General features: G+C 73.5%; 101 protein-coding genes, 1 tRNA gene and 1 pseudogene (2 of these 103 only partly in view). 33 read left to right on the top strand and 70 right to left on the bottom strand.

Going from position 1 to position 115,343, the window contains the following annotated elements:
• Nucleotides 1–110: the 5' end (the start) of a transposase gene (locus ACIQLL_RS16185; protein ID WP_402469345.1), read on the bottom strand. The gene continues 178 nt to the left of window position 1, outside the view; 110 of the gene's 288 nt are visible here — the first part of the coding sequence; the start codon lies at nt 108–110; its stop codon lies beyond the left edge, outside the window.
• 92 nt (nt 111–202) lie between these two features.
• On the opposite strand from ACIQLL_RS16185, the pseudogene ACIQLL_RS17530 reads away from it, so the two are divergent.
• Nucleotides 203–413 (top strand): annotated as a pseudogene (locus ACIQLL_RS17530) (transposase); the annotation flags it as partial.
• Nucleotides 414–474: 61 nt separating this feature from the next.
• Here ACIQLL_RS17530 and ACIQLL_RS16180 read toward each other — a convergent pair.
• A complete protein-coding gene (locus ACIQLL_RS16180) occupies nt 475–900 on the bottom strand; it encodes a hypothetical protein (protein WP_402469342.1) in 426 nt (141 codons plus the stop codon).
• Entirely contained in the window at nt 900–2,816 is a 1,917-nt protein-coding gene (locus tag ACIQLL_RS16175) for an RHS repeat-associated core domain-containing protein (RefSeq protein ID WP_402469339.1), read from the bottom strand. Before ACIQLL_RS16175 ends, ACIQLL_RS16180 begins: the two co-directional genes overlap by 1 nt.
• Before the next feature lie 178 nt (nt 2,817–2,994).
• Here ACIQLL_RS16175 and ACIQLL_RS16170 point away from each other — a divergent pair, with 178 nt between their 5' ends.
• The 9 genes from ACIQLL_RS16170 to ACIQLL_RS16130 all read left to right on the top strand — a co-directional run bounded on the left by ACIQLL_RS16170 (nt 2,995) and on the right by ACIQLL_RS16130 (nt 10,863).
• Complete coding sequence (locus ACIQLL_RS16170) at nt 2,995–3,960, top strand: metal ABC transporter substrate-binding protein (protein WP_402469337.1); 966 nt, start codon at nt 2,995–2,997, stop codon at nt 3,958–3,960.
• The gene (locus tag ACIQLL_RS16165) at nt 3,957–4,760 is read left to right on the top strand and encodes a metal ABC transporter ATP-binding protein (protein WP_402469334.1); all 804 of its coding nucleotides are present in this window, start codon (nt 3,957–3,959) and stop codon (nt 4,758–4,760) included. The genes ACIQLL_RS16170 and ACIQLL_RS16165 overlap by 4 nt, the downstream gene beginning before the upstream one ends.
• A gap of 14 nt (nt 4,761–4,774) precedes the next feature.
• On the top strand, nt 4,775–5,680 hold the full coding sequence (locus tag ACIQLL_RS16160) for a metal ABC transporter permease (RefSeq protein WP_402469481.1): 906 nt from the start codon (nt 4,775–4,777) through the stop codon (nt 5,678–5,680).
• Nucleotides 5,677–6,087 carry a Fur family transcriptional regulator gene (locus tag ACIQLL_RS16155; protein ID WP_402469331.1) on the top strand — a complete coding sequence of 137 codons (411 nt, stop codon included), beginning with the start codon at nt 5,677–5,679 and terminating at the stop codon, nt 6,085–6,087. The genes ACIQLL_RS16160 and ACIQLL_RS16155 overlap by 4 nt, the downstream gene beginning before the upstream one ends.
• 33 nt (nt 6,088–6,120) lie before the next feature.
• On the top strand, nt 6,121–6,666 hold the full coding sequence (locus ACIQLL_RS16150; RefSeq protein WP_402469328.1) for a DedA family protein: 546 nt from the start codon (nt 6,121–6,123) through the stop codon (nt 6,664–6,666).
• Between the two features lie 58 nt (nt 6,667–6,724).
• The gene (locus ACIQLL_RS16145) at nt 6,725–7,762 is read left to right on the top strand and encodes a FecCD family ABC transporter permease (protein ID WP_402469325.1); all 1,038 of its coding nucleotides are present in this window, start codon (nt 6,725–6,727) and stop codon (nt 7,760–7,762) included.
• Nucleotides 7,762–8,784: a FecCD family ABC transporter permease gene (locus ACIQLL_RS16140; protein ID WP_402469322.1), complete on the top strand. Its 1,023-nt coding sequence runs from the start codon at nt 7,762–7,764 to the stop codon at nt 8,782–8,784. The genes ACIQLL_RS16145 and ACIQLL_RS16140 overlap by 1 nt, the downstream gene beginning before the upstream one ends.
• A complete protein-coding gene (locus ACIQLL_RS16135; RefSeq protein ID WP_402469319.1) occupies nt 8,781–9,668 on the top strand; it encodes an ABC transporter ATP-binding protein in 888 nt (295 codons plus the stop codon). Before ACIQLL_RS16140 ends, ACIQLL_RS16135 begins: the two co-directional genes overlap by 4 nt.
• 127 nt (nt 9,669–9,795) lie before the next feature.
• Entirely contained in the window at nt 9,796–10,863 is a 1,068-nt protein-coding gene (locus tag ACIQLL_RS16130) for an iron-siderophore ABC transporter substrate-binding protein (protein ID WP_402469317.1), read from the top strand.
• A gap of 140 nt (nt 10,864–11,003) precedes the next feature.
• Here the strand turns inward: ACIQLL_RS16130 and ACIQLL_RS16125 are convergent, their stop codons facing one another.
• The 13 genes from ACIQLL_RS16125 to hrcA all read right to left on the bottom strand — a co-directional run bounded on the left by ACIQLL_RS16125 (nt 11,004) and on the right by hrcA (nt 25,432).
• The gene (locus ACIQLL_RS16125) at nt 11,004–11,792 is read right to left on the bottom strand and encodes an isoprenyl transferase (RefSeq protein ID WP_402469314.1); all 789 of its coding nucleotides are present in this window, start codon (nt 11,790–11,792) and stop codon (nt 11,004–11,006) included.
• On the bottom strand, nt 11,792–12,526 hold the full coding sequence (gene recO, locus ACIQLL_RS16120; protein WP_402469312.1) for a DNA repair protein RecO: 735 nt from the start codon (nt 12,524–12,526) through the stop codon (nt 11,792–11,794). Before recO ends, ACIQLL_RS16125 begins: the two co-directional genes overlap by 1 nt.
• Nucleotides 12,527–12,623: 97 nt before the next feature.
• Nucleotides 12,624–14,408 carry a 2-isopropylmalate synthase gene (gene leuA, locus ACIQLL_RS16115; RefSeq protein ID WP_402469310.1) on the bottom strand — a complete coding sequence of 595 codons (1,785 nt, stop codon included), beginning with the start codon at nt 14,406–14,408 and terminating at the stop codon, nt 12,624–12,626.
• A gap of 295 nt (nt 14,409–14,703) precedes the next feature.
• Nucleotides 14,704–16,488 carry a DUF7937 domain-containing protein gene (locus tag ACIQLL_RS16110; RefSeq protein WP_402469308.1) on the bottom strand — a complete coding sequence of 595 codons (1,785 nt, stop codon included), beginning with the start codon at nt 16,486–16,488 and terminating at the stop codon, nt 14,704–14,706.
• 95 nt (nt 16,489–16,583) lie between these two features.
• A complete protein-coding gene (locus tag ACIQLL_RS16105) occupies nt 16,584–18,170 on the bottom strand; it encodes an alpha/beta hydrolase family protein (protein WP_402469305.1) in 1,587 nt (528 codons plus the stop codon).
• 48 nt (nt 18,171–18,218) lie between these two features.
• A complete protein-coding gene (era, locus tag ACIQLL_RS16100; protein WP_402469303.1) occupies nt 18,219–19,181 on the bottom strand; it encodes a GTPase Era in 963 nt (320 codons plus the stop codon).
• The gene (locus ACIQLL_RS16095) at nt 19,178–20,488 is read right to left on the bottom strand and encodes a hemolysin family protein (protein ID WP_402469301.1); all 1,311 of its coding nucleotides are present in this window, start codon (nt 20,486–20,488) and stop codon (nt 19,178–19,180) included. Before ACIQLL_RS16095 ends, era begins: the two co-directional genes overlap by 4 nt.
• Nucleotides 20,489–20,491: 3 nt before the next feature.
• Entirely contained in the window at nt 20,492–20,944 is a 453-nt protein-coding gene (ybeY, locus tag ACIQLL_RS16090) for an rRNA maturation RNase YbeY (protein ID WP_402469298.1), read from the bottom strand.
• Entirely contained in the window at nt 20,941–22,017 is a 1,077-nt protein-coding gene (locus tag ACIQLL_RS16085) for a PhoH family protein (RefSeq protein ID WP_402469296.1), read from the bottom strand. Before ACIQLL_RS16085 ends, ybeY begins: the two co-directional genes overlap by 4 nt.
• A gap of 2 nt (nt 22,018–22,019) precedes the next feature.
• Entirely contained in the window at nt 22,020–22,373 is a 354-nt protein-coding gene (locus ACIQLL_RS16080; protein ID WP_402469293.1) for a histidine triad nucleotide-binding protein, read from the bottom strand.
• Nucleotides 22,370–23,173, bottom strand: a complete 804-nt coding sequence (locus ACIQLL_RS16075; protein ID WP_402469290.1) for a 16S rRNA (uracil(1498)-N(3))-methyltransferase — start codon at nt 23,171–23,173, stop codon at nt 22,370–22,372. The genes ACIQLL_RS16080 and ACIQLL_RS16075 overlap by 4 nt, the downstream gene beginning before the upstream one ends.
• A gap of 44 nt (nt 23,174–23,217) precedes the next feature.
• The gene (dnaJ, locus tag ACIQLL_RS16070) at nt 23,218–24,342 is read right to left on the bottom strand and encodes a molecular chaperone DnaJ (protein WP_402469287.1); all 1,125 of its coding nucleotides are present in this window, start codon (nt 24,340–24,342) and stop codon (nt 23,218–23,220) included.
• A gap of 52 nt (nt 24,343–24,394) precedes the next feature.
• Nucleotides 24,395–25,432: a heat-inducible transcriptional repressor HrcA gene (gene hrcA / locus ACIQLL_RS16065; RefSeq protein ID WP_402469283.1), complete on the bottom strand. Its 1,038-nt coding sequence runs from the start codon at nt 25,430–25,432 to the stop codon at nt 24,395–24,397.
• Between the two features lie 196 nt (nt 25,433–25,628).
• Here hrcA and ACIQLL_RS16060 point away from each other — a divergent pair, with 196 nt between their 5' ends.
• The 4 genes from ACIQLL_RS16060 to ACIQLL_RS16045 all read left to right on the top strand — a co-directional run bounded on the left by ACIQLL_RS16060 (nt 25,629) and on the right by ACIQLL_RS16045 (nt 30,076).
• Nucleotides 25,629–25,808, top strand: a complete 180-nt coding sequence (locus ACIQLL_RS16060) for a hypothetical protein (protein ID WP_402469282.1) — start codon at nt 25,629–25,631, stop codon at nt 25,806–25,808.
• A gap of 92 nt (nt 25,809–25,900) precedes the next feature.
• The gene (locus tag ACIQLL_RS16055) at nt 25,901–28,744 is read left to right on the top strand and encodes a helix-turn-helix transcriptional regulator (RefSeq protein ID WP_402469279.1); all 2,844 of its coding nucleotides are present in this window, start codon (nt 25,901–25,903) and stop codon (nt 28,742–28,744) included.
• Between the two features lie 141 nt (nt 28,745–28,885).
• On the top strand, nt 28,886–29,137 hold the full coding sequence (locus tag ACIQLL_RS16050; protein ID WP_402469276.1) for a hypothetical protein: 252 nt from the start codon (nt 28,886–28,888) through the stop codon (nt 29,135–29,137).
• Between the two features lie 57 nt (nt 29,138–29,194).
• Nucleotides 29,195–30,076 carry a DUF3097 domain-containing protein gene (locus tag ACIQLL_RS16045; protein WP_402469273.1) on the top strand — a complete coding sequence of 294 codons (882 nt, stop codon included), beginning with the start codon at nt 29,195–29,197 and terminating at the stop codon, nt 30,074–30,076.
• Here the strand turns inward: ACIQLL_RS16045 and ACIQLL_RS16040 are convergent, their stop codons facing one another.
• Nucleotides 30,077–30,604, bottom strand: coding sequence for a DUF4282 domain-containing protein (locus ACIQLL_RS16040; RefSeq protein WP_402469271.1), 528 nt, complete (start codon nt 30,602–30,604; stop codon nt 30,077–30,079).
• Nucleotides 30,605–30,731: 127 nt separating this feature from the next.
• Between ACIQLL_RS16040 and ACIQLL_RS16035 the strand changes: the two genes are divergently transcribed.
• Together ACIQLL_RS16035 and ACIQLL_RS16030 are read left to right on the top strand one after the other, a co-directional pair.
• The gene (locus tag ACIQLL_RS16035) at nt 30,732–31,121 is read left to right on the top strand and encodes a DUF4870 domain-containing protein (RefSeq protein WP_402469268.1); all 390 of its coding nucleotides are present in this window, start codon (nt 30,732–30,734) and stop codon (nt 31,119–31,121) included.
• 167 nt (nt 31,122–31,288) lie between these two features.
• Nucleotides 31,289–31,735: a DUF4870 domain-containing protein gene (locus tag ACIQLL_RS16030; RefSeq protein ID WP_402469265.1), complete on the top strand. Its 447-nt coding sequence runs from the start codon at nt 31,289–31,291 to the stop codon at nt 31,733–31,735.
• A 34-nt stretch (nt 31,736–31,769) separates the two neighbouring features.
• Here the strand turns inward: ACIQLL_RS16030 and hemW are convergent, their stop codons facing one another.
• Both hemW and lepA read right to left on the bottom strand, forming a co-directional pair.
• On the bottom strand, nt 31,770–33,023 hold the full coding sequence (hemW, locus tag ACIQLL_RS16025; RefSeq protein ID WP_402469262.1) for a radical SAM family heme chaperone HemW: 1,254 nt from the start codon (nt 33,021–33,023) through the stop codon (nt 31,770–31,772).
• Nucleotides 33,023–34,894 (bottom strand): translation elongation factor 4, encoded by a 1,872-nt coding sequence (gene lepA / locus ACIQLL_RS16020; protein ID WP_402469260.1) that lies wholly within the window; start codon nt 34,892–34,894, stop codon nt 33,023–33,025. The genes hemW and lepA overlap by 1 nt, the downstream gene beginning before the upstream one ends.
• Nucleotides 34,895–35,039: 145 nt before the next feature.
• Between lepA and ACIQLL_RS16015 the strand changes: the two genes are divergently transcribed.
• Both ACIQLL_RS16015 and ACIQLL_RS16010 read left to right on the top strand, forming a co-directional pair.
• Nucleotides 35,040–35,831, top strand: a complete 792-nt coding sequence (locus tag ACIQLL_RS16015; RefSeq protein WP_402469257.1) for a maleylpyruvate isomerase family mycothiol-dependent enzyme — start codon at nt 35,040–35,042, stop codon at nt 35,829–35,831.
• Nucleotides 35,832–35,923: 92 nt separating this feature from the next.
• Nucleotides 35,924–36,748: an enoyl-CoA hydratase/isomerase family protein gene (locus ACIQLL_RS16010; RefSeq protein ID WP_402469255.1), complete on the top strand. Its 825-nt coding sequence runs from the start codon at nt 35,924–35,926 to the stop codon at nt 36,746–36,748.
• Here the strand turns inward: ACIQLL_RS16010 and ACIQLL_RS16005 are convergent.
• The 3 genes from ACIQLL_RS16005 to ACIQLL_RS15995 are packed head-to-tail and all read right to left on the bottom strand — an operon-like array spanning nt 36,702 to nt 40,116.
• Nucleotides 36,702–37,559: a transglutaminase family protein gene (locus ACIQLL_RS16005; protein ID WP_402469253.1), complete on the bottom strand. Its 858-nt coding sequence runs from the start codon at nt 37,557–37,559 to the stop codon at nt 36,702–36,704. The genes ACIQLL_RS16010 and ACIQLL_RS16005 overlap by 47 nt on opposite strands.
• Nucleotides 37,556–38,491 carry an alpha-E domain-containing protein gene (locus tag ACIQLL_RS16000; protein ID WP_402469250.1) on the bottom strand — a complete coding sequence of 312 codons (936 nt, stop codon included), beginning with the start codon at nt 38,489–38,491 and terminating at the stop codon, nt 37,556–37,558. Before ACIQLL_RS16000 ends, ACIQLL_RS16005 begins: the two co-directional genes overlap by 4 nt.
• Nucleotides 38,485–40,116, bottom strand: a complete 1,632-nt coding sequence (locus tag ACIQLL_RS15995) for a circularly permuted type 2 ATP-grasp protein (RefSeq protein ID WP_402469248.1) — start codon at nt 40,114–40,116, stop codon at nt 38,485–38,487. Before ACIQLL_RS15995 ends, ACIQLL_RS16000 begins: the two co-directional genes overlap by 7 nt.
• A gap of 79 nt (nt 40,117–40,195) precedes the next feature.
• On the opposite strand from ACIQLL_RS15995, the gene ACIQLL_RS15990 reads away from it, so the two are divergent.
• Both ACIQLL_RS15990 and rpsT read left to right on the top strand, forming a co-directional pair.
• Complete coding sequence (locus ACIQLL_RS15990) at nt 40,196–40,729, top strand: type II toxin-antitoxin system PemK/MazF family toxin (RefSeq protein ID WP_402469245.1); 534 nt, start codon at nt 40,196–40,198, stop codon at nt 40,727–40,729.
• A 250-nt stretch (nt 40,730–40,979) separates the two neighbouring features.
• Nucleotides 40,980–41,240, top strand: a complete 261-nt coding sequence (rpsT, locus tag ACIQLL_RS15985) for a 30S ribosomal protein S20 (protein WP_402469242.1) — start codon at nt 40,980–40,982, stop codon at nt 41,238–41,240.
• Between the two features lie 91 nt (nt 41,241–41,331).
• Here the strand turns inward: rpsT and holA are convergent, their stop codons facing one another.
• Complete coding sequence (gene holA / locus ACIQLL_RS15980) at nt 41,332–42,351, bottom strand: DNA polymerase III subunit delta (protein WP_402469240.1); 1,020 nt, start codon at nt 42,349–42,351, stop codon at nt 41,332–41,334.
• Nucleotides 42,352–42,437: 86 nt separating this feature from the next.
• Between holA and ACIQLL_RS15975 the strand changes: the two genes are divergently transcribed.
• Together ACIQLL_RS15975 and ACIQLL_RS15970 are read left to right on the top strand one after the other, a co-directional pair.
• Entirely contained in the window at nt 42,438–43,577 is a 1,140-nt protein-coding gene (locus tag ACIQLL_RS15975; RefSeq protein ID WP_402469237.1) for a glycosyltransferase family 4 protein, read from the top strand.
• Between the two features lie 96 nt (nt 43,578–43,673).
• Nucleotides 43,674–45,869, top strand: coding sequence for an ATP-binding protein (locus ACIQLL_RS15970; protein WP_402469235.1), 2,196 nt, complete (start codon nt 43,674–43,676; stop codon nt 45,867–45,869).
• 144 nt (nt 45,870–46,013) lie between these two features.
• On the opposite strand, the gene ACIQLL_RS15965 is transcribed toward ACIQLL_RS15970, so the two are convergent.
• The 5 genes from ACIQLL_RS15965 to ACIQLL_RS15945 all read right to left on the bottom strand — a co-directional run bounded on the left by ACIQLL_RS15965 (nt 46,014) and on the right by ACIQLL_RS15945 (nt 54,883).
• Nucleotides 46,014–48,464: a ComEC/Rec2 family competence protein gene (locus ACIQLL_RS15965; RefSeq protein ID WP_402469232.1), complete on the bottom strand. Its 2,451-nt coding sequence runs from the start codon at nt 48,462–48,464 to the stop codon at nt 46,014–46,016.
• On the bottom strand, nt 48,461–49,426 hold the full coding sequence (locus tag ACIQLL_RS15960; protein ID WP_402469230.1) for a helix-hairpin-helix domain-containing protein: 966 nt from the start codon (nt 49,424–49,426) through the stop codon (nt 48,461–48,463). Before ACIQLL_RS15960 ends, ACIQLL_RS15965 begins: the two co-directional genes overlap by 4 nt.
• A gap of 108 nt (nt 49,427–49,534) precedes the next feature.
• Nucleotides 49,535–50,449 (bottom strand): DegV family protein, encoded by a 915-nt coding sequence (locus tag ACIQLL_RS15955; protein WP_402469228.1) that lies wholly within the window; start codon nt 50,447–50,449, stop codon nt 49,535–49,537.
• Nucleotides 50,450–50,767: 318 nt separating this feature from the next.
• Nucleotides 50,768–53,251, bottom strand: a complete 2,484-nt coding sequence (locus tag ACIQLL_RS15950; protein ID WP_402469226.1) for a glycogen/starch/alpha-glucan phosphorylase — start codon at nt 53,249–53,251, stop codon at nt 50,768–50,770.
• 114 nt (nt 53,252–53,365) lie between these two features.
• Nucleotides 53,366–54,883 (bottom strand): MFS transporter, encoded by a 1,518-nt coding sequence (locus ACIQLL_RS15945; protein WP_402469224.1) that lies wholly within the window; start codon nt 54,881–54,883, stop codon nt 53,366–53,368.
• 177 nt (nt 54,884–55,060) lie between these two features.
• On the opposite strand from ACIQLL_RS15945, the gene ACIQLL_RS15940 reads away from it, so the two are divergent.
• Nucleotides 55,061–55,711, top strand: coding sequence for a TetR/AcrR family transcriptional regulator (locus ACIQLL_RS15940; protein ID WP_402469222.1), 651 nt, complete (start codon nt 55,061–55,063; stop codon nt 55,709–55,711).
• 24 nt (nt 55,712–55,735) lie between these two features.
• Here ACIQLL_RS15940 and ACIQLL_RS15935 read toward each other — a convergent pair whose 3' ends face one another.
• The 9 genes from ACIQLL_RS15935 to ACIQLL_RS15895 all read right to left on the bottom strand — a co-directional run bounded on the left by ACIQLL_RS15935 (nt 55,736) and on the right by ACIQLL_RS15895 (nt 70,332).
• Nucleotides 55,736–59,104, bottom strand: coding sequence for an ATP-binding protein (locus tag ACIQLL_RS15935; protein ID WP_402469220.1), 3,369 nt, complete (start codon nt 59,102–59,104; stop codon nt 55,736–55,738).
• A complete protein-coding gene (locus ACIQLL_RS15930) occupies nt 59,101–59,826 on the bottom strand; it encodes a DUF4194 domain-containing protein (RefSeq protein ID WP_402469217.1) in 726 nt (241 codons plus the stop codon). The genes ACIQLL_RS15935 and ACIQLL_RS15930 overlap by 4 nt, the downstream gene beginning before the upstream one ends.
• Nucleotides 59,819–61,321, bottom strand: a complete 1,503-nt coding sequence (locus ACIQLL_RS15925; protein WP_402469214.1) for a DUF3375 domain-containing protein — start codon at nt 61,319–61,321, stop codon at nt 59,819–59,821. The genes ACIQLL_RS15930 and ACIQLL_RS15925 overlap by 8 nt, the downstream gene beginning before the upstream one ends.
• A 4-nt stretch (nt 61,322–61,325) precedes the next feature.
• Nucleotides 61,326–64,301 carry a leucine--tRNA ligase gene (leuS, locus tag ACIQLL_RS15920; protein WP_402469212.1) on the bottom strand — a complete coding sequence of 992 codons (2,976 nt, stop codon included), beginning with the start codon at nt 64,299–64,301 and terminating at the stop codon, nt 61,326–61,328.
• A gap of 52 nt (nt 64,302–64,353) precedes the next feature.
• Nucleotides 64,354–65,013: a vitamin K epoxide reductase family protein gene (locus ACIQLL_RS15915; protein WP_402469210.1), complete on the bottom strand. Its 660-nt coding sequence runs from the start codon at nt 65,011–65,013 to the stop codon at nt 64,354–64,356.
• Nucleotides 65,014–65,041: 28 nt separating this feature from the next.
• The gene (locus ACIQLL_RS15910; protein ID WP_402469208.1) at nt 65,042–66,265 is read right to left on the bottom strand and encodes an MFS transporter; all 1,224 of its coding nucleotides are present in this window, start codon (nt 66,263–66,265) and stop codon (nt 65,042–65,044) included.
• Between the two features lie 68 nt (nt 66,266–66,333).
• On the bottom strand, nt 66,334–67,020 hold the full coding sequence (locus tag ACIQLL_RS15905) for a metal-dependent transcriptional regulator (protein WP_402469206.1): 687 nt from the start codon (nt 67,018–67,020) through the stop codon (nt 66,334–66,336).
• A gap of 39 nt (nt 67,021–67,059) precedes the next feature.
• The gene (locus ACIQLL_RS15900; protein ID WP_402469204.1) at nt 67,060–68,730 is read right to left on the bottom strand and encodes a metallophosphoesterase family protein; all 1,671 of its coding nucleotides are present in this window, start codon (nt 68,728–68,730) and stop codon (nt 67,060–67,062) included.
• A 69-nt stretch (nt 68,731–68,799) separates the two neighbouring features.
• Nucleotides 68,800–70,332, bottom strand: a complete 1,533-nt coding sequence (locus tag ACIQLL_RS15895; protein WP_402469202.1) for an MFS transporter — start codon at nt 70,330–70,332, stop codon at nt 68,800–68,802.
• 105 nt (nt 70,333–70,437) lie between these two features.
• Between ACIQLL_RS15895 and ACIQLL_RS15890 the strand changes: the two genes are divergently transcribed.
• Nucleotides 70,438–70,968 (top strand): TetR/AcrR family transcriptional regulator, encoded by a 531-nt coding sequence (locus ACIQLL_RS15890; RefSeq protein WP_402469200.1) that lies wholly within the window; start codon nt 70,438–70,440, stop codon nt 70,966–70,968.
• 9 nt (nt 70,969–70,977) lie between these two features.
• On the opposite strand, the gene ku is transcribed toward ACIQLL_RS15890, so the two are convergent.
• The gene (gene ku, locus ACIQLL_RS15885) at nt 70,978–71,802 is read right to left on the bottom strand and encodes a non-homologous end joining protein Ku (protein WP_402469197.1); all 825 of its coding nucleotides are present in this window, start codon (nt 71,800–71,802) and stop codon (nt 70,978–70,980) included.
• Between the two features lie 101 nt (nt 71,803–71,903).
• A complete protein-coding gene (locus ACIQLL_RS15880; RefSeq protein WP_402469194.1) occupies nt 71,904–72,125 on the bottom strand; it encodes an SCO4848 family membrane protein in 222 nt (73 codons plus the stop codon).
• A gap of 169 nt (nt 72,126–72,294) precedes the next feature.
• On the opposite strand from ACIQLL_RS15880, the gene ACIQLL_RS15875 reads away from it, so the two are divergent.
• The 3 genes from ACIQLL_RS15875 to ACIQLL_RS15865 are packed head-to-tail and all read left to right on the top strand — an operon-like array spanning nt 72,295 to nt 77,540.
• The gene (locus tag ACIQLL_RS15875; protein WP_402469192.1) at nt 72,295–73,938 is read left to right on the top strand and encodes an RICIN domain-containing protein; all 1,644 of its coding nucleotides are present in this window, start codon (nt 72,295–72,297) and stop codon (nt 73,936–73,938) included.
• Between the two features lie 59 nt (nt 73,939–73,997).
• A complete protein-coding gene (locus ACIQLL_RS15870; protein ID WP_402469190.1) occupies nt 73,998–76,592 on the top strand; it encodes an ATP-dependent DNA ligase in 2,595 nt (864 codons plus the stop codon).
• A 24-nt stretch (nt 76,593–76,616) separates the two neighbouring features.
• Nucleotides 76,617–77,540 carry an NADP-dependent oxidoreductase gene (locus tag ACIQLL_RS15865; protein WP_402469187.1) on the top strand — a complete coding sequence of 308 codons (924 nt, stop codon included), beginning with the start codon at nt 76,617–76,619 and terminating at the stop codon, nt 77,538–77,540.
• A gap of 28 nt (nt 77,541–77,568) precedes the next feature.
• On the opposite strand, the gene ACIQLL_RS15860 is transcribed toward ACIQLL_RS15865, so the two are convergent.
• Complete coding sequence (locus ACIQLL_RS15860) at nt 77,569–78,417, bottom strand: siderophore-interacting protein (protein ID WP_402469185.1); 849 nt, start codon at nt 78,415–78,417, stop codon at nt 77,569–77,571.
• A 95-nt stretch (nt 78,418–78,512) separates the two neighbouring features.
• The gene (locus ACIQLL_RS15855; RefSeq protein ID WP_402469182.1) at nt 78,513–79,442 is read right to left on the bottom strand and encodes a cold-shock protein; all 930 of its coding nucleotides are present in this window, start codon (nt 79,440–79,442) and stop codon (nt 78,513–78,515) included.
• Between the two features lie 168 nt (nt 79,443–79,610).
• On the opposite strand from ACIQLL_RS15855, the gene ACIQLL_RS15850 reads away from it, so the two are divergent.
• Nucleotides 79,611–80,465 (top strand): DUF2599 domain-containing protein, encoded by an 855-nt coding sequence (locus ACIQLL_RS15850; RefSeq protein WP_402469179.1) that lies wholly within the window; start codon nt 79,611–79,613, stop codon nt 80,463–80,465.
• Between the two features lie 35 nt (nt 80,466–80,500).
• Entirely contained in the window at nt 80,501–80,962 is a 462-nt protein-coding gene (locus ACIQLL_RS15845) for a GNAT family N-acetyltransferase (protein WP_402469176.1), read from the top strand.
• Between the two features lie 12 nt (nt 80,963–80,974).
• On the opposite strand, the gene ACIQLL_RS15840 is transcribed toward ACIQLL_RS15845, so the two are convergent.
• Both ACIQLL_RS15840 and ACIQLL_RS15835 read right to left on the bottom strand, forming a co-directional pair.
• Entirely contained in the window at nt 80,975–82,024 is a 1,050-nt protein-coding gene (locus ACIQLL_RS15840; protein WP_402469174.1) for a Rossmann-fold NAD(P)-binding domain-containing protein, read from the bottom strand.
• Between the two features lie 85 nt (nt 82,025–82,109).
• Complete coding sequence (locus tag ACIQLL_RS15835; protein ID WP_402469172.1) at nt 82,110–83,459, bottom strand: MFS transporter; 1,350 nt, start codon at nt 83,457–83,459, stop codon at nt 82,110–82,112.
• Between the two features lie 63 nt (nt 83,460–83,522).
• Between ACIQLL_RS15835 and ACIQLL_RS15830 the strand changes: the two genes are divergently transcribed.
• Nucleotides 83,523–84,740: a GNAT family N-acetyltransferase gene (locus ACIQLL_RS15830; RefSeq protein ID WP_402469169.1), complete on the top strand. Its 1,218-nt coding sequence runs from the start codon at nt 83,523–83,525 to the stop codon at nt 84,738–84,740.
• Between the two features lie 17 nt (nt 84,741–84,757).
• On the opposite strand, the gene ACIQLL_RS15825 is transcribed toward ACIQLL_RS15830, so the two are convergent.
• Complete coding sequence (locus ACIQLL_RS15825; RefSeq protein WP_402469167.1) at nt 84,758–85,480, bottom strand: hypothetical protein; 723 nt, start codon at nt 85,478–85,480, stop codon at nt 84,758–84,760.
• Between the two features lie 195 nt (nt 85,481–85,675).
• Here ACIQLL_RS15825 and ACIQLL_RS15820 point away from each other — a divergent pair, with 195 nt between their 5' ends.
• Together ACIQLL_RS15820 and mqo are read left to right on the top strand one after the other, a co-directional pair.
• Nucleotides 85,676–86,362, top strand: coding sequence for a pyridoxine/pyridoxamine 5'-phosphate oxidase (locus ACIQLL_RS15820; protein WP_402469165.1), 687 nt, complete (start codon nt 85,676–85,678; stop codon nt 86,360–86,362).
• Between the two features lie 120 nt (nt 86,363–86,482).
• On the top strand, nt 86,483–88,054 hold the full coding sequence (mqo, locus tag ACIQLL_RS15815; protein WP_402469163.1) for a malate dehydrogenase (quinone): 1,572 nt from the start codon (nt 86,483–86,485) through the stop codon (nt 88,052–88,054).
• Nucleotides 88,055–88,110: 56 nt separating this feature from the next.
• Here mqo and ACIQLL_RS15810 read toward each other — a convergent pair whose 3' ends face one another.
• The 23 genes from ACIQLL_RS15810 to rplU all read right to left on the bottom strand — a co-directional run bounded on the left by ACIQLL_RS15810 (nt 88,111) and on the right by rplU (nt 109,097).
• Nucleotides 88,111–89,061 carry a ketopantoate reductase family protein gene (locus ACIQLL_RS15810; protein WP_402469160.1) on the bottom strand — a complete coding sequence of 317 codons (951 nt, stop codon included), beginning with the start codon at nt 89,059–89,061 and terminating at the stop codon, nt 88,111–88,113.
• 26 nt (nt 89,062–89,087) lie between these two features.
• Nucleotides 89,088–90,479: a Re/Si-specific NAD(P)(+) transhydrogenase subunit beta gene (pntB, locus tag ACIQLL_RS15805; RefSeq protein WP_402469157.1), complete on the bottom strand. Its 1,392-nt coding sequence runs from the start codon at nt 90,477–90,479 to the stop codon at nt 89,088–89,090.
• The gene (locus tag ACIQLL_RS15800; protein ID WP_402469155.1) at nt 90,476–92,071 is read right to left on the bottom strand and encodes a Re/Si-specific NAD(P)(+) transhydrogenase subunit alpha; all 1,596 of its coding nucleotides are present in this window, start codon (nt 92,069–92,071) and stop codon (nt 90,476–90,478) included. The genes pntB and ACIQLL_RS15800 overlap by 4 nt, the downstream gene beginning before the upstream one ends.
• Nucleotides 92,072–92,192: 121 nt before the next feature.
• On the bottom strand, nt 92,193–93,059 hold the full coding sequence (locus ACIQLL_RS15795) for a formate/nitrite transporter family protein (protein ID WP_402469152.1): 867 nt from the start codon (nt 93,057–93,059) through the stop codon (nt 92,193–92,195).
• Nucleotides 93,060–93,222: 163 nt separating this feature from the next.
• Nucleotides 93,223–94,065 (bottom strand): ABC transporter permease, encoded by an 843-nt coding sequence (locus tag ACIQLL_RS15790; protein ID WP_402469150.1) that lies wholly within the window; start codon nt 94,063–94,065, stop codon nt 93,223–93,225.
• Nucleotides 94,062–94,847, bottom strand: coding sequence for an ABC transporter ATP-binding protein (locus ACIQLL_RS15785; RefSeq protein ID WP_402469147.1), 786 nt, complete (start codon nt 94,845–94,847; stop codon nt 94,062–94,064). Before ACIQLL_RS15785 ends, ACIQLL_RS15790 begins: the two co-directional genes overlap by 4 nt.
• A gap of 69 nt (nt 94,848–94,916) precedes the next feature.
• Nucleotides 94,917–95,759 carry a DUF4097 family beta strand repeat-containing protein gene (locus tag ACIQLL_RS15780; RefSeq protein WP_402469144.1) on the bottom strand — a complete coding sequence of 281 codons (843 nt, stop codon included), beginning with the start codon at nt 95,757–95,759 and terminating at the stop codon, nt 94,917–94,919.
• A gap of 71 nt (nt 95,760–95,830) precedes the next feature.
• Nucleotides 95,831–96,349, bottom strand: a complete 519-nt coding sequence (locus tag ACIQLL_RS15775; RefSeq protein WP_402469142.1) for an Arc family DNA-binding protein — start codon at nt 96,347–96,349, stop codon at nt 95,831–95,833.
• 79 nt (nt 96,350–96,428) lie between these two features.
• On the bottom strand, nt 96,429–96,866 hold the full coding sequence (locus ACIQLL_RS15770; RefSeq protein WP_402469140.1) for a hypothetical protein: 438 nt from the start codon (nt 96,864–96,866) through the stop codon (nt 96,429–96,431).
• 11 nt (nt 96,867–96,877) lie between these two features.
• Entirely contained in the window at nt 96,878–98,260 is a 1,383-nt protein-coding gene (locus ACIQLL_RS15765; protein ID WP_402469138.1) for an aldehyde dehydrogenase family protein, read from the bottom strand.
• Nucleotides 98,261–98,271: 11 nt separating this feature from the next.
• Nucleotides 98,272–99,495: an ectoine hydrolase gene (gene doeA / locus ACIQLL_RS15760; RefSeq protein WP_402469135.1), complete on the bottom strand. Its 1,224-nt coding sequence runs from the start codon at nt 99,493–99,495 to the stop codon at nt 98,272–98,274.
• Between the two features lie 16 nt (nt 99,496–99,511).
• Nucleotides 99,512–100,756 (bottom strand): aspartate aminotransferase family protein, encoded by a 1,245-nt coding sequence (locus ACIQLL_RS15755; RefSeq protein ID WP_402469132.1) that lies wholly within the window; start codon nt 100,754–100,756, stop codon nt 99,512–99,514.
• Nucleotides 100,757–101,006: 250 nt separating this feature from the next.
• Nucleotides 101,007–101,079: transfer RNA gene (locus tag ACIQLL_RS15750), tRNA-Ala, on the bottom strand.
• 78 nt (nt 101,080–101,157) lie between these two features.
• Nucleotides 101,158–101,844: a histidine phosphatase family protein gene (locus ACIQLL_RS15745; protein ID WP_402469130.1), complete on the bottom strand. Its 687-nt coding sequence runs from the start codon at nt 101,842–101,844 to the stop codon at nt 101,158–101,160.
• 7 nt (nt 101,845–101,851) lie between these two features.
• The gene (gene rsfS / locus ACIQLL_RS15740; protein WP_402469127.1) at nt 101,852–102,295 is read right to left on the bottom strand and encodes a ribosome silencing factor; all 444 of its coding nucleotides are present in this window, start codon (nt 102,293–102,295) and stop codon (nt 101,852–101,854) included.
• A complete protein-coding gene (locus ACIQLL_RS15735; protein WP_402469125.1) occupies nt 102,292–103,482 on the bottom strand; it encodes a hypothetical protein in 1,191 nt (396 codons plus the stop codon). The genes rsfS and ACIQLL_RS15735 overlap by 4 nt, the downstream gene beginning before the upstream one ends.
• Nucleotides 103,475–104,080, bottom strand: a complete 606-nt coding sequence (gene nadD / locus ACIQLL_RS15730; RefSeq protein WP_402469122.1) for a nicotinate-nucleotide adenylyltransferase — start codon at nt 104,078–104,080, stop codon at nt 103,475–103,477. Before nadD ends, ACIQLL_RS15735 begins: the two co-directional genes overlap by 8 nt.
• 16 nt (nt 104,081–104,096) lie before the next feature.
• On the bottom strand, nt 104,097–104,246 hold the full coding sequence (locus ACIQLL_RS15725) for a hypothetical protein (RefSeq protein WP_402469119.1): 150 nt from the start codon (nt 104,244–104,246) through the stop codon (nt 104,097–104,099).
• 67 nt (nt 104,247–104,313) lie between these two features.
• On the bottom strand, nt 104,314–105,642 hold the full coding sequence (locus ACIQLL_RS15720) for a glutamate-5-semialdehyde dehydrogenase (protein WP_402469116.1): 1,329 nt from the start codon (nt 105,640–105,642) through the stop codon (nt 104,314–104,316).
• Between the two features lie 28 nt (nt 105,643–105,670).
• Nucleotides 105,671–106,807: a glutamate 5-kinase gene (gene proB / locus ACIQLL_RS15715; protein WP_402469114.1), complete on the bottom strand. Its 1,137-nt coding sequence runs from the start codon at nt 106,805–106,807 to the stop codon at nt 105,671–105,673.
• A 25-nt stretch (nt 106,808–106,832) separates the two neighbouring features.
• Nucleotides 106,833–108,356: a GTPase ObgE gene (gene obgE / locus ACIQLL_RS15710; RefSeq protein WP_402469112.1), complete on the bottom strand. Its 1,524-nt coding sequence runs from the start codon at nt 108,354–108,356 to the stop codon at nt 106,833–106,835.
• A gap of 115 nt (nt 108,357–108,471) precedes the next feature.
• Nucleotides 108,472–108,723 carry a 50S ribosomal protein L27 gene (rpmA, locus tag ACIQLL_RS15705; protein ID WP_402469109.1) on the bottom strand — a complete coding sequence of 84 codons (252 nt, stop codon included), beginning with the start codon at nt 108,721–108,723 and terminating at the stop codon, nt 108,472–108,474.
• Between the two features lie 65 nt (nt 108,724–108,788).
• Nucleotides 108,789–109,097, bottom strand: a complete 309-nt coding sequence (gene rplU, locus ACIQLL_RS15700; RefSeq protein WP_402469479.1) for a 50S ribosomal protein L21 — start codon at nt 109,095–109,097, stop codon at nt 108,789–108,791.
• 304 nt (nt 109,098–109,401) lie between these two features.
• On the opposite strand from rplU, the gene ACIQLL_RS15695 reads away from it, so the two are divergent.
• The gene (locus tag ACIQLL_RS15695) at nt 109,402–110,040 is read left to right on the top strand and encodes a protein-L-isoaspartate O-methyltransferase family protein (RefSeq protein WP_402469107.1); all 639 of its coding nucleotides are present in this window, start codon (nt 109,402–109,404) and stop codon (nt 110,038–110,040) included.
• A 34-nt stretch (nt 110,041–110,074) separates the two neighbouring features.
• On the opposite strand, the gene ACIQLL_RS15690 is transcribed toward ACIQLL_RS15695, so the two are convergent.
• From ACIQLL_RS15690 to ACIQLL_RS15680, 3 genes are all read right to left on the bottom strand, one after another.
• Nucleotides 110,075–110,920 carry a hypothetical protein gene (locus ACIQLL_RS15690; RefSeq protein WP_402469105.1) on the bottom strand — a complete coding sequence of 282 codons (846 nt, stop codon included), beginning with the start codon at nt 110,918–110,920 and terminating at the stop codon, nt 110,075–110,077.
• Between the two features lie 189 nt (nt 110,921–111,109).
• Entirely contained in the window at nt 111,110–111,682 is a 573-nt protein-coding gene (locus tag ACIQLL_RS15685; RefSeq protein ID WP_402469103.1) for a thymidine kinase, read from the bottom strand.
• 33 nt (nt 111,683–111,715) lie between these two features.
• On the bottom strand, nt 111,716–115,343 hold the 3' portion of the coding sequence (locus ACIQLL_RS15680; protein WP_402469101.1) for an Rne/Rng family ribonuclease. It continues 11 nt past the right edge of the window; only the last 3,628 of its 3,639 coding nucleotides appear in the window; the start codon falls outside the window, past its right edge — the gene reads right to left on this strand; the stop codon is at nt 111,716–111,718.

Genomic DNA, 115,343 nt, shown 5'->3' with positions numbered 1-115,343 from the left:
CACGACTCGCTGATGCCGAAGTCTTTCGCGATCTGCTTGATCGGAGTCTCGCCCTGGCGGGCGATCGCCACGACGTCGTCGCGGAACTCCTTCGGGTGGGGTCTGGGCACGGGACACATCCTTCCAGCAGCGCCTCTCGGCACCACACGTTGGGTGACACCCAACCGTGCAGCAGTCCCCTAGGCCATTTGACCCAAGTCAGGTCACCGTCAGGCAGCGGGCCCGCCTGGCTCGCGCGATCAACGCCGCCGACCGCCACGAGGAAGTGTTCGTCGCCTGGCAGTGCGCAGCAACTACGAGCCGCCTACCAGGCCAGGGACCTGGCTGACGGACGACGCCTGGCCAAGAACGTCCTCGCCTCGTTCCACACCTGCCCGGTCCCCGAAGTCGCGCGCCTCGGCCGGACCCTGCGCACGGAAATGGTCACCGGCGAGCCCCTGTCCCTTACGGATGCCCCGTGAGTTCCCAATGACGCTACTGAAGCAGTAGCGTCAAATTCGTCACGCCGACCGCAACCCCAGAAATTACCACCCTGCCACCGACCAGCTTGACTATGTCGAGATCGGCCAGCACTAGTCCATTGCGTGATGCACTCATATAGCGAGAAACATAGAACGCACCTCCACCAAGGACAACTTCGCTGGCCGACGTGACAAAAGCGACACCAGTAGGGAGCAGGTCGCTGCCAGAAAGCAGCTCGAGAGCCATAATAAGAGAGAAAAGAAATCCAAATCCGGCCAGCGTAGCCGAGCCCAACACTACTGATCCACCGATTGTAGAATTGAGCACATGGAAGCTTTCGAGATGCGAGAACCGCAACCCGGCCCATGCCGCTCGAAATGAATACCAGGCGGCGGCCAGGGCCAACGGGACTCCAATCAAGGGGAGCAATAATTCCACTACTCGATCCAATCATTGCCAGTAGTCGCTTTGAAGCCAAGCATTGAATGCGTTGTGAACCTTGCGACAGTGGCAACAGGCCTGTGCCTCGCCGCGGACTGCAATGAAAGCGTTATATTGGATCGACTTGTTCCAGGCCTTCGCGCATAATCCGCCAATGGCGAATGGCGACCCATTTTCAGCACCTGCGTGTTCTTGATTATACGCGCTCCCGGTACGTATGACATCGCAAGGTCGATTCCAAAGTTGCCAGCCGCCTGCTGCCAACTCTCATCACCGCGATAGAGCTTTGCCCCGTGCGTCAGACCAGATGCCGCCAGTGCCAAACCGCCGACCACTGTGCAGGCACCAGCAGTGGCCGCAATGCAGAGGCCCGCGCCCACAACACCGATTACAGTTCCAGCGATTTGGAGGCCATTCATAAACCCGTCGGAACGAATGTAGCTATCAATGCTCCCCCAAGTATTTGATGCGGTCTCACTGATCGCATCTCTCGCGACCCCGAGGGCATTTCCGACACCGTCCCAGAAGCCGCCACCGTCGTCGGGTTCGGTGCTGGTCGGCGGTGTGGGTGGTTCTGGAACAACCTGTGGTTCGGGTTCGGGCTGTGAAGGAGCCGCCTCTTGGCCTGGCGGCTTCCTGATCTTGTTCTGCGGGTTGACCTTGCCTCCAGCGCCGGGAATTGTGTTGAACAGGAGTTTGCCGGTGGGGTCGGTCCAGGTGGCGGGGTTGGCGTTGGAGTAGGTGTAGGCGTGCCATTGCTGGGGGTCGGTCAGGTCCATGACGGGGTCGACGGAGATGAATGCCCCGAGTAGTGGGTCGTAGTAGCGGGCGCCGATTGCTGTGAGTCCGGTGGTGTCGGTGGGTTTGTCGATGAAGCCGCGGTCTCCGGTCCAGTCTTGGGTGGTGGGGGTGTTGTTCGGGTTGCCGGCGGCGGTGTTGCGGGGTGCGCCGAAGGGGTCGAGGTGGCGGCGGGTCACGGTGTTGGTGACGTTGGAGATCTGGATGCTGCCGGTGTTGTGGTGGTCGGCGAAGATCGTGGTGGCGCCCTCGTACCCGTTGTCGGTGCGCATGGCCACGGTTTGTCCGGCGAACGTGTAGTAGCGGGTGGCCTGGATGTTCCCACTGGTGGTGATGGTCAGTTCCTGGCCGGGCAGGTAGACCGTTGTCGTGTCGCCCTGGCGGCGCACGAGCCGGTCGCCGTCGGCGGAGTAGACGTACTCGTCGCTTTCATCGACCTGCACCGTGCCATCACCGTCGCCGTCGGACTGCACGCCACGCAGCTCACCCTCACGGTCCCAGGTGAGGCTCTGGGCAGCCTGTCCGGGGGTGTCGCGGGCGGTCATGTTCCCGGCCGCGTCGTAGCCGAAGGTCGAGGTGCCGACCTGACCGGTGTCGTCGGTCGCGACCACCTGGGTGGTGGCGTGGGGGTGGTTCTCCCCCGAGGTGGGCTGGGTGTAGGTCGAGGTCAGGTTCCCGCCTTGGCCGCCGGGACGGTGCAGCACGGTGTTGGTGCGGTTGCCGAGCACGTCGTAGGAGTACGACGTCCAGTACGGTTCAGCACCGTCCAGCGCGGCGGTCGAGCGGTTGGCCGTGCAGTCGCCGCCGACGGGGGTCCATGCCTGGGTCAGGCGGCGTGCCCAGTCGTAGTCGAAGCACTGCTGATCGGCCGCATAGCCGCCCAGCGACGGGTTCGGAGCGTCCTTGATCGACAGCACGTTGCCCGCCGCGTCGTAGCCGTAGAGCCCTCGAACCGCGCCGGCGACGCACTCGGCAGCTTCACCAGGGCAGCCGCAGCCAAGAGCGGGACCAGCTGCCGAATCATCCTTGACCGAATCAACCCCATGAATCGGCCCGTCCACCCACATCGCCGTCGTGTCATCGACAACGCTCGACCAAACCGTCGCCAAGATCAACCGAATGCCAGACCTCGTTGCCGAAACGTGATCTGAGGCCGTTCCGCACACGCACTGTTCGTCACGTGGACATGCGCACGGCGAGACACGGGCCTCCAACCGGCGTCGCGGGTAGCGTGACGCACACCCCACCAACCGCTTTTGACTTTCATTCTCAACCTGGGTGAGAATCGTTCTCATGAACCGCCGCGCCGCGCTCGGCCTCGCCGCCGCGCTCCCCCTCAGCCTCGCCCTGACCGCCTGCGCCACCGACGCCGGCGGCGGGGACGACGACGGCCGCCTCCAGGTCCTCGCGTCGTTCTACCCGCTGCAGTACGTGGCCGAGCAGGTCGGCGGTGACCTCGTGAGCGTCGACAACCTCACTCCCCCGGCCGCCGAGCCGCACGACCTCGAGCTCGCGCCCGCCCAGGTCCGCGAGGTCGGCGACGCCGACCTCGTCGTCTACCAGTCCGGTTTCCAGCCCGCCGTGGACGAGGCCGTCGAGGCCCGCTCCCCCGAGCACCTGGTGGACGCCGCCGACGTCGTGGAGCTCGAGGAGAGCCCCGGCACCGTCGAGCACCTGGACGACGCCGACGAGCACGCGGACGAGGAGGGCGAGGACGGCCACGACCACGGCACCCTCGACCCCCACTTCTGGCTCGATCCCACGCGGCTGGAGCCGGTCGCCGACGCCGTCGCCGACGAGCTCTCGGCCGCCGACCCGGACAACGCCGAGACCTACGCCGCCAACGCCGCGGCGCTGACGTCCACACTCGACGACCTCGACGCGACCTACGCCAAGGCCCTGGAGCCCTGCGCGGGCGAGACGCTCGTCACGAGCCACGCCGCCTTCGGCTACCTGGCCGAGCGCTACGGTCTGACCCAGGTCGGCATCTCGTCGATCGACCCGGAGGCCGAGCCCTCCCCCGCGCGGCTGCGCGAGATCGGCGAGGTCGTCGAGGAGAACGACGTGCAGACCATCTTCACCGAGACCCTGACCAGCCCCAAGGTCGCCGAGACGCTCGCCGACGACCTGGGCGTGCGCACCGCCGTCCTCGACCCGCTGGAGGGCCTGTCCACCGAGGCCGAGGAGTCCGGCGCGGACTACGTTGCTGTCATGACCGACAACCTGACCGCCCTGACCGAGGGGCTGGGCTGCGCGTGACGACGCCCGCGATCGAGGCGCACGGCGTCCACGTCCACCTGGGCGCCAGCCACGTGCTGCGCGGCGTCGACCTGACCGTCGAGCACGGCGAGGTGGTCGCCCTGCTCGGCGCGAACGGCTCGGGCAAGTCCACCCTGGTGCGCACCGTCGTCGGCGTCCTGACTCCCAGCACGGGCCAAGTGAGCCTCCTGGGCCACCACCTCGGCGACGACGTCCCCTGGCAGCGCGTCGGATACGTCCCCCAGCGGGTCAGCGCCGCGGCCGGTGTCCCGTCGACGGCGAGCGAGGTCGTCGCCTCCGGCCTCCTGCACGGCCGCCGCCTCGCGCTCCCCCGCGGGTGGCGCCGTCGGACCCGCGAAGCCCTCGACCTGGTCGGCCTGGCCGACCGCGCCGACCAGGCCACCAGCCAGCTCTCCGGCGGCCAGCAGCAGCGCGTCCTCATCGCTCGCGCGCTGGTCCGCGAACCGGAGCTGCTCGTCCTCGACGAGCCCGTGGCCGGCGTCGACCGCCCCAGCCAGGAGGCGTTCGCCGCCACCATGACCCGCCTGGTCGGCGACGGCATCACGGTGCTCGTGGTGCTTCACGAGCTCGGTGAGCTCGCCGACCTCATCACCCGCGCCGTCGTCCTGCGGCACGGCCGGGTGGTGCACGACGGCGCCCCGCCACGGCCGCACGGAGGGCACGACGCCGCGGGGCACGACCATGTGCACCCCCACACCTCCGAGCTACCCGTCCAGACGCCGCAGGTCGGCCTGGGCGAGGGGCCGCTCGACACCACCGAGACGGAGGGGCGCCCGTGAGCGAGATCGCGTACATGCTCACCGACCCGCTCATGCAGCGGGCGCTGCTCGCCGCGCTCCTCGTCGGCGCCAGCGCGCCCGTGGTCGGCACCTACCTCGTCCAGCGCCGCCTGGCCCTGCTCGGCGACGGCATCGGGCACGTCGCCCTGACGGGCGTGGCGCTCGGCTGGCTGGTCGGCGCCGCGATGGGGCTGGTCCCCAACGACGTGCTGGCCGTCCCGGGCGCGGTGGTGGCCGCCGTCGTCGGCTCGGTGCTCATCGAGGTGGTCCGACGGCGCGGACGGACGTCGGGCGACCTGGCCCTGGCCATCATGTTCTACGGCGGCATCGCCGGCGGCGTGCTGCTGATCGGCATCGCGGGCGGGTCCTCGGGCAGCCTCATGGCCTACCTGTTCGGATCCATCTCCACGGTCACCACCACCGACTTGATCCTGACGGTCGTCCTGTGCGCGCTGATCCTGGTGGTCGGCGTGGGGCTGCGGGCCGCCCTGTTCTCCGTCAGCCACGACGAGGAGTTCGCGATCTCCTCGGGTCTGCCCGTGTGGGCGCTGAACATGGCCGTCGCGGTGCTCGCCGCGCTGACGGTCACGGTGGCGATGCGGGTGGTCGGGCTGCTGCTCGTCTCGGCGCTGATGATCGTGCCGGTGGCGATCGGCCAGCTCGTGACCCACTCGTTCCGCCGCACGATGGCGGTGGGCTCCGTGATCGGCGTCGTCGTCTGCGTGGTCGGGCTGAGCATCACCTACTGGTACCCGGTCTCTCCCGGCGCCCTCATCGTGGTCCTCGCGATCGCCGTGTACGCCGTCGTGGCAGGGTTGCACCCGCTGCTGGCCCGCCGCCGGCCCGCACACGACCCGCACCCCGACATCCCCGACGACGTCGAGGTCGCCACCACCGACGCAGGAGAGTGCGAACGATGAACCAGCCGCTGCGCATGACCAAGCAGCGGGCCGCCGTGGCCGACGTGCTGGAGGGCAGCGAGGAGTTCCGCAGCGCCCAGCAGCTCCACGAGGCGCTGCGCGACCGCGGCGACGCCGTCGGCCTCGCGACCGTCTACCGCACCCTGCAGGCGCTGGCCGACGGCGGGGACGTGGACGTGCTGCGCACCGAGGACGGCGAGGCGCTGTACCGGCGGTGCGCGCGCGCCGAGCACCACCACCACCTGGTGTGCCGCGCCTGCGGGCGCGCCGTGGAGATCGACGGCCCCACCGTCGAGGCGTGGGCCGCGAGCGTGGGTGCGGCGCACGGGTTCGCCGAGATCGAGCACACCGTGGAGCTGTGGGGCACCTGCGCCGACTGCCGCGCGTCCGCAGCCCGAGAAGGTTAGGCCAGGCTTTCCTCAGCAGGGCATGATAGGTCCGTGCCGACCCTCACGACCCTCGCCGCCGCGGCCGACGACGCGGAACGCCACGGCGTCTTCACGCTGGAGGGCTTCCCGTTCTGGGCGGTCTACGCGGTGGCGTTCTGCATCGTGGCGGCCCGCGCCCAGGCCACCTACTTGCTGGGCCGGGGCGTCGCCCGGGGCATGGGCGGCACCCGGGTGGCGGATCTCCTGGCGGGTCCGCGCGCCGTCGCCGTCGTCGAGCGGATCCATCGCTGGGGCCCGCCCGCGGTGACGGTGTCGTTCCTCACCGTCGGCGTGCAGACCGTCGTCAACCTCGCCGCGGGGTACCTGCGCATGCCGTTCGGTCGCTACTGCGTCGCGCTGTTCTTCGGGTGCCTGGTGTGGGCCGCGGTGTGGACCACCATCGGCACCGCGGCGGTCTACGCCGCGATCTGGCTGTTCCTGCTGCACCCGGCGGCGCTCGCCGGCGCCGTCGCGCTCGCGGCCGGCCTGGTGTGGTGGTGGCTGCACCGCCGGCGCGCCCGGATGCGCGCGCAGGACGCTCCCGCCGGGGCCGCCTGACCCCCTTCCGTCGTGGACGGCGGACCGAGCACCGGGTCCGCTGTGACAGACTTAGGCAATGCTTGCCTCACCTCGTGCGGCGGCCCTCGACGCGGCCGACCTCGTGGCGCGGCGTACCCGACGGCGGATCGCGGCCTGCGCCCTCGCCCTCGTCGCCCTGGTCCTCGTCGTGGCCGCCGGCCTCGTGCTCGGCGTGCGCGACGTGTCGCTCCCCGTCGTCTGGGACGCCCTCACCGCGCCCGTGGCCGGGAACGTGGACCACCAGGTCATCGCCGGGCAGCGCGTGCCCCGCGCCCTGGTCGGCATCGCCGCCGGCCTCGCGCTCGGCGTCGCGGGCGCCGTCATCCAGGGCGTCACCCGCAACCCCATCGCGGATCCCGGCCTGCTGGGCCTCAACTCGGGCGCCTCGTTCGCCGTCGTCTGCGCCGTCTGGCTGCTGGGGCTCACCGCGCCGTCCCAGTTCGTGTGGTTCGCGTTCCTCGGCGCCGCCGCGGCCGCCGCGCTGGTCTTCTCCATCGGATCCGGCCAGCCTGTCAAGCTCGCCCTCGTCGGCGCCACGGTGACCGCCCTGATCACCCCGCTCATCACGCTCGTGCTGCTGCGCGACCAGCAGGCGTTCAACCTCTACCGGTTCTGGGCCGTCGGCTCGCTGACCGGTCGCGGCCTGGAGACGCTGACCGTGGTGCTGCCGTTCGTCGTCGTCGGCACCGTGCTCGCCGCCGGGCTCGCCCACCGCCTCAACATGCTCGCGCTCGGGGACGACGTCGCCCGGGGCCTGGGGCAGAACGTCGGCGTGACGCGCGCCCTGGCCGGCCTGGTCATCGTGCTGCTGGCCGGGTCGGCGACGTCGCTGGCCGGGCCGATCGCACTGGTCGGTCTGGCCGTCCCGCACGCCGCGCGACGGCTGGTCGGCACCGACTACCGCTGGGTGCTCGGCCTGTCCGCGATCCTCGGGCCCGTCATGCTGCTGGGGGCCGACGTCATCGGGCGCCTGGTCCTGCCGAACAGCGAGCTGGAGGCCGGCGTCGTGGCCGCCGCCCTCGGCGCCCCGGTGCTCGTCGCCGTCGCCCGCGGCCGCAAGGTGATGGGGGTCTGATGACGAGCACCGTCACCCTGCTGCGCACCCGCCGCACCCGCCGCCTGGTCCTCGTGCTCGGCGTACTGGTCCTCGTCGTGATCGCGCTGGCGACGCTCGCCCTCACCCTCGGGGCCGCCTCGCTGCCCCCCGGCAAGGCGGTGCTCGCGCTGTTCGGCATCGGCGACGACGGCGACCTGTTCGTCGTGCAGCGCCTGCGCCTGCCGCGGATCGGCGCGGCGCTCCTGGCCGGGGCCGCGTTCGGCCTGGCCGGCGCGCTCTTCCAGTCCACGCTGCGCAACCCGCTGGCCAGCCCCGACATCCTCGGCATCGCGACCGGCGCCTCGCTCGGTGCCGTCACCGCGCTGCTCGGGTTCGGCCTGACCGGGCTGGCCGTCTCCGCCTCCGCCTTCGCGGGCGCGGCCGTCATCGCCCTGCTCATCTGGTTCTTCGCCTGGCGCCAGGGGCTGCACTCGATGCGGTTCGTGCTGGTCGGTGTCGGGTTCGCCTACCTGGCGTCGTCGCTGCTGGCGTGGACGCTCGCGAGCGCCGACGAGCGCGACGCCGCCTCGGCCCTGGTGTGGACCGTGGGCAGCGTGGCGGACGTGCGCGGCACCGAGCTGGCGGTGCTCGGCGCAGGGCTGGTCGTGCTCGCCCTCGTCGTCGCCGGGATCTCTCGCTGGCAGGCGCCGCTCGCCCTCGGCGACGACCACGCCCGCGGGCTCGGCGTGCGCACCGACGGTGCCCGGGTGCTGACCCTGCTGACCGCCGTCGGGCTGGTCGCCCTGGCGACCTCCGTCGTCGGGCCGCTCGCGTTCGTCGCACTGGTCGCGCCCGCCATCGCCCGCAACCTGCTCGACGACGGCGGCCCGGCCCTGTCGGTGTCCGTCGCCACGGGTGCCACGCTGGTCCTGGCCGCCGACGTCGTGGCCCAGCACGGGCTCCTCGGAGTGGCCGCCCCCACCGGCATCGTCACCGGCCTGGTCGGCGCCCCGTACCTGCTGTGGCTGCTCGCCACCCACGAGAAGAGAAGCCGTTCATGATCGACACCCATCGCCCCACCGACGCCACCCCGCGCGTCACGTCCGGCGCCGGCGCACTGTCGGCGCACGGCGTGGCCATCGGCTACGACGGCCACCGGGTGATCGAGGACCTCGACCTCACCCTGCCCGAGGGTCGGGTGACGGTGATCGTGGGGCCGAACGCGTGCGGCAAGTCCACGCTGCTGCGCGGCCTGGCACGGCTGCACCCGCTGGAGGCGGGCCGGGTCACCCTGGGCGATCGTGACGTGACCGGCATGGCGCGCAAGGAGCTCGCACGGCTGGTCGGGGTGCTGCCGCAGTCCTCGGTGGCGCCCGACGGCGTCCGGGTCGCGGAGCTCGTGGGGCGCGGCCGCTATCCGCACCAGGGCTGGTTCGGCCGGCACACCAGCGACGACGACGCCGTGGTGCTGCAGTCGCTGGAGGCCACCGGCGTCGCCGACCTCGCCGACCGCCCGGTCGCCGAGCTCTCCGGCGGCCAGCGGCAGCGGGTCTGGATCGCCATGGTGCTCGCCCAGCAGACCGACGTGGTGCTGCTCGACGAGCCCACCACGTTCCTGGACGTCACCCACCAGATCGAACTGCTCGACCTGCTGACCGACCTCAACGCCGAGCGCGGCACCACCGTGGTCATGGTGCTGCACGAGCTCAACCTCGCGGCCCGGTACGCCGACCACCTGGTGGTCATGTGCGCCGGCCGCGTCGTGGCCCAGGGCGCCCCGGCGGACGTGCTGGACGAGCGGACGGTCCTGGAGGCCTTCGGCCTGGACGCGAAGGTCATCCCCGACCCGGTGGCGGGCACCCCGATGATCGTCCCCGTGGGGCGGCACCGCCGCGCCGACGGAACGCCGCCGACCGAGCACGGTGTGGCCGAACCCTCGTCGTGAGGGACCTCACATCACGATTCGCCCACGAACCGGACCTCGGGGTTCCGACCCGCGGACAAATGAGGTTAGCCTTCCCTCATCTGAACCGTTCCTCACGGCCCGGCCGTGAGCACACCGAGGAGAACCCGTGCGCCTTCGCCGCTCCCTGACCACCGCCGTCGGCCTGACCGCGGCCGCCGCCCTCACGCTGACCGCGTGCTCGGACTCCGGCGAGCCCGAGGCCGCGGACGACGCCGCAGCGACCGACGAGGCCACGGCCGCCGACGGCGCCACCGACGAGTTCCCGATCACCATCACCCACGCGCTGGGCGAGACCACCATCGAGTCGGAGCCCGAGCGGGTCGCCACCTGGGGCTGGGGCTCCACCGAGGCCGCCCTGGCCGTCGGCGTGGCGCCGGTCGGCGTCGCCGAGCAGGTCTTCACGGTCGGCGAGCAGGCGCTCATCCCGTGGGTCGCGGACGAGTACGAGGCGCTCGGCGCCGAGGAGCCGGTCATCTTCACCGACCCTGAGGCGGGCGCCACCGTGCCCTACGAGGAGTTCGTCGAGGCCGACCCCGACCTCATCCTCGCCCCCTACTCCGGGCTGACGGAGGAGCAGTACGACGTGCTCTCCGACATCGCGCCCGTCGTGGCCTACCCGGAAGCGCCGTGGACCACCCCGTGGGACGAGATCATCACGATCACCGCCGAGGCGCTCGGACGCTCCGAGGCCGGCGACCAGGTGCTGGCGGACATCGACACCTACTTCGCCGACCACGCCGCCGAGCACCCCGAGCTCGAGGGCAAGACGTTCGCGGCGATCGTCGACTCCCCGTCGGAGGGCCTGGTGTACGTCTACACCCCGGCCGACCCGCGCGTGAGCATCCTCGAGGGGCTCGGCGTGGTCTCGGCGCCGTCGGTGGAGGAGCTGGACACCTCCGACGGCGGGTTCTACTACACGCTGTCCTACGAGGAGCTGGACAAGCTCGACTCCGACTTCGTCATCGCCTACACGTACACCGAGGAGGAGGCCGAGACCTTCGGCGAGTCCGACGAGCTCCAGGCGATCCCCGCCGTCGCCGCGGGCGACGTCGTCAAGGTCGTCGGCAACGTCGCGGTCTCGTCCGTCTCGCCGCCCACCGCGCTGTCCTACGACTGGCCCGACGGCGTCCCGGCGATCGTCGACCAGCTCGCGGCCCTCTACGGCGAGGACTGACCGAGAGCTCTCAAGCGCCGGCTCGCACCCACGCCGGCAGGTCGATACCGCCGCACGATCGTCAATCCCCGAAGTGGAGCGCCCCCTGGGGCGCGTGAACGCGATCGTGCGGCGGTATCGACCTGCCGGCGACTGGTACGTCAGGCAGTCGGTGCGTCCACCGCTCCCCCGTAGCGCCGGTCACGCCGCGCGAACTCCTCGACGGCGCGCCACAGGTGCCGCCGGTCGACGTCGGGCCACGGTTCGGGCAGGAACACCATCTCGGCGTAGGCCGCCTGCCAGATCATGAAGTTGCTGGTGCGCTGCTCGCCGGAGGACCGCAGGAACAGGTCGACGTCCGGCAGGTCGGGCTCGTCGAGGTACTTCTGGATCGTCTTCTCGGTGATCCGTGCCGGGTTGACCTTGCCGGCGACGGCGTCCCGCGCGATGGCGGCTGCGGCGTCGGCGATCTCCGCGCGGCCGCCGTAGTTGACGCACATCGTCAGCGTGCAGCGGTCGTTGTCCTTCGTCATCTCCTCGGCCGTCTGCAGCTCGTCGACGACCGAGCCCCACAGCTTCGGCCGCCGGCCGGCCCAGCGGATCCGCACGCCCCACGAGGACATCTCGTCACGGCGTCGGCGGATCACGTCACGGTTGAACCCCAGCAGGAACCGGACCTCCTCCGGCGACCGCTTCCAGTTCTCGGTGCTGAACGCGTACGCCGAGACGTGCTTGACGCCGATCTGCACGGCACCCGCGACGACGTCCAGCAGGGACTTCTCCCCCTCCTTGTGCCCCTCGATCCGCGACAGACCCCGGGCGTTGGCCCACCGGCCGTTGCCGTCCATGACGATGGCCACGTGGTTCGGCACGAACTGTGCGGGGATCTGCGGCGGCGTCGCCCCCGACGGGTGCGGGAACGGCTCGGCGTACGAGGTGGGGCGGGGCATCACGACTCTCTCTCGATCATGCGCAACGAGCGCAGGGTGCGCTCCAGGTAGAACTGCGAGTAGGCGGCGACCAGTCCGTCCGCCTCGCTGCGGTGCCGGGGTTCGGCGGCGTCCGCGACGTCCCAGTCGCCCGCCAGCAGCGCGGCCAGCAGCGCGAACGTCTCCGGGGCGGGCGCCGTCGACCCGGGCGGGCGGCAGCGCGGGCAGACGGCCCCGCCCTGAGCGACGGCGAACGCGTGGTGGGGCCCCGGCTCGCCGCAGCGGGCGCAGTCCGTGAACGACGGCGCCCAGCCGGCCACCGCGAGACCGCGCAGCAGGTAGGAGTTCAGCACGAGGCCGGGGGCGTGCGCCCGCTCGGACAGGGCGCGCAGCCCGCCGACGAGCAACCAGTACTGCTGGACGGCGGGCTCGTGCTCGGCCGCGACCAGCCGGTCCGCGACCTCGAGCATCGCCGTCCCCGCGGTGTACAGGCCGTAGTCCGCGCTGATCTGGCGGGCGAACGCGCCGATGGTCTCGACCTGGGTGACGGAATCGAGGCTGCGGCCGGTGTAGAGCTGGACGTCGACCATCATGAACGGCTCGAGCCGGGCGCCGAACCGCGACGACGTGCGCCGCACGCCGCGGCCCACCGCGCGGACCTTGCCGTGCTCCCGCGTGAGGAACGTGATGATGCGGTCGGCCTCGCCCAGCTTGTGGGTGCGCAGCACGACCGCGTCGTCTCGATACAGGGGCACCAGACCATTGTCCCAGGGTCCACCGACACCTCGGATGGTGCCGGGCCGCGACGTCGGGGCCGGTGCGGGCGGTCGTCGCCCCGGCCCCGACGCCCGGTCAGGCGCGCTCGGCGCGGTTCACGGCCGAGACGACGGCCTGCAGCGACGCCGTCGTGATCGACGGGTCCACGCCCACGCCCCACAGGACGTCGTCGCCGACGGCGCACTCCACGTACGCGGCCGCGGACGCGTCACCGCCCTCGGACAGGGCGTGCTCGGCGTAGTCCAGGACCCGCACGTCCAGCCCGACCTGGGCGATGGCGTCGACGAACGCCGCGAGCGGGCCGTTGCCGCTGCCCTTCAGCGTCTGCTCCTGGCCGCGGTCGACGACGTCCACCTCGAGCAGGGTCGTGCCGTCCTCGGCGGAGGTGGACCGGGTGCGGCGCATCCGCAGCCGCCCCCAGGGCTCCAGCCCCGAGGACTCCTCGACCGGCAGGTACTCGTCGGAGAAGATGCGCCAGATGTCCTCCCCGGTGACCTCCGTGCCGCCGGTGTCGGTGTGCCGCTGCACGGCGGCGGAGAACTCGATCTGCAGGCGTCGGGGCAGCTCGAGGTGGTGCTCCGTCTTGAGCAGGTAGGACACCCCGCCCTTGCCGGACTGCGAGTTCACGCGGATGACGGCCTCGTAGGACCGGCCCAGGTCCTTGGGGTCGATCGGCAGGTATGGCACGCCCCAGGTGATCTCGTCGACGTCCTTGCCCTCGGCCTCGGCGCGGGCGGCCATGTGGTTCAGGCCCTTGTTGATCGCGTCCTGGTGGGACCCCGAGAAGGCGGTGAACACCAGATCGCCGACGTACGGGTGCCGTTCGTGCACCGGCAGCTGGTTGCAGTACTCCACCGTGCGCCGGATCGAGTCGATACCGCCGCCGGCGGTGAAGTCGATCTGCGGGTCGATGCCCTGGCCGAACAGGTTCATGCCGAGCGTCACCAGGTCGACGTTGCCCGTGCGCTCGCCGTTGCCGAACAGGCAGCCCTCGATGCGGTCCGCCCCCGCCTGGTAGCCGAGCTCCGCGGCGGCCACGGCGGTGCCGCGGTCGTTGTGCGGGTGCAGGGACAGCACCACGTTCTCGCGGTACTTCAGGTTCCGGCTCATCCACTCGATGGAGTCGGCGTACACGTTGGGGGTGGCCATCTCGACCGTCGCCGGCAGGTTGACGATCACGGGGCGCTCCGCCGTCGGCTCCAGGACGTCGAGCACCTCGTTGCTGATCCGGGCGGCGAACTCCAGCTCGGTGCCCGTGTAGGACTCCGGGGAGTACTCGTAGTAGACGGTCGTCTCCGGAATGGTCTCCTCGAGCTTGCGGCACAGGCGGGCCCCCTGCAGCGCGATGTCGACGATGCCGTCCATGTCGGTGCGGAACACGACCTCGCGCTGCAGGATCGACGTGGAGTTGTAGATGTGCACGATCGCCTGCTTGGCGCCGCGGATGGCGTCGTAGGTGCGCTCGATGAGGTGGTCACGGCACTGCGTCAGCACCTGGATGACGACGTCGTCCGGGATGCGGCCGGACTCGACGAGGGTCCGTACGAAGTCGAAGTCGGTCTGGGACGCCGAGGGGAACCCGACCTCGATCTCCTTGTAGCCCATGGCCACGAGCAGCTCGAACATGCGCAGCTTGCGCGCGGCGTCCATCGGCTCGATGAGCGCCTGGTTGCCGTCGCGCAGGTCGACCGCGCACCAGCGGGGGGCCTTCTCGATGCGGCGGTCCGGCCAGGTGCGGTCCGGCAGGTCGACGGAGATCTGCTCGTGGAACGGCACGTAGCGGTGGTACGGCATCCCGGAGGGGCGCTGGGGGTTGTGCGCCGCGATACCGGTGGTGGCCTGGGCGTGCTCGGTAGTCATCAGGAGAGTTCCTTCGGGGTGGTGTGGTGACGGCCGGCGCACCAACGTCCACCGCGGCGAGGGACCGGCCTCTAGAGGGCCTCGCCGCGGCACCGAAGGAGAAGGCTCACCATGCGCTGCACCCTCACACCGTACACCGTGCGTGGTCCCCGTCACCCCGGTGCCCGCGTCCCCGGGAAGTCGCGCCGACCGGGCGTGCTACCCCGGCGGGACGTTGCCTACCCCGGCCGGGCGTTGCCTACCCCGGCGGGACGTTGCCTACCTCGGCGGGAGGTTGCCTACCTCGGCCGGGGGCTCAGCGGCGGGTGCGCAGCGCGGCGTCGACGGCGGGGTCGCCCAGCGCGCCGAGCCAGTCGAGCAGCGCCGGGTACGTCGAGGGGTTGGCTGCCACGTGCGGGCGCAGGTGCGGCGCCTCCTGGACGATCTGGGCGAGCTGCTCCAGCGGGGTACCCGGGTCGAGGGCCTGCTCGGACGTCCACGGGCTGCCCGGGACGTCCGCCACGGGCTGCAGGACCTGCGTCCGCTGCACCGGCTGCGCCTGCGACGGGGCCGACTGCGTGGACCACGCCGACGCCGCGGAGGTATGGACCTGCGCCGTCTGCTGCCCGTCACCCGCCACGTCGGGCCGCACCGGGGACATCTGCTGGGTGGCGTCCGTGCCGTCGGCCCACGTGCCGCGCCACCGCGACCCCTGCGCCTCGGTCGCCGACGTCACCGCGTCCTCCTCGGCAGCGGGCGGCTGCCAGCTGTGGCCCGCCACGACGGGGTCCTGGACGGCGGTCTGCTGCGCGGCGGGTTCCTGCCACGCCTGGTCGCCGGCGTCGGGTGCCTGCACCTGCCACGCCGCGTCCTGGCCGCCGCCCGGCTGCTGCCACTGCTCCGGCTCTCCGGCCGGGACCGACCCCTCGGCGGGCGGGTCCGCCGCCAGGACCGCGCGCACCGAGGGCGGCAGGAGCAGGGCGCCCAGGACGAGGCCGGGCAGGGCGAGCGCCAGCAACAGCTCCTCGAGGCGGGAGGCCGTGCCGACCCCGGCCCGCGCGATGAGGACGACCACGCCGAGGACGACGATCACGCAAGCGGCGCCGACGGCGGTCGCGTGGCCCGACCGGGCGTCCCGCAGCAGCGCCCGCCGGGCGAGCGACGCCACGACCACCACGAGCACCCCGACCACGAGCCGCAGCACCGCCTCGGCCGAGAACCCGATCCCCACGAGCCGGACGACGGCGACCAGGGCCACGAACGCCGCCACGAGGAGGGTCAGCTCGAACGCCTGCACCGCCACCCGGACCCAGCGCCGGGCGCTCGCCTCGGGCGCCTCGCCGGCCGCCGCCACGGCCCGGTCCAGGGCGACGGGGACGGCCGCGGCCGCCACCACGGGCAGCAGGAGCAGGCCGTAGCGCCCGCCGTGCAGGGACTCGAACCACGCCGCGGCGGACCCGCCGCCGAGGATCGCCAGCTCCAGGGCGACGGCAGCGCCGAGGGCGACGAGCACCATGCCCGCGGCCTCGTCGTCGTGCAGGAACCGCCAGACCGTCAGCCACAGCAGACCCAGCACCAGCAGCGCGGCGAGCACGGACCCGACGGTCCCCGGCCAGGTCGCGCCCTGCACCACGCCCACCAGCGGGGTGGCGACGGCACCGGCGGCCAGCACGACGGCCGCGACGATCACCGCGCGCGTCCCCGGCACGGCCGCGGCGAGCACGACGCCCGCCAGGCCCAGCGCGAGCCCGCCCCCGACGTACCCCGCGTCCCCGGCGGACCGGACGACGTCGAGCACCAGGTAGAGCAGCCCGACCACCGCGTAGGGCACCAGGCAGAGCAGGCGCGTGGTGGGCTCGGCGAACCGCGCCCCGGCGCCGCGGAGCACGTCCGCCCGGGCTGCGTACGGCGCGGCGACCGCCAGGACGGCCAGGACCGTGGTCAGCACCACCCACAGCAGGTCGCTGCCGCGGTGCCCCAGGTCCCACGGCATGGGCAGGGCGACGAGCATCGCGACGACGGCGACGACGTCGCGCACCACGTCCCGGGTGCTCGCCCCGGCGAACGGCGAACGGCGGACGGCGCCTGCGACGTCGGGCATGGCAGTGACTCCTCGTGATCGATCCCGGACCGAAACCGGCCCGGAACGTTTCTACCCGATCCGAGCGGCCGCGTCGCCCCACCGCGCCCGGCCGGTCAGATCCCCAGCTGGTACACGCCCCAGTACGCCAGCGTGACCAGCAACGACGCCGAACCCACCAGCACGGCCCACAACGTGAGGTGCGCCACCGCGCCGTCGGCCAGGACGACGTCTCGGTCGGAGCGCCGGCGGCTGCGCCGGTCGGTGACGCGCTGCAGCAGGATCGCGGCGGCGACGACCGCCACGACCCCGAGCAGCCGCACGGCGACCCACCCGCCCTGCACCAGCAGCGCGTCGCGCTCGTAGTCGAGGGCGAGCCGGGCCACGACCAACAGGTACAGGGCCAGGGCGACGACGGTCGCGATCGCGGCGAGGCCGAGCGTGACCAGCGGGGCGGCGACGCCCGGGGCGAACCGCCGGCCGGTGACGCCACCGCGCCGTCCCATGAGCCGCCGCGCCAGCACGGCGACACCCCAGGCGGCCAGCGCCAGCACCACCAGGCCGGTTCCCGCCACGACGACGGCCACCACCACGTCGCCGTTGCCCCACCAGCGCGGCCGGGGCACGGGGGCGGCCAGGTAGTGCTGGTCCGGCGTCGCCCCCGCGATCTGCGGCGGGGACTCGGCCGTGGCGGGCAGACCCTGGACCCACGCGGCGAGGTCGCGGGGGAAGTCGGGGTGCAGGGGGTACTCGCCGTTCGGGCCGTCGGGCGGCAGGTCGCGCAGCCGGATGCCGTGGTCCGCTCCCCCGTAGTAGCGCACGGTCACCGGTGCGTCGTCCGGGCTCACGGCCGTGTCCGCGACGATCAGCCGCGCGCCCTGCTCGATCGGCATCGACGGGTCGGCGGTGCCGTACACCACCAGGACGGGCGCGCTCTGCCGCTCCAGCCAGGGCCGCACGTCGAAGTCGGCGTAGCCGAACCCCCCGCCCGGCAGCTGCATGCCGACGGCCCGGGGGATGGCGCGGAAGACCTGGCCGGGCACGCCGGTGTTGCGCAGGTAGTTGTCGACGGCGTAGGCGGCCTGCTCCCGTGGCGGCACCACCGGAGCCGAGACGAGGACCGTGAAGGCGATCGACGGGTCGCGGGCCTGCATCACCGGCACGATCCAGGTGCCCTCCGACTCGCCGTAGAGGCCGACCCGGTCCGGGTCGACGCCGTCCGTCCCCCGCAGGAACGCCACCGAGCGCGCGTAGTCCGCAGCCATCGCCTCGTAGTCACGGTCCCGTGTGGAGTAGGTGTCCAGACGCTTGTCCGGCACGAGCGTCACGATGCCGGCGCTCGCCAGGAGCTCGGCCGTGTCCACGAACGCCTCGGCGGCGTCACCCGTCCCCGCGCCGTGGACGAAGACCACGCCGGGACGGTCCGTCAGCACCTGGCCGTCCGCGTCGAGAGGTTGACGCACCAGTCCGTGCACGGTGGCGCCGTCGAGCTCGATCGTGACGTCGGTGGTGCGGACCGCGTGGTCGCCGATCTCTCCGGTCGTCACGCCCGGCGCGTCGGCGCCGTGGACCGTCGTGTCGGACGACGCCGGTTCCAGGTGGTCGGTGACGGGCACCGGGTCCCACGTGGGCCCCGCGACGGATCCGACCACGGCCAGGCCGACCAGCAGGGCCACGCTCGTCGCGATCGTCCGGAACACCACTCACCGGATGCTACTCGCGGGGCCGGTCACCGTCCCGGCCGGGCGCCGTCAGAACCCGAGGCGCTGCAGCTGCTTGGGGTCGCGCTGCCAGTCCTTGGCGACCTTGACGTGCAGGTCGAGGTAGATGCGGGTCCCGAGCAGCTTCTCGATGCCCTCGCGGGCCGTCGAGCCGACCTCGCGCAGCCGCGCGCCCCCGCGGCCGATGATGATGCCCTTCTGGCTCTCCCGTTCCACGAACAGGTGCACCCGCACGTCCAGCAGCGCCGGCAGCGCGGCGTCGTCGTCGCTGCCGCCCCGGTCCGTGCCCTCGCGCGGCACGATCTCCTCGACCACGACCGCCAGGGAGTGCGGGAGCTCGTCCCGGACACCCTCGAGCGCCGCCTCGCGCACGAGCTCGGCGATCATCGTCTCCTCGGGCTCGTCCGTGAGCTCCCCGTCCGGGTAGAGGTCGGGTCCCTCCGGCAGGTGCGCCACCAGCACGTCGGTGAGCTCGTCGACCTGGAACCCGCCCTTGGCCGAGACCGGCACGATCGCCGACCAGTCCCGGTCCAGCGACTGCGCGAGCTGGTCGACGGCGACGAGGTGCTCGGCCAGGCGGCCGCGGTCCACCAGGTCGGCCTTCGTCACCACCGCCACCACGGGCACCGCGCGGCGTCCCTCCATGAGCGGCGTCAGCTGGGAGGCGATGTAGCGGTCGCCCGGACCGATCTTCTGGTCGGCCGGCAGGCAGAACGCCACGACGTCCACCTCGCTGAGGGTGTCGGTCACCAGGGCGTTGAGCCGCTCGCCCAGCAGGGTGCGCGGCCGGTGCAGACCCGGGGTGTCGACCAGGACGAGCTGGGCGTCCTCGCGCTGGACGATGCCGCGGATCGTGTGCCGCGTCGTCTGCGGCCGGGCGGACATGATCGCCACCTTCTGGCCCACCAGGGCGTTGGTCAGCGTCGACTTGCCGACGTTGGGGCGGCCCACCAGGCAGGCGAAGCCCGACCGGTGCGGGATCTCGTGGCTCATGCGGTGTCCTTCTGATCGTGCGGCACGAGGGTCTCCCCGTCCGCTGCCTCGACGACGACGCGCCGTACCAGGATGCTGGCGAGCTGCTTGCGGCGGCCCTCGACGTGCTCGGCCTCGAGCCGCAGCCCGCCCACCTCCGCGGAGGACCCGGCCAGCGGCACCTTGCCCAGCGCCTTGGCGAGCAGCCCGCCCGCGGTGTCGACGTCGTCGTCGTCGAGCCGCAGGTCGAAGAGCTCGCCGAGCTCGTCGACCGGCAACCGTGCGGGCACCCGCCACCACCCGTCGCCGAGGTCCTCCGGCTCCGGTTCGGGCGCGGTGTCGTGCTCGTCGGTCAGCTCGCCCACGAGCTCCTCGATGATGTCCTCGACCGTCACGAGCCCGGCCACCCCGCCGTACTCGTCCACGACTACGGCGATGTGCGAACGGCGGGCCTGCATGTCGCGCAGCAGGTCGTCGGCCGGCTTCGACTCGGGCACGAAGAGCGCGTCGCGCGCCACGTCGCCGACGGGCCGGTCCTCGGCCCGCGGGTCGGCGTCGAGCAGGCGTGCCACGTCCTTGAGGTAGACCACGCCGACCAGGTCGTCGACGGTGCGCCCCACCACCGGCACCCGGGAGAACCCGGAACGCAGGAACAGCCGCATCGCCTTGCGCAACGGCGTCCCGGCGCCCGCGGTCACCATGTCGGTGCGCGGCACCATGACCTCGCGGGCCAGGGTGTCGCCCAGCTCGAGCGCCGAGCGCAGGAGCTCGCGCTCGGGTTCCTCGATGGACTCGTTCTCCCGCACGCGGTCGGCCATCTCGCGCAACTCGTCCGACTCGGGCACCGTGCTGTCCGCACCGGACGGCCGGCGCGGCATCCAGGCCACGGCCCGGTGGACGGTCGCCAGGGGTCCGGCCAGCAGGATCAGCGCCTGCGTGGGGCGGTGGTGGGCCCAGGTGCGCGGGCTGAGGCGCACCACCACGACACCCGCGACGACGCCGACGACGAGCGCCCCGAGCAGGACCTCCCACCACGCGGCGAACCACCCCACGAGCAGCAGCGTCAACGACGCGACCGCGACCGTCTCGGCCAGCACCCGCACCAGGGCGAACGACGCCGCCGCGTCCGGCGCGGCGGCGAGCCGCTGAGCCCGGCGGATGCGCCGTCGTCGGGCCTCCGGCGCGCCCTCGCTGCCCGCGTCCTCCAGCGCCACGGCCAGTGAGACCTTGGTGACCCGCTGGACGGCGGCCTCGCCGGCGCTCAGCAGAGCCGCCACGGCGAGCGCCACCACGAGCACGAGCCACAGGAGCGCGTCAGGTGCGTCCACGGGTCACCGCCCGGCCAGGAACGTCAGCAGCAGCCGGCGCTGGACGGCGAACATCTCGCGTTCCTCGTCCGGCTCGGCGTGGTCGTAGCCGAGCAGGTGCAGGATGCCGTGGGTCGTCAGGAGCAACAGCTCCTCCACCGTGGAGTGCCCGGCAGCCTGCGCCTGCGTGGCCGCGACCTCGGGGCAGAGCACGATGTCGCCCAGGGTGCCGGGCGGCGTCTCGGCGCCCTCGCGCCCCGGGCGCAGCTCGTCCATGGGGAAGGAGAGCACATCCGTCGGACCGGGTTCGTCCATCCAGCGCACGTGCAGGTCCGTCATCGCCTCGACGTCGACGAACAGGATCGACAGCTCGCTGCCCGGGTGCACGTGCAGCTCGTCGAGCGCGAAGCGGGCCAGGCCCGCGAACTCGGCCTCGTCGACCTCGACCCCCGACTCGTTGTTGACCTCGATGGTCACCGGCGTCCTCCCCGGTCGTGACGTCCCGTCCGACGGCGGTCGTCGGCCGGGCGGGCGGTGTCCCAGCGGGCGTAGGCGTCGACGATGTCGCTCACGAGGCGGTGTCGCACCACGTCACCGCTGCCCAGGCGGCAGAACTCGACGTCGTCGACGCCGCTGAGGATGTCCTCGACGATCCGCAGGCCGGAGACGACGCCGCCCGGCAGGTCGACCTGGGTGGCGTCACCGGTGATGACCATGGTGGAGCCGAACCCGAGCCGGGTGAGGAACATCTTCATCTGCTCCGCGGAGGTGTTCTGCGCCTCGTCGAGCACGATGAAGGCCGAGTTGATCGTCCGGCCCCGCATGTACGCCAGCGGCGCCACCTCGATGGTGCCCGCCTCGATCAGGCGCGGGATCGAGTCCGGGTCGACCATGTCGTGCAACGCGTCGTACAGCGGCCGCAGGTACGGGTCGATCTTGTCGCTCAGCGAGCCCGGCAGGTAGCCGAGCTTCTCTCCCGCCTCGACCGCCGGGCGGGTCAGGATGATGCGGTTGACCTGCTTGGCCTGCAGCGCCTGCACGGCCTTCGCCATCGCCAGGTACGTCTTGCCGGTCCCGGCCGGACCGATGCCGAACGTGATGGTGTTGGCGTCGATCGCCTCGACGTAGTGCTTCTGGCCGACCGTCTTGGGCCGGATGGTGCGCCCCCGGCTGGAGACGATGTGCTGCGTCAGCACCTCGGCCGGGCGCTGGGCCGTGGCCGCGGTCAGCATCGCGATCGAGCGCGAGACGACCTCCGGCGTCAGCGGCGTCCCGGACTCGACGACCTCGACGAGCTCGTCGAGCAGGCGCGAGACCATCGCGACGTCACCGGCCGGGCCGTGCACCGCGATCTCGTTGCCGCGGGCGTGCACGTCGACACCCGGGAACCCGTCCTCGACCGCGCGCAGCACCGCGTCGCGACTCCCGAGGAGGGCCACCATCGGTACGTGGTCCGGGACCACCACGCGGTGCTCGGCGGTGTGCCCGGGCGGAGTGGCGCCGGGCGCCGTCGACGCGGCGGCCCGGGGGGTGGATGCGGAGGACGTCATGCTCAGGCGGGACTCCATCCCAGCTGGGTGCCGGCGATGACATGGCCGTGCACGTGGAAGACGCTCTGGCCCGCGCGCGGACCGGAGTTGAAGATGAACCGGTACTGACCATCGGCGAGGTCGTGGGCGACGGTGTCGGCCACCTCGACGACCTCGGCGAGCAGCGTCGGGTCTGCTGCCGCCAGCACCGAGACGTCGCCGTGGTGCTCCTTGGGCACGACGAGCACGTGCACCGGCGCCTGCGGGTCGATGTCCCGGAACGCGACGACGCGGTCGGTGGTCTCGACCACGTCGGCAGGCAGCTCGCCTGCGACGATCTTGCAGAAGAGGCAGTCCGTGTCGGTCGTGTCCGTCATACGTCCCAACCTACCCGCCAGCGGCCCAGCCGGTCGCTCAGGAGCGCCACGGCGACCGGACCCGCCGTCGAGGTGCGCAGCACGTGGGGACCGAGACGTGCGGTGACCGCGCCGGCTTTGGTGAGCAGCGCGAGCTCGTCCTCGCCGATGCCGCCCTCGGGCCCGACCACCACGAGCAGCCGGGGTGCGGCGCCGTCGGTGGCCCCCGGCCCGCCGGGACCGGGCAGCGGCACGTCCGCGAGCGCCGTCGTCGCCTCCTCGTGGAGCACGACGACGGCACCACCGCCGGCCACGACGTCGCGGACGTGGGCGGCGAGCCCGCGGCTCGTGAGGTGCTCGGCGACGTCGGGCGACCAGGCCCGGCGCGACTGCTTGACGGCGGCACACACGGTGGAGCGCCACTTGGCGAGCGCCTTCTCGGCCCGCGGGCCGCGCCACACGACGACGGACCGGTCGGCCTGCCACGGCACGACGGCGTCGACGCCCAGCTCGACGGCGGCCTCCACGGCCTGGTGGTCCCGGTCGCCCTTGGCCAGCGCCTGCACGAGCGTGAGCACCACCGTCGGGGCGGCCTCGACCCGCAGGTCCTGGACGCGCACGTGCACCGCGCCGTCGGCGACGGACTCGACCACGCCCCGGGCGCGCGTCCCGACGCCGTCCACGACGTCGACCCGCTCCCCCGGTGCACGCCGCTGCACGACGCCCGCATGGCGTGCCTCCGACCCGGTGAGCACGACGCTCCCGCCCGGGGCGGTGGTGGCCAGGACGCCGGCGTCGACGAGGAAGACCGGCGCGCTCACGGGGTGCCCCCCGTTCGCGAGCCCTGCGGTGCCTCGCTCACGTGTCAGCGTCCGCTCAGCTTGTCCCGCAGCCGGCTGAAGACGCCCGGGTGGGCGGCCGTGAGGCGCGGCTCGGGCCGCTCCTCGCCGCGCACCGCGGCGAGCTTGCGCAGCAGCTCGGTCTGCTCCTCGTCGAGGGTCGACGGGATCTGGACGTCGACGTGGACGTTGAGGTCACCGCGGCCGGTGGCGTGCAGGTGTCCGACGCCGAGCCCCTTGAGGGTGACGATCTGGCCGGGCTGGGTTCCGGGCCGCAGGTCGATCTCCTCGGGGCCGTCGAGCGTGTCCAGCTCCAGGACCGTGCCGAGCGCCGCCGCCGTCATCGGCACCTGCAGCGTGCAGTGCAGGTCGTCCCCGCGACGCACGAAGATGTCGTGCGCCTTCTCGCGGATCTCGACGTACAGGTCGCCGGCGGGGCCGCCGCCAGGACCGACCTCGCCCTGCGCGGACAGCTTGATCCGGGTGCCGGTGTCGACACCGGCGGGCACGTTGACGGTCAGGGTGCGGCGCGAGCGGACGCGGCCCTCGCCGGAGCACTCCGCGCACGGCTCCGGGATGACCGTGCCGAACCCCTGGCAGGCGGCGCAGGGCGCCGTGGTCATGACCTGACCGAGGAACGACCGGGCGACGCGCTGGACGTTGCCCCGGCCCTGGCAGACCTCGCACGTGCGCACGTCGGTGCCGGGTCGGCAGCCGTTGCCGCTGCAGGTGCCGCACACCACGGCGGTGTCGACCTGCAGCTCACGCTTGGCACCGAACGTGGCCTCGGCCAGGTCGATGTCGATGCGCACCAGGGCGTCCTGGCCCCGGCGGGCGCGCGGGACGGGTCCGGAGGTCTGCTGGCCGCCGCCGAAGAACGTCTCGAAGATGTCCTGGAAGCCGAAGCCCTGGCCGAACCCGGCGCCGGCACCGCCTCCGGGGGCGCTCGGGTCGACGCCCATGTCGAACTGCTGGCGCTTCTCCGGGTTGGAGAGCACCTCGTAGGCGCGGGCGACGTCCTTGAACTTCTCCTCGCCCTCGGCGCCGGCGACGTCCGGGTGGAGCTCACGGGCGAGGCGTCGGTAGGCCTTCTTGATCTGCTCGGGCGAGGCGTCGCGGTCGACGCCGAGGATCTCGTAGTAGTCGGTCACAGGTCTCTCTTCGGTGACGTACGCAGTCTGGTCAGGATGTCGCGCCGGCCGGTCAGCCCGGCAGCACGCGCGACAGGTAGCGGGCCACGGCACGCACCGAGGCGATGGTGCCGGGATAGTCCATGCGGGTGGGGCCGATCGAGCCGAGGGTGGCGACCGTGTCGCCGTCCGTACCGTAGCCCGATGCCACGACAGACGTCTCGGCCAGCCCGTCGAGCCGGTTCTCGTGGCCGATGCGCACACCGACCCCGTCCCCCGACATCTCGGTCAGCAGCCCGAGGAGCACGACCTGCTCCTCCAGCGCCTCGAGCACGGGGCTCAGCCCCTGCTCGAAGATGGCCTCCGGGCGCGCGAGGTTGGCCGTGCCGGCCAGCACGATGCGTTCCTCGCTCTCCTCGCCGAGCGTCTCGATCACGAGGTCGGCCACGGCGCGGGCCACCCCACCCAGGTCGGGCCCGACGGCCTCGACGACGTCGACGAACGCGGCGGGCAGCTCGGTGAGCCGCTTGCCCGCCGCCGCGGCGTTGAACCGGGCCCGCAGCTCGCCGAGGGTGCCCTCGTCGAGCCGAGGTCCGCCGTCGTGCCCGGGACGGGACGGCAGCTCGCAGAAACGCTGCTCGACCCGGCCGGTGTCGGTGATGACGACGACCAGCAGACGACCCTCGGCCACGGGGACGAGCTCGAGGTGGCGCAGCCCCGAGCGCCGCAGCGACGGGTACTGCACGACGGCGACCTGTCCCGTGAGCTGGGCGATGAGCCGCCCGGCACGGACGAGGACGTCGTCGAGGTCCACGGCCTGCGAGAGGAAGGTCTCGATCGCCCGCTTCTGCGGGACGCTCAGGGGCCGGACCTCGGCCAGCCGGTCCACGAAGACGCGGTACCCGGCGTCGGTGGGGATCCGCCCGGCGGAGGTGTGCGGCTGGGCGATGTACCCGGCCTCCTCCAGGGCGGCCATGTCGTTGCGGATCGTCGCGGGCGAGACCCCGAGCTGGTGCCGCTCGGTGAGCACGCGCGAACCGACGGGCTCGCGCGAGGTGACGTAGTCCTCCACGATGGCGCGCAGCACGGCGAGCCTGCGTGCCTCGCTCATGGTCGGCCTCCCCTCGACGCTCCGGACGTTTAGCACTCTCGTGCCGTGAGTGCCATCCTACGCGCCGCCACGGACGCCACGGAGGGCGCCGTCGGGTCCCTGAGGTACCTCAGGCGCTCCCGCTCCCGGTGGCAGCGCCCGAGAACAGGTCATCCGGCCGATCCGCCCGCCTGCCTCAGCCGCCGAGGCTGTGAGCATGAACCCGATCGAGCACCTGACCGCCCACCGGCTGCACGAGGCCGAGCTGGTGCACCGCGTCGAACGAGCCCGCGCGGCCCGTGAGCGCCGCACCGCACGCACCGCCGCGGCCCCGTCGGAGCTCGCGCGCCGTCCCGCGCCCGTCCGCCTGCTCGCCGCGCTGCGCCGCCCCGCGTGACCCTCGTGACGTCGGGCGCGACGTCGGGCGCGGCGTCGGGCGCGGCGGTGGGCGCGGCGGTGGCCGCACCGTCCACCTGGCACGATGACGGCATGTCACCGCAGCGCTCCCCGCTGGTCGGCCGCGCGGCCGAGCTCGCCGTCCTGCACGCCGGTCTGGCCGGCGCGCGGACCGGCAGCGGAGACACCGTCCTCGTCTCGGGCGAGGCCGGGATCGGCAAGACCCGGCTGGTGACCGAGCTGCTCGACGCCGCCGGGCCCGACGTGCTCGTCGCGAGGGGGCAGTGCGCCGACTCGGGAACGGGACCGGTCCCGTACTCCGGTCTCGACGGCATCCTGCGCGACCTCGTCACGGCGCTCGGGAGCGCCACGGTGCTCGAGGCCGCGGGGCCCGCTGCCGACGCCCTCGGAGCGGTGGCGCCCGCACTGGTCGAGGTGCGCCAGGACGTCGGGGCCGGACGAGCACCGGAGGCCGTGACCGACCTGCTCGTCGCTCTCGGGGCCGATCGCACCGTGATCGTCGTGCTGGAGGACCTGCACTGGTCCGACGACGTGACGCGATCGACGCTGGCGCGGCTGGCGCGCGCCGCCGGCTCGGCGTCCCTGCTGGTCCTGGCCACGTACCGGAGCGACGACGTCGATCGGCGTCATCCTCTGCGGGCCACCCTGGCCGAGCTGGACCGGGCACGGCTCGTCACCCGGGTCGAGGTACCGCGCCTCGAGGCCGGTCAGGTGGTCGAGCTCGCCCGCGCCGTGCCCGACGACGCACCCCTGGGCGCCCGCGCGCTGCAGGACGTCGTCGAACGCTCGGAGGGCGTGCCGTTCTACGTGGAGGAGCTGGCTGCCTATCGCGGGCTCGAGCTGCCCACGTCGCTGCGCGACGTGCTGCTGCTGCGGTACACCCTGCTGAGCGCGCGGGCGCAGGAGATCTGCCGGGTCGTCGCCGCGGCCGGCTCCCGCGTGCGGCACGACACCCTCGCCGCGGTCGTGGGCGACGCGGCCCTCGCCGACGCCGAGGGCGCGCTGCGCGAAGCCGTCGACGCACTCGTGCTCGTCACCGACGACGACGGCTACCGGTTCCGCCACGCCCTGACGCAGGAGGCGGTCGACGCCGAGCTCCTGCCGGGTGAGCAGCGGCGCCTGCACACCGCCTACGCCGAGCACCTCGCCGGTGGCGCATCCACGGTCCAGCGACTCGCCGAGGTGGCCGACCACTGGTGGCGGGCCCGGGTCCCGGACCGCGCGCTCGCCGCCGCGGTCCGCGCCCAGCACGCTGCCACGCAGTCCGGGAACGCCACCACCGCCGTCCGGCTCGCCGAGCGCGCCCTCGAGGCCTGGGACCTGGTCCCCGATCCCGAGCAGGTCGCCGGTATCACCCACGCCGAGATGCTTCGTCGGGCCGCCGAGGCCCAGCAGACCGCCACCCGGGTCGACCGCGCTCTGGCTCTCGCGCGCGGTGCGCTCGCCGAGTGGCCCGCCGAGGACCCCTCGGGCCGGGCCGCCGTGCTCGGCCTCATCAGCATCCTCCAGCTGCGCAGCGGCGACCCGGACGGGCGCCACTCCCTGGAGGAGGCCCTGCGTGTGGTCCCCGCGGCGGACCTCGCCACCGTCGCCACGCTCCAACGCGCCCGGGCACGGGCCTCGATGCTCGCCGGCGAGTACGAGCAGGCCGTGACCGCCGCGGCGGCGTCCTACGACGCCGCCATGGCCGTCGACGACACGGCCACGGCGTCCGCCGCGCTCAACACCCACGCGATGGCGCGGCTGCACCAGGGCGATCTCGAGGCACTGCAGGAGCTGGAGCGGGCACGCGGCCTCGCCGGTGACGCGTGGACCGCGATCGGCCGGTACTTCACGAACGCCTCCGACGCGCACGTCCGGCTCGGACGGTACGACCGCGCCCTGCAGATCGGCGAGGCGGGCGCCGAGCAGGCCCGCCGGCACGGAGCGGGCTGGGACTACCGGGCGATGCTCGAGGGCAACGTCGCCGAGGCGATGATCGGCCTGGGACGCTGGGACGAGGCCGACACCTGGTACCGCCGGTCCGTCCCGCTCGTCCGGGCGAGCATCTACGCGGTCTACCTCAGCGAGCGGTGGACCTGGTTGACGTTCTGGCGCGGCGACGTCGAGAGCGCCCAGGCGGCTGCACACGCCCATCGGGCCACGTGGCTGCGTTACGCACAGATCGAGATGCAGGTGCGATCGCGCGTCACCGGCACGTTGGCCGAGCTCGCCCTCGCCCGCGGCGACCTCGACGACGCGTTGTCGCTCGTCACCGACGTCGCCGAGCCCGGACGGCTCGCCGGCGACTACGCCCTGCCGGTCCTGGCCGTGGCGGCCCGGGTGCTGGCCCGGGCGCAGGCCGAGGGTCGGCACGTCGACCTCGCGCCCTACCGGGAGGCGCTCGCACGTGCCTCGACCTGGCCCACGCACCGGGTGTGGGCGGCCCTCTTCCACGCCGAGCTCGGCGAGTCCTCGTGGCCCGCGGTCGCGCAGCTCGGAGTGGACGACGGCGCACCGGCCCACCTGCGCCCCTACGCCCTGCTCCGCCACGGGGAGTCGCTGCTGGGTGCCGGGCAGGTCGGTCGGGCCCGGGAGGAGCTGGCGGCCGCCGTCGAGGAAGCAGCGGCGATCGGCGCCGGGACGGTCCGCTCACGAGCCACCGCGCTGCTCGACGACGTCGGACCGTCCACGCCACGCCACGTCGCCGGCAGCGGGGTGGCGCCGTCCGGTCTGGACAGCCTCACCGACCGCGAGCGCCAGGTCCTCGACCTCGTCGCCGACGGCTTGACCAACGGGCAGGTCGCCGAGCGGCTGTACATCACCCGCAAGACGGTCTCGGTGCACGTCTCGGCGATCCTGCGCAAGCTCGGCGTCGCCTCCCGCACGGAGGCCGCGGTCCGGCTGCGGTCGGGTGCCTCCGGCGGCGGGAGCTAGAAGACGGCCCAGGTACCTCAGACCCGGAGCGTCGTCGTCGCCGCCGCAGGTTCGGTCATCCGCCCGATCCGCTCGCCTACCTCAGAGCAGCAACCTGGTACCACCGCGGACCGCACGGGCCCGCCGACCAGGAGGCACACCATGCACCCCGAGCTGTTCCAGGTCCTGTACCGCCAGCAGGAGGCCGAGGTGGCCCGCGCCGCCGAGCTGCGGCGCGTGATCTCCGAGCGGGCCGCCGCCGAGCGGGCCGAGCAGATCTCCCGCGCCCTGTCGGGCCTGGGAGCCGACCCGGCCGCTCCGGCGCCGGCACGGACCCGGACCCGGACCCACGGGACGCCTGCCGGACTCGCCCGCCGCTGGGGCCACCGGCCCTCCCGGCCGCACGCCGCCTGACGGCGCAGGGTGTGTCGGTCGCGCCGCTCGGAGGCCGACGTACCTAGGCTCACCTCCGTGCACGACCGCTACGGATCCGACGTCCTCGCCGCCGCCTCGTCCCGCGCCCCGGGCGCACCCGACGGCTCGGCCCACCACCGGCGACATCCGACGTCGCAGCCGCGGCCGGCCGACCTCGGCCTCGTCGTCGAGGAGGTCGGCACCGGCTGGGTCGGCGCCGTCGTCCGGGTGGAGAAGTCCGGCGGCGTGCACCTGGTGGTGCTGGAGGACCGCCGGGGCCGCACCCGATCGTTCCCGCTCGGCCCGGGGTTCTGGGTCGACGGCGCACCCGTCGAGCTGACGGCGCCGGTCACGTCACGGGCGCCCGCGGCACCGGCACGCACCGCGTCCGGCTCGGTGGCCGTCCACGGCGGGCGGGCCAGGGTCGCCCGGGGCTCGCGCATCTGGGTCGAGGGCAAGCACGACGCCGAGCTGGTCGAGAAGGTCTGGGGCGACGACCTGCGCGTCGAGGGCGTCGTCGTGGAGATGCTCGACGGCGTCGACCACCTCGACGAGGCGCTGGCAGAGTTCGGCCCCACGCCGGAGCGGCGCGTCGGCGTCCTGGTGGACCACCTCGTGCGGGGGTCCAAGGAGCAGCGGATCACGGACGCCGCGCTGCGCCACGTGCCCGCCGGGACGGTGCTGGTGCTCGGTCACCCGTACGTCGACGTCTGGCAGGCGGTCAAGGCGCCCCGGCTCGGGCTGCAGACCTGGCCGACCATCGAGCGGGGGACGGAGTGGAAGCTCGGAATCCTGCGGGAGCTGGGCTGGCCAGCGTCCGGCCCGGCCGACGTCGGACGGGCCTGGCAGCGGATCCTGGCCTCCGTGCGCGACTTCCGAGACCTCGACCCGGCCCTGCTGGGCCGGGTCGAGGAGCTCATCGACTTCGTGACGGCCTGATCAGGCGATGCCGTCACGCCGGGCGTAGTGGTTGACCTTCTCCGAGATGTTCACCACCGCCTGGAAGACCTCCAGCCCGATGCGCCAGATCGCCAGGTAGACCAGCGCGACGATCCAGCTGAAGAGGATCCCGAGCAGGCCGATGTACCACTGGTCGGAGAACAGCGTCACGAACGACGCGATGAAGGCGATGACCCACCAGATCGCGATGAGGATCGTCACGATGACGTAGACGATCTTGACGATCTTCGGGGTCACGTAGTTGTTGAACGAGAAGTCGAACAACGAGCCGAGCAGACCCTTGGTGTCGTCACGCGCGACCCCCGCCGCCGAGGACGCCGCGTTGGCGTAGAAGGGCTGCTGACCCGGCGGCTGCTGGCCGCCGGCCTGCTGCTGGTACGGCTCCTGGGGCGGCTGGTAGGGCTGCTGCGGGGGCTGGTACGGCTGCTGCGGAGGCGTGGGACGCTCCGGCTCCTGGCCGTACGGGTCCTCCGGACGTCCGGGCGGGGTGGGCGGGTTCTCGCTCATCGTTCCTCCTGTCGGTGCGGACTGCGACCGGCACCAGACTCGACCCTCACCAGGCACTTCGCCACCGGTGGACGCCCGTCTGTCCCGGATGTGGGATTCGCACCCCGCGTCCTGGAAGGATGGACCCATGACACAGACACCGCCTCCCCCCGGCGACGCGCCACGGCCCCTCGCGCAGTCCGACGAGCGCACGTGGGCGATCTTCGCCCACATCGGTCCCCTCCTCGTCGGGATCATCAGCGCCGGGTGGCTCGGGTTCGTCGCCCCGCTGGTCATCTGGCTCGTGCTGCGCGACCGCAGCGCCTTCGTGGCCGACCAGGCCAAGGAGGCGCTGAACTTCCAGATCACCCTGCTCATCGGCACCGCGATCGGGTGGCTGACCGTGGGGCTGCTGGTCGGGTGGCTCGTGCTCGCGGCCGTGTGGGTGGTCGGTATCGTGCTGGCGATCATCGCGGCGATCACCGTCAACCGGTACGAGGCCTACCGCTACCCGCTCACGCTGCGCCTGGTGAAGTGACCCCGGGTGACGTGACACCTGGCCCGCCGGGCCCTGCGAGGAAGGACCAGCCCGGGTGAACCGGGTGAACTTTCCTCAAGTCTCGGTCAACCGGGCCCGCGGGCACTCCTGCGGTCAGTAGCGTGCCACCGGCCGATCCGCACAAAGACGACACACGGGAGATTCCGTTGACCGAGCCGACACCGCCGAACCCCCAGCAGCCGCAGCAGCAGCAGGTGCCGCCCCAGCCCCCGTACGCCCCGGCAGGGCCCGCACCCGTCACGCCTCAGGACGAGCGCACCTGGTCGATCGTCGCCCACGCCGGCGGCATCGTGGTCGGGTTCATCGCGCCGCTGATCGTGTGGCTCGTCTACCGCGACCGCAGCGCGCGCCTGGACCATCAGGCCAAGGAGGCGCTGAACTTCCAGCTCACCCTGCTGATCGCCTACGTCGGGTTCCCGATCGTGTTCGGCTTCATCGCCGTCATCCCGATCATCGGCCTGATCAGCGTCCTCGGTGGGCTGCTGGTCTTCGCCGCCTGGGTCTGCGCCGTGATCTTCGGCATCCTCGGCGCCGTGGCGGCCTCGCGCGACGAGGCGTACACCTATCCGTTCAAGGTCACGTTCATCAAGTGAGCCCGGTCCCCTGCCCGGTCACGCCGGGCAGGGATCAGGCCGTCAGCTCGCGCACGACGGCGTCGGCCAGCAGCCGGCCGCGTCGCGTCAGCAGCGCGCGGCCCCGCACGGCGGCCGTACCGTCCAGCAGCTCGCGGGCCACGAGCCCGGCGACGGCGCGACGGCCCGCCGCGTCCAGCACGCCGAGGTCGAGCCCGTCGGCGAGACGCACACCGAGCATCACGTGCTCCAGGTGCGCCTCGCCGGCGGTCAGCAGCTCACGGCCCGCACCGGGCGAGCGGCCCGCCTCGAGCAGCGCCGCGTAGCGCCGCGGGTGCTTGACGTTCCACCAGCGCACCCCCGCGGGTGCTGCGTCGACGACGTCGGCCCCGCCGCCCACGTAGGAGTGCGCGCCCGGGCCGATGCCCCACCAGTCGTCCCCGCGCCAGTAGGCCAGGTTGTGGCGGCAGGCGTGGGACTCACCGCGCGCCCAGTTGCTCACCTCGTACCAGTCGAGCCCCGCGGCGGTGAGCAGGTCGTCGGCGATCTCGTACTTGGCGGCCTGGTCGTCCTCGTCCGGGAGGGTCAGCTCGCCGCGGCGCACCTGGGCCGCCATCTTCGTCCCCTGCTCCACCACCAGCGCGTACGCGGAGACGTGGTCGACACCGGTGGCGAGCGCCGCCTCGACCGACGCGCGCCAGTCGTCCTGCGACTCCCCCGGTGTGCCGTAGATGAGGTCCAGCGAGACGTCCAGCCCGGCCTCGCGCGCCCACCGCACGACGTCGGGCACCCGCGCCGGGTCGTGCGTGCGCTCCAGGGTGGCCAGCACGTGCGGGACGGCGGACTGCATCCCGAACGACACCCGGGTGAAGCCCGCCTCGGCCAGCACCGCCAGGTACTCGGGCGTGACCGAGTCGGGGTTCGCCTCCGTGCTCACCTCGGCACCCGGAGCCAGCCCCCACGCGTCCCGGACACCGGAGAGGATCCGCGCCAGGTCGCCGGCGGGCAGCATCGTGGGCGTGCCGCCGCCGAAGAACACCGTGGAGACCTCGCGTCCGCCGCGGCCGGCGTCGTCCAGCACGCGCGCGGCGAGGTCCACCTCGCGCAGCGCTGTCGTCGCGTACGCGACCTGGGAGGCACCGCCACCGAGCTCGGAGGCGGTGTAGGTGTTGAAGTCGCAGTAGCCGCAGCGCACCGAGCAGAACGGCACGTGCACGTACACGCCGAACCGCCCGCGGGCCGCGCCGCCGGCGAGCTGCGGCAGCGCACCGTCGTCGGGCACGGGTGTGCCGTCGGGCAGGGCGGGCACTACTTCTTCTTGTCCTTGCCGCCGCCGTCGGAACCGTCGGAGGAGAGCGCGGTGATGAAGGCCTCCTTGGGGACCTCGACCGCCCCGATGTTCTTCATCCGCTTCTTGCCCTCCTTCTGCTTCTCGAGCAGCTTGCGCTTGCGGGAGATGTCACCGCCGTAGCACTTGGCGAGCACGTCCTTGCGGATGGCGCGCACCGTCTCGCGAGCGATGACGCGTGCGCCGACGGCCGCCTGGATCGGCACCTCGAACTGCTGGCGCGGGATGATCTCCTTGAGCTTGTTCGTCATCCGCACCCCGTACTCGTAGGCCGCGTCCTTGTGCACGATGGCGCTGAACGCGTCGACCTGGTCGCCCTGCAGCAGGATGTCGACCTTGACCAGGTCGGCCACCTGGTCGGAGGTCGGCTCGTAGTCCAGCGAGGCGTACCCGCGGGTGCGCGACTTGAGCGCGTCGAAGAAGTCGAACACGATCTCGGCCAGCGGCAGCGTGTACCGCAGCTCGACCCGGTCCTCGGACAGGTAGTCCATGCCCTGCATCGTGCCGCGACGGTCGTTGCACAGCCCCATGACCGCACCGACGAACTCGCTGGGCGTCAGGACGGTCGCCCGCACCACCGGCTCGTGGACCTCGCGGATCTTGCCGCCCGGGAACTCCGAGGGGTTGGTCACCTTCACCGTGGTGCCGTCCTCGAGCACGACGTCGTAGACCACGTTGGGCGCCGTGGAGATGAGGTCCAGGTCGAACTCGCGCTCCAGGCGCTCGCGCACGATCTCCAGGTGCAGCAGCCCGAGGAACCCGACGCGGAACCCGAAGCCGAGCGCCACCGACGTCTCCGGCTCGTAGTTGAGCGCGGCGTCGTTGAGCTTGAGCTTGTCCAGGGCGTCGCGCAGCGTCGGGTAGTCCGACCCGTCGATCGGGTACAGGCCCGAGAACACCATCGGCTTGGGGTCGGCGTACCCGCCGAGCGCCTGCTCCGCGGGTCGGTTGGCCGTGGTGACCGTGTCGCCGACCTTCGACTGGCGCACGTCCTTGACGCCGGTGATGAGGTAGCCGACCTCGCCGACGCCCAGCCCGTTGGTCTTGATGGGCTCCGGGGAGATCACGCCGATCTCGAGCAGCTCGTGCGTGGCCCGCGTCGACATCATCTGGATGCGCTCGCGCGGGTTGAGCTCGCCGTCGACCGCCCGCACGTACGTGACCACGCCGCGGTAGGTGTCGTAGACCGAGTCGAAGATCATGGCGCGGGCCGGCGCGTCCGGGTCGCCGACCGGTGCCGGGATGCGGTCCACGATCCGGTCGAGCAGCGCCTCGACGCCCTCACCCGTCTTGCCGGAGACCTTGAGCACGTCCTCGGGGTCCCCGCCGACCAGGTTCGCCAGCTCCAGAGCGTACTTCTCCGGCTGCGCCGCCGGCAGGTCGATCTTGTTCAGGACCGGGATGATCTCCAGGTCGTTCTCCATGGCCAGGTACAGGTTGGCCAGGGTCTGCGCCTCGATGCCCTGCGCGGCGTCCACGAGCAGCACGGCACCCTCGCAGGCGGCCAGCGAGCGGGAGACCTCGTAGGTGAAGTCGACGTGACCCGGGGTGTCGATCATGTTCAGCGCGTACGGCTCGGCTCCGAGCTGCCACGGCATGCGCACGGCCTGCGACTTGATGGTGATGCCGCGCTCGCGCTCGATGTCCATCCGGTCGAGGTACTGCGCCCGCGCGTCCCGCGGCTGCACCACCCCCGTGAGCTGCAGCATCCGGTCCGCGAGGGTCGACTTGCCGTGGTCGATGTGCGCGATGATGCAGAAGTTGCGGATCAGCTCGGGCGCCGTGGCGTTCGGCTGGATGCGCTCGCTCAGCGCGGCGGTCGGGATGGGCAACGCGTCTCGCTCCGTCGGGTCGGGGCCTGCAGGGGTGGGCCCGCACATTGTCCCACGCCCCCGGTGGCCGCCGTGGCACGATCTCGACGCCCGACGGCGGGACCGGCCCTGGGGCGGGACGCACCGCCCCGCTACGTTGGGCCGCGTGACCACGCACGCCTCCGCCGTCGACCCCACCTCCGGGCGCCGCACCGACGGCGCACCGGACCTGGACCGCCTCGGCCTGCTGACCGACCTGCAGGCGTCGTTCGCCGCCGGGATCGCCGGTGCCGACTCTGCGGCTCCCGTGCCCGCGTGCGGGAAGTGGCGGGTGGCGGACCTGGTGGTGCACCTCGGCCGGATCCACCACTGGGCCGCGGGCCAGGCGCGCCGGCAGCAGGAGACACCTCTCGGACGGGGGCCCTTCGACCTCGGACCGTTCTACACCGCGCAGGCTGCCGAGCTGCGGGGGACGCTGGCCGACCTGGGCCCCGACGCCACCTCCTGGACGCTGCTCGGGAACGGACCCGCCTCGTTCTGGCACCGGCGCCAGCTCCACGAGACGCTCGTGCACCTGCACGACCTGCGCGCCGCCGCGCTGGGCTCCGCGGAGGCCGTCGCCCGCGAGCGCCCGATCGACGTCCCCGCACCGGTGTGGGCGGACACCGTCGACGAGGTCGTGCGGATGTTCCAGCCGCGCCAGGTGCGGCTCGGACGGATGGAGCCGCTTCCGGCCACCGTGCGCCTCATGGCCGCCGACACCGGCGACACGTGGACGCTCGGCGGTCAGGACGCGGACCGCCCGGCGAGCGACGCACCGTCGGCCACCCTGACGGCGACCGCGCACGACCTGGCGCTGGTCCTGTGGGGCCGCCGCCCGCTCGCCGGCACCGACGTCGACGTCGCGGGCGATCCCGCAGCCGTGGACGCGGCGCTCGCGGCCCGCATCGTGCCCTGACCGGACGAGGGCTGAGACGCTGTCCGCCCGCCCCGGCGCGCCGCCCGGTGCTTGACTGGCCACCGGTCCGTCGTCGAACCCCAGGAGCTCCCGTGCCGCAGTCCCCCGTGGAGGTGTCGGTCTCGGGTGCCGTCGCCGAGGTCACGCTCTGCCGTCCCGCCGCCCGCAACGCCCTGGACCTGCCGCTGAAGCAGGCGCTCGTCCGGGCGCTGGGCGATGTCGGCAGCGACCCCGCGGTCCGGGCCGTGGTCCTGACCGGCCGCGGCCCCGCGTTCTGCGTCGGACAGGACCTGCGCGAGCACGCCGCGGCGCTGGAGACCGGCGCCTGGGCCGAGCAGCGCACCGTGGAGCGGCACTACAACCCGATCGTGACGAGCCTGGCCACGATGCCCAAGCCCGTGGTGGCGGCCGTGCACGGCGCCTGCGTCGGGGCGGGTCTGGGCCTCGCGCTGGCCTGCGACCTGCGGGTGCTGGCCACCGACGCCGTCCTGGGCACCGCCTTCACCGGCATCGGCCTCACCTTCGACTCCGGGCTGTCGGTCACCCTGACCCGCGCCGTCGGGGCGGCCCGGGCCCGGGAGATCGTGCTGCGCGGGGAGACGTTCGACGCCACGAGCGCCGTCGCGTGGGGCATCGCGGGCCAGGTGGTGCCGCCGTCGGACGTCCTGACCGAGGCGCGAGCGCTCGCCGAACGCCTGGCCGCCGGCCCCACCGCCGCCTATGCCGCGTCGAAACGGCTCGTGGCCGCGGCGCTCGACCGCCCGCTGGCCGTGTCGCTCGCCGCCGAGGCCCGCGAGCAGGACGCCCTGGTGCGCACCGCCGACCACCAGGGTGCGGTGCGCGCGTTCCTGGCCAAGGAGACGCCCCGGTTCAGCGGTCAGGCTCCGCCGTCCCCAGCCGGGTCATCTCGACCGTGACCTCCAGCTCGCTCGCCCCCGCGCCCGCGTAGACGCCCTTGAGCGGCGGGACGTCGCCGTACTCGCGGCCGCGGCCGATCACGACGTGGTCGTGACCCACGAACGTCCGGTTGGTCGGGTCGTAGCCGACCCACTCCCCGGCCCACCACTCCAGCCAGGCGTGCGACTCCCCCTGCACGGTGGCCCCGACGGGGGCGTCCGGTTCCGGGTGCAGGTAGCCCGAGACGTAGCGCGCGGGGATGCCGACCGATCGCAGCGCACCGATACCGAGGTGCGCCATGTCCTGGCAGACGCCGGTGCGCGAGGACCAGGCGTCCGCCGCCGGGCTGTGCACCGTCGTCACGCCCGGGACGTACTCGAGCCGGTCCCGCACCGCCACGCACACCGCCTGGGCGGCGTCGGACAACGGCATCCCCGCCGCGACCTCCAGGGCGAGCGCCGCGACGTCGTCGGGGACCGCCGTCGTCGCCGTCTCCGCCAGGAACGGCGAGTGCGCGTCGCGCGCCGCGTCCCCGCCCAGGTCCGCCCAGTCGACGTCGGCGCGGAGGGGAGGCGGCGCGCCCACGTCCACCGTCGAGGTCGACACGATCTCGAGGCGGTCGTGCGGACGCAGCACCTCGAAAATCGTCACGGCCGTGCCCCAGTAGTCGACGTAGGAGTCGGTCCAGGTGTGCGGCGAGACCTCGACCTCCGCCGACCGCACACGCTGCCGCGCGTCGTCGGCCGGGAGCATCCTGGCCTCGTTGTACGACGCCGTCACCGCGTCGGAGTACTCGAAGCTCGTGGTGTGCACCACCCGCAGCAGGCTCACAGCGCCTCCCCCACCCAGGCCGTCGCGTTCGTCGGCGACGGGAAGTATCGGTCTCGGATCGCCTCGCTGGCCCGGGAGCACGCCTCCTGGACGTGCTCCATCGCCGCCGGCAGGTCCTCCAGCGTCTCGGAGCGCCGGGCGAACTCGAGGCGTGAGCGCACGATGCCGAGCTCACGGACGGCCTCGTCGCTCACCTCGCGGCGCTCCTCGACGGGCTCGAGGGCCCGCAGCGCCCGGCCCGCCGACCCCAGCGCGTAGACGATGGTGCGCGGGAAGAGCCGGTCGAGCACCAGGAACCCCGCGGCGTCGGCGTCCGAGGTGCGGCCCCGGTGGGCCCGCAGGTAAGCCTCGTGGGCTCCGCAGGAACGCAGCAGCGTGGTCCAGCCCGGTCCGGCGGCGCCCAGCCGTGCCTGCGTCGTCAGCAGCCGGGCGGTCATGTCGGCACGCTCGATCGACTGCCCGAGCACCATGAAGTGCCACGTCGCGTCGTGCGGCGTGGCCGACTCCATCAGACCCGCGACGACCGCGGCCCGCTGGCGCACCCACGAGAAGAATTCGTGGGGTGTCTCGCGGTGGCCCACCGGACCGACCTGGTTGCGCGTGGTGTTGAGGGTCTCCCACAGCTCGGTCGAGACGATCTCCCGCGCCCGCCGCGCGTTCTCGCGGGCGGCGACGAGCGCCCCGGCGATCGAGGACGGGTTGGCCGGGTCGTGGGCGAGCAGGCGCAGGACCGTCTCGCGGCCGACCGTCCCCTCCTCGGGCGGGGCGGGATGATCCATGATCGCCAGCAGCGACCGGCAGGCGAGGGACTCCTCGGCCCACGGGTCCTCCGAGAGCAGCTGGACGTGCACGTCCAGGATCCGGGCCGTGTCGTCGGCCCGCTCCACGTAGCGCCCGATCCAGAAGAGCGCCTCGGCGATGCGGCTCAGCACCGGACCACCTCCTCCTGAGTGTCCCGGCGTCTGCGACGGCGACCCTGCTGCTGCTGTTGCTGCTGCTGGCCCAGGGCGCCGACGGCGTCGGCCGGGTTGGTGTCGATCGGTACACCGGGTGCGGCGGTCGGCGGAAGGGTGCCGTGCGGACCTGCCACGCCGCCGACGGCGATCTCCCCGGTGGGCGGGACCCGCCGGTCCTGCAGCACCCAGGTGTCCTTGGACCCGCCGCCCTGGGAGCTGTTCACCACGAGCTGGCCCTCGGCCAGCGCCACCCGGGTCAGTCCGCCCGGCAGCACCCAGACGTCGTCGCCGTCGTTGACGGCGAACGGTCGCAGGTCCACGTGGCGGGGCCGGAACGCGCCGTCGACGTACGTCGGTGCCGTGGAGAGCTGCACCACCGGCTGCGCCACCCAGCCGCGCGGGTCGGTGACCAGGCGGGAGCGCAGCACGGCGAGCTCGGCACGGGAGGCGTCCGGCCCGACGACGATGCCCTTGCCACCCGAACCGTCCACGGGCTTGACGACGAGCTCGTCCAGGCGGTCGAGGACCTCGGTGAGCGACTCCGGGTCCTCGAGCCGCCAGGTGTCGACGTTGCTCAGCACCGGCTCCTCACCCAGGTAGTAGCGCACGAGGTCGGGGAGGTAGGTGTAGACGAGCTTGTCGTCCGCGACGCCGTTGCCGATCGCGTTGGCCAGCGTGACGGTGCCCCGCCGGGCACAGTCCACCAGCCCTGGCACCCCCAGCACGGAGTCGGCGCGGAACCGCACCGGGTCGAGGAAGGCGTCGTCGACCCGGCGGTAGATGACGTCCACCCGCCGCGGCCCCGCCGTCGTGCGCATGTACACGCGCCCCGCGGCGCAGTACAGGTCGCGCCCCTCGACGAGCTCGACGCCCATGAGCCGGGCCAGCAGCGCGTGCTCGTAGTAGGCGGAGTTGAACACGCCCGGGGTGAGCACGACGACGGTCGGGTCCGGTGCGCCGTCCGGTGCGGCGGCGTCCAGAGCGGCCCGCAGGTGCCGCGGGTAGTCGACGACGCTGCGCACCCGCAGCTCGGAGAACAGCTCGGGGAAGGTGCGCACCATCGCCTGCCGGTTGGCGAGGACGTAGCTGACGCCCGACGGCACGCGGACGTTGTCCTCCAGCACGCGGAACTCCCCGGCCTCGTCACGGACCAGGTCGACGCCCGCCACGTGGCAGCGCACCCCGTTGGGCGGCTCGATGCCGTGCGCCTCGCGCTGGAACTCCCGGCTGGACAGCACGAGCCGACGCGGCACGACGCCGTCACGCACCGCCTCCTGCGGCCCGTACACGTCGGCCAGGAACGCCTCCAGGGCACGCACCCGCTGCTGCACGCCCCGGGTGATGCGGTCCCAGTCGCCCGGTTCCACCACCCGGGGCACGACGTCGAGGGGGAACGGGCGTTCCTCACCGGCGACGTCGAAGGTGATCCCCTGCGCCAGGTAGGAGCTGCCGAGGGCCTCGGCGCGCGTGGACACCTCGTCCGGCGTCAGGGAGGCGAGGGTGTCGTGCACCGGGCCGTAGCGGGGACGGACACGGCGCTCGTGGTCGAGCAGCTCGTCGAACGCCCGGCCGAGCGCGTAGTCGTCGAAGAGGTCCGCCATGCACGCACGCTAGACGGCGCGGACGGCCCCCAGGTTCCGGGCATGTTTCGCCCCGGTGTCGCCCCGTAGGCTGACGGCCGTGACGACGCACCGCTGGAGGAACCTGCTGCGGGGGACGGCCCGCGCGATCGGCTCGACGCTGACCCGGGGACGTCCCCGGTCCCGGTCCCGGTCGGTGCCGCGGCCCGGGCCGGCGGCACGTCCGGCCGGCTACCCGGGCGACTTCACCGGCGTCGTGCGGCCCGTGTACGCCCCGCACCTGGACGGCGCACCCGACCCGGGCGAGGTCGTGTGGGCCTGGGTGCCGTACGAGGAGGACCACAGCCGCGGCAAGGACCGGCCCGTGCTCCTCGTCGGCCGCGACGGACCGTGGCTGCTCGCCCTGCAGCTCACCAGCAAGGACCACGACGCCGACGCGCTGCAGGAGGCCCGGTACGGCCGCATCTGGATGGACGTCGGCACGGGCGCCTGGGACTCCCGGCGCCGGCCCAGCGAGGTGCGGGTCGACCGCGTCGTGCGGCTCGCGCCGGACGGCGTGCGCCGCGAGGGCGCCGTGCTCGACCGGAAGGTCTTCGACCAGGTGGTCACCGCGATGGGGCGCGCCCGGAGGTGACGCGTGAGCCGGGTCGAGTCGGTGCGCCCGCCGACCCGGATCGGCGTCCGCTGAGGGGTGGCTCACACCCCCGCCGGCGGTGTTCCCGCACCGACGCCGCCCTGGTAGAGTTGATCCTCGCGTGTCCGCCCAGGTCGGCGGGCACAGCCACGGTTCCTCTCCACGGGTTCCCCACCCCAGTCCCGGAGCTGTGGCCGCCCTCTACGACCTATCCGCTCGCCGACAGGCGAACACACCAGGAAGTACACCAGTGGCAAACATCAAGTCCCAGATCAAGCGCATCAAGACGAACGAGAAGGCGCGCCAGCGCAACCGGATCGTCAAGTCCGAGCTGAAGACGCACGTGCGCAAGGTCCGCGCCGCCGTCGCCGCCGGCGACAAGGAGGCCGCGCAGGCCTCCCTGAAGACCGCGTCGCGCAAGCTCGACAAGGCTGTCTCGAAGGGCGTCATCCACGTCAACCAGGCCGCGAACCGCAAGTCGGCCCTCGCGAAGTCCGTCGACGCGCTCTGACGTCGACCGACCCGGCCTGACGAGGGCGCCGCTCCCCACGGGGAGCGGCGCCCTCGTGCCGTTTGCCCGTCGATGACGGGCCGCGCCGGTCCTACCGGGTCCCGCGCGCGGCCGCGATCGACAGCACCGCCTTCTCCACCGCGTAGACCGGGTCGCGGCCACCTCCCTTGACGTCGGCGTCCGCCTGCGCGACGGCGGTGATGGCGGACGCCAGCCCCTCGGGCGTCCAGCGGGCCAGGTCCCGGTTCGCGTTGCGCACCTGCCAGTCCTGCAGCCCCAGCTCGCGCGCCGTCGTCGACCCGCCGCGGATCGCCGCGACCCGGGCCAGCGTCCGCAGCCGCAGCGCGAGCGCGGCGACCACCGGAACCGGGTCCGCACCCGTGGCCAGCGCGTGCCGCAGCAACGACACCGCGGCCCCGGCGTCGCCCGCCACCGCGGCGTCCGCGACCTTGAACCCGGTGGCCTCGACCCGACCGCCGTAGTAGCGGTCCACCACCTGCTCGCCGATGGTGCCCGTGGTGTCGGCGACGAGCTGGGCGCAGGCGGCCGCGAGCTCACGCAGGTCGTTGCCCAGGGCGTCGACGAGCGCCCGCACCGCCGCGGGTTCGGCCCGGCGGCGCGCGGCCTTGAACTCCCCCGCCACGAACGACGTCTTGTCCGCGTCCCGCGTGATCGCGTCGCACTGCAGCACGGGCGCCCCCGAGGCGCGGACCGCGTCGAGCATCCGCTTGCCGCGGTTCCCGCCGCCGTGCACGACGACGACCGTGGTCTCCGGGTCGGGTGCGGCCACGTAGTCGACCACGTCCGCGACCAGGTCCTCCGTGCAGGCCTCCGCGCCGCGCACCACGACGACCTTCGCCTCGCCGAACAGCGACGGGCTCGCGGCGACCGTCAGGCTGCCACCCGTGTACTCGGGAGCCTGCAGCTCGACCTTCTCGACCTCCGGGTCGCGCTCGCGGGCCAGCGCCACGACGCCGTCGACCGCGCGCTCGGCCAGCAGGGCCTCCGGTCCGCGCACCAGGACCACCGGTGCGAGCACCGGCTGGTCCCACGGCGTGGCGTCGGCGGACGCGGAGCGCCGGGAACGAGAGCGAGAGGCAGCGGACGGCACGGGGTCAGCCTGCCAGACGGGACCGACATGCTCACGGTCGGCGCCGACCCCGGCCGCGGACCCCGCCGCCCCGATAGCCTGGACCCGTGCCTCGGATCCTCGTCGTCACCAACGACTTCCCGCCCCGGCAGGGTGGCATCGAGACGTTCGTCCACGCGATGACCTCGCGGTTCGACCCCGCCGACCTCGTCGTCTACACCTCGTCGACACCTGGCCAGGAGGAGTACGACCGCACGCTCGCCCACCCCGTCGTCCGCGCCCCCACCCGGATGCTGCTGCCCACGCCCGCCCGGACACGCGACGTGGTCCGGCTGGTCCAGGAGCACCGGTGCGAGGCCGTCTGGTTCGGCGCCGCCGCACCGCTGGGCCTCATGGCACCCACGCTGCGCCGTCGCACCGCGGTACGTCGCATGGTCGCCACCACCCACGGCCACGAGCTGTGGTGGGCCCGCGTGCCCGGCACCCGGGCCGCGCTGGCTCGCATCGGCCGGAACGTCGACCACCTGACGTACCTCTCCGACCGCACGGTCGGGACCCTGGCGCAGGTGGTGGGGCCCGACGTCGCGGCCCGCGCCGTGCGCCTCTCCCCCGGCGTCGACCCGGAGACGTTCGCCGGTGTCGACCCCGTCGGCGGCCGCGAGGTCCGCGCACGGTACGGCATCCCCGCCGACGCCCCGGTGGTGCTGTGCGCCGCCCGCCTGGTGGCGCGCAAGGGTCAGGACACCCTGGTCCGGGCCATGCCCGCCGTGCTGCGGGACGTCCCCGCGGCGCGCCTGCTGATCGTCGGTGACGGCCCGGACGCCGACCGCCTGCGCCGGCTGGTGGCCGAGCTCGGCCTCGGCGACCGCGTCGTGCTGGCCGGCGGGCACCCGCACACCGCCATGCCGGCGTTCTACGCCGCCTCCGACGTCTTCGCCATGCCCTCCCGCAGCCGTCGCGGCGGACTGGAGGTCGAAGGGCTCGGCATCGTCTACCTCGAGGCGCAGGCCGCCGGGTTGCCCGTGCTCGTCGGTGACTCCGGTGGCGCCCCGGACGCGGTGCAGGACGGCGAGACGGGGTTCGTCGTCGACGGCACCGACCCCGACGACGTCGCCGACCGGCTGCGGCTCCTCCTCGGCGACCCCGAGCGCCGCCGTCGCCTGGGCGCCGCGGGGCCCGGGTGGGTGCGGGGCGCCTGGACCTGGGACCAGCGGTTCGAGATCCTCCAGGGGCTGCTGACACCCTGACCGCCCGAGGCGACCCGACCCGCGGGGGTCACCCGCCCCCGCGGGTGCCCGCCGCGCCGCCACCGCGTCCGCCCGGCGACGTGCTTGCATGGCCCGGTGGATCTCGCGTTGCAGCCCGCCCTGCCGTTCGCCGCCCGCCGACCACGGCTCCTGGGCCGGCACGAGGAGGTCGAGACGGTGCTCGGTGCGGTCGACCGGGCCGACCAGGCCGTCGTGACCGTCACCGGCCCGGGCGGCAGCGGCAAGACCTCGCTCGCCGTCGAGGTGGGCCACCGGCTCGCCGTCCAGTACGGCCGCCGGTGGTTCGTCGACCTCACCGCGCTCGACCGGGCCGACGACGTCGCGGCCCACACCGCCCACCGGATCGGCCTGCGCGCCGGCGAGCAGGAGCCCGTGCGGGTGCTCGTCGACGAGCTGCGCCGGGGGCCTGCGCTGGTCGTCCTCGACAACTGCGAGCACGTCCTGGACACCGTGGCCGAGATGGTGGGCACCCTCACGGCGGCCTGCCCCGAGCTCACCGTCCTGGCCACCAGCCGCCGCCCGCTCGACGTCCCTGCCGAACGCGTCGTCGCGCTCGATCCGCTCGCCGTCGACGGCCCCGGAGGGACCCCCGGACCTGCGGTCCACCTGCTGGCCGCACGGGGGCGATCCGCGGGCGCGGGCACGAGCGTCGACGGTCCGGAACGCGCCGACCTCACCGCGGTCTGCCGCCTGCTCGACGGGCTGCCCCTGGCGATCGTCCTGGCCGCGCCCCGCCTGCGGACGATGAGCCCTGGCGAGCTGGCCGACCGGCTGGCCGTCGACCTGTCCCTGCCCGCGCTGCGGGGCGGGGCCGAGCACCAGCGGACCTTGCGCGCCTCCCTCGACTGGAGCGTGGACCTCCTGCCGGCGGCCGCCGCCGACCTCTACCGGCGCGCGGGGGTGTTCGCCGGCGCGTTCGACGCCGCAGCCTGCGCGGCGGTGTCCGGCACCGGCACGACGACGGACGTGCCGGCGCTGCTGGACGAGCTCGTCGAGCACTCCCTGCTCGTCGCGGACACCACCCGGTCGCCGACGCGGTACCGGATGCTCGCCGTCGTGCGCGAGCACGCCCGCGCCACGACCGCAGCACCCGCCCGCGCGGAGGTGGCGGTGGCCCACCGCCGTCATCTCGCGGCCGCCGTCAGCACACCGCACGAGGGAGCGGCGTTCTTCACGCCGGCCGACGTCCGCCTCCTGGAGGATGTGCACGACGACGCCGTGGCCGCCCTGGACGGCGCGGTGCGCGCCGGGGACGCACCGGCCGTCACGGCCCTGCTGCTGGGTCTGTTGCGCTACTGGCGCATGACGGGGCGGATCCGGTTCGGGCTCGACCGCACGATCGCGGCGACGCCCGGGCTGGACGGTCCTGCGCGCGGGGTGGTGCTGCTCGTGCAGGCGGACCTGGAGCGTCTCCTGGGGCGGCTGGACGCGTCCGAGGAGCACGCACGCACCGGGATCGAGGCCGTCCGTGCCCTGGGTCCGGCAGCGGGCACGGCGCTGCCGACCGGGCTCGGGCTGCTCGGGGCCGTCGAGGCGGACCGCGGCCGCTACGACTCCGCCCGCGCCCTGTACCGGCAGGCCCGCGCGCTGTACGACCCGCAGGTCGAGCCCCGCCTGCACGCCATCTGGTGCGCGAACCTCGGGGAGCTGGAGCTGCGCGCCGGCGACGACGACGCGGCCCACCGGCATCTGGACGAGGCCCGCCGGCGGTTCGCGCTGGACCCGCACGTCTGGCTGGCGGGTCGCGTCCACGGGCACCTCGGGGAGCTCGCCCATCGGCGCGGCGACCTCTCCGCGGCCCGCGACCTCGTGCTGGCCGGACTCGACCGGCTCGCGGACTACGATGCGCTCGCCGAGGCCGCGCCCCTGGTCGACTCGCTCGGCGAGATCCTCGCCGACGCCGGTCGCGCCGACGACGCGACCCGGTGCCGTGCCGCGGCCGCCGGCATGCGCCGCCGCGTGGGGTCCCCGACCGGCACCGACGATCCGGCGACGGCCGAGGACGCCCTCGGCGTCGCCGACGTCGTGGCCCTGGTCCGCGCGACGCGGACGCCCACGGCGGACACCGGCGTGCTGACACCGCGCGAGACGGAGGTGGCCGGCCTGGTCGCCGAGGGGCTGACGAACCCGCAGATCGCCCGGCGGCTCGTCATCTCTCCCGGGACCGCACGTACCCACGTCGAGCGGATCCGCACCAAGCTCGGCGTCTCCACCCGGGTCCAGGTCGCACGGTGGGTCCTGGACAGATACGTCGAACGACGGACGCGCTGACCCGACCTGCCACGCCACCATGGGTGCGGGACCCGGGGCGTTCGAGACGCGCCCGGGTCGCGGGCCGACCCCCCCACGGCCCGCAGTGACGCTTCGGTGGCGTCGGCCCCCTGCCGGCGCCACCGAGGTCACGTGCCGGAGTCCTCACCCGGAGCACAGCAGGCCCGGTCCGTCGTCGCCACGCACCAGCATCGCGGTCCCGCACCGGTCCGTGCGCACCAGCCGGGCCCCGGTGGTCGCGTAGAGCTCCAGCGCCGAGTCCGTCGGGTGCCCGTAGTCGTTCTCCCCCACCGGTACCAGCACGACCTGGGGCGCGAGCAGCCGGGCCAGCCCCGCCGACTGCGACGCCGAGCCGTGGTGGGCCATCTTGACGATCTCGACCGGGTCGTCCGGCAGCCCGGCGGCGAGCAGGTCCCGCAGCAGTCCCTCCTGGCCGGCCTCCTCCAGGTCACCCAGCGCCACGATGTCGAGGCCGTCCTGCGTCCGCATCGAGACCACGACGCTGGCATCGTTCGCGCCGTCGCCGTCCGCCCCGCCGCCGGCGTCGCGCGCTCCGAGGACCCGCCAGGTCACCGCGCCCGCCGTCCCCTGCTGCCCGGCGGCCGCCACGGTGACCGGCACCCCGGCCGTCCGCAACGCCGCACGAGCGCGCCGGGCGGGGCCGGACGGTTCCCCGCGCGGCGAGACGAGCGCGCCGCCCACCTCGCGCCCACCGAGGACGTCCGTCAGGCCACCGACGTGGTCGGTGTGGAAGTGGCTGAGGACCAGCAGGTCGATCCGGGTGACGCCGAGCCGGTCCAGGCACCGCGCCGCGGCGTCACCCGGCGGTCCCACGTCGACGACCACGGCGGACGCGGCGCCGGTGCGAACCACCAGGGTGTCGCCCTGGCCCACGTCGCAGGCCACCACCTGCCAGACCTGCGCCGTCGGGTCCGGGCCGTGCCCCCGGGCCACGACGACCGCGGCGGCGCCGGCAGGCAGGACCAGCGCCAGGAGCAGGACCGCGACGCTCCGCGGACCGACCCGCCCGCTCGCGGCGCGCACCGCGCGTCCCACCGCCGCGCGCCACGACGGCGGCCACCCCTGCCCGGGCGGACGCCGCAGCACGAGCACCAGCAGCGCCGCCGTCGCCCCCGCCAGGGCGAGCGCACCACCGACGCCGCCGGGCCAGGGCAGGACGGCACCCGGCAGCCCCGCGAAGAACTCGGCGACGGCAGCGATCCACGCCGTGGCCAGCCCGGCGACCCAGGCCACGGCCGCGGCGACCCCGGGGGCCCACGGCGCGAGCAGCGTGGCGAGGAGTCCGAGCACGGTCGCCGGGATGAGCGCCGGGGCGGCCAGCAGGTTGGCGGGCACCGACGTGACCGGCAGAGCCGGCGCCAGCAGCACGAGGACGGGCCCGCAGGCGAGCTGGGCCGCCACCGGGACCGCCAGTGCGAAGGCGCCCGGACCCCCGCACCAGGGCGCCAGACGGCGTGCCAGCGGACCGGTCAGCAGCACGATGCCCGCCGTCGCCGCGCACGACAGCGCGAACCCGAAGGACCGCGACTGCCAGGGGTCGACCACGAGAAGCGTCGTCGCGGCCACCGCCAACGCCGCCGGTCCCGCCGAGGGACGCCCGAGGGCGAGACCGAGCAGCGCGACAGCGCACGTCCAGGCGGCCCGCAGCACGCTCGGTTCCGGGCGCACGAGCAGCACGAAGCCGGTGCCCACGGCGGCGAGCACCGCGACCCGCACCGCACGAGGCAGCCGCAGCACGACGCACAGCGCCGTGACGACGGTGACCACCACGGCGAAATGGCCCCCGGACACGGCGGTGACGTGCGTCAGCCCGGTGTCCCGCATCGCCTGGTCGACGTCGTCCGGAACCCGCGAGGTGTCACCGACGGCGGCCCCGGGGACCAGTCCGCGCGCCTGGGGGGACAGGTCGGCGCTGACCGCCAGCAGAGCGGTACGCATCGTGTGGGTCAGGCGTCCGACCCGTCCGGGGGGTGCGGCCTCGTCGACCGGTCCGGACGCCGCCGCCTCCGCGACCATCCCGGCGCCGAACCGTGGGACGTCGAGACGCACCGGCACCGTCACCGACGCGCCGTAGCGCGGCGGGTCGCCCGGGGCGGTGACCGCGACATGGGCCCGCACCGCGGAGGTCGAGCCCCGCGCCTCCAGCCGAGTCACGGCCATCACCCACCGCCGGCCGTCACCGAAACCTGCCGGCCGTGAGGCCGAGGCCACGGTGCCGTGGAGGACGCCGACGGCCCCGTCCTCGGCCAGGTCCCCGAGCGGGCCGCGGGCCGCGGTCTGCACGTGCACCGATGCGCCGAGCGCGGTGAGGCAGGCCGCCACGAGCACCAGGTGGCACACCGCGCTGCGCAGGTTCCGGCCCCGGGAGCGGCCTCCGGCCACGGCCCGGCCAGGACCAGGGACGCGCCGTGCCCGTACCCGCGCACCGAGGTACCACCACGACGCGGCGCCGACGCACACCGCCGCACCGATCACGGCAGCAGGTCCGGCCGCCCCGGCCGCGGGGCCGGTGAGGCACCAGGCGGCGACCCACGCGACCAGGGCCACCGGAACGAGGCGCAGGTCGACGGTCACACCAGCACGAGGTCGCGCAGATCGCCGAGGAGCACCGGACCGATCCCGGAGACCTCCTGCAGCTCCTCGAAGGCCGTGAACGGGCCGTGCTCGTCGCGCCAGGCCACGATCCGCTCGGCCAGTACCGGGCCGATGCCCGGGAGCGTGGCGAGCGTGGCGGCGTCGGCGCTGTTGAGGGGTATCGGAGCCGGCACGGCGTCCGACGCCGCGGGGGTGCCGGCCGCGGCGTCCGGCGTGTCCGGCAGCTCCTCGCCGGGAGCGGGGACGTGCACCTGCTCGCCGTCGACGACGGTCCGTGCCAGGTTCAGCACCGTGGTGTCGGCGTCGCGGGTGAACCCGCCGGCGGCCTCGATGGCGTCGGCGACCCGGGATCCGGCGGGCAACCGGACGAGCCCCGGTTCACGCACCTCCCCCACCACGTGCATGACGAGCTCCGGACCTGCCGTCGGTCCGGCGTCGGTGCTCGCCGCCGACTCGTCAGCCCCCGCGGTGCTCGCGCCGCCGCCCGCCGCCGGCGTCCCCGCGGACGGCCGGCCGTCGGGCTGCGCGGAGACCTCGACGCCGTCGTCGACGGGGACGTCGGTGGAGATCCCGAGGGGCTCGACGTCACCGGCGCCCGGGTCCGGCCACAGCGCGATCGCGACCACCACGAGGGCGACCAGGAGCAGGGCACCCGCGGCGGCCAGGGCCGTCGGCCCGCTCACGGCCCAGCGGCGTGGTGCGTCCGGCGCGGCGTGCTCCAGCGGATGCCCGTGGGCCGCGCTGTAGGCGGCGGCGACGTGCGACGCCGAGCGGCGACGGGCCAACCGGTCGACCAGCTCGTCGACCGCCGCCGGTGACGGAGCGTGGTCGTGCGCCGCGGAGCGCACCCCGGTGTCCGCCGCCTCCTCCTGAGCGAGGGCCTCGCGCAGGGCTCGCAGCCGATCGGCGGTGGGGTCCGGTGGTGGCGAGGTCGTGGTCACAGCGCGACGCTAGGCGCGGAGGGTCGCGGGGTGAGTCCGTACCCGGCCGTCCTGTGGACGGTGGAACACCGGCGCGGGCTGGGGGCGGCTGCAGGTCGCGGCGCGGGGCTACCAGGGGCCGCCGGGCTCGAGGTCGTGCACGTGACCTCCGCGGTCGGCGACCACCACGGCGAGCGCGCCCGGTCCGACGTGGGCGCCCAGCACGGCACTGACCGGGGTGACGACGGGGTGGACCCCGAGACGGCCCGTCAGAGTCTCCGCCACCTCGGCGGCCCGCTCCGGAGCACCCAGATGGTGCACGGCGACCGCGGGCCGGGTGGCACGTTCGGCGCGCTCGACGGCGAGGGCGACGAGTCGTGCCACGGACGCCTTGCGGGTCCGCACGCGCTGGACGAGGTCGACCGTCCCGTCCCGCACCCCCAGGATCGGCCGGACGCCGAGGGCCGTGCCGAGGGCGGCCGCGGGAGCCGACAGCCGCCCGCCGCGCCGCAGGTGCTCCAGGGAGTCCACCAGGAACACGGCACGGGCCGAGCCGGCGACCTCCTGGGCACGCCGCGCGACATGGTCGGCGTCACATCCGGCGGCGGCGCACCGAGCGGCCTCGACCGCGGCGAACCCGAGCGCCATCGCGGCGGTGCCCGAGTCGACCACCCGCACGGGCAGCATCGCGCGCTGCCCCGCGCGGTCGGCGGCCTCCACCGTGCCGGACAGCTTCCCGGACAGGTGCACCGACACCACGGCGCGCGCGCCGCGGGCGGCCACCTCACGGTAGGCGGCGACGAGCTCCTCCGTCGTGGGTTGGGACGTGGTCAGGCGCTCGCCCTCGGCGATGCGCTCGGCCACGTCCTCGGGAGTCACCTCGACGCCCTCGCGCCGCTCGTCGTCGCCGAGGTGCACGTGCAGGGGGACGACCGTCGGTGCGGCGTCCGGGCTGGTCAGGACGTCGCCGACGGTCAGGTCGTCGGGTCGGGGCAGGCAGGCGGTGGAGTCGGTGACGACCCGCACGGCCGGTACGTCGCGCATGTCGCCCTGAGTGTAGTCGCCGCCGGACTCGGATCGCGTCGGCGCCACCGACGCGATAGCGTGCACGGCATGCCCGACGACCCCACGCGACCCGCCACCGCACCGGTGGCCCGGGTCCGCGCCCGTGCCGTGTCGCACGGGGCGTGGACGGCCGTCACGGCCGGCGACGTCACGACCCGTGCGGAAGGAAGGCGCGTACCAGGACGCGTCCGACACCACCGGACGGGCCGGGCCTGCCGGCACCATCCCTGAGCGGGGAGGAACCGTCGTCGGGCACCGGACACGACCGGTGCCCGACGACGGGACACGCTGCGGGGGCTACGCCTCCTCGGGCAGCACCTCGGCGTGCCAGATGCGGTCCATGTAGTCCCGCATCGACCGGTCCGAGGAGAAGAACCCCGACCGGGCCACGTTCAGCACCGCCGAACGGCTCCACGCGTCCGGGTCGCGGTAGGCCGCCTCGACGCGGTCCTGCGCGTCGAGGTAGGCCTGGTAGTCGGCCAGGACCATGAAGCGGTCCTCGCCCAGCAGGTTGGACACGACCGGCTCGAACACGCTCCGGTCCCCGCCGGAGAACTCCCCCCGGGCCACGAGGTCCAGCGCGCGCCGCAGCGAGGGGTTCTCCTCGTAGTAGGAGGACGGCCGGTACCCGGTCTCGGCGATGGCGGCGGCCTCCGGCTCGGTCAGGCCGAACAGGAAGAAGTTGTCGTCGCCGACGAGCTGGCGGATCTCCACGTTCGCGCCGTCGTCGGTGCCGATCGTCAGCGCGCCGTTGAGGGCGAACTTCATGTTCCCGGTACCGGACGCCTCCTTCCCGGCCAGCGAGATCTGCTCGGAGAGGTCGGCGGCGGGGATGAGCGTCTCGGCGACCGTGACGTCGTAGTTCGCCGGGAACGCGATGCGCAGCACCGTCGAGATCTCCGGGTGGGAGTTGACCACGGTCCCGACGTGGTTGATCAGCGCGATGATCTCCTTGGCCATCACGTACCCCGGTGCGGCCTTCGCCCCGAAGACGACCGTGCGCGGCACGACGTCCTGCGTCGAGATCTCCCCGGAGGAGAGCCGGTCGTAGAGGGTCACGACGTGCAGCAGCTTGAGCATCTGGCGCTTGTACTCGTGCAGGCGCTTGACCATGACGTCGAGCATCGTGCCGGGGTCGATCTCGATGCCGTCGCGACGCCCGAGCATCTGGACGAGCCGGTCCTTGTTGGCCGCCTTGACCTCCCGGAACCGGCGCCGGAACTCCGGGTCGTCGGCCAGGGGCTCGATCTCGCGCAGCCGGTCGAGGTCGGTCACCCACCCGTCGCCGATCGCCTCGGTGATCAGGCCGGAGAGCCCGGGGTTGGCCAGTCTCAAGAACCGGCGCGGGGTGACGCCGTTGGTGACGTTGGTGAACTTCTCGGGCCAGAGCGTCGCGAAGTCGGCCAGGACCTTGTCCCGCAGGAGCTGCGAGTGCAGCTCGGCCACCCCGTTGACCTTCACGGACGCCACGGTGGCCAGGTGGGCCATGCGCACCGAGCGCTGGGGGTGCTCGGCGATGATCGACATGCGCCGCACGAGCAGCTCGTCGCCGCCGGAGGTCTCGCGCACCACGTCGAGGAACTCGTCGTTGATGCGGTAGATGATCTCCAGGTGGCGCGGCAGGAGCCGGCCGAGCAGCTCGACCGGCCACACCTCGAGCGCCTCCGGCAGCAGCGTGTGGCAGGTGTAGGCGAAGCAGCTCTGGGTGACCTCCCAGGCCTCGTCCCAGGCGAAACCCTCGTCGTCCATCAGCAGGCGCATCAGCTCGGGCACCGCGATGACCGGATGGGTGTCGTTGAGCTGGAAGCTGATCCGCTCCCCGAGCCGGTGCAGGTCGAACCCCTCGGGAAGCAGCTGGTCGATGAAGTCACGCAGGGAGCACGCCACGAAGAAGTACTGCTGCTGCAGGCGCAGCTCCTTGCCCTGCGGGGTGGAGTCCTCCGGGTACAGGACCTTGGAGATGTTCTCGGCGAAGGTCTGGGCGCGGACCGCCTCGGCGTAGTCGCCGTAGTTGAAGATCTTCAGGTCGAACGCGTGCGTGGCGCGCGAGCTCCACAGCCGCAACGTGTTCACGGTGCCGTTGCGGTAGCCCGGGACCATGTAGTTGTAGGGGACGCCGAGGACCTGCCAGCCGGGGATCCAGCGGGTGCGCTCGCACGCGTCGTCGCCCTCCCCCTCCGTCCACGTCTCGGTGTGCCCGCCGAAGTTCACGGTGACCTCGTGCTCGGGGTGGGCGAACTCCCAGGGCGAGCCGTTGTCGAGCCAGTGGTCCGGCTCCTCGACCTGCCGGCCGTCCACGAAGTTCTGCCGGAAGATCCCGTACTCGTAGCGGATGCCGTACCCGATCGCGGGGACGGACATCGTGGCCAGCGAGTCGATGAAGCAGGCGGCGAGGCGACCGAGACCGCCGTTGCCGAGCCCTGGCTCGACCTCCGCCTCGCGCAGCTCGTCGAGCTCGATGCCGAGCGAGGCCAGCGCCTCGGCCGCGATCGCCTCGAGATCAGCGGCCAGCAGCGCGTTGTCGAGCTGGCGGCCCAGCAGGAACTCGGCGGACAGGTAGGCCACCGCCTTGGGCTGACGGCGGTAGTGCTCGGTGGTGGTCCGCATCCACCGGGACATCAGGTAGTGCCGCACGGTACGGGCCAGTGCGAGGTACTTGTCGTTGGTGCTCGCTCGCTCCAGCACGGTGCCCTGAGCGAAGTTCAGCTCGCGCAGATACTCGCGCACGAACCCTTCGACGGAGTGCTCCGGGTTGGTGATCAGCGGTGTCGTCTCGGTCACGTGCTCGACACTACCCACGGCGTCTGGCCGTGTCGTCGCGTGGCGCGGTACCGACCCCGGATGGACACGTGCCCGTACCACGCACGTCACACGACGACGGCGCCGCGCGGGTGGTCAGTGCGCTGCCGCCGGCGCCGGCCGCTCCTCCGCCGGCCGGTCCTCCGTCGCCGCGACGGCGGGCGTCAGCGCCGCGCGTGCGGCCCGGGTCCGGAACAGCAGGGCCGTCACGACCGCGCCGACCAGGAAGAACCCTGCCGACCAGGTGAAGGCGACGTCATAGCTGTGCAGGGCCGCGGACGCGACGACGTCGGGCGACGCCGGCTGGTGGTCGGTGAGGTACGCCGTCGCCGCCGTCGCGGCCAGGGTGTTGAGGACGGCCGTGCCGACCGCCCCGCCGACCTGCTGGGAGGTGGACACCATCGCCGACGCGACGCCCGCGTGGCGGCCCTCCACACCGAAGGTCGCGGTCTGGATCGACGGCGGCATCGTGCTGCCCATGCCGATCCCGAGCAGCACGAGCCCGGGCAGGACGCCGGAGGCGTAGGTGCTGTCGAGGTCGAGCCGCGAGAACCAGAGCATGGCGAGCATGCACAGGGCCAGACCGGTGGGCACCAGCACCTTGGCTCCCAGGCGCGGCAGCGTCAGGTTGTTCGAGATCTGGGCGGTGACGATGATCGCGACCACCATCGGCAGGAAGGCCACCCCGGTCTGCATCGGGTCGTACCCCATGGTGGTCTGCAGGTAGTAGGTGAGGAACAGGAAGACGCCGAACATCCCGATCCCGGCCGCGAGGATCGCGGTGAACGACCCGCCCCGGTCCCGGTCGGCGACGATCGACAGCGGCAGCAGCGGCTCGGGGGCACGGCGCTGCCACAGGGCGAAGGCGACGAGCAGCACGGCGGCGGCGACCAGGGGACCCCAGGTCCACCCGGAGCCCCAGCCCTTCGGCTCGGCCTGCGAGAACCCGTACACGAGCCCGAAGAGGCCCGCGGAACCGAGCAGGACGCCCGGCACGTCCAGCCGCTGACGCCGGCGCTGCTCGGCCCGGTCCAGGAGCACGAATCCCGCGACCACCGCGACGGCGGCGAAGAACACGTTGACGTAGAGCGTCCAGCGCCAGTCGAAGTTCTGGGTGAGGAACCCGCCGAGGAGCAGTCCGACGGCGCCGCCCATCCCGGCGATCGCCCCGAAGACGCCGAAGGCGCGGCCGCGCTCGGCGGGCACGGTGAAGGTGGTGGTCAGCACGGACAGGGCCGACGGCGCGAGCACGGCGGCGAACACACCCTGCAGGGCACGCGCCGCGATGAGCATCTCGAAGCTCTGGGCCGCGCCACCGAGCGCGGAGGCGCCGGCGAACCCGACCAGGCCGACGAGGAAGGTGCGCCGGCGCCCGAGCAGGTCCGAGAGCCGGCCGCCGAGGAGCAGCAGGCTGCCGAAGGCGAGGGCGTACGCGGTCACGACCCACTGCCGGTCGTTGTCGCTGAACCCGAGGTCGGCCTGTGCCGAGGGCATGGCGATGTTCACGATGGTCGCGTCGAGCACCACCATCAGCTGGGCGATCGCGACGGTGGCGAGCACGAACCAACGGCGCGGGTCCTTCTCGGCGCGCGCGGGCGCCTCGGAGTTCGTCATGGGGGGTCTCCCGGAGCAACGGAGGGGGCCGAGCACATCGTTCACCCGGCGCGGGTACCATCGATGCTAGACGGTACCGGCCGGTATCGAAACCCCCCGGTACCGGAATTCGGTCGTTGTTCACCTGGGGCGAACACCAGGCCGTCGCCGTCCGAGACCCTGACCGGAGGACACGAGATGAACGCCGACACCGCAGTCGACGCCACGCTGCGCCAACCCGCCGCCGCACACGGCGCGCACGGCGGCCGGCCCCGCGACGCCTCACGCGACGTCGCGATCCTCGACGCCGCCCGTGAGCTGCTCGCCGAGGTCGGCTACGACGGCATGACGATGGCGGCCGTGGCCGGACGGGCCGGCGCCGGCAAGGCGACCCTGTACCGACGGTGGGCGTCCAAGACCGACCTCGCGATCGATGCCGTCACCTGCGGCGGTGTCCGCGACCTGGACCCCGCCGACGTCCCCGACACGGGATCGCTGGCCGGGGACCTGCGCGAGCTCGAACGGTTGCGGAGGGAGCGACGGTCCACGAGCAACGACCACCTGATCCCCGGCCTCATGGCCGAGGTCCGCCGTGACCCCGAGACCGCACGCCGCTTCCACGAGAGCTTCGTGCGCCCGAAGATCGACCAGGTCCGCGTGCTGCTCGAACGTGCCCGCGACCGCGGCGAGGTCCCCGCCGACCGCGACCTCGACCTGGTGAGCACCGTGGTCCCGGCGCTCGTCTCCTACCGCAAGATCGTCGAAGGCGCCCGCGTGGACCCCGAGCACGTCGACCGGCTGCTCCGCGAGATCCTCGTGCCGCTCGCCACGGCGCCGTCGAGCACCTGACGGGACCGTCGGGACCCGGTCGGCTCACGTCCCGACGAGCGTGACCAGCCGCGACCGTCCCACCGGGTCCTTGACGGCCTGCAGCACCACGTCGACGTGCGGCTCCAGCGCGCTCACCTTGTCCAGCGGCGCGCCGATCACGAGCTGGAACCCCAGCCCCCGCCACGCGCCGACGGCCCGGCCGGCGAACCGCGCGTCGGCCTTGATGAAGGCCTCGTCGAGGAACACCGGGGCGTAGCGCGGACGCTCGGCACCCGCGTCGCCCAGCTGGTAGCGCAGCGCCGCGCCCACGATGAACGCCACGAGCTCCTGCGACTCCCCGCCGGACTTGCCGGCGATGTGGTCGTAGACGGACACGTGGTTGCCGTCCAGGTCGACGCACTCGGCGCTGATGCGCACGTGCTCGCGCACGTCGACCAGCCGCCGCCGCTCGGGCGAGTCCGGTCGGATCCGGTCGATCAGCCGGGCCATGCGCTCGTAGCGGCGCTGCCGCTCGGCCGGTGCGAGCTCGCCGGGATCCGCGGCGAGCTCGCGCAGCCGGCGGCGGAACGACGTCACGTCGCGTCCCTCGGTGACCTGGGCGCTGATGCGCAGCCGATGGGAGTCGTCCCGGAAGGGCAGCGTGGACAGGATCGCGTTGACGGGTTCCATGCGTTCGCGGATCTGCGCGATCGACCTGCTCATCACGTTGCCCAGCAGCGTGAGGTCGTGGCCGCTGAGCCGGCCCAGCGTCCGGGACCACCGTTCGGTCAGCTCGTACAGGCGCTGGTCCTCGATCTCGGCCAGGATGCGCCCGTAGTCGTCGTAGGAGGCGTCCGGGTCGGTGCCGAGGTTGGGGTTCGGCCAGGCGTCGCAGAACCGTTCGAACAGCCCGCGCAGCCCGGCCCGGGCGGCCTCGGCGGCGGCCACGGCGCTCTCCCGGTCGCGGGCGAGCTCGCGCCCGACGGCGGTGATCGCCTGGTCCAGCGCGGCGAGCGGCAGGTGGTCCGGGTCCGACGGGGCCACGGCGGCCAACGTCGCGTCCAGCCGACGGCGCTGCGCCTCGGTGCAGGCGGCCCCCGAGGCCTCGGCCCGCTCGACCGCGTCGGTGACCTGGTCGACCAGGTCGGTGATCGCCGCCCACTGCTCACCCAGCTCCCGCACCCGGTTCTCGGCGTCGGCGCGTTCGCGGTACAGCTCGGTGAGCCGGTCGCGCAGCCGCTGCTCGTCGGCGGTCAGCGCACGCACGACGTCGGAGCCGTCGCGCAGCGCGGCCAGCCGCTCCTCGCGGTCCGCCAGGGCCTCGGCCGCACCGTCGACGTCCACGTCCTCCCAGGCGACCTTGAGGACCTGGCCCGCGGCGACGAACGTGTCGGTGTGGGCCGCCTGCCGCAGCCGCGCACCCTCGAGGCGGGCGCCGGCGTCGTGCAGGGCGCTGCGGGCGGCCTCGACGTCGGCGACGAGCTTCTCGCGGCGCCTCGCGTTGGAGAACCCGAGCACGGAGCCGCGCGGGCTGCCCCCGTGGGCGCCGCGCTCGCCGTCGGCGATCTGGCCGGTCCGCGTCAGGGCACGTCGGTGCCGGCGCAGCTCGCCCGGGTCGTCGACGCACACGTGGTCGAACCGCTGCGCGAGCCGTTCCGCCAGCCAGCCGCCGAACGGGCCGGCCTTGATCTCCACGCGGCCGGGCAGCGTGGCCGGGTCCGCGTCGTGGTCCAGGGGCAGGTGCGTGGGCACCCCCTCGAACCGCAGGCGTCGGCGCAGCGGCACGGTGTCGATGGCGGCCCGGAAGGCGGCGAGCCGGTCGGCGTCGACGAGCAGCGTGGTCGCGAACCCGCCCAGGGCGAGCCCGATCGCGTCCCGCCACGGCTCGTACTCGCCGCGCACCTCGAGCAGCTCGCCGACGAACGGCAGCTCGTCGACCGTCATGCCGGCGGCCTCGGCGAGCGCCACCCGTGCCGCGTGGTCCTCGGCACCGACGTTGCCGCGGCGCTGCGCCAGCGAGGCCTGCTCCTGCTCCAGGCGGGCGAGCCGCTGCTCGGCGTCGGACACGGCCTGCCGCGCGGTGAAGACCTCGTCCTCGAGCGTCGCGGCCTGCTCGGTGCGGCCGTCGACGATCTCCTGCGCCCGACGCCGGACCCGGTCGAGGTCGCGCCGGCCGGCGACGTCGGCCTCGAGCACGGAGAGGTGGGTGTCCAGCGCGGCCCGCGCGGTGCGCGCCCGCTCCAGCTCCTCGGTGCGGCGCCGGACCTCCCGCTCGGCGGACTCCACGGCGTCCCCGCCCTGCCGGCGCAGCGTGGTGCGGACCTCCTCCAGGTCCGACTCGGTGGCGGCGATGCGGGACGCGGCGGTGGTCCGCCGCTCCTCGGCGGCACGGTGGGCGGTGCGGTTGACCTCCTCCTCGGCCCGCACCAGGTCCAGGCGCCGTGCGTCGCGCCACACCGCGAACGGTGTGACCTCGTCGGAACCGGACCCGCCCGACGCGCCGAGCGAGTCGAGCAGCGCGACCGTCGCCTCGGCGTCGTCGACCTGCTCGCGCAGCCCGCGCATCGGACGCAGCACCTCGACCTGGCGCGACGCGGTGAGCATCTCGGTGCGCACGGCGCTGAGCTCGTCGAAGTGCTCCACGGCACGGTCGGCGATCTCGAGCGTCTCCGGCTCGGTGAGCACCATCGCCTTGTAGAGCGCGTCGACGGTGGTGATCGCCTGACCGGCCTGGATGCGTCCCAGGAGCTGCATGGCCCTGTGCCCGTCGCCGGCCGCGCCGATGCCGAGGGCGGCGTGCAGCCGGGTCGCGAACGCGATGTCCGTGTCGAACAGCGTGAGCCCGGCCTCGGTCAGCCCGGCCCGCGCGAAGCGGCCCGGGGCCAGGTCCTCGAGCGTGCGCAGGTCGAACGCGGCGTCGGCGGTGGCCCGCACGACGACGCACTCCTCGTTGCGGGTGGCCCCGCGCGGCACGTACCAGGCACGCAACGCCGTGAACGACCCGCCGGACTGGTCGGACCACGACATCGCGACCGCGGTCCACGTGTCCACGCCGTCGCCGCGCAGCACCTGCTCGCGGCTGGTGGCCCCGTCGGCGCGCGACTCGTCCAGCTTGCCCCGGGCGTAGGACAGCACGTTGCGCTGCTCGCGGCCCCGGGCCCGGCCGGCCGCGGCGCCGTTGGACGCCCCGTTGAACGGGGTCGTGTGGCTCATCATCAGGGCGATGTAGGCGTCCAGCAGGGTGGACTTGCCCGATCCGGACGCCCCGGACAGCAGCGTGGCCCGCGGCGAGAACCGCACCTCGTGGTGCCCGTGGTAACCGCCCCAGTTCACCAGCTGCATGGACGTGGCGATCCACTGGCGGCCGTCCGACGCCGCGGGGATCAGCCCGAACAGCGAGTCGGTCATGCGCGCGCTCGAGGTCACGGTCACGGGGTTCCCTCCGTCTGCGACGTCCCGTCGGCCAGGTCCGCGGAACCCTCGCCGTCCTGCAGCCAGGCCGTCAGCTCGCGCAGTCGGTCCACCGGCAGCAGGATCTCCACGACCGGGCCCACGCGGTAGCGACCGGTGGCGACCTCGTCGAGCACCCGCTCGCGCACCAGCCCGGCCACCGCGTTCTCGATCTCGCGGTGCCGCGCCGCGAGGTTCGTCTCGTCGTGGGAGAGGAACCCGAGGGCGTACGCCGTCATCTCCTCGGCGTCGACGTAGGCCGCCGGGTGCCCTGCCCCCTGCTCCTGGTGGTACCGGTTGCGCACGTAGAGCATCAGCAGCGTCTCGACCCGCTTGAACGGCTCGTCACGCAGCAGCACCGGGATCGTGAGGCCGTCGGACCGCACCTGACGCTTGTAGGCGATCTCGTGGCCGCGGTCCACGACCAGCTCGACGAACAGGTCGTGCAGCCGCGAGGACAGCACCTGCTGGTGGGTGAGCAGCGCCGTCCAGTCGGCCGGGTGCTCCGCGGCGGAGACGTACCGGCGCTGCAGCACCAGCGCCAGGACGCGACGCGCCTCGACGGGCAGCACGCCGGTGTCGCCGGCGAACAGCGCGGAGTCGTCGTCCTCGAGGGGGACCGACTCCACGAAGGTGTCCGACGACGGCACCTGATCGCCGTCGTCGTCCCGCGTGACGGGGTCGGCCTCGGTGACGTCAGGCATCGGTCCTCCAGATCGGGGTGCGGGGCAGCGCGAACTCGCGGGTGGTGCCGTCGGCGCGCACGGTGGTGACGCGGTCCACGTCCTCCCCGGGGACGTCGCCGCTGCGGGTGGCCTCGGACCCGCCGTCGCCCGCCAGGTCCAGGTAGCCGAGGAGCTCGACCGGGCGGCGCAGCGCGGCGGGGCCGTCGGCGAACACCGACGCGACGGTCGCGGGCGCCTCCAGTGCCGCCAGGCGGGCAAGGAGCTCGCCGTGGTGCGGACCGCCCATCGCCCGCAGGTCGTCGATCTCGCCCACGCCGCCGTCGCCGTCGTCGGCCCAGGACTCGAGCTGTTCCGGGGGCGTGTCGGGGTGCAGGTCGTGCAGCGTGGTGCGCAGCCTGCCGGGCGCGGCCCGCTCGAACCAGCGCAGCGGCTCGACCCGCGCGGCCCGGCCGCTCGTCGGGAACCAGTCGGCCATCGCCGCGGTCGCCTCGCGCAGCGCGGCGTCGACCTCCCGGTCCCGCAGCGGATTGTGGTGGCGGATCTGGGCGGTCACGGTCCGGGAGACCCGGGTCTGGGCCGCCAGCACCACCTCGATGGCGGCCACGAGCTGGGACCGCAGGTGCGCCAGCGCGGCCCGGCGCGTGGGCGGCAGGTCGGCGGCGAACGGGTGCTCGAGGATCTCCCCGACCCGCTGCTCGAGCGAGTCCAGCAGGTCCGGGTCACCCAGCAGCTCCATCGCGCCGGAGAACGCCCGGCCCTCCGTCGTACCCTTCAGCAGGCTCTCGGAGGCGTCCAGGTACTCCTCGACGACCACGCCCGCCGACCGTTCGTCGTGCCGCAGCCGCGAGACGATGTCACGTTGCAGCACGCTCAGGGACTCGGCGACACGTGCGAAGTCGGCCGGCAGCTCACGCACCAGGAACAGCAGGTGGTCGTACTGCTCGGTGAGCCGGTCGTCGGGGACGGGCTCGACCTCGCCCCCGGCCTCCAGGCGGGCCAGCTCGCTGCTCGCCTCGTCGATGCGCGCGCGCAGGCGCCGCATCCGCGCCTCGCGGTCGGGGTGGGCGTCGCGGGCGAGGTCGTCGAGCGCGACCAGCAGCGTCCGGATGCGCGACTCGCTGACCAGTCCGCGCCCGCCCTGGGTCCGCGCGATCACGTCCAGCGCCTCGGTGGCGTAGCTGGACAGCTGGTAGCGCTCGGCGCCGTCGTCGTCCAGGGAACGCACGAGCCAGCGTTCGCGCACCCACCGGGTGCACAGCACGCGTGCCGGCTCCGGCGGCACCGCGGCGCCCTCGGCGTCACGCAGCCCGGCCAGCAGGTCGTCGACCTCGACGTGGAGCTGCTCGGTGGCCACCGTCGGCCGGTCGGGCGTGAACACGCTGCTCAGCACCGCCACGACGAGCGGCGCCTCGGCCTTGTGCAGCAGCCCGAGCGTCGGTGTCGCGAAGGCGCGCTCGACCCCGGCGAGCACCCCGGCGAGCCGCGGCCCGACCGGCTGGGACGGCGGGGCCACCCGCTCAGACGACAACGTTGACGAGCTTCGGCGCACGCACGATCACCTTGCGGATCTCGGCGCCGTCGATCGCTCGCAGCACGTTCGGCTCGGCGAGCGCCGCCGCGGTGAGGTCGTCCTCCGAGATCGCCGGGGCGACCTCGAGACGTCCGCGCACCTTGCCCTTGACCTGCACCACGCAGGTGACGGTCTCGGCCACGAGGTACTGCTCGTCGGCGACCGGGAACGGCTCGCGCGCCAGCGACGCGTCGTGTCCCAGCCGCTCCCACAGCTCCTCGGCGATGTGCGGGGCGATCGGTGCGACCATCAGCACGAGCGGTTCGACGGCGGCACGCGGCACCGCGTCCAGGCCGGTCAGGTGGTTGTTGTACGTGATGAGCTTGGCGATCGCCGTGTTGGGGCGCATCTGCTCCATCTCGACGCGCACGTCGGCGACGGTGCGGTGCAGGGCGCGCAGCGTGGCGTCGTCGGGCTCGCCGTCGGTCACGACCAGGCCCCCGGTGGACTCGTCCACGACGTTGCGCCACAGACGCTGCAGGAACCGCTGGGAGCCGACGACGTCGCGGGTGTTCCACGGGCGCGACTGGTCCAGCGGACCCATCGCCATCTCGTAGACGCGGAACGTGTCCGCGCCGTAGGCCTCGTACATGTCGTCCGGGGAGACGACGTTCTTCAGGGACTTGCCGATCTTGCCGTACTCCTGGGTGACGGGCTGCCCCTGCCAGGTGAAGCTGCCCCGGCCGTCGTCGCTCACCTCCGCGGCCGGCACGTAGGCACCGCGGGAATCGGTGTAGGCGAACGCCTGGATGTACCCCTGGTTGAACAGCTTGCCGAAGGGCTCGCGGGAGGAGACGTGCCCCAGGTCGTAGAGGACCTTGTGCCAGAACCGCGCGTACAGCAGGTGCAGCACGGCGTGCTCGACGCCGCCGACGTACAGGTCGACGCCGCCCGCCGGACCCGCGGAACCGTTGTGCCGCGGACCCATCCAGTAGCTCTCCAGGTCCGGGTCCACCACCGGGACGGTGGCGTCGCCCGCGCCCTCGGCGCCCCACGTGGGGTCGAGGTAGCGCAGGTAGTACCAGCACGACCCGGCCCAGTTGGGCATCGTGTTGGTGTCCCGGCGGTACCGCCGTGGGCCGTCGCCCAGGTCGAGGGTGACGTGCACCCACTCGTCGTTGCGACCCAGCGGCGCCTCCGGCTCAGAGTCGCGGTCGTCCGGGTCGAAGGTGCGCGGCGCGTAGTCCGGCACCTCCGGCAGGTCCACGGGCAGCTGGTCGCCGGGGATCGCGACCGGGCGGTCCTGCTCGTCCCACAGGATCGGGAACGGTTCGCCCCAGTAGCGCTGCCGGCTGAACAGCCAGTCGTTGAGCCGGTACGTGGTGGTGCCGCGTCCGGCGCCCCGGGCCTCCAGCCAGTCGATGATCGTGGCCTTGGCGTCGGCCACGCCCAGCCCGTCCAGCGAGATCTCGTCGTTGGCCGAGCGCACCGTCACGCCGTCGCCGGTCCAGGCGCCCTCGTGGCCCTCCGGCAGCCCGCCGGCGGGCTCCACGGTGTGCACGATCGGCAGCTCGAAGGCCTCGGCGAACGCGTGGTCGCGGTCGTCGCCGCCGGGCACGGCCATGATCGCGCCGGTGCCGTAACCCATGAGCACGTAGTCGGCGGTGAAGACAGGCACGGTCTCGCCGTTGACGGGATTGACGGCCAGGTGCCCCGTGAACACGCCGGTCTTCTTGCCCGCGTCGGCCTGCCGCTCGACGGCGGTCTTGGCGGCGGCCTCGCGACGGTACGCGGCCACGGCCTCGACCGGGGAGGTGTGCCCGCCGGTCCACACCTCGCGCGTGCCGTCGGGCCAGGTGGCGGGCACCTCGTCGAGCAGCGGGTGCTCCGGGGACACGACCATGAACGTGGCGCCGAACAGGGTGTCCGGCCGGGTGGTGAAGACCTCGATCGAACCGCCGGCGCCCGCCGCGTCGACGTCGGCGTCCCCGGCGCCCACCACGTCGAACAGCACGTTCGCACCCGTCGAGCGGCCGATCCAGTTGCGCTGCATCGCCTTGACCTTGTCCGGCCACTCGATGAGGTCCAGATCGTCGGTCAGGCGGTCCGCGTAGGCGGTGATCCGCATCTTCCACTGCCGCAGGTTCTTGGTGAACACCGGGAAGTTGCCGCGCTCGGAGCGGCCGTCGGCGGTGACCTCCTCGTTGGCCAGCACCGTACCCAGGCCCGGGCACCAGTTCACCGGCGAGGAGTCGACGTAGGCCAGGCGCTGGGCGTCGAGCACGTCGCGCTGCTCGCCCGCGTCCAGGGCGGACCAGACCGCGCCGCCCGTGTTGTCGCCGTCGTGCCCGGGCACCGGGCGGGTCCCCGCAGCCAGCTCGTCGCGCAGCTCGGAGATCCGGCGCGCCCGGCCGCGCTGCGTGCCGCCGTCGACCGGCTCGGCGTCGGCGTCGTACCAGGAGTCGAAGATCTGCAGGAAGATCCACTGCGTCCAGCGGACGTAGTCGCTGTCGATGGTGGCGAAGCTGCGCCGGGGGTCGTGACCCAGGCCCATGCGCCGCAGCTGGCGGCGGTAGGTGACCATGTTCCGCTCGGTGACCAGACGCGGGTGCTCACCCGTCTGGACGGCGTACTGCTCGGCCGGCAGGCCGAAGGCGTCGAACCCCATGGCGTGCAGCACGTTGTCGCCGCACATCATGCGGAAGCGGCCGACGACGTCGGTGGCGATGAAGCCCAACGGGTGACCGACGTGCAGCCCCGCCCCGGAGGGGTACGGGAACATGTCCATGATGAAGAACGGCTCGCCCGTCCCGGCGTGCCGGCCCTCGCCGTCCGTGAGCTCGCCCGAGGGGTTCGCGGCGTAGAAGGTGCCGCGCTCGTCCCAGCGGTCCTGCCAGCGCAGCTCGATGTCCTGCGCGAGGGCGGGGGTGTAGCGGTGGGCGGGCTCGTCGGGTCGCTGCGTGTCGGTCTCTGGCGTGCTCACGCCGGCGAGTCTACCGGCCGGTCGTCCCGCGCCCGGCAGGGTTCTCGACCCGTCAGAACGAGGCGATCAGTGCCGGTCCGACGGCGAGCAGCAGCCAGGCGACCGCCACCACGTACCCGATGGCGAGGATCACCCAGCGGTAGCCGGTGATCGCGGCGCGGAGCCCGTCGCCGACCGTCAGGTCGCCGTCCTGCACGGCCCGCACGACCTGCACCCACAGCAGGGGCCACATGATGGTCCACACCACCATGCACGCGGGGCACAGGGCGACCAGGGCGTAGAAGCTGGTCCACATGAGGAAGAAGATCAGCAGCTCGCCGAGCACCGTGCCGGCGAGCAGGCTGAGCAGGTACCAGCGGGGCAACCGGGCGCCGGCGAGCAGCACGACGCCCGTGGTGATGACCACCGGGAAGGCCGCCACCCCGAGGAACGGGTTCGGGAACCCGAGGAGCGAGCCCTGCCAGGACCCCATCGCCACACCGCAGTCGAGGAAGACGTTGATGCTGCACGAGGTGACGCGGTCGGGGTCCTGGAGCTTGAGGATCTTCTCGATGGCGAGCCACAGCGAGCCGCCGAACCCGATGCCCCCGAGGACCACGAGCAGGGTGCCGAAGGCTCGTGGAGACAGCCGCCGCCCCGGCGGGGCCGGAGCGAGGTCGTCCGGGCTCCGCGTGGAGCCGTCGTCAGCGGTGCTCACCGTCGTGTCGGTCACGCGGTGACGGTACCGCACCGTCCTGAGGTCAGGCGGGGTCGAGCGGGTGGACGCCGACCGTGCGCCGCGGCCGTGCCGAGACGAGCACGATGAGCAGACCCACGATCGTCAGCCCGAGGCCCGTCCAGGCGGGCGCCACGTAGCCGTAGCCCGCGGCGATGACGATCCCGCCGAAGAACGCGCCGCCGGCGTTGGCGAGGTTGAGCGCGGAGTGGCACAGCGCCGCACCGAGCGACTCCGCCCGCGGGGACAGGTCCATGAGCCGCGTCTGCATGGCCAGCCCGAGCACCTGCGAGGTGACGCCGAGCAGGAACAGCCCGGCCACGGCGCCGACGACGGAGCCTGCGGTGAGCGCGAAGAGCACGAGCGACGCGCCGGTCGCCACGAACCCGCCGACGACGGTGCCGAGCACGGAGCGGTCGGCCAGCTTGCCGCCGACCAGCGTGCCGACGGTCATCCCGACGCCCATGACCGCCAGGACCCAGGGCACGGCACCCTCGCTCATCCCGGTGACCTGGGTGACGGTGGGCGCCACGTAGGTGTAGACGGCGAACAGGCCACCGAACCCGATGGCGCCGGCGACGAACGCCACCCACATCGGCCCGTTGGCCAGCGCGCCGAGCTCGTTGCGCACGCTCGACTCGACCGGCCCGCGCTCGGGCACGAACCGCCACAGCCCGAGCAGGGCGATCCCGCCGAGGACGCCGATGAGCACGAACGCCAGACGCCAGCCGAACGTCTGCCCGACGGCGGTGGACAGGGGCACGCCGACGACGTTGGCGACGGTCAGGCCGGTCATCATGACGGCCACGGCGTGCCCCCGGCGGCCCGGTCCGGCCACGGACGCCCCCACGGCCGCACCGACGCCGAAGAACGCGCCGTGCGGCAGGCCGGCGAGGAACCGGCCGGCCACGAGCCACTCGATGCTGGGCGCGGCGGCGGAGAGCACGTTGGCCACGGTGTAGAAACCCATGAGCCACAGCAGGAGGCGACGCCGGGACATCCGGGCGGCGGCGACCGTGAGCAGGGGCGCCCCCACGACCACGCCGACGGCGTAGGCGGTCACGGCGTACCCGGCGACGGGGTCGCTCACGCCGAGGTCGGCGGCGAACTGCGGCAGCATCCCCATCGTGGCGAACTCGGTGGTGCCGATGGTGAACCCGCCGAGCGCGAGCGCGAAGAGCGCCCAGGAGGCCGGGGTGAGCCCGGTGCGGCGGGCAGAGCGGGAGGGAGCCAGGGTCACAGGGTGCATCCTTGGTTCGAAACGATTCGACGGCGCCACGCAGAGATCGCGTGCACGCCGTCGGGGATGCGCCCAGCCTACGCGCGCACGACCCGGACGCGCGAGGCGGCCAGGTGGCCGAGGTCCACGCGCACCCGCCTCCCGGCGGCGTCGAACTCCACGGACAGCGTGCCGGCGTAGTCCCGCCGGTCCGCCACCGCCACCTCCACGTCGAGCTCCAGGCCCAGCCCCGCCAGGTAGCGCAGGGCCTGCGGGTCCGCGTCGGAGATGCGCGCGACGACGCCCCGCTCCCCCGCGCCGAGGTCCACCAGCGGCACGGCGTCCGGTCGCACGACCCGCCCGTCCGCCGTCGGGATCGGGTCACCGTGCGGGTCGCGCTCCGGACGCCCCAGGCGGACGTCGATGCGCTCGACCAGGCGGTCGGAGACGGCGTGCTCCAGCACCTCCGCCTCGTCGTGGACCTCGTCCCAGGTGTAGCCGAGCTCACGCACCAGCCAGGTCTCGATGAGCCGGTGCCGGCGGACCATCGTCAACGCGTGCCGCCGTCCGGCGTCGGTCAGCCAGACGCCGCTGTACGGCTCGTGGCCGAGCAGGCCCTGCGCCGTCAGCCGCCGCACCGTCTCCGAGACCGTCGAGGGCCCCACCCCGAGCCGGTCCGCGAGCAGCCCGGTGGTGACCTTCTCGTCGCTCCACTCCTGCGCCGACCAGATCGCCTTGAGGTAGTCCTGCGCGACGGGGGTCAGTGCGGTGCTGCTGTCGGTCACGGTCACGAGCCTACGCGGCCATGGTCCCGCGACGAGGCCCTACGGCAGGATCGGGCCGTCGGGGACCAGGGCGGGCGACGGCGACCCGGTCGGCTCCGGGGTCGCCGACGAGGTGCCGGAGGGCGCCGGGCCGGCACCCGCCACCCCGGGCTGCAGCTGACCCAGCGGCGGCACCACCGCGGGCACCGGCTCGCGGTCGCCCACCGTGGCCCGGCCCGACGGCTCCACCTGCACAACCTGCACGTCGAGCATCCGGCGCGTCTCCGGGTCGAACCGCAGCACGGTCATCTCCGCCGTGCCCCGCAGCGGACCGACGGTCGGCTGACCCGAGGCGGCACCGGCCGTGCTGGCCGAGACGTAGCGGATGCCCTGACCCACCTGTTCCGGCCCCGCCCGCCGGTGCGTGTGGCCCGAGACCTGGAAGGGCACGCAGCCCGAGTCCAGCGCCGCGTCCCCGACCGGCGGCGTGTGGATCAGGAGCAGGTCCACGTCCCCGTCCTCGCAGGCGGTGGTGGCCAGCGCGGCGGCCTGCTCGGAGGGCGTCTGCTCGCGCGCGACCTGGGTCCCCTCGCCGATCCGCGTCTCCAGCGCGTCACGATCGCCGAGGATCCGCACGCCGGCCACCTCGACGACGCCGCCGTCCAGGACGGTCTGGCCGTGCGCCGCCTCCTGGCTGGAGGTGAGCACGGAGTCGTGGTTCCCGTCCGAGACCACCATCGGCACCCCGTCGGGCACCGCCGCCGCGAACGAGTCGACGCACGCCTTCTCCACGGCGGTGCCGTTCATCGTGGTGTCGCCGGCGTTGAGCACCACGTCGGCGCCCGATCGCACGGCCGTGGTCTCGATGAGCCCCGACATCCCGGTGTTGCAGTGCAGGTCGGACACGACCAGCAGCGTGACCACGTCCTCGTCGTCGGGCGTCTCGGTGCCGAGGTTGGTGCGGACGGCGTGCCGGATGTCCCATCCGTCCCACGACCGCTCGAGGTTGTCGCGGGCGTCGGCGTAGAAGGCCTCGTTCTCGTCGTAGAGCTCGACGAGCTGACCGCCGTAGGTGTCGACCACGCCGGCCAGGCGGCCGGTGATGCGGGCGCCCTCCAGCGCGGTGCCGGCGAAGACCGCCGAGGCCGGTCTGCCGGCCCGCGGCGGATCGACGTCGCCGGAGACCACGGTGGTGACCACGAGCACGACGACGACGGTGCCGGCGGTCAGTCGCCAGGTCCGGGGTGCCAGCAGGTCGGTCAGCTCCCGGCGTCGGTCGGGGCCGAGGACGGTGCGGACCCCCCACCCGACGAGGAACACCACGACGAGCGCCACCGCGGCGCGCCGCAGCGCGTCCCCGACGAGCGCGGAGGTCACGGCGTCGATCGTGACCTCGGGGGTGTTGTAGAACTGCAGGTACCGGTCGAGGTCCCCGACGAGCCGGTCGAGGGTCGACGAGGTGCCCACCGCCGTCAGGTCGGCGGGGATCTCCTTGACGGTGACGTCCACGCCGAGGCCGAGCGGCAGCGGCGAGTCGATCTCGATGGTGCCCAGCGGTCCGAGGTCGGCCACCACGAGCCCGTCGGTGTCGACCTCGTACAGCGCCTCGTGCGGTCCGAGGCTGAGGACGGCCGAGGCGGTCGTGACGCCGAACGCGAGGCACGCCAGGACGGCCACGGTGACGGCGAGCGTCCACCGCAACCAACGGGAAGGCGTGCGTCCAGGAGTCATCGTGCCTACCTCAACCGAGTCGCCCCGATCTGTCCAACCGGGACGGTCCTGACCCACGCCCCCATGGGCTCAGGATCGCACGTGGCGCAGCATGGTCAGCGCGATCACGGCCGCGGCGAGCACGGCGACGAACCCGATGACCGAGGTGGTCACCACCCCGGAGCCGAAGGCGGCGTGCGCGGAGTCGAGCAGCGCCTGGGCCTGGCCGGCCGGCAGGCCCTCGGCGACGCCCGCCGCACCGCCGAGCGTCTCGGTGGCCGCTGCGGCGTCGGCGGCCGGTACCCCCGCGGGGACGACGACGGCGCTGCTGTACGACGCGGTGAGGATGCTGCCCAGCACCGCCGTGCCGAGGACGGCACCGGACTCGTAGGCGGTCTCCGAGATGGCCGAGGCCGCCCCGGCCTTCTCCGGCGGGACCGCCGAGACGACGGCGTCGTTGGAGATCGTCTCCGCCGTGCCGATGCCGAGCGAGAGCACGACGAAGGCGACCGCGAGCCAGCCGGCCTCGCCCCGGCCACCGACCAGCGCCGTGATCAGGTAGCCGACGGCCGACACCGCGAGACCTGCGGCGACGACGTGGGCCGGCCGGACCCGCCGCACCACACGCACCACGGTGAGCCCGGCGACGACCATCGCGACGGTCCCGGGCAGCAGCACGAGCCCGGCCTGGACCGGCGAGAGACCGATGACGAGCTGGAGGTCCTGGGAGACGAAGAACAGGAACCCGACCAACGAGAACACGCTGAGCAGGTTGACCAGCACACCGCCGCTGAACGCGCCGACGGCGAACAGCCGTACGTCGAGCATCGGGTCGGGACGTCGCAGCTGACGCCGGACGAACCCCGCGCCCAGCAGCAGGCCGACCGCCACCAGGGCGAGCGCCGTCGTCGTCGCGCCGCCCTTGGCGAGGGTCTTGATGCCCAGGACGACGGACGTCATGGTGGCCATCACCAGCGCGATGGAGACGGGGTCGATGCGGCCCCGCGCGGGATCGCGCGACTCGGGGACGAACACGGGGGCCAGGACCAGCAGCAGGGCGAGCACCGGCACGGCCAGCAGGAAGACGGACCCCCACCAGAAGTGCTCCAGCAGCAGGCCGCCCACGATCGGACCGACCGCCCCGCCGGCCGCGAACCCGGAGGCGAAGATCGCGATGGCCAGCCGCCGCTCGGTGCGGTCGGTGAAGACGTTGCGCAGCAGCGACAGCGTGGACGGCAGCAGCATGGCCCCGAAGAACCCGAGCGCCGCCCGGGAGGCGACGAGGGCGCCCGCGGTCGGGGCGAAGGCGGCGACCGCGGACACGACGGCGAACCCCACCGCGCCGGTCAGCAGCAGCCGGCGCCGCCCGATGCGGTCGGCGAAGGAACCCATCGGCACCAGCAGGCCGGACAGGACCAGGGGGTAGACGTCCACGATCCACAGCAGCTGGGTGCCGCCGGGTTCCAGCGCCGCGGAGATCTGGGGCAGCGCGAAGGACAGGACGGTGTTGTCGATCGAGACGAGCAGCACCGGGAGCATGAGGACGCCGAGGGCGATCCACCGCCGCGGGTCGCGGGAGGTGGACGCGGGCGCGAGATCCGGTGCCGTGCGGGTCTGGGCCATGGCGGACGCCTTTCACACAGCGGGACGGCCGGGGCGACATGGGTGACGTCGAACTTCCGCACCGTCCAGCCGGTACAGTAACGCGCCCGGCGGTAGGGTGCAACCATGCCGCCGCCCCCCGCCGCCCGCGCCAAGGTGCTCGACGCCTTCGCCGAGATCCTGGTCGAGTCCGGCGAGCGTTCCGCCACCCTCGACGCCGTCGCCGAGCGCGCCGGTGTCTCCAAGGGCGGCCTGCTGTACCACTTCCCGTCCAAGGACGAGCTCGTCGACGGCCTCGTCGAGCACCTGCGCGCCCTCATCGCCGCCGACGTCGCCGTCATGCGGTCCGCACCCGAGGGGACCGTGGCCTACCTGCTGCGGACCTCGGTCGACGTGGGCGGCGAGCTCGACCGTGCCTACCTGGCGACCGCGCGCCTGGCCGGCGGGGCCTACCCCCGGGCGCGAGGGGCGCTCGACGCCGCCCTGGAGGCCTGGACCGAGGCGGTCGCCGCCGAGATCGACGACCCGGTCCTGGCCCGCACCGTCGTCCTGCTCAGCGACGGGCTGTACCACCGCGCCTCGATCGGCGTGCAGCCTCCCCCGGTGGACGAGCTGCTCGAGGTCGTCGAGCACCTGCGACGGCAGGCCACGGCCTGACGCGCGAGGTCAGCCCGTCTTCTTCTGCTTCTGACGCCCGCCGGACGTCGCCTTCTTCTGGGAGTCGACCGACCGGCGCAGCGCCTCCATGAGGTCCACGACCTCCGCCCCCTCGGACTCCTCGGCCGCGCCGAACGTCTCCGCGGGATCCATCGTGTCGCCCTGGTCGATCTTGGCGTCGATGAGCTGGCGCAGCTGCTCCTGGTACTCGTCGGTGTAGTCCTCCGGGGAGAAGTCCGCCTCGTAGCTGGACACGAGCTGGGCGGACATCGCGAGCTCCTTGTCCGAGACGGACGTGGAGCCGTCCAGCGCCGGGAACTCGGCCGCACGGATCTCGTCCGCCCAGAGCAGCGTCTGGAGCGTGAGCACCTCGTCGCGCACCCGCAGCGCCGCCAGCCGGGTGCGCTGGCGCAGCGCGAACTTCACGATCGCCGTGCGGTCGGTCTCCTCCAGGGTGCGGCGCAGCAGCACGTACGCCTTGGGCGACTTCGAGTCCGGCTCCAGGTAGTAGGTCCGGTCGAAGAGGATCGGGTCCACCTGGTCGCTGGGGACGAACTCGACGACGTCGATCTCCCGGTCCGTCTCGGCGGGCAGCGCGGCGAGGTCCGTCCGCGTGAGCACGACCGCGTGCTCGCCGTCGTCGTACGACTTGTCGATGTGCTCGTACGGCACCGTCTCGCCGCACACCTCGCAGACGCGCCGGTAGCGGATGCGCCCGCCGTCGGCGTCGTGCACCTGGTGCAGCGGGACGTCGTGGTCCTCCGTGGCGCTGTACAGCTTCACCGGGACGTTGACGAGCCCGAACGTCACGGCACCCTTCCAGATCGCCCTCATGACCCCATGGTCACGCGGGCGGCGCCGTCGCGCAGGACGACGGCTCCCCACGGGCACGCCGGGCCCGGTCGGGGCCGCTCCGGCGACCCGCTCCGGGGGTGTCAGCCGACCAGGCCGAGCACCCCGACGACGCCGACCAGGACGGCGAGCACCACCGACACCCCGACCAGGACGGCGTGCACGGTGTAGAAGCGCGTCGGCCGCCCGGCGTCGTCGCGCGCGCGGGGGTCACGCGTGACCCGCTTCCAGAACTGGGGCCAGACGACGAGGTTCCACAGGGCGGCGACGAGCAGGACGAGGGACCAGAGGACAGGGATCTGCACGTCGTCGAGTATCCCGCACCGACGCACGCGGACGGCGCGCGCCAGGGAAAGCGCATGCCCCAAAACGTTTCAACCCCTGGCCCGGCCGGCCGGGAGCCGGTAGTTTCATCGATGCAGACGTCGCGGCGAGGGGGCCGCCCGGCACGCCATCGATGCGAAGGAGCACGACGTGCGCACCACCCCGTCCCCGTTCCCGTCCCCCGCCGCCGGGAGGCCCCGGCGCCGACGACTGCGCCGGGCGTTCGCCGGCCTCGCGGCCCTGGCCCTGTCGGCCGCCGGCCTGGTCGCGGCCTCGACGCCCGCGCAGGCCGCCGAGATCGACACCTCCGCGCAGTACGTCCTGGTCAACCGGAACAGCGGCCTCGTGGCCGACGTGCTGAACGCCTCCACCGAGAACGGCGCCGAGATCATCCAGTGGCACCGCACCGACGCCGCCTGGCAGCGGTGGCGGTTCGTCGACGCCGGCTCGGGCTACTACCGGATCGTCTCCGTGCACTCCGGCAAGGCGATCGACGTCTGGGAGAGGTCCACCGCCGACGGTGCCGAGATCCGCCAGTACACCGACAACGCCGGGGCCAACCAGCAGTGGCGCCCCGTGGACACCGACGGCGGCGTCCAGCTGGTCAACCGCCACAGCGGCAAGGCGCTCGAGGTCTGGGAGTGGTCCACCACCCCGGCCGACCGCCTCAGCCAGTACACCTCGCTCGGCGGCGCCAACCAGGTCTGGGACCTCGTGGAGGTCGGCGGTTCCCCGACGGAGGGATGCGGTACCGGCACCTTCACCACCGAGGCCGTGCAGTCGGGCCCGACCTGGACGGCACGTCGTGGCGGCACCACCCTCTACACCGGCTCCGAGATGGCCGGCGCGGTCCGCGCCGCCGTCGGCGGGCTGACCGCCGGCCGGACCACGCAGGAGCGCGTCGTCGTGCGCGGCTCCGGCTCGATGTCCGCGTCGAGCTCGATCGACCTGCCGAGCCACACCTCGCTCGAGGTGTGCGGCACCATCGACGTCACCGGGACGCCGGCGGCGAACAACGCCCCGATCCGGATCCGGCACGCCCAGGACGTGGCCGTGCCCTACCTGCAGCTGACCGGCGCGCCGTACTTCGGCATCTGGGTGCGCACCTCCTCCGACGTCCACCTCGGCCAGATCGACCTGCGCCTGAGCGGCGGGCTCGGCATCCGGGTCGACTCGCGCGACGACGACTCGGTGCGCGAGGCCCGCGACATCCGCATCGACGACGTCTACGTCTCCGGCACCAGCAACCATGGCGTGGAGACGTACGGCGTCGACGGGCTGACGATCGGCACCGTCACCGCCCGTGACACGGGCTACTCCGGGCTGCTGCTCAACGACACGGTCAACGCCACGGTCGGGACCGTCGACGCCGACGGCGCGGGCACCGGCACCGGCTACGCGGCCTTCCGCATGGCGAACCGCAACGGGTCGCTCGACGGCTCCTACCCCACCAACGTCCGCGTCGGGGAGGTCGTCGCCCGCGGCGGCGGTCGCGGCATCTTCTGCGTCTCGGAGTCGGGCGGCGCGGTGATCGAGCGGGTGGACATCGCCGGCACCGGGTCCAACGCCGTCCTGATCGAGAACTGCTACAACGTCACGATCGCGTCCGAGGGCGGCACCATCGCCGGTCCGGGCGACGTGCGCGTCGCGGCACGCTCGGAGTTCGCCAACACCCGGGACGTGACGTTCGAGAACCTGACGCTGCGGGACACGACGCTGCGCGAGTCGCCGTGCTCGGTGAACCTGACCGTCCGCGACATCACCTGGGACTCCAGCAGCGACCAGACCTGCTGAGCCCGGCGGCGGCGGCCCGTCGACCGGCGGCGGGCCGCCGCCCGCGCGACGATGTCCCGGTGAGCTCGCAGGCCCAGCGCGTGACGGTCGACGGACGCACCCTGTCGCTGTCCAACCTCGACAAGGTGCTCTACCCGGTCACGGGCACCACCAAGGGCGAGGTGCTGCACTACCTGGCCTCCGTGGCGCCCGCCCTCCTGGCGCACGCCGCGCACCGACCCGCCACGCGCAAGCGGTGGCCCGACGGCGTCGGCGCCCAGCCGTTCTTCCAGAAGAACCTGGACGCCTCCACGCCCGCGTGGGTCCCCCGGCGCACGATCCGGCACACGTCGTCGTCCAACGACTACGTGCTGGTCGACGACCTGGCGACCCTCACGTGGCTCGGCCAGACCGCGACGCTGGAGATCCACGTACCGCAGTGGCGGTTCGGCCGCACCGGTGCGCCCCTGCCCCCCGACCGGCTGGTCCTCGACCTCGACCCCGGACCGGGCGTCGGGCTGGCCGAGTGCGCCGAGGTGGCCCGGCTGGCCCGGCAGATCCTCACCGGGATGGACCTCGACCCGCTGCCCGTGACCAGCGGGTCGAAGGGCATCCACCTCTACGCGGCGCTGACGGGCCCCCACGGCACGCTCACCTCGGACGACGTCTCCGCCGTCGCCCGCGAGCTGGCCCGCCACCTCGCCACGGAGCGCCCCGACCTCGTGGTGGCGGACATGAAGAAGTCGCTGCGCGCGGGCAAGGTGTTCGTCGACTGGTCGCAGAACAACGGCTCGAAGACCACGATCGCGCCGTACTCGCCCCGTGGCCGCGAGCGCCCGACCGTGGCCGCCCCGCGCACCTGGGCCGAGCTGGACGACCCGGACCTGCGCCACCTGGAGCTCGACGAGGTCGTCGAGCGGTTCGAGCGCGACGGCGACCTGCTGGCGCCGCTGCTGGCGGGGCACCTGTCCCAGCTCGAGCCGACGCCGGAGCGGCTGGCCTCCTTCCACCGGCTGGAGACGTACCGTGCCAAGCGGGACCCGGGTCGCACCCCGGAGCCGTTCGGACCGGACGGCGGGACCGACGGCGGCAGCAGCGTCGAGAGCGACGGCGGGAGCGCGGACGACGGGGCCGGCGCACCGGCGTTCGTCATCCAGGAGCACCACGCCCGCCGCCTGCACTGGGACTTCCGGCTCGAGCACGAGGGCGTGCTGGTCAGCTGGGCACTGCCCAAGGGGGAGCCCACCGACCCGGGCCGCAACCACCTGGCCGTCCAGACCGAGGACCACCCGCTGGAGTACGGGGGCTTCGAGGGCACGATCCCGGCCGGTCAGTACGGCGCGGGCGACGTCACGATCTGGGACGCCGGCACCTACGAGCTGGAGAAGTGGCGTGACGGTGCGGAGGTGATCGTCACGCTGCACTCCGCGCGTCGGGGCAGCAGGCGCCTGGCCCTCATCCGTACCGGTGGGCGGGGCGGCGAGGAGGAGAACTCGTGGCTGATCCACCGCACCAAGGCGCAGCCGCAGGGCGCGCACGACCCGCAGGCTGCGTCGTCGGGCACGCCGGTGCCGGCGCCCGGTGCCGTCGGCCCGGCTCCCGCGCCGACCGCGCGACCCGGCACCGCCGGCGGGACGCCGCGGCCCATGCTGGCCACCACGGCCTCGCCGGGTGAGCTGGGGCGGCTGGCGGCGGACGAGTGGGCGTTCGAGGCCAAGTGGGATGGGTTCCGCGCCGTCGTCGAGGTGCTGCCGGGGACCGGGGAGGACTCCGGCGGCGCCCCGCGGGTGCGGCTGACGTCCCGGTCCGGTCGCGACCTGACCGCCACCTTCCCCGAGCTGCAGGCCCTGGCCACGGCCGTCCGTCCCGTCGACCTGCCGCTCGTGCTGGACGGCGAGGTGGTCGCCCTGGACGCCGACGGCCGCCCGAGCTTTCGCCGCCTGCAGCAGCGGGCGAACCTGGTCCGGCCGCGCGAGGTCGAGCGGGCCCGAGCCCGGGTCGCGGTGGACCTGGTGCTCTTCGACGTGCTCGCCGTCGCGGGGAGGTCGCTGGCGGACCACCCGTGGACGGAGCGGCGGGCGGCGCTGGAGCAGGTGGTGCGGGCGGGCCGCCCGGTGCACGTGCCGCCGCCGCTGCCGGGCTCGCTGGACGAGGCGCTCGCGGAGTCGTCGCGGTTGGGTCTGGAGGGTGTCGTGGCCAAGCGTCGCGCCTCCGGGTACGCGGCCGGACGCCGGTCCCGCGACTGGTTCAAGGTCAAGCACGTGGCCACGCAGGAGGTCGTGGTCGTGGGGTGGCGCCCGCTGCACGCCGGCACCGGTACCGAGGACGCGCGCGCGGCGGGCTCCCTGCTGCTGGCGGTGCCCGACGGCGGGACGTGGCGCTACGTGGGCAAGGTCGGCACGGGCTTCCGCGAACGAGAGCGCCGCGACGTCGTCACCGCGCTGCGGCCCGCCGCCGAGGCTCCGCTGGACGGCGTACCACGCATCGAGGCGCAGCACGCCCGGTGGGCGGTCCCCGAGCGGGTCGCGGAGGTCTCGTTCGCGGGATGGACGGCCGTCGGGTCCGACGGCGGGACGAGCGACCGCCTGCGGCACGCGGTGTGGCGGGGATGGCGTCCCGACAAGTCACCGTCGGACGTCGCCGTCGAACCGTCGGCCGCACCCAGGAATGCCTGACGGGCCGACCCGGTTGCGCCCTGTATGCGAGCCATCACCTATGACCGGTACGGAGACGCGGACGTCCTGGAGCTCACCGAGCAGCCCGACCCGCACATCGGCGCGGACGTCGTCGTGGTGCGCGTCAAGGCCGCGTCGGTCAACCCCGTGGACTTCAAGATCCGCCAGGGACACCTCGACGGCCTGATGGACGCCCAGTTCCCGGTGGTCCCCGGCTGGGACGTCGCGGGTGTCGTCGAGCAGGTCGGCCTGGACACCCCCGAGTACGCCGTGGGCGACGAGGTGTACGGGTACGTGCGCAAGGACGTCGTCCACGGCGGCACGTTCGCCGAGCTGGTGGCCGCGCCGGTGCGCACGCTGGCCCGCAAGCCGTCCACGCTGTCCTTCACCGAGGCGGCCGCCGTGCCCCTGGCCGGGTTGACGGCGTACCAGACGATCCGGCGGGCCGGGGTGTCCGAGGGGCACACCGTGCTGGTCCACGCCGCGGCCGGCGGCGTCGGGTCCTTCGCCGTCCAGATCGCCCGGGCGCTCGGTGCCCGCGTGATCGGCACCGCGTCCGAGGGCAACCACGAGTACCTGCGCTCCCTGGGTGCCGAACCGGTGGAGTACGGCGACGGCCTGGCCGGCCGGGTCCGTGACCTGGCCCCGGGCGGCGTCGACATCGCCCTGGACTACGTCGGCGGTGACGCCGTGGCGGTCAGCGCGACCCTGCTCGCCCCCGGCGGCACGATCGCGTCGATCACCGACCCGTCGGCCCGGGACGAGCACGGCGGGCACTACGTGTGGGTGCGGCCGTCCACCGAGGACCTGGAGGAGATCGGCGCGATGATCGACGAGGCCAGCGTCGCCGTGGAGGTCGCGGAGGTCTTCGACCTGGCCCACGCCGCCGACGCCCATCGCGCCAGCGAGTCCGGTCACGTGCGCGGCAAGGTCGTCGTCCAGGTCTGACGTCCCGCCGCGGTCGGGCCCGCGGCGGTCAGGCCGCGGCGGCCCGGCCGTGGCGCCAGTAGCCGACGAAGTCGACGTGCGCCTTGGGCATGCCGCGGTCGTTCACCAGGTGGCGGCGCGCCCCCGTGGCGAGCCCCGACTCCCCGACGCAGAACGCGTAGCCGGTGCCGGCGGGCAGGTGGGCGCCGCGCAGCACGTCGAGCGCCGTCTGGCCCGGCACGGCGTCCGCGCCCGCCCGGTCGCGCTCGACCCACAGCAGGTCGACCCCGTCCGGGACGCGGAACTCCTGCCGGTCGTCCGCCGTCGGGACCTCGACGACCGCCAGGCCGCGGGCGTCCTCGGGCAGGGACTCGCACACGCCCGCGACGGCGGGCAGCCCGGACTCGTCGGCGACCAGCAGCGTCCAGTCGTGCTCGTGGCGCGGGTGGTAGCCGACACCCTGGTCGAGGATCCCGACCGTGTCGCCGGACCGCGCGGTCGCGGCGAAGGTCGTGCCCGGGCCGTGCTCGTCGTCGTGCTGCTCGCCGTCGTGGGAGCGCGAACCGTGCAGCACGAAGTCCACGTCGATCTCGCGCAGGTCGGGGCGTGCCGCCCGGACGGTGTAGCTCCGCACCCAGGGCCGCTTGGCCCGCGGTGTGGCGAGGTACTGCGCGTACCAGCCCAGCCCGGAGGTCCGACTGGGCAGTCGCAACGTGTCCTGGCCGGGCCGGGGCAGGAAGAGACGGAACCACTGGTCGTGACCCAGCAGCGTGAGACGTGCGATGCCCTCGCCGCCGAGGGTCACGCGGATCAGGTGCGGCGAGACCTGCTTGGTCCCGACCACCTCGGCCAGCAGGACGTGCGGCTCGACCGGCTTGCGACCCCTGTAAGCGCTCACGGGGATAAGGTTAGGCGAACCTCACCGCCGTTGACCAGGCCTGTCCACGGATCGATACCTCGGCGCGGTCCACCGGACACCGCACCCGCCGTCGCTCACAGCAGCTCGACGCGGTCCGCCTGCGGTCCCCGGTCACTCTGCCGCACCGCGAACCGGACCCGGTCGCCCTCCTCCAGCATCTCGGCGTCCCGCACCACCGACACGTGCACGAACAGGTCCGCGCCCCCGCCGTCGGGCGAGATGAAGCCGAACCCGCGGTCGGCGTCGTAGCGCGCCACCGTGCCTTCGCCCCCGCGCACCGGCCCGCCGGACGCCCCGGCCCGGCTCGACCGACCGCGTCCCGGGGCGCCGGGCGAGCTGCCGGAACCACGCACGACCTGCACGTGGCGGGCGTTCGGCCCCTTGTCGCCGTCGACGACGTCGTACGTCACGCGGGCACCCTCCGCGAGCTCGGTCAGCCCCTGGCCGAGCGCCTTGACGTGGACGAACACGTCCGGGCCACCCGCGTCGGGAGCGATGAACCCGAACCCCTTGACGTCGTCGTACCAGGACACCGTGCCGTCCGCCCCGTCGGACGCCGGCCGGGCGGCCTCCGCACCGAGCGGGAGCAGGTGGTCCGCCTGCGGGCCCTTCTCCCCGTCGACGACGAGGAACGCCACCCGCTGACCCTCCACGATCACGCCGCCGGTGACGACCGCCGAGCTGTGCACGAAGACCTCGGCGCCGCCGCCGTCGGGCGTGACGAACCCGTAGCCCTTGGTCGGCTCGTACCAGTTGACCGTGCCGAGCCTGCCCACGGGCGCGTCGGGGGCCCGGTCCCCCGTGACCCGGACGCGCCGGGCCTGCGGGCCGCGGTCGCCCTCGCCCACCTCGAACTCGACGGCCTGCCCCTCGCGGAGTTGCTTCGTCCCGTCGCCGCCGACGATCTCGGACGCGTGCACGAACAGGTCGTCACCCTCGTCCCCGCGATCGATGAAGCCGAAGCCTCGGTCGGCGTCGAACCATCGGACAGTCCCTTGGGGCACGAAGAACTCCTCGTCTCGGCAGACAGTGCTGACTCCAGTGTCCCCGACGGAACAGCCGGGCGAGCGCATCCGGCCGGCTCCGGCTTCCCGACGACGCCCGGCCCGCTCCCCCGGGCCGGCGAGACACCGGAGCGACCGCCGACTCCCCCGGTGCCGCAGACTGGTGCCGTGACACCAGTCAGCCTGCCGTGCCGCGCCGAGGCCCGGATCCCGTGCCCCGCCCGCGGTCTCGCACTCGCCGTGGGAACCGTGACATTCCTCATGCTCGGCGGGTGCGCACCGGCGGGGTCCTCGGACGACCCGGTCACCGCACCCTCCCCGACGATCAGCGCCCCGGCGACGCGAGCACCCACGGGCTCTGGCAGCAGCACGAGCGACGCGCCGCGGCCGGAACCGGTCGAGCTCTCGGCCGGCGACGTCCGGCTGGCCGTGTCCCCGCCGACCGGCGCGGCCGGGTCGGTAGCGGTCGCTCCGGCCGAGGACGGGTCCGCCCGGCTCACCGTGGACTTCTCGTCCGTCCCGACCGGCACCTATCCCACGGCGACCCCGACCGGGCCCGGCGCGTTGACCGTCCACACCGACGGGTCGCTCACCGTCGTGGGGGCGGACGGCGTCACCGCGGCCGGCGGCCTCGCGCGTCCGGACGGCGGACGGTGGCGGACCGTGGACGCCAGGACCGCCGAGCTGGTCCCCACCACCGCGAAGGCCGAGGGCACCGTCACGACGACGCTGGGCACCGACGGCGTCGAGAGCGCCGTGTGGGGGGACCGGGAGGGCGGGCGTTCCCTCGCCGTCGACCCCACGGCCTGGGCACGGTCCGCCGGCGAGGCGGGGGTGGACGTCGTCTGGTCCGAGCTGGTCGCCGACGACCCGGACCTGGACACGGCCACGATGCACGACCAGCTCGTCTGCCACGCCGTCGGGGCGCCGGACAAGGAGACCTGGAACCTCGAGCCGTGGCGTCCCGACGTCGGGCTGCTCGCCGTGCTCGCCGAGCGGTGCAACCCCACCGAGGGCTCCTGACGTCCGCCGGGCGACCCGTGGGATACGGTCCCGGCGTGCCCCTCGATGAACCCGCCGTGACCTTCCGCCCTGCCCTGCGCACGGATCTCGCCCGGGTGGTGGAGCTCATCGCAGACGACGACGTGGCCCGCGAACGGACGGGCACCTTCGGCGCGGCCCACGTGGCAGGTTTCGAGGCGATCGAGGCCAGCCCCAACGACGAGCTCGTCCTGGCGGTGCTCGACGACGAGGTCGTCGGCGTCATGCAGCTCACCTTCGTACCGGGCGTCTCCCGGAACGGGGCCACCCGGCTGCTCGTCGAGGCCGTCCGCGTCGACGCCCGGCGACGGGGCCGCGGGATCGGCAGGGCACTCATGGAGCATGCCCACGCTCGCGGCCGGGAGCGCGGGGCCGCCCTCGCCCAGCTCACGTCGGACAAGCAGCGCCCCGACGCCCACCGGTTCTACCGGTCGCTCGGCTACGCGCAGTCCCACGAGGGTTTCAAGCTCACGCTCTGAGAAAGGGCCCGCTCAGGCGCGGCGGAGCACCTCGGCCTCCTCGGCGGCGGTGAGGCCCGTGACCGGGGCGTCCGGGTCGGCGCGGAGCCAGGCGAGCACGTCGCGCGCCGTGTCCTCGACCGGCCGCACCGTCAGCCCCGCGGCGCGCGCCGGGCCGGCGTCGTGCGCGAGCATCCCCGCGTACTCCGGCCGGGGCAGCCACAGCGGCAGCGACCGCTCCCCCGCCCACGGCCGGACGCCGAGCGCGGCGAGCCGCTCGCCGTCGACCCACCGCCACCGTGGCTCGACCCCGCAGCCGCGGGCCACGGCGTCGAGCAGGTCGCCCACCGGCACCGCCGGGCCGACGGCGTCGAGGACGCCGGGCGTCCGCCGCTCGGCGACGTCGACGACCCAGCGCGCCAGGTCGCGGACGTCGATCACCTGGACCACGTCGTCCGGGGCGCCCGGGGCGAGCACCTCGTCGGGCCGAGGACCGGGACCAGGGTCGGCACCCGACCGGACCCGCGCCCCGTCGGTGCGGACGCCCACCGTCGCTCCGTCGAGCACCCGGCGCATCCGCGCGGGCCAGTAGGTGAACCGCCCGGACGGGTCGCCCGGTCCGACGATCAGCCCGGGCCGCACCACGGTGGCGTCCGGGGCGCCCTCGAGCACGAGCTCCTCGCACGCGACCTTCATCGGGCCGTACGCCTCGGGGCGGGCGGTGAGGTCGACGTCGTCCGGCTCCGACGGGTGGAGGCGACCGGCCCCCGGCCCCGCGGGATCGGCGTCGTCGGCGTAGACGCTGACCGAGGAGACGAAGACCCGGTGCGCGCCGGGCCACGCGGCGACGGCACGCCGGACGTGGGACGGCGTGCGCGCGACGTCGACGACGGCGTCGAACGGCTCGGCCGCGAACGCCGCAGGAAGTGGTTCGGCACGGTCGAGGACGACGTGCCGCGCGCCGTCGGGCACGGAGCCGGAGCGGCCGCGGGTGGCGGCGACCACCTCGTGGCCACGGGTGACCGCGTCCGCCGCCACCGCCCGGGACAGGAACACCGATCCGCCGAGCACCAGGAGTCTCATGCCGTCACCCTGCCGAGCGAGGCCGTCGGGCGCCAGCGGTTCCGCAGTCGGCGCAAGCCCCGGGGCCGGCGCGACCGCCACGCCCTCAGATCCGCTCCACGCCGCCGGACCGCCCGTCGCGGATGCCCACCATGCTGACCAGTCCGCCCAGGACGAGCAGTACGGCCGTCACGACCAGCGCCCGGTGGAACGAGGCCACGTCCAGCACACCCCCCAGGATCACGCCGGCGAACGCGATGACCACCAGCCCCGCCACCCGGGAGACCGCGTTGTTGACGGCCGAGGCGATCCCGGCGTCCGAGGGCGGGACCGCGCCGAGGATCGCCGCCGTCAGCGGCGCGACCGTGATCGCCAACCCCAGCCCGAACACGAGGATGCCGGGCAGCACCTGGGTCAGGTAGTCGGCCTCGGCGTCCATGGTCAGCATCAGCAGGTACCCGCACCCGGCCACCACCGGCCCGATCCCCATGAACCAGCGCGGCCCGTACCGGCCCGCCAGCGTGCCGAACCGCGTCGACAGCGCGAGCATCGCGAACGTCGTCGGCAGCTGCGCCACGCCGGCCGCCGTCGCCGAGTAGCCGGCCACCTGCTGCAGGAACAGCGTCAGCACGAACCCGCCGAACGCGAGCGCGCCGTACACCGCGAACGTCGCGATGTTGCCCCAGGCGAAGTTCCGCGCGCGGAACAGCCGCATCGGCAGCATCGGGTCACGAGCCCGCCGCTCGTAGAGGACGAACGCGACGAGCAGCACGGCACCGACCGCGACGACCGCCCAGATCTCCTCGATCAGCCCGAGGACGGCGGCCGCCAGCCCGCAGGCCGCGAGCACCGCACCCGGCACGTCCAGGTGCCGGTCGACCGTCTCCACCGACGGCGGCACGCGCCGCAGGAGCAGGAGCGTCACCGCGACCACCGGGAGGTTGATCCAGAACACCCACCGCCACGAGGCCAGGTCGACCAGCCCCCCGCCGACGAACGGCCCGACGATCATCGCGGTGCCGGTCCAGGCGGTCCACCGCCCGATCGCCCGGCCCTGGGCCGGCCCGTCGAACGTCGAGATGATGAGCGCCAGCGAGCTCGGCACCAGCAACGCACCCGCCACCCCCTGCGCCAGGCGCGCCACCACGAGCACCGGACCGGTGGGCGCGACGGCGCAGAGCACCGACGCCGCGGCGAACCCGGCGAGGCCGACCATGAGGACGCGCCGCCGCCCGTGCACGTCCGACAACGACCCGGCGAGCAGGATGAACGAGCCGAGGGTGACGAGATAGCCGTCCACCACCCACTGCTGCAGCGTCAGTCCCGCCTCGCCCGGGCCGCCCAGCTCGGCGGCGATCGCGGGCAGGGCGACGTTGACCACCGTGCCGTCGAGGAACGACACGAACGAGGCGAGGATCGCGACGACGAGCACCCGCCGCTGCAGGACCGTGTCCACGCGGTCACGCTACGCGCGTCGCGACGGGTCCGCGGCTCGTGGGCTGCCGGTAGCGTCGGTGCCGTGACCGTCGAGATCCGTCCCCTGTCGTCCGACGACGCGCCGACCGCGCAGCGACTCGCCGAAGAGGCCTTCGGCACGCCCGCTCGCCCCACCCCGCCGCCGACCCCGCAGACCTGGCCCCCGGCGAACGCGCACCCCTGGGGCGCCTGGGTCGACGGCGAGCTCGTGGCCAAGGCCACGGTGCGTTCCTTCACCTCCTGGTTCCACGGTGCGAGGGTGCCGACGGCGGGGATCGGCGGCGTGACGGTCGCCGCCGAGCACCGCGGCAGCGGCCTGCTGCGTCCGCTGCTCGACGCCGCGCTGGCCGAGGCCCGGGAGCGCGGCGAGGTCGTCTCCACGCTCTTCCCCTCGGCAGCGGGCATCTACCGCGGCCTCGGCTACGAGATCGTCGGCGCGTTCGACGAGGTGTCGATCCCCATGTCGGCGCTCGCCGCCGTGCGCCGCCCGGCCGGCCTGCGCACGCGGCGGGCGACGCCCACGGACGCCCCGGCGCTGCGAGAGGTCTACACCGCGTGGGCTCGGGGGCAGAACGGGCCCCTGACCCGGACCGAGGCGCCGTTCGATCTCGGAGCGGACGACGTCGCGGGGCCGGACGCCGACTACACCGGGGTGAGCCTCGCCGTGGATCCGGCCGGGGAGGTCCAGGGGTTCGCGAGCTGGAGGAGGGGCACCGGGTACGACCGGTCCACGGGCATCGAGGTCGAGGACCTCGTGGCGCTCACCCCGGACGCCGCTCGCGCGCTGTGGGCCGTGCTCGGGTCCTTCGCGACCGTGACCGGGTCCGTGCGCCTGTGCACCTCCGGGGGCTGGTCGGGCGCCGACCCGAGCCGGCTCGTGCTGCCCGACCATGCCACGTCCCTCGTGCAGAACCAGCCGTACATGCTGCGGCTGCTGGACCTCCCGGGCGCCCTCGGCGCCGCCCGGCAGGCGCCGCTGTCCGCGCGGGTGCCGTTCGCCGTGGTCGACGCCACCGCCCCCGACCTGGCGGGCTCCTGGACGCTCGAGGTTGCCGGCACAGGCACCCGTGTGGTGCCCGACGACGGCGGCCCGGCCGCGCGGCCGACGTTCACCTCCGCCGGGCTCGCCCTGTCCTACGCCGGCGCCCAGTCCTGCGCGAACCTGCGGCTGGCCGGACACCTCTCCGGCCCCGACGCGCACGATGCCGTCTGGGACGCGGTGTGGGCAGGGCGCCAGGTGCACGTGCGCGACCACTTCTGACGGTGGCCGCCGGCCCGTCAGCAGGTGGCGGCGACGTCCGAGCGGTAGCCCAGGGCCCAGCAGAGGACGCCGACGTCCTGGCGGACCTCGTCGACCGCGGTCCGCAGGCCGCCGATCTCCTGGCGCAACGCGTCGAGGTCGGCGCTCGTCGCGCCCTCACCGCCCGTGCCCAGGTCGTCCCGCACGGAGTCGAGGTCGTTCCGGACGGTCCCGAGCCCGTCCTGCAGGCTGGACTCGAGGCTGTCGATCCCGTTCGTGACCTCCAGCAGCCGCGTCTGCAGGTCGGTCGTCCCGGCGGTGCCGTCCGCCGGGAGCCCGGTCCAGTCCTCGACCCCCGCGAGGCGGTCCGCCAGCCCGTCGATCGTGGCCGCGTCGGGCGCGGCCGCCAGCTCGGACCGCAGGTCGGCGGACTCCTGGCGTGCGGTCTCGGCCTGCCCGACGGCGGTCTCCACCTCCGCCGCGAGCTTGCGGTTCGCGGACCACAGGACGGCGACGCCCGCCGAGGCAGCGAGCGCGAGCACGAGCGCGGCCGCCAGGACGACCGTCTGGACAGGACGCGGTGCGGAGGGCTCCGGGGGCGGTCCGTGGGGAGCGACGACGCCGTGGGCCGCGGCGGGCTCGGACGCGAACAACGTCGCGACGGAGGCGACGGGACCGGTGTCGGCGCTCGCGCCGTGCCGCGGGTGCCGGCCGCCGCCGTCCGGGGGCGGAGAGGTCTGCGAGGTGGTGTCGGGCCTCATCTCACTCCTTCGTCCGGCCGCGGGGCCGGTCGGGGCCATGGTCGCGCCACTCGGGGCGCGGCACAAGGGCACGTGGCGTGCCGCCGGTCGCGCCGTCGGCTCTCGGTAGGGTGAATCCTGGGCTCGCAGGGCGGGACGGACCCCGACGAGACGGACCCGACGACGCCGACACCGCCGGCGAGGCCGAGGAGCGCCATGAGCACGTTTCGCGAACGCCTGCGGGCGCTGCCCGTCCTCCCCGACGGCCTGTCCGGCTGGGAGGTCGAGGACCTGCGCACCTTGCCGGGCGCACCGCACGAGCTGTTCCGGACCTGGTTCGAGGACGCCGTGGCCGCCGGGGCGCTGGCGCCGCAGGCGATGACGCTCGCCACCTCGGGCCCCGGCGGGCAGGTCGCGGCCCGCACGGTGATCCTCCAGGACCTCACGGAGACGGGCTGGTGGTTCGCCGGGCACGCCGCCAGTCCCAAGGGCGCCGACCTCGCGTCGAACCCGCGGGCCGCCCTGACCTTCCTGTGGCGCGAGACCGGCCGCCAGATCCGCGTGGCCGGACGTGCGACGGCGCACCCGGACGTCGGTGTCGCGGAGTTCCGGGCCCGGTCCGACGCCTCGCGGGCCACCGGGCTGGTCGGCCGCCAGAGCGAGCCGCTCGGTTCCCTGACCGAGCATCGCGCCGCGTGGGCCCACGCCCTGCACCGGGTCCGGGCCGACCCCGACCTCGTCGCACCGGGCTGGACCGCCTGGTGCCTCGAGGCGACCGAGGTCGAGTTCTGGGCTTCGGGATCCGGCACCGGGCAGACCCGGGTGCGCTACCGCACGGCGGCTCGGGAGGCGGGTGCCGGCGACGGCGCCGCGTCCTGGGTCACCGAGCTCCTGTGGCCCTGACGGCGCGACCTGCCCGTTCAACCGCCGGTCGCACTGTGACCCACATCACTGCAGGTCAGCGCCTTGTGACGTTGCTCTCATTGTTTGTGACACTTTTCACCAGCGACGTAGCATGACCGAGTGACTACGCGCGAAACGACCTCCGGCAAGGGTTCCTCCGACGCTGTCGACGTCGTCCTGATCGGCGGCGGGATCATGAGTGCCACCCTCGGCACCCTGATCCAGCAGCTCGAACCGACGTGGTCGATCCGCATCCTCGAGCGCCTCGACGACGTCGCGCTCGAGTCGTCCAACCCGTGGAACAACGCGGGGACCGGGCACGCCGCGCTGTGCGAGCTCAACTACACGCCGGAGAAGCCCGACGGCACGATCGACATCTCCAAGGCCGTCGCGATCAACGAGCAGTTCCAGACCTCCCGCGAGCTCTGGCACCACCTGCTCGCCACCGGGACCCTCGGCGACTCGTCGTTCATCAGCCGCACGCCGCACATGACGTTCGTCCGCGGTGCCAAGAACGTCGACTACCTGCGCCGCCGCCACCAGAGCCTCAGCGCGCACCCGCTCTTCCGCGACCTGGAGCTCTCGACGGACCGCGCCGAGATCGCACGCTGGGCCCCGCTGCTCACCACCGAGCGCGACGCCTCCGAGCCGATCGCCGCGACCCGCTCCGCAGCGGGCACCGACGTCGACTTCGGCAACCTCACGCGCCAGCTCATCGACGGCATGGTCGCCCACGGCGCGAAGCTCCAGCTCGAGCGCGAGGTCACCTCGCTCAAGCGCCGTCGCGACGGCGGCTGGCGACTGCGGGTCAAGGACCGTTCCTGGAACGCCCGGCCCCGGACCTCGACCCTCGACGCGCGATTCGTCTTCGTCGGTGCGGGCGGTGGCGCGCTGCCGCTGCTGCAGTCCGCCGGCATCCCCGAGATCAAGGGCTTCGGCGGCTTCCCGATCTCCGGCGAGTTCCTGCGCACCGACAACCCCGACGTCGTGGCGCGCCACCAGGCCAAGGTCTACGGCAAGGCCGACGTCGGCGCCCCGCCGATGTCGGTGCCCCACCTGGACACGCGGGTCGTGGACGGCAAGAGCTACCTCATGTTCGGCCCGTACGCCGGGTTCAGCCCCAAGTACCTCAAGAAGGGCAAGTACCTGGGCCTGATCACCTCCCTGCGCGCCCACAACGTGACCTCGATGCTGGGTGCCGGGCTGAAGAACCTCGACCTGACCCAGTACCTCGTCGGTCAGGTCGTCGCCGCCCCGGAGACCAAGTTCCAGGCCCTGCAGCAGTTCATGCCGACCGCGCACCCCAAGGACTGGGAGACGATCACCGCCGGTCAGCGCGTGCAGGTCATCAAGCGCGACGCCGACGGCAAGGGCGTGCTGCAGTTCGGCACCGAGATCGTCGCCGCCGCCGACGGCTCCATCGCCGGCCTGCTCGGCGCCTCCCCCGGTGCCTCCACGGCCGTCTCGGCCATGGTCGACGTGCTGGGCCGCTGCTTCCCGGCCGAGTTCCCGGCGTGGCGTGCCCGCCTGGCCACGATGATGCCGAGCCTCGACGGCGTGCCCGCGGACGCCCGCGAGATCGACTCCACCTCGAGCGCCGCCGACGAGCTGGCGGCCGACGCGCTGCCCGCGCCGGTCGACGGCGTGCTGCCGGCCAGCGTCTACGAGTCCCGGGCCGACTCCCGGCTCTGAGCCCACGGGTCCGCGCGCCCGTACGCGGCCGGCTCGCCGACCGAGCGGCCGCAGGCTCAGGCGACCTCGGCGCGCAGCCGGCTCACGATGTCCTCGAGGGCGGGTGCGGCGACCCCGTGCCGCACGCCTCGCCGTGCGACGGCACCACCGATCGCGTCCAGCTCACCCACGCGCCCCTCGGCGAGGTCCGCCTGCAGGGACGAACGCATCGTGGCGGGCAGCCCCGCCAGGATCCCGCGCAGGTCGTCGCCCGACGTCGGCACGCCCTCCGCGCTCGCCACGGCGGCGACCTCACCCAGCAGCGCGTCCGTGAGACCCGGATCCCGGGCCAGGCCGGGTCCGATCCCGGTGCCGTGGATCGAGGTGAGCAGGGCCAGCGGGGCGAGGAACCGCAGCTTGGACCACAGCACCTCGACCTCCCGACCGCCGTCGGCCACGGGGATCTGCGTGTCCCGCAGAGCAGCGACGACGGCGAGGTCGGCACCCTCGGCGGGCACCGTGATCCGCAGCAGCTCGCCGCGGTGCCGCACCTGCCACGGCCCGCCGTCACCGGCGCGGGTGCGCAGCGTCTCCCCCGCGTACGACGCACCCACCACCGGCGTGCCGCCGTCCGACGTCGGCGCGCCGAACGCGCCGCGCAGCTCATCCATGTGCTCCACCCCGTTGAGCAGGGAGAGCACCTCACGCGGTCGTGAGTCCGCGACCTGCCGCGCCACGTCCGGCACGCCGGCAGCCTTGACGGTCACCAGCACGAGCGCTCCGGGCGGCACCGACGTCGACGCCGGAAGGGGTGCGTGCCAGGACCCGTACCGGTCGGTGACGACGTCCAGACCGTGCTCGGTCACCGACCGGGCCGTGTGCTCCCGAGCGACCATGACGACGTCGTGCCCGGCCTGCTGGAGGAACGCGGCCACCAGTCCCCCGACGGCACCGGGACCGACGACGGCGATGCGCCCGCCTCCAGCTCCGCCCTCACGGTCCGGTCTGCTCTCGGTGTCCGTCTCCATGCGCCCGAGGTTAACCCGGAGCGGCGTCACAGAGCCTGGATGATCCGCTCCACCTGCTCCTTGGCGTCGCCGAACACCATCGCGGTGTTCTCCCGGAAGAACAGCGGGTTCTGCACCCCCGCGTAGCCGGTGGCCATCGAGCGCTTGAAGACGACCACGTCCCGCGCCTGCCACACCTCGAGCACCGGCATGCCGGCGATCGGTGAGCCCGGGTCCTCCTGCGCGGCAGGGTTGACCGTGTCGTTCGCGCCGATCACCAGCACCACGTCCGTGGTGGCGAAGTCCCCGTTGATCTCGTCCATGCCGAGCACGACGTCGTAGGGCACCTTGGCCTCGGCGAGCAGCACGTTCATGTGGCCGGGCAGCCGCCCCGCGACCGGGTGGACGCCGAACCGGACGTCGACGCCGCGGGCCCGGAGCTTCTCGGTGAGGTCGGCGACGGGGTACTGCGCCTTGGCGACGGCCATGCCGTACCCCGGCACGATGATCACCGACGCGGCGTGGGCGAGCTGTTCGGCGACGTCGGCCGCGAACGTCTCCCGGTGCTCACCCTCGGCGTCACCGGAGGCGGCGGTCCCCGGTTCGGTGCCGAAACCGCCCAGGATCACCGAGACGAACGACCGGTTCATCGCACGGCACATGATGTAGGACAGGATGGCGCCGGAGGACCCGACGAGCGCCCCGGTGATGATCAACAGGTCGTTGCCGAGCATGAACCCGGCGGCCGCCGCGGCCCAGCCGGAGTACGAGTTGAGCATGGAGACGACCACGGGCATGTCACCGCCGCCGATCGAGGCCACGAGGTGCCAGCCGAGCGCGAGCGCGACGAGCGTCATGAGCACCAGGGGGACGATCCCCTGGTCGGGCGCGGCGAGGAACCAGGCCAGCAGCGCCACCGCCGCCACGACGAGTCCGAGGTTGATCCAGTTCCGGCCCGGCAGGGTCAAGGGAGCGGACTTGATCTTCGCGGCCAGCTTGAGGTTCGCCACGATCGAGCCGGTGAACGTGACCGCGCCGATGAGCACGCCGAGGAACACCTCGACCAGATGCACGGTGTCCGAGCCGGTGTCGGTGAGGTAGGAGCCGTACCCGACGAGCACCGCGGCCAGCCCCACGAAGGAGTGCAGGAGCGCGATGAGCTCGGGCATCTGGACCATCTCGACCTTGCGGACCCGCCAGGTGCCGACGGCCGCACCCACCACCAGCACGAGCAGGATGAGCGCCGCGGTGACCTGCCAGGGACGTTCGGAGGACTGCAGTGCCAGCGCCACCGTCGCCACGAGCGCGAGCGCCATCCCGATGATGCCGAGGACGTTGCCCCGCCGGGCGGACTCCTGCTGGGACAGCCCGGCCAGCGACAGGATGAACAGCACGCCGGCGACGACATAGGTGGCCTGCACGGCCGACAGCACCGTCATCGGGCCACCCCCTGCCGGGGAGCCGCGATGTCCGGTGACGGCGCCCCCTTGCGGAACATGCGGATCATGCGGTTCGCGACCATGAACCCGCCGAAGACGTTGATGCTCGCCAGCGTGGCGGCCACGACGGCGAGCCCCGTGACGACCCAGTCGTCGCTGCCGATCTGCAGCAGCGCGCCGACCAGGATGATGCCGCTGATCGCGTTGGTCTGGGCCATGAGCGGGGTGTGCAGCGCGTGCGTCACCGCGGAGATCACGTAGAAGCCCACGACGACGGCCAGGGCGAACACGGTGAAGTGCCCGACGGCGTCCGGCGGGGACGCCGCGATGGCCAGGCCGGCGAGGACGGCGCCCAGCGCGGCGAGCACGGTCCGGCGGCGGGCACGCCGCTGCCGCGCGAGGGCGAGCGACTCAGGGCTCGGCCCCGGTTCCGGCTCGGGGCCACCGGACGGCGACGGCGACGCGGCGGAGACCTGCACCGGCGGCGGCGGCCAGAGCACCTCGCCGTCGCGGGTCACCGTCATGCCGCGGATGACGACGTCGTCGAGGTCCACCTCGAGGACACCGTCCTTCGCGGGGGTCATCAAGGTCAGGAGGTTGACGATGTTGGTGCCGACGAGCGCCGAGGTGTGCTGCGGCATCCGCCCCGGGAGGTCGGTGTAGCCGAGGACGACGACGCCGCCGTCGGACACGACACGCTCCCCCGGCACGGTCAGCTCGCAGTTGCCACCCCCCGGCGCGGCCAGGTCCACCACGACCGATCCCGGCTTCATCGCGGCGACCATCTCGGCCGTGATGGTCGTCGGGGCCGTGCTCCGCACCAGCGCGGTGGTGATCACCACGTCCGCTCCGGCGGACTCGGCGGCGTACACGGCCCGCGTCGCCGCCTCCTGGTCGGCGGACTGTGCGCGTGCGTAGCCGTCGGTGCTGACCTCCTGGGCCGTGCCCTCCGCCTGGACGAACGTCGCCCCCAGCGACTCGATCTGCTCCCCGACCTCGGGCCGGACGTCGAACGCGCGGACCTCGGCCCCGAGCGAGGACGCCGTGCCGATGGCGGCGAGCCCGGCCACGCCCGCGCCGATGACGAACACGGTCGCGGGCGGCGTCGTCCCCGCCGCGGTGACCTGCCCGGTGAACATGCCGCCGTACTCCTCGGCCGCCTCGACGACGGCGCGGTAGCCGGCCACGTTCGACTGCGCCGAGAGCACGTCGAGCGCCTGGGCGCGCGAGATGCGCGGCACCGCGTCGAGGGCCAACGCCGTGACCCGGCGCTCCGTCAGCGCCTCGACCAGCTCGGGGTGCGTGGCCGGGGCGAGCTGGGACACCAGCACGGACCCGGGTCGCAGCCGGTCGAGCTCGTCGGGCGCCGGAGCGTTGACGCAGGTGACGACGTCGGCGGCCCAGACGTCGTCGCGGGTGCCGAGACGCGCCCCCGCCTCGACGTAGGCCTTCGACGGCATGTTGGCACGTTCACCGGCTCCGGCCTCGACGACGACGTCGTAGCCGAGCGCGGCGAGCTTGCGCACGGTCGCGGGCGTGGCCGCGACCAGGCGTTCGCCGGCGCGGGACTCGCGCGGGACACCGATCTGCACGGGCTCTGACCTCCCTTGGTCGAAACCCCTGCAACCTATCCGGTCACCGCCGCGCGGACGAGCACCGACCGCACACCGAGACGAAGTCTCAGCCCGCGGTCGGCGCCCGGTCGGGTCGGGCTCAGCGGCCGGCGGCCACCAGCTCGTCGCCCTCGACGTCCTCGGCCGGGGCCGCCGCGGCCGCGTAGCGCTTCGGCTTGGTGCGGTAGTGGGTCGTGTACAGCATGATGCCGACGAACGTCAGCCCACCCACGAGGTTGCCCACCACCGTCGGGATCTCGTTCCAGACCAGGTAGTCACCGATCGTGAACCCGCCGCCCATGAGCAGACCGGCCGGGAACAGGAACATGTTGACGATCGAGTGCTCGAAGCCCATGTAGAAGAACAGCATGATGGGCATCCACATGCCGACCACCTTGCCGATGACGCTGCGCGACATCATCGCGGCGACCACTCCCGTGGAGACCATCCAGTTGCACATGACGCCCCGGATGAACAGCGTCAGCATCCCGCCGGCGCCGTGCTCGGCGTAGCCGACCGTGCGGCCCTCACCGATGTGACCGATCGCCTGGCCCACCTCGCTGGGGTCCTGCGACCACCCGTACGTGAAGTAGATCGTCATGAAGACCGCGACCATGAACGCACCCGCGAAGTTGCCGACGAACACCAGGCCCCAGTTGCGCAGCACGGCCGGCACCGTGACGCCCGGCCGCTTGTCGAGGAACGCCAGCGGCGCGAGCGTGAACACGCCCGTGAGCAGGTCGTAGCCCAGCAGGTACAGCAGGCAGAAGCCGACCGGGAAGAGCAGGGCGCCCAGCAGGGCGTTGCCCGTCTGCACCGTGACGGTCACGGCGAAGGCCGCCGCGACCGTCAGCAGCGCCGCCCCCATGAAGGCCCGGATCAGCGTGTCGCGCGTGGACAGGTGGACCTTCGACTCCCCCGCGTCGATCATCTGCGTGACGAGCTCGTTCGGCTTGACGTAGTCCACGGGTGCTCCCTTCCTCGGTGGGCGGCTCCCGGACGCCGTCGTCCGGGAGCCTTGCCCCGACAGGATTCCGCGCCGCGTTTGCCCTGGGGAGTCGGCGGCGTGACGGGCGTGGTACGTCTTCCTCACGCCGCGGGCTCCCACGGCGTGAGGACGACCCCGGCGCTCAGGCGCGCCGCTCGCGACGGAAGAGGGAACGGGCCCAGAGGTAGCCGGCGACGCCGATCACCAGGCACCATCCGACGGCCTGGGCCACCAGCGCACCGTCCAGGCCCGTCCCGCCCGCCAGGAGTCCGCGCACGGTCTCGATGATCGGCGTGAACGGCTGGTGATCGGCGAACCAGCGCACGGGCGTCGGCATGGTCTCGACCGGCACGAACCCGCTGCCGAGGAACGGCAGGAGCAGCAGCAGCATGGGGGCGTTGCTGGCGGTCTCCACGCTGCGCGCGTTGAGGCCCAGGGCCACGCACAGCCAGTTCAGCGCCAGTCCGAGCAGGAGGAACAGCCCCAGCAGCCCGGCCCACCCGGCGGCACCGGCCTCGGGCCGGTAGCCCATGGCCACGGCGGCGCCCAGCACGAGCACCAGCGCGGCCAGCGCCTGGAGCACGAAGCCGAGCACCTGCCCGGACAGCACGGACCCCGGCGCGATCGCCATCGTCCGGAACCGCGCCATGATGCCGCCGGCCGCGTCCATGGCCGCGCTGGTCGCGACCGACGTCGCACCCCCGACCATCGTGATGACCAGCAGCGTGGGCGTGATGTAGTCCAGGTAGGCCGCGCGCCCGTCGGCCCCGGGGGTGACGCCGGGCGCCACCCCGGCACCGAACGCGCCGCCGAACACGAAGACGAACAGCAGCAGCATGACCAGCGGTCCGACGACGAGGAACAGCGTCAGGCCGGGGTAGCGCACGGCCCGCAGCAGGCTGCGGCGCAGCATGGTCAGCAGGTCGGCCACCGGGCGCGGACCCACGGTGGCAGGAGCGGGTGCAGGGGCGGCGACGGTGCTCATCGCAGGTCCTCCGAGTCGGTGGTGGGGGCGGGCGGTGCGGTCAGTGCGAGGAAGACGTCGTCGAGCGACCCGGCGTCGTGCGCGGCCTTGAGCTCGGCCGGCGTGCCCTGCGCGACGATCCGGCCGCCGTCGAGCACCGCGACCGAGTCGGCGAGCACGTCGGCCTCCTCGAGGTACTGCGTGGTCAGCAGGATCGTGGTGCCGCCGGCCACGAGGGCGCGCACCTCGTCCCACAGCGCGCGGCGGCTGCGCGGGTCCAGGCCCATCGTGGGCTCGTCGAGGAAGACGACGGACGGCGCCCCGACGAGCGTCATCGCGAGGTCGAGCTTGCGCCGCATGCCACCCGAGTAGGTGGCGACGGGCTTCCCCGCGGCGTCCGCCAGGCCGAACCGGTCGAGCAGCTCGGAGGTCCGACGCCGGCCGTCCCTGCGGCCGAGGTGGTTCAGGTCCGCCATCAGGCGGAGGTTCTCGGCACCGGTGAGCAGGTCGTCGACGGCGGTGATCTGTCCGGTGACGCCGATCGTGGCGCGCACCGCCCCCGGTGCGCGGGCGACGTCGTGCCCGGCGACCCGCACGGTGCCGGCGTCGGGCTTCAGCAGGGTCGACAGGACGCCGACCGTGGTGGTCTTGCCGGAACCGTTCGGTCCGAGCAGGGCTGTCACGGTCCCGGCGGGAACCGTGAGGTCGAGGCCGTCCAGGACCAGGTGGTCGCCGCTGCGGGACGGGTACGACTTGCGCAGGCCGGCGATCTCGATCGCGGGTCCGCGGGTGGGGCTGGACATGAGGGCTCCTTCGGTGGTGACGGGGTGTGCGGTCGGGGGTGCGCGGGGCACGGGATGCGGGGCCGGCCCTCAGGACCGGCGGACGACGACGTCGCCGAAGCCGGTGCGCGCACGCACCTCGGCGGTGCGTTCGCCCTGCTCGGGCCCGCCGGTGGACACGAGCTGGTTGCGCACGGTGCCGTGCTCGGAACCGGCGTCGAGGTAGGCCGCGGTCCCCGCGGCCACGCCCACCTCGATCGAGCCGAACGAGGTGCTCACCGAGACGCTGCCGGACTCCACGCCGTCCGCGCGGATGCCGCCGTGGGCGGTCTTAGCGGTCACCGCGCCCCGGACGCGGCCGACGGTGACGTCACCGTGGGCGCCGTGCACATCGAGCGCCCCCGTCACGGACCCGACGGAGACCGGCCCGGCGCCGGCCCGGACCGCGGCGTCACCGGCGACCTCGCCGAGCCGGACGGAGCCGGCGCTGACCTTGATCTCCCCGGTGCCGGCGATGCGGCCGGCGACGACGGACCCGGCCGCGACCTTCAGCGTGAGGCGCTCGACGTCCTCGACCCGGACGTCCCCGGCCGAGAGCGTCATCTCGACGCCGCCGAGCACACCCTCGGCGGTCAGGGACCCCGCGCGGCCCCGGACGGCGGAACCCGTGGGCAGCTCGACGGTGATGTCCGCGGTCCCGGAGGCGAACGGCAGCACCCACTGCTTCCAGGACCCGGGGTAGGTGATCGCGACCGTGTCGCCGTCGTGGTCGACGCGGACCTCCTCGGCGGCCCGCACGCTGCCGGATCGGGACGGGTCGCTCGGCAGCACCGTGACGACGACGTCGTCACGCTCGCCGGCGAAGACGTGCACGGTGGCGAAGGGAACGTCCACGGAGACCGTGACGGGGTGGGTGGTGGGGAAAGTGGGCATGACGGAGCTCCTGGGGTGGTGTCAGTGTGGTGTCAGGTGGGGCGGGGGAGGTGGTGGGACCGGGGCGGCGGCTAGCGGACCCACCCGGTGACGTGGTTCGCGGACCGGTTCGCACCGGACCTGTCGGGCGTCCGGGGCCCGGGCTGCTCGAGGGACGCGGCGACGGCGCGCACGAGCCAGGAGTTGACCGAGAGGCCGTCCCGGGCGGCCGCGGTCTCGACCTGCGTCTTGAGGTGGTCGGGGAGCCGCAGCGTGGTGCGCGTCGTGGCACCCGTGTCGGCCTCGCCGACCGCGGCGGGTGCCGGTTCTCCGCCTCCCGGGGCGACGTCGGGCCTGCTGCCCGGTTGATCGGGGACCGCGACCACGAACTCGGGGGATCCGCTGCGCAGTCGCACGTCCACCGAGCCGGGGGCCAGCTCGGCCGAGATCTCGCCGGCGGCGTCCGAGACGGCGTCCAGGAGGACGAGTCGTGCCGCCGCGTCGAGCGGGGCGGTCAGTCGGGCGGCGAGCTCTCGGGCCTCCTCACCCCCCGCGGCCGCGGCGGTGGCGAGCTGGTGCTGGAGGGTCTCGACGTAGCGGTTCAGGTCCATGACGCCATATTGACACCACCAGTGGTGTCACCGCAAGTGGTGTGGCGTCATTTTCTTAAGACTTGACGCCAGAGTGACGTCATTCGTGGTGAGAGCGGCCTTCCGGCAGGCCGCGGCCCGCGTGCGCGACCATCTCCCCCAGGACGTCCATGTCCAGGTCGTCGGCCCGGGCGAACGCGATGCTCGCCGCACCGACCCGGACCCGGCCCAGCCGCTCGGCGTAGAGCCGCGTCAGGTAGACCCCGTCCTCGACGGCGTTGACATACAGGCTCAGGTGACGCTTCTGCCGGGCCAGGCCGAGCAGGAACCACTCGACGTCACCGCCGCGCGGACGCGGCTGGACGATGTCCCCGTACCCGACGATCGCCTGCTCGGTCCCTCCCCAGAAGACCCCGCGCCACAGCGCACGTGAGACGCCGGGAAGCTCGTCGCGCACGACCACGTCGATCCTGCCGAGGTCGCCGCCGACGTCGTCGCCCTCCAGGAAGGCGACGACGTCGTCCGTGGTCCGGCGCACGAGCTGTCCGCTCAGTCCTGCTTGGGGCCGACCCACACCTGCTGCGCGTTGACGAACTCACGGATGCCGTGCGGGCCCAGCTCGCGGCCGTATCCCGACCGCTTGACGCCGCCGCTCGGCAGCCGCGGGTCCGTCTTGACGATGCCGTTGACCGCCACCTGCCCGGCGACGATCCGGCGCGCCAGCGCCTCGCCCCGCTCCGGCGTCGACCACACGGCGGCCGCGAGGCCGAAGTCGGTGCGGTTGGCCATCGCGACCGCCGCGTCGGCGTCCGCCACGGGCGTGACCACCATGACCGGGCCGAACGTCTCCTCACGGCAGGCCGTCATGTCCTCGGTGACGTCGCAGAGCATCGTGACCGGGTAGAAGAACCCGTCGCCCTCGGGCAGCTCCCCGCCGAGCAGCAGGCGAGCACCCGCGTCGACCGTCTCGGTGACCTGGCGGTGCAGCTCCTCGCGCAGGTCCGCACGGGCGATCGGCCCCACGTCCGTGCTCGGAGAGCTCGGGTCCCCCACGGTCAGCTTCTCCAGGCGGACGCGCAGCCGGTCCACCAGGGCGTCGTACACCGACTCCTCGACGATGATCCGCTTGGCGGCGATGCACGACTGGCCGGCGTTGATGATCCGCGAGAGCGTGATGGTGTCCGCCGCGGCGTCCAGGTCCGAGTCGGCCAGCACCAGGCAGGGGTCGGACCCACCCAGCTCGAGCACCGTCGGCTTGATCTCCCCCGCCGCGATGCTCGCCACCGCGGCGCCCCCGCGCGCGGACCCGGTGAACGAGACGGCGTCGATGCGCCGGTCGCGGATCACGTCGGCGACCTGCGGGGTCTCCAGCGGCAGGTTCGAGAAGATCCCCTCGGGCAGTCCCGCCCGGGCGAGCTCGGTGGTGAAGACCTCCTCGATCGCCGCCGCGCAGCCCGGGACGTGCGGGTCGTGCTTCATCACGCACGTGTTGCCCGCCATGAGGGCGGGTGCGGCGAACCGCGAGGCCAACCAGAACGGGGCGTTCCAGGGCAGCACACCCAGCACCGTCCCCAGCGGCAGGTGCTGGACGTAGCTCCGGGTCGCGTCCGAGGCGATCACCTCGTCCGCGAGATACTCGGCGCCGTGGTCCGCGTAGTGCTCCAGGCACCACGCGGCCTTGGCCACCTCGCCGTGGGCCTCGCCGATCGGCTTGCCCATCTCCTCGGTCATGAGGGGCGCCAGCTCGTCCGTCCGCTCCCGCAGGCGGGCGGCGACGGCGCGGAGCACGGCGGCGCGGCCCTCGAGGCCGAGATCGTGCCACGCAGCACGAGACGCCTCGGCGGCGGCGAGGGTCGACTCGATCCGCTCGGCTCCGGCCGGTTCCACCTCCCGGACGACTCGGCCGGTGGTGGGGTCGATCACGGTCAGCATCGGTGCTCCTCTCAGGCGACGACGTCGGGACGGATCGGGGTGGCGCCGTCGGACTGCTGCACCGCGGCATGCTCGGGCTTGCAGGTGAAGTCCTCCTCCATGGTGAAGAAGGACTCGCAGCCCCGCTCGGTCACGTGGACCGTGTCGGAGATACCCACCGTCTTGTCGCCGTCGACCCCCCACATCCACGGGATGATGTGGAACGTCATGCCCTCGCGCAGGATCGTCGGGTTGCCCTGGTTGAGGCTGGCGATGTACCCCTCGTCCCAGCTCGGCGGGAAGGCGATGCCGATGGAGTACCCCGACCGGGTCACCAGCCGGGCACCCACCCCGTTGTCCGTGATGATGCTGCGCACGATGTTGTCCGCGTCGGAGACCGTCAGCCCCGGGCGGATCGCCGCCTTCACCTCCGCCAGCGCCAGCTTCATCCGCTCCTGCGCCGCATGCATCGACGGCGACAGCTCGTCCAGCACCACCGTGCGCATCATCGCCGTGTGGTAGCGGCGGAAGCAGCCCCCCACCTCGAGGAACACGTGCTCGCCCGGCTGGACGACGCGCCCCTCCCAGGTGGCGTGCCCGATCATGGTGCGCGGACCCGAGGTGACGTAGGGCATCACCGCCGGGAACTCGCCCCCGGCCCGGAACATCGCGGCGCTGATCTCGGCAGCGATCTCGTTCTCGCTGACGCCCGCGGCGCAGACCTCGAGGCCGGCGCGCATCCCGGCCTCCGTGGCGTGCGCCGCCTTCGACATGATCTCGATCTCGGCGGCGGACTTACGGATCCGCCCTTCCTCGACGATGCCGAAACAGTCGAGCAGACGCCCCTCGCTGAACGACGTGTGGATGTAGTCCTGGTGATAGGCCGGAAAGTAGTAGCTGTTCCGCTCGTACCCGACATCCTTGGTGTGCAGGCCGAATTCACGCAAGGACTGCACGAGGCTCTGGATGGCGTCACCGGTGTCCGGATAGGGCCGGGTCACCTCCACCCACGTCCGAGCGTAGACGTTCGACTCCTCCATCGCACGGGTGATCATGAACGGTTCGTCCGTCAGCGGGACGACGAGTGCCTGGAAGAACGAGTACCCCGACGTCTGATAGTCGGTCAGGTACATCAGGTTCTCCGGGTCGGAGATCACCACGGCGTCCAGCAACCGGTCCGCCATGCGTGCCCGTAGCCCGTCCAGGCGGCGCTGGTACTCCTCGAAGGGGAAGGTCATGTCGTCGCGCTGCTTCATGCGGGCCTCCTGGAGGTCAGATCGTGCTGCGCACGGCGGTGGAGAGGATCTGCAGACCCTCGGTCAGGTCGTCGTCGTCGATGGTCAGCGGGGGGATCAGCTTCAGCACGCGCCCGCCGGTGCCGCACGGTCCGATCAGCAGGCCGTCGTCGAAGCACCTCTTCGCGATCGCCTTCGCCAGCGCGCCGTCTCCGACGTCCAGGGCCTGGATCATCCCGCGACCGCGGACGTCGAAGCCCGCGTCGAGCTCGTCGGCCAGCCCCGTCAGCGCGGCCACCATCACCTCGGTGTGCGCGTGGACCTGGTTCATCAGGACGTCGTCGTCGAAGTAGGTCAGGGCCTCCCGGCCGGCCACGAAGGACAAGCCCTGGCCCCGGAACGTCCCGGTGTGCTCGCCGGGCGACCAGTGCGCGTCGTGCTCGGGCTTGGCGAGGTTCATCGCCAACGGGGTCCCGTAACCGCCGATGCCCTTCGCCAGGCAGACGATGTCCGGGTCGAGTCCCATCCCGTCGAAGCTGAAGTAGCTGCCGGTCCGCCCGCAGCCGACCTGGATCTCGTCGACCACGAACAGGGCGCCCACGTCGTGGGCGAGCTGCTGCACCTCGCGCAGCCACTCCGCGGTCGCCACGTTGACGCCGCCCTCGGCCTGCACGACCTCGACGACGAACGCCGCCGGCGGCGCGAACCCGCTCGAGGAGTCCGCGAGCTGCGCCCGGAAGTCGGCGAGCTGCTGCACACCGCCGCCCGGCGCCGTCTCGAACGGGAGCCGCACCACGTTGTCCAGCGCCACCCCGGCCGCCGCGCGGAAGTACTCGTTCGCGGTGAGCGCCAGGGAGCCGAGCGTCATCCCGTGGAACCCGTTGGTGAAGGCCACCACGTCGCGCCGGCCGGTCACCTTGCGCGCCAGCTTCAGCGCCGCCTCCACGGCGTTGGTCCCCGTCGGGCCCATGAACTGCATGCGCATCGACATGCCGCGCGGGACCAGGACGGTCTCGGCGAACTTCTCGATGAAGTCGCGCTTGGTCGTCGTCGCCATGTCCAGGCTGTGCGCGACGCCGTCGGCCTCGAGGAATTCGATCATCGCCCGCTTCATACGGGAATTGTTGTGACCGAAGTTCAGCACTCCGGCGCCGCCGAAGAAATCGATGAAACTCTTGCCCGACTCATCGACCTGACGCGCATTTGATGCTGAAGCAAAAACCGTCGGAAAGGTCCTGCTGTAGCCACGGATCTCGGATTCCCACTTCTCGAACGCCTCCATCACCTACTTCTACGCGGCGCCGCAGGGGCTGTCAAGAGGAACGTCGGCCGCGCGAGGTTAAGAATTCGTGTCCTGGCCGTCACCGCTGGTGGGCGGCCGTTCGCGCGCCCGATCGCGGGGCTCCGCGGGCCGCTGCGTCGACCCCTCCGGTGTGGCCGGCACGGCAAGAGGGGGCTCCGGCGTCGAGGCCCGAGAGTCGAAAAGCACGAAGGCCGCTCTCTCGCGTGGAGAGAACGGCCTTCGTGAGGGGTGGAGCTGAGGGGACTCGAACCCCTGACCCTCTGCATGCCATGCAGATGCGCTACCAGCTGCGCCACAGCCCCGTGAACCTGACGACGACGCCTGGCTCGCGTGTTCCCGTCCGTTATGGACCGGCTTGCGCCCTCGGGAACGGAGATATCTTAGGCAGACTTGGGCTCAGGTTCCAAATCGGCGTGGGGGCCCGCCTGCCACCGGTCCAGCGGGTAGCCGGCACCCACGTTGTGCGCCACCAGACGCCATCCCGGCACCGCCCCGGCAGCGGATCGGTGCAGGTGGGACCAGTGGACGTTGTGCATCCCGGAGATCCCGCGCCACGTCGAGGCGTCGAGGCCGAGCAGCCCGGTGATGGCCAACGAGACGGCCGCGCCGTGCGAGACCACCACGAGACACTCGTCACGCCCGAGCGTCGCGGCGTGCTCCGCCACCGCCTCGCCGGTACGCCGGGACACGTCCGCCTTCGTCTCGGCGCCGACGCCGAGCGGCTCCCCGCCACGACGCCACTCGGCGTGCTCGGCGGGCCACCGCTCGGCGATCTCCTCGGAGGTGAGCCCCTCCCAGTCGCCGAAGGACCTCTCCCGCAGACGGGGGTCGGTGAGCACGTCGAGGTCGACGAGCTCCGCGTAGGCAGCGGCCGTGTCGACAGCGCGCTCCAGGTCCGACGAGACGATCCGCGCCGCGCGGTGCGAGGTCACCAGGGCTGCTGCGCCCTGGGCGGCCTGCCAGCGCCCCACCTCGTCGAGCGGGATGTCGATCTGACCCTGCAGACGCAGGGTCGCGTTGTAGGCGGTGCGGCCGTGCCGCAGCAGGACGACGGTCCCTGCCGTCATGCGCGCCTCACAGCCTCGGGTCCAGCCGGATCGCGGCGTCACCCCGGCCGCCGCCGAACTCCGCCTCGGCCGCCGCGCCGTCGCCGCCACGGGCGTCCTCGGGCAGCTCGATCGCAGGACAGTCCTTCCACAACCGCTCCAGGGCGTAGTACACCCGGTCCTCGGCGTGCTGGACGTGCACCACGACGTCACCGAAGTCGAGCAGCACCCAGCGTCCCTCGGCCTTGCCCTCCCGGCGGATCGCCGTGGCGCCCGCGGCGAACATGGCCTCCTCGACGGCGTCGACCACCGCCGTCACCTGCCGCTCGTTCGTCCCCGAGGCGATGAGGAATACATCGGTCAGCACCAGCTGCTCGCTGACGTCGAGGGCGATGATCTCCTGCGCCTTCCGGTCCGAGGCAGCGCGCGCGGCCACGACGGCGAGCTCGACGGCGCGATCGGTGGCCGTCATCCGAGACTCCCGACCGCGAGCGTGGAGACCGTTCCCGAGGCGTCCTCGGTGCCGAAGTCGGTCACGTCCGGCCCCTTGAGCACCAGGTTCCACAGCAGCACACCCAGGACGAAGGCGACGACGAGCAGGATGATGTAGTGCAACCAGGTGTAGGAGGGCTCCGACTCCTCCCAGTCGTCGTCGTCGTCCTCGTCGTCCTCCGGCGCGACCGAACCCGCGGTGGGCCCGCCCATCACCGCGCCGAACGGGGACGCGGCAGCACCGGCGCCCGGTGCGGGGGCCTCGGTCGGCGCCGCCGGCGACTCGCCACCCGCGCTCGGACCGCCCCACGGGAACGACGGCGGGGCGGTCGTGCTGCGGGCAGGTTCGGCCGGAGCGGACGCCGGCGTCGGGCTCGGCCAGGCCGGGGACGGAGCGCTCCGCGCCGTCGCCGGTGCCGCTTCCGCGGACGCACCGGGGAACGGGTGGGACCTGGGAGCCCCGGCCGTGGGGGCCGAGGTGGTGCCGGACGCCGCGGTCGGCGAGGCGAAGGCGGACCGACGGCGGCTCGCCGCCCCGCCGTCGAACGGCGACGAGCTCTCCGACGAGATGCGGCTCGGCTCGGAGCTCTGCGAGGGGCTCGGCGCCGGGCCGGGAGCCTGGCCCGACGGCCGTTCGGCGGACGGCTGCCCGAAGGCCGAGGCCCCCGACGAGGCACGGGTGGCCGCCCGGCGCTGGGGCGGCCCCGCGGTGCCCTGGCCACGTCCGGCGTCTCCCGCCGGGAACGCCGAGCCACGCGACGACGCGGGCGCCGGGCTCCCCGTCCGGGGCTCGTCCGCTCCGGGGCGCTGGACCGGCGTGAGCCGGCCGGTCTCGTCCACGCCCCGCACTCCTCCGGACGTGTTCGGCGTGCGGATCGTGGGGACCGCCGGCGCCGCGGGGGCCGACGCCGCGCTCGACTGCTCCCGCAGGGAACGCCGGGACGGCGGGCTCGTCGCGGGGCGAGGGGCCGGCGGCTGCTGGGCCGGCGGCGTCGTGGGTGCCGACGTGGCGCCCGGGGCGCGGCTCCCGAAGGCCGACGGCCCGGCACCGGGCACCGGCGCGGAAGCGGCCGACGTCGCACTCTGCTGTGCCGCAGCGGCCGCGGCCGCCTGCTCACGTTCGCGGATCTCCCGACGCGTCATGGGTCGGGACCTGTTGTCACTCATCGAGACCTCGATACAGACCGTACTTGGCGATGTACTGAACGACGCCGTCCGGCACCAGGTACCAGACGGGCTGACCCGCACCGGCGCGCCGGCGGCAGTCCGTGGAGGAGATCGCCAACGCCGGAACCTCGAGGGTCGTCACACCCTCGGGAGGCAGCCCGTCGACGGTCAACGCGTGGCCCGGGCGGGTGACCGCCACGAAGTGCGCCATGTCCCACAGGTCGGTGGCGTCCTTCCACGTGAGGATCTGCTCGATCGCGTCCGCCCCCGTGATGAAGAACAGGTCGGCCCCCGGGCGGGCGGCGCGCAGGTCGCGCAGCGTGTCCACCGTGTAGGTCAGGCCCGGCCGGTCGATGTCCACGCGGCTCACCGTGAACCGGGGGTTCGACGCGGTGGCGACCACCGTCATCAGATAGCGGTGCTCGGCGGGCGAGACGTCCGACCCCTGCTTGAACGTCGGCTTGCCGGTCGGCACGAAGACGACCTCGTCGAGATCGAGGAGTGCCGCCGCCTCGCTCGCCGCCACCAGGTGTCCGTGGTGGATGGGGTCGAACGTCCCGCCCATCACCCCGAGCCGGGGACGACGCTGCTCGCTCACGTCAGGACGGACGTCGTCAGTGCTTGTTGCCGGCGTTGCGGAAGGCGTACGTCGCCAGCAGCGCGGCGACGAAGCCACCGAAGGCCACCACTCCGAGAACGACGGGCGGGATCGCGAAGGCGTGCTCGGCAGCCTCCTCGGCGGCCAGGACGACGGGGTGCAGCACTGGGGCTCCTCGGGTTCTCGGGCGGTGCGGGTCGCTGGACAGTCTCTCACGAGGCCGCCACGGGATGTCACGGCCGCACGTGGCCGTCTCCGTGCACGACCCACTTGGTGGTCGTCAGCTCGGCCAGACCCATCGGCCCGCGGGCGTGCAGCTTCTGGGTGGAGATGCCGATCTCCGCACCCATCCCGAGCTCACCACCGTCGGTGAAACGGGTCGAGGCGTTGACCATCACCGCTGCCGAGTCGATCTCGGCCACGAACCGCTCCGAGGACGCCAGGTCGCGGGTGACGATCGCCTCGGTGTGGCCCGAGGTCCAGGTGCGGATGTGCTCGATCGCCTCGTCCAGGGAGTCCACGACCCGCACGGCCAGCTCGGCGGCCAGGTACTCGGTGGCCCAGTCGTGGTCCGTCGCCGGCAGCACCTCGACGCTCTCCGGAGCCAGCGCCGTGGCGCGTTCGTCCCCGTGCAGCACGACGCCGGCGCCACCGAGGGCGGCCAGCGCAGCCGGGAGGAACCGGTCCGCCGCGTCGCGGTGGACCAGCAGCGTCTCGGCCGCGTTGCACACGCCGACCCGCTGCGTCTTGGCGTTCATGACGATCTCGACGGCGGTGGCCACGTCCGCCGTGGCGTCGACGTAGACGTGCACGTTGCCGGTGCCGGTCTCGATCACCGGCACGGTCGACTGGTCGACGACGGTGCGGATCAGGTCGGCACCGCCCCGCGGGACCAGGAGGTCCACCAGCCCGCGCGCCTGCATCAGCGCCACCGCCCCGGAGCGTCCGTGCCGGTCGATGGACTGCACCAGGTCCGCGGGCAGCCCGACGGACTCCAGCGCACGCCGCAGCACCTCCACGATCACGGTGTTGGAGGACGCCGCGGCGCTGCCGCCCCGCAGCACGACGGCGTTGCCGGACTTCAGCGCCAGGCCCGCGGCGTCGACGGTCACGTTGGGCCGCGCCTCGTAGATCATGCCGACCACGCCCATGGGGACGCGCAGCTGCCGGACCCGCAGCCCGTTGGGGAGCGTCTGGCCGCGCACGACCTCCCCCACCGGGTCGGGCAGGCCGGCGAGCGCGCGCAGGGCGTCGGCGATGGCGGCGACCCGCTCCGGGGTCAGGGCCAGCCGGTCGAGCAGCCCCTCGCTCATCCCGGAGCCGCGACCGCGCTCCAGGTCCTCGGCGTTCGCGGCGACGATCTCGGCGTCGGCCGCCACGAGGGCGTCCGCGAGCGCGTGCAGGGTGGCGTCCTTCGTCGCGCGCGTGGCCGTGGCCAGCACGCGGCACGCGACCTGGGCGCGCCGGGCGACGTCGTGGACCGCCGCGGCGACGTCGGCGTCCGGCTGCGGACGCGAGGCGGGGCCGGGCGTCGTGGGTGCGGTCTCGAACGTCGTGGTCATGTCCCGAGACTACGACGCCCGGCCCCGGTCAGGACAGGCCGGTCCGCCCCTCGAGCACCAGGTCGTCGCGGTGCACCACCTCCCGGTCGTACCCGGCGCCGAGGTCGTCGCGCAGCTCGTAGGTGGACCGCCCGAGCAGCGGAGGCAGCTCGGCGGCGTCGTAGGCCACGAGCCCCCGCGCCACCACCGTCCCGTCGGGAGCGACCAGCTCGACGGGATCACCGGCGTCGAACCGGCCCTCGACCCGGGTGATCCCGGCCGGCAGCAGCGACGCGCGACCCCCGAGCACGGCTCGCGCCGCGCCGTCGTCCAGGTGCAGCCGCCCGGCCGCACGCGCGGCGTGGGCGATCCACAGACGCCGCGCCGTCGTCCGCTTGCCGCCCGCCGCGAAGAACGTGCCCACGTCGTCGCCGGCGAGCGCGGCGGCGACGTTCGACGCGGCCGTGAGGACGACCGGCACGCCCGCCTCGGTGGCGATCCGCACGGACTCGAGCTTGGTCACCATCCCCCCGGTCCCGACGTTGCTGCCGCGCGCCGTCACCTCGACGCCGGCGACCTCCGCGAGGTCGTCCACCTGCGCGATGCGTCGGGCGCCCGGGCGGCTCGGCGGGGCGTCGTGCAGACCGTCGACGTCGGTGAGCAGGATCATCGCGTCGGCACGCACGAGGTGGGAGACCAGGGCGGCGAGGCGGTCGTTGTCGCCGAAGCGCAGCTCGTCGATGGTCACCGCGTCGTTCTCGTTGACCACGGGCACCACCCCGAGCGCGAGCAGCTTCTCCAGCGAGCGCTGGGCGTTGCGGTAGCGCACCCGACGCACCGTGTCCTCGGCGGTGAGGAGCGCCTGGCCCACCCGGATCCCGTGCGCCGCGAACGCCTCGCTGTACCGCGCGACCAGCTCACCCTGCCCGAGCATCGCGCAGGCCTGCATGGTGGCCAGGTCGCGGGGTCGGGCGCTCAGGCCCGCCGGCCCGATGCCGGCGGCGATCGCCCCGGAGGTCACGAGCACCAGCTCACCGCCCGCGGCGCGGCGGGCCGCGAGCACGTCGACGAGCCCTCGCAGCGACTCGAGGTCCAGGTGGCCGTCCGGCCGCGTCAGGGACGACGAGCCGATCTTGACGACCACGCGGTGCGCGGCGGGCAGCGCGGAGCGGGAGGTGGCGTTCACGGTGCCATCATCCCTGCTCGTCGCGTCAGTCGTCGTCGGGGTCCGCCCAGTGGCCGGCCTCGCGCTCGGCCCGCAGCTCGTCGCGCGCCGCCTGCTTGGCGTCCATGCGCTCGGTGAACTCCTGGCGCTTGCGCGCTCGCGTCGGCCGGGACTCCTCCTCCAGGCGCAGGTCGCTGCCGCGGGACCCCAGCAGCTCGGCCCCCGCGCTGAGCGTCGGCTCCCAGTCGAAGACGACGGCGTCGCGCTCGGTGCCGATGCGCACCTCGTCACCCGCGACGGCGCCCGCCTTGAACAGTCGGTCCTCGACGCCGAGCTTGGCCAGCCGGTCCGCGAGGTAGCCGACGGCCTCGTCGTTGTTGAAGTCCGTCTGACGCACCCAGCGCTGGGGCTTGCGGCCCTCGACGAGGTAGTAGACGTGGCCGGTCGTGCCGTCGGTGCGCCGGGTCACCGTGAACCCGGCGTCGTCCACCGCACGCGGGCGCAGGACGACCCGCGCGGGCTCGGCCGGCGGCGCGGCGGCCCGCGCCTGCTCCACCAGCTCGGCCAGGGCGAAGGTCAGGGGACGCAGGCCCTCGTGCGAGGCGGTCGAGACCTCGAAGACCCGCAGCCCGCGGGCCTCGAGGTCCGGACGGACGAAGTCGGCCAGCTCCCGGGCCTCCGGCACGTCGATCTTGTTGAGGACCACGAGCTGCGGACGTTCCGTGATCGGGACACGGCCGCCGGAGATGCCCAGGTCGCCCGCGTAGGCGGCGAGCTCGGCCTCGAGCTGCTCGAGGTCGCTGACCGGGTCACGACCCGGCTCCAGCGTGGCGCAGTCGAGGACGTGCACGACGACCGCGGTGCGCTCGATGTGGCGCAGGAACTCGAGCCCCAGCCCCTTGCCCTCGCTGGCCCCCGGGATGAGGCCCGGGACGTCCGCGATCGTGTAGCGCACGTCGCCGGCCTGCACGACGCCGAGGTTCGGCACCAGCGTGGTGAACGGGTAGTCGGCGATCTTCGGCCGTGCCGCCGAGACCGCGGCGATGAGCGAGGACTTGCCCGCGCTGGGGAAGCCCACGAGCGCCACGTCGGCGATCGACTTCAGCTCCAGGACGACGTCGCGCTCCTCGCCCGGCTCCCCCAGCAGGGCGAACCCCGGGGCCTTGCGCCGCGGGGAGGCGAGCGCACGGTTGCCCAGCCCGCCGCGGCCGCCCTCGGCCACGACGAACTCGGCGCCGTCGCCGACCAGGTCGATCAGCACGTTCCCGTCTCGGTCCTTGACCACGGTGCCGTCCGGGACCCGCAGGACGAGGTCGTCACCCTTGGCCCCGTCCCGGTCGTCACCCATGCCCTGGCCGCCCCGCGGCGCCTTGCGGTGCGGCGAGTGGTGGTACTCGAGCAGCGTGGTCGTCTGGGCGTCGACCCGCAGCAGGACGCTGCCGCCGTCACCGCCGTTGCCGCCGTCGGGCCCGCCGAGCGGCTTGAACTTCTCCCGGTGCACGGAGGCGACGCCGTGCCCGCCGTCACCGCCCGTGGCGTGCAGCACCACTCGATCGACGAAGCTGGCCATGGGGTGGGATCCTCTCGGGACGGACGACGGGGTGACGCGCACGAGGGGCGCACCCGATCCGGTGCGCCCCTCGTGGGAAAAGCGTGCTGCGCCGGGCGCAGCGTTCAGGCGATCGTCAGACGGTGACGATGTCGACGACCTTGCGGCCACGACGCGTGCCGAAGGCGACCTCGCCGGCCGTCAGGGCGAACAGCGTGTCGTCGCCACCGCGGCCGACGTTCTCGCCCGGGTGGAAGTGGGTGCCGCGCTGGCGGACGATGATCTCGCCCGCGCCGACGACCTGGCCGCCGTAGCGCTTGACGCCGAGGGACTTGGCGTTCGAGTCGCGACCGTTGCGCGAGGAGCTCGCGCCCTTCTTGTGTGCCATGGTCTCAGTCCTGCTTTCTGGGAGTACGAAGAGTGTGGGGACCGGGCGGGCGAACCCGCCGGGAGTCACTTGATGCCGGTGACCTTCAGGCGGGTCAGCTGCTGGCGGTGACCCTGGCGCTTCTTGTAACCGGTCTTGTTCTTGTACTTCTGGATCGAGATCTTCGGACCCTTGGCGTCACGGACGACCTCGGCGGTGACCTTGACCTTCGCGAGCTTGCCGGCGTCGGTGGTCACCTTCTCCCCGTCCACGAGCAGGATCGCGGGCAGCTCGACGGTGTCGCCGGCCGCGCTCTGGATGCGGTCCATGACGACGATGTCGCCCACGGACACCTTTTCCTGACGGCCACCGGCCTTGACGATCGCGTACACCATGCTGATGCTCATCTCTCCTGGTCTTGGCGTGCTCACCCGACGTCCGTCACCGGCTTGATCTGGAACTCGTCCCGCCGCAGCGGTCGAGTGCGGTGCGCCGAGGGCACACGGGACAGGCGCACTGAAGGCGCGCCGACGCAACAGAATACGCGACGCACGGCCTGCCGGGCAACCACGACCAGGGGCTGCGCGACGTGAGGTGGCGCACGTCGCGCGCCTCCTGGTCGCGGGTCGCGCGGCGGTGGACGACGACGGCGGGTGGCCGCGACGTGCCGGGCGCCGCGCCGCGCCCGATGATGGACAGGTGGACCCCGACCTGCCGCCCGACCCGGCGGAGCCGACGGGCGACGGCGCCGGTGACGGTGCCGGCACCGGTACGGACGCCGTCGCGGAGGCCTTCCGGGCGGTGGACCGCCGAGGATTCCTGCCCCGGTCGCAACGACCCTGGTGGTCCGACGACCGCCCGTTGCCGATCGGCCACGGCCAGACCTGCTCCCAGCCGTCCACCGTCGCGGCGATGCTGCGGCTGCTCCGCGTGCCGAGCGGCGGCCGCGTCCTGGACGTCGGCGCCGGCTCGGGATGGACGACGGCGCTGCTCGCCCGCCTGGTCGGCCCGGCGGGCACGGTGCTCGGCGTCGAACGCGTCCCCGAGATCGCCGCCTGGGGAGCCGCCAACCTCGCACGCACCGGCATCGAGTGGGCCCGGCTGCTCCAGGCTCGACCCGGCGTGCTCGGCTCCCCGCGCACCGGAGGGTGGGACCGGGTGCTCGTCTCGGCGGCGGCCGACGAGCTGCCCGGCGTCCTGGTGGACCAGATCGCGCCCGGTGGTCGCATGGTGGTCCCGGTGCGGCACACGATGGTGCTCGTCGAGCGCGCCCCGGACGGCACCGTGCGCACCTCCGAGCACGGGACCTACTCGTTCGTGCCGCTCGTGGAGGGTTGAGGACCGGAAGGGGGCCGAGCCACGCGCCTCGAGGTCACCTGGCCCGGACGTAGTCCGTCGCACGGTCGGACGTCAGGGTCGACGTACCGGCGTACTTCACGATCCACGTGCCGGACCGCCGCTGCTTGAGCGTCTTGGCGAACGAGCCCTTGGAACTGATCGACGCCGTCACCTTGTAGACCGGGCCCTTCGGCCCCGCTGGATCGAAGTAGATCTTGACCTTCTTGCCCTTGAGCGGCCGCTTGGCGCCGTCCCCGTAGTTGTAGTCGGGATTCCAGTACTTAAGAGTGCCCTTGACCGTCACCTTCTTGCCCGCTCGCACCGGCTCCGGCGAGGCATTGACGGCGACGTAAGTCGCGCGCTTGAAGAAGAAGGTGTCGGCGTACGTAGCGTCTCGCAGGTCACAGTAGTGCTCCCACTCCCAACCGTCGTCGTCGATCCCATAAACGACGAAATCCCTGGTGATACTGGCCACGGCCTTGTACTTTCCGAAGCCGTCCCAGTCGTACCAACGCGTCGACGTCACCTTGCCCGAAGCGGCTGCCTTGCCCGAGTAGAGGTAGGCGCCGCCACCCGAGTAGTTCCCGTAGCGGTCTCGATACTCGACGTCGAGGCTCCAGTCGAACTCGCCCCAGCCCGTGTAGACCTCCCCGTACTCGGGATAGCTCTCGGCCTCAAAGCAAGCCTTGACCTGTGCGCTGGTCGGTTTCTTCACCGAGTACGAGATCCTGGCGGTCTTGTTGTGCTGCCCCTTGTACAGCACGACGTCAGGGTGCTTGACGCCTCCCGCCGGCCCCTTGGACGCTGCATCTGCGGGCGACACGGCCAGCCCGGTCGCCAGTAATGCGCCCACGAGCACCGCAGCAATTCGTCGTTTCATAGTCGCTCTCGTCCTCAAGGTACTGGAACCCGTCAGGGTGGGATGCGGAGCAACCGCTCAACGGCTGCTACCGATGGTGGCCAGAGCAGAATATCCGCAGCGGTACCGCTGCGGGGACCTCGCTCCGGGTGAACTCGCTCGTACCCGCTGTCCAGCAGTCAGCCGGTCGACCGTGAGAGCACGGCGTGCTCAAACCACGCGGTGCCGGCGGCAGCGCGCCTCGTAGGACTCCGGGCCACCGACGTGCGACGCGGTGGAGGACAACGCGTCCCCCGTGCCGTCGTCGCCCCGCCGGACGTGGTAGGCGGCGTCCCGCCCGCAGCGCGTGCACACGGCCGTCAACCGGGTGACGTCCTCGGCGAGCGCCATGAGCGTCGGCAACGGTTCGAACGGACGGGCGTCGAACGTGACCGTCAGGCCGGCGACGACGACGTCCACGCCGTCGTCGGCCAGCGCCTGGACGACGCCGACCAGCTCGAGGCCGAAGAACTGGGCCTCGTCCACGGCCACCAGCACGGTGGACGGCCCCACCAGGTCAGGGATCTGGGCGGCCCGCTCCACGGTCCGTGACGGTGTCCGGGCGCCGGCGTGGGACGCGACCAGGCCGCTGCCGTGGCGGGTGTCGAGCACGTGGGCGACCACCAGGACCTCACGTCCGGCGATCCGCGCCCGCTCGACACGTCGCAGCAGCTCGGTGGTCTTGCCGGCGAACATGGGCCCGCCGACGACGGCGAGACGGCCGGGGGCTCGACGCTCGTCCATGCGGACAGTCAAGCACCCCGGCCGTGCCGGCGCTCAGGACCGGTCGGTCAGCGCCGCAGCCTCGTCATCAGCCTGCTCAGGAGCCTCTTCGGCTCCGGCTCCTTTGGCCGGCTCGGCGCCGGCCGGGCCGGCGTCCGTACCGTCGGACCCGGCGTCCGTGGCCGAGGCCGCGGCGTCGGGGTCCGGCGCTGCCTCCGCGGTGGCCTCGGACTCCGGCTCCGGCGCGCCGGCCGCTTCCGCGGTGGCCTCTGCGGCGGAGTCGGCAGCCGTGGTCGACGACGGCGCGTCACCGGCAGCGGAGTCCTGCGGGGCCGTGACCTCGGCCGCGGGCGTGGTGGTCCCGGACTGTCCCTCGGTGTGGGCGCCCTCGTGCTCCTCGTGCTCATGGGCGTGCGCCGCAGCTGCGGCGATCGTCGCGAGCGTCGCCTTGACCGCCGCACGCGCCTCCGACTTGTCGTCGGGGAGCTTGGGAACGTCGGCCGCGGGGCCGGCGGAGGCCCCCGCCGAGCTCGAGTCGTCCTTCTTGCCGGTCCCCCGCTTGCGGCGGGACCGCTTCGAGCCGCCGTCGCCCTCGGCCGACGACGACCCACCGCGCTCCACCGGGTGCTCGTGGACCACGAACCCACGGCCCTTGCAGTGCTCGCAGGTCGAGGAGAACGCCTCCACCAGGCCCTGCCCGACGCGCTTGCGCGTCATCTGGACCAGCCCGAGCGAGGTCACCTCGGCCACCTGGTGCTTGGTGCGGTCGCGCCCCAGGCACTCCACGAGGCGGCGCAGCACCAGGTCGCGGTTGGACTCCAGGACCATGTCCACGAAGTCGATGACGATGATCCCGCCGATGTCCCGCAGCCGGAGCTGACGGACGATCTCCTCGGCGGCCTCGAGGTTGTTGCGCGTCACCGTCTCCTCGAGCGTGCCGCCCGAGCCGGTGAACTTGCCGGTGTTGACGTCCACCACGGTCATCGCCTCGGTGCGGTCGATGACCAGCGAACCGCCCGAGGGCAGCCAGACCTTGCGGTCCATGCCCTTGGCGAGCTGCTCGTCGACGCGGTGCTGGGCGAAGACGTCGTCGGACCCGGTCCAGCGCGTGACCCGCTCGCGCAGGTCGGGGGCGAGCTCGTCGACGTAGGTGGAGATCTCGGACCAGGAGCGCTCGCCCTGGACGACCAGCGAGCTGAAGTCGTCGTTGAAGATGTCCCGGACCACGCGGATCGCCATGTCGGCCTCGCCCTGCAGCAGGGCCGGGGCGTTCGTGGACGACTTCTCCGCCGTGGCGGTGATCGACTCCCACTGCGACTGCAGCCGGGCGACGTCCGCCCGCAGCTCGTCCTCCGAGGCTCCCTCGGCGGCCGTGCGCACGATGACGCCGGCGCCCTCGGGCACGACGTCGCGCAGGATCTTCTTGAGGCGGCTGCGCTCGGTGTCGGGCAGCTTGCGGCTGATGCCCGTCATCCCGCCACCGGGGACGAACACCAGGTAACGACCGGCCAGGGTGACCTGGGACGTCAGGCGCGCACCCTTGTGCCCGATCGGGTCCTTGGTGACCTGGACCAGGACGGAGTCGCCGGACTTCAGCGCCTCCTCGATGCGACGGGGCTGGCCCTCGATCCCGGCGGCGTCCCAGTTGACCTCACCGGCGTACAGCACGGCGTTGCGGCCCTTGCCGACGTCGACGAAGGCCGCCTCCATCGACGGCAGCACGTTCTGCACCCGGCCGAGGTAGACGTTGCCGACCATCGACGCCTGCGCCTGCTGGGACACGTAGTGCTCGACGAGCACGCCGTCCTCCAGGACCGCGATCTGCGTGCGGGCGTCCTGCTCGCGCACGATCATCGACCGCGTCACGGCCTCGCGACGGGCCAGGAACTCCGCCTCGCTGATGACCTGGCGGCGGCGCCCGGCGTCGCGGCCCTCGCGACGGCGCTGGCGCTTCGCCTCCAGACGGGTCGAACCCTTCAGCGCGACCACCTCGTCCTCGGCGCGCTCCGAGCGGCCGCCGTCGCGGTCGTTCCCGCGGCCACCCCGACGACGCCGGCGACGGCGACGGCTCGACGACGCGCGGTCGCCGCCGTCACCCTGGTCGTCCTTCTCGGACCCGGAGGCCTGCTCGGTCTCCGACGACGCGTCGTCCTGCGCCTCCTCGGAGGGCGCGTCGGCGCCGTCCCGGCGGTCCGCGCCGCGGTCCGAGGCGGCGCCGGAGTCGTCACCGGACGCGGCGGAGCCCTCGTCGCCGTCCTCCTCCGATCCCTGCTCGACCTTGCGGCCGCCACGACGGCCGCGGCCGCCACGGCGCCGGCGGCGACGCGGGCGGACGTCGGACTCGTCGCCGTCCTCGCGGTAGTCCTCGGGGCCGAGCTCGACGAGCTCCAGGCCCTCGGCCGTGAGCTCGGACTCGATGACCTCGACCTCGCTGACGGCGGCCTCGTCGGCCTCGGTCAGCTCGAGCGGCTGCGCCTCGACGGGCTCGGCAGGCGTCGCGGTCTTCTCCGGCTCGTCAGGCGTCGGCCCGTCCGTCGTCGCGGCGCCGGCCGTCGCAGCCTCGGTGCGGGCACCCCGGCCGGACGCGCCCTGCGGGCGGGAGGCCGAGCGGCGTCGGCCCGAGGCCGCCGTGCCGGACGACGTCGTCTCCGCGGCGTCCGCGGAACCCGGGGCCGGTGCCGACTCCCGAGCGGTCGTCTCCTCGTGCTCGCGCGGCGGTCCGGCCGGTGCCTGGGCACGGCGGGACGCGCGCGGGCCCGACAGGTCGGGTGCCTGGAAGAGCAGCGCCGTCGTCGCCAGGCGCGGGGTGCCGGCCTGGCCCACGGTGTCCTGGTCGCGCTGGGCCGTGCCGGTCCGGGACGTCGAGGCCTTGGCCGCCGAGGCCTTCGTCGTCGACGCCTTCGCGGTCTTCGAGCTCTTCGGTGCCTTCGCGGGCGTGTCGGCGGAGGCCGCTGCGCGGGACGTCGAGGACTTCGTTCGCGAGGTGCGGGCCTTCGGCTCCTCGGACGGTGCGTCCGACGGCGCGGCAGGCTCCTCACGACCGGCGGCCGCGTCGTCGGCGGCGGCCGGCTGCTCGGCGGACTCGGGCTTGCTGGCGGGCCGCGACGCCTTGCGCGAGCGTCGGCGGGCGGGCGCCGTCGGCTCCTCGCCCCCGCCGTCGTCGGCCCGGGAGGTGCCGGGGCCGTCCGGCAGCACGATGTCGTCCAGGGAGAGGCGTGCCGCCCGGGACTCCTCGGTCCGCGCCGCGGCGGCCGGCTCGGGCAGCTCGACGGCGGGTGCGGCGGCCGGCTCGGGCGGCTCGACAGCCGATGCGGGCTCGGCCGCCGCGGGCTCGTCGTCGACCGCCGCGGGCTCGGCGGGCACGGGCGCGTCGGCGGCGGCGTCCGCGACCGGGGCGGCCGGGCCGGCGGTCCGACGGGTGGCGCGGCGCGGCTTCTTGCCCGCTCCGGACGCCGTGCTGCCGGACGTGCGGGTGGTGCCGGGCTCCGGCTGCGCCGGCGCCGACGTCGTCGGCTCGGCGGCCGGGGCGGCGTCGGGAGCGGCCTGCGCGGCGGAACCGGGGACGATGATCGGGGCCGGCGCGGTCTGCGGGGACGCGGCCGGACGGGTGACGCGGCGGCGGGTCGCGCGCCGGGGGCTGGTGCTCCCGTTCTCGGTCGCTGCCTGGTCGCCGGTCGGGGTG

This window comes from Isoptericola aurantiacus, assembly GCF_044769875.1.
GTDB classification, from domain to species: Bacteria; Actinomycetota; Actinomycetes; order Actinomycetales; family Cellulomonadaceae; genus Isoptericola; species Isoptericola aurantiacus.
This window is presented reverse-complemented; position numbering and strand designations above follow the sequence as displayed.

Bases quoted from the DNA above. Each gene is read 5' to 3' on its own strand.
- ACIQLL_RS16170 (WP_402469337.1), top strand. From the start codon at position 2,995: ATGAACCGCCGCGCCGCGCTCGGCCTCGCCGCCGCGCTCCCCCTCAGC.
- ACIQLL_RS16160 (WP_402469481.1), top strand. From the start codon at position 4,775: ATGCTCACCGACCCGCTCATGCAGCGGGCGCTGCTCGCCGCGCTCCTC.
- ACIQLL_RS16155 (WP_402469331.1), top strand. From the start codon at position 5,677: ATGAACCAGCCGCTGCGCATGACCAAGCAGCGGGCCGCCGTGGCCGAC.
- ACIQLL_RS16145 (WP_402469325.1), top strand. From the start codon at position 6,725: ATGCTTGCCTCACCTCGTGCGGCGGCCCTCGACGCGGCCGACCTCGTG.
- ACIQLL_RS16140 (WP_402469322.1), top strand. From the start codon at position 7,762: ATGACGAGCACCGTCACCCTGCTGCGCACCCGCCGCACCCGCCGCCTG.
- ACIQLL_RS16135 (WP_402469319.1), top strand. From the start codon at position 8,781: ATGATCGACACCCATCGCCCCACCGACGCCACCCCGCGCGTCACGTCC.
- ACIQLL_RS16125 (WP_402469314.1), bottom strand. From the start codon at position 11,792: ATGCCCCGCCCCACCTCGTACGCCGAGCCGTTCCCGCACCCGTCGGGG.
- leuA (WP_402469310.1), bottom strand. From the start codon at position 14,408: ATGACTACCGAGCACGCCCAGGCCACCACCGGTATCGCGGCGCACAAC.
- ACIQLL_RS16110 (WP_402469308.1), bottom strand. From the start codon at position 16,488: ATGCCCGACGTCGCAGGCGCCGTCCGCCGTTCGCCGTTCGCCGGGGCG.
- era (WP_402469303.1), bottom strand. From the start codon at position 19,181: ATGAGCCACGAGATCCCGCACCGGTCGGGCTTCGCCTGCCTGGTGGGC.
- ACIQLL_RS16085 (WP_402469296.1), bottom strand. From the start codon at position 22,017: ATGACGTCCTCCGCATCCACCCCCCGGGCCGCCGCGTCGACGGCGCCC.
- ACIQLL_RS16080 (WP_402469293.1), bottom strand. From the start codon at position 22,373: ATGACGGACACGACCGACACGGACTGCCTCTTCTGCAAGATCGTCGCA.
- hrcA (WP_402469283.1), bottom strand. From the start codon at position 25,432: ATGAGCGAGGCACGCAGGCTCGCCGTGCTGCGCGCCATCGTGGAGGAC.
- ACIQLL_RS16060 (WP_402469282.1), top strand. From the start codon at position 25,629: ATGAACCCGATCGAGCACCTGACCGCCCACCGGCTGCACGAGGCCGAG.
- ACIQLL_RS16055 (WP_402469279.1), top strand. From the start codon at position 25,901: ATGTCACCGCAGCGCTCCCCGCTGGTCGGCCGCGCGGCCGAGCTCGCC.
- ACIQLL_RS16050 (WP_402469276.1), top strand. From the start codon at position 28,886: ATGCACCCCGAGCTGTTCCAGGTCCTGTACCGCCAGCAGGAGGCCGAG.
- ACIQLL_RS16040 (WP_402469271.1), bottom strand. From the start codon at position 30,604: ATGAGCGAGAACCCGCCCACCCCGCCCGGACGTCCGGAGGACCCGTAC.
- ACIQLL_RS16035 (WP_402469268.1), top strand. From the start codon at position 30,732: ATGACACAGACACCGCCTCCCCCCGGCGACGCGCCACGGCCCCTCGCG.
- ACIQLL_RS15995 (WP_402469248.1), bottom strand. From the start codon at position 40,116: ATGGCGGACCTCTTCGACGACTACGCGCTCGGCCGGGCGTTCGACGAG.
- ACIQLL_RS15955 (WP_402469228.1), bottom strand. From the start codon at position 50,449: ATGCGCGACGTACCGGCCGTGCGGGTCGTCACCGACTCCACCGCCTGC.
- ACIQLL_RS15945 (WP_402469224.1), bottom strand. From the start codon at position 54,883: ATGACGAACTCCGAGGCGCCCGCGCGCGCCGAGAAGGACCCGCGCCGT.
- ACIQLL_RS15940 (WP_402469222.1), top strand. From the start codon at position 55,061: ATGAACGCCGACACCGCAGTCGACGCCACGCTGCGCCAACCCGCCGCC.
- ACIQLL_RS15930 (WP_402469217.1), bottom strand. From the start codon at position 59,826: ATGCCTGACGTCACCGAGGCCGACCCCGTCACGCGGGACGACGACGGC.
- ACIQLL_RS15910 (WP_402469208.1), bottom strand. From the start codon at position 66,265: ATGCACCCTGTGACCCTGGCTCCCTCCCGCTCTGCCCGCCGCACCGGG.
- ACIQLL_RS15900 (WP_402469204.1), bottom strand. From the start codon at position 68,730: ATGACTCCTGGACGCACGCCTTCCCGTTGGTTGCGGTGGACGCTCGCC.
- ACIQLL_RS15895 (WP_402469202.1), bottom strand. From the start codon at position 70,332: ATGGCCCAGACCCGCACGGCACCGGATCTCGCGCCCGCGTCCACCTCC.
- ACIQLL_RS15890 (WP_402469200.1), top strand. From the start codon at position 70,438: ATGCCGCCGCCCCCCGCCGCCCGCGCCAAGGTGCTCGACGCCTTCGCC.
- ku (WP_402469197.1), bottom strand. From the start codon at position 71,802: ATGAGGGCGATCTGGAAGGGTGCCGTGACGTTCGGGCTCGTCAACGTC.
- ACIQLL_RS15865 (WP_402469187.1), top strand. From the start codon at position 76,617: ATGCGAGCCATCACCTATGACCGGTACGGAGACGCGGACGTCCTGGAG.
- ACIQLL_RS15840 (WP_402469174.1), bottom strand. From the start codon at position 82,024: ATGAGACTCCTGGTGCTCGGCGGATCGGTGTTCCTGTCCCGGGCGGTG.
- ACIQLL_RS15825 (WP_402469167.1), bottom strand. From the start codon at position 85,480: ATGAGGCCCGACACCACCTCGCAGACCTCTCCGCCCCCGGACGGCGGC.
- ACIQLL_RS15820 (WP_402469165.1), top strand. From the start codon at position 85,676: ATGAGCACGTTTCGCGAACGCCTGCGGGCGCTGCCCGTCCTCCCCGAC.
- ACIQLL_RS15810 (WP_402469160.1), bottom strand. From the start codon at position 89,061: ATGGAGACGGACACCGAGAGCAGACCGGACCGTGAGGGCGGAGCTGGA.
- pntB (WP_402469157.1), bottom strand. From the start codon at position 90,479: ATGACGGTGCTGTCGGCCGTGCAGGCCACCTATGTCGTCGCCGGCGTG.
- ACIQLL_RS15790 (WP_402469150.1), bottom strand. From the start codon at position 94,065: ATGAGCACCGTCGCCGCCCCTGCACCCGCTCCTGCCACCGTGGGTCCG.
- ACIQLL_RS15785 (WP_402469147.1), bottom strand. From the start codon at position 94,847: ATGTCCAGCCCCACCCGCGGACCCGCGATCGAGATCGCCGGCCTGCGC.
- ACIQLL_RS15780 (WP_402469144.1), bottom strand. From the start codon at position 95,759: ATGCCCACTTTCCCCACCACCCACCCCGTCACGGTCTCCGTGGACGTT.
- ACIQLL_RS15775 (WP_402469142.1), bottom strand. From the start codon at position 96,349: ATGGACCTGAACCGCTACGTCGAGACCCTCCAGCACCAGCTCGCCACC.
- ACIQLL_RS15765 (WP_402469138.1), bottom strand. From the start codon at position 98,260: ATGCTGACCGTGATCGACCCCACCACCGGCCGAGTCGTCCGGGAGGTG.
- doeA (WP_402469135.1), bottom strand. From the start codon at position 99,495: ATGAAGCAGCGCGACGACATGACCTTCCCCTTCGAGGAGTACCAGCGC.
- ACIQLL_RS15755 (WP_402469132.1), bottom strand. From the start codon at position 100,756: ATGGAGGCGTTCGAGAAGTGGGAATCCGAGATCCGTGGCTACAGCAGG.
- ACIQLL_RS15745 (WP_402469130.1), bottom strand. From the start codon at position 101,844: ATGACGGCAGGGACCGTCGTCCTGCTGCGGCACGGCCGCACCGCCTAC.
- rsfS (WP_402469127.1), bottom strand. From the start codon at position 102,295: ATGACGGCCACCGATCGCGCCGTCGAGCTCGCCGTCGTGGCCGCGCGC.
- ACIQLL_RS15735 (WP_402469125.1), bottom strand. From the start codon at position 103,482: ATGAGTGACAACAGGTCCCGACCCATGACGCGTCGGGAGATCCGCGAA.
- ACIQLL_RS15720 (WP_402469116.1), bottom strand. From the start codon at position 105,642: ATGACCACGACGTTCGAGACCGCACCCACGACGCCCGGCCCCGCCTCG.
- obgE (WP_402469112.1), bottom strand. From the start codon at position 108,356: ATGGCCAGCTTCGTCGATCGAGTGGTGCTGCACGCCACGGGCGGTGAC.
- rpmA (WP_402469109.1), bottom strand. From the start codon at position 108,723: ATGGCACACAAGAAGGGCGCGAGCTCCTCGCGCAACGGTCGCGACTCG.
- rplU (WP_402469479.1), bottom strand. From the start codon at position 109,097: ATGGTGTACGCGATCGTCAAGGCCGGTGGCCGTCAGGAAAAGGTGTCC.
- ACIQLL_RS15690 (WP_402469105.1), bottom strand. From the start codon at position 110,920: ATGAAACGACGAATTGCTGCGGTGCTCGTGGGCGCATTACTGGCGACC.
- ACIQLL_RS15685 (WP_402469103.1), bottom strand. From the start codon at position 111,682: ATGGACGAGCGTCGAGCCCCCGGCCGTCTCGCCGTCGTCGGCGGGCCC.